The 115,343-nt window shown below is 57.3% G+C and carries 96 protein-coding genes, 1 tRNA gene and 5 pseudogenes (2 of these 102 cut by a window edge); 46 read left to right on the top strand and 56 right to left on the bottom strand.

The annotated features are described in order from the left end of the window. Positions 1-613, top strand: the 3' portion of a protein-coding gene (locus tag MME58_RS24135) for an RHS repeat-associated core domain-containing protein (RefSeq protein ID WP_233590919.1). Its footprint begins 470 nt before the window's first position; 613 of the gene's 1,083 nt are visible here — the last part of the coding sequence; its start codon lies off the left edge, out of view; its stop codon occupies positions 611-613. A 57-nt stretch (positions 614-670) separates the two neighbouring features. Here MME58_RS24135 and fdhA read toward each other — a convergent pair whose 3' ends face one another. From fdhA to MME58_RS24085, 10 genes are all read right to left on the bottom strand, one after another. After that, entirely contained in the window at positions 671-1,870 is a 1,200-nt protein-coding gene (gene fdhA, locus MME58_RS24130; protein WP_054985717.1) for a formaldehyde dehydrogenase, glutathione-independent, read from the bottom strand. A 66-nt stretch (positions 1,871-1,936) separates the two neighbouring features. Beyond that, a complete protein-coding gene (purU, locus tag MME58_RS24125; protein ID WP_054985718.1) occupies positions 1,937-2,794 on the bottom strand; it encodes a formyltetrahydrofolate deformylase in 858 nt (285 codons plus the stop codon). A gap of 162 nt (positions 2,795-2,956) precedes the next feature. Next, positions 2,957-3,589: a sarcosine oxidase subunit gamma gene (locus tag MME58_RS24120; protein ID WP_055006005.1), complete on the bottom strand. Its 633-nt coding sequence runs from the start codon at positions 3,587-3,589 to the stop codon at positions 2,957-2,959. 48 nt (positions 3,590-3,637) lie between these two features. Next, positions 3,638-6,658: a sarcosine oxidase subunit alpha gene (locus MME58_RS24115; RefSeq protein ID WP_055006004.1), complete on the bottom strand. Its 3,021-nt coding sequence runs from the start codon at positions 6,656-6,658 to the stop codon at positions 3,638-3,640. After that, on the bottom strand, positions 6,655-6,951 hold the full coding sequence (locus MME58_RS24110) for a sarcosine oxidase subunit delta (protein WP_054985721.1): 297 nt from the start codon (positions 6,949-6,951) through the stop codon (positions 6,655-6,657). The genes MME58_RS24115 and MME58_RS24110 overlap by 4 nt, the downstream gene beginning before the upstream one ends. 15 nt (positions 6,952-6,966) lie before the next feature. Next, on the bottom strand, positions 6,967-8,217 hold the full coding sequence (locus MME58_RS24105; protein ID WP_002555602.1) for a sarcosine oxidase subunit beta family protein: 1,251 nt from the start codon (positions 8,215-8,217) through the stop codon (positions 6,967-6,969). 17 nt (positions 8,218-8,234) lie between these two features. Next, positions 8,235-9,488: a serine hydroxymethyltransferase gene (glyA, locus tag MME58_RS24100; RefSeq protein ID WP_055006003.1), complete on the bottom strand. Its 1,254-nt coding sequence runs from the start codon at positions 9,486-9,488 to the stop codon at positions 8,235-8,237. A gap of 269 nt (positions 9,489-9,757) precedes the next feature. Continuing rightward, positions 9,758-10,936 carry a choline ABC transporter ATP-binding protein gene (gene choV / locus MME58_RS24095; protein WP_055006002.1) on the bottom strand — a complete coding sequence of 393 codons (1,179 nt, stop codon included), beginning with the start codon at positions 10,934-10,936 and terminating at the stop codon, positions 9,758-9,760. Further along, on the bottom strand, positions 10,933-11,781 hold the full coding sequence (gene choW / locus MME58_RS24090) for a choline ABC transporter permease subunit (RefSeq protein WP_174518942.1): 849 nt from the start codon (positions 11,779-11,781) through the stop codon (positions 10,933-10,935). Before choW ends, choV begins: the two co-directional genes overlap by 4 nt. A 64-nt stretch (positions 11,782-11,845) precedes the next feature. Beyond that, on the bottom strand, positions 11,846-12,793 hold the full coding sequence (locus MME58_RS24085) for a choline ABC transporter substrate-binding protein (RefSeq protein ID WP_055006000.1): 948 nt from the start codon (positions 12,791-12,793) through the stop codon (positions 11,846-11,848). Positions 12,794-13,574: 781 nt separating this feature from the next. Between MME58_RS24085 and gbdR the strand changes: the two genes are divergently transcribed. After that, positions 13,575-14,678 carry a choline metabolism transcriptional regulator GbdR gene (gene gbdR / locus MME58_RS24080; RefSeq protein WP_055005999.1) on the top strand — a complete coding sequence of 368 codons (1,104 nt, stop codon included), beginning with the start codon at positions 13,575-13,577 and terminating at the stop codon, positions 14,676-14,678. A gap of 162 nt (positions 14,679-14,840) precedes the next feature. On the opposite strand, the gene MME58_RS24075 is transcribed toward gbdR, so the two are convergent. Both MME58_RS24075 and MME58_RS27905 read right to left on the bottom strand, forming a co-directional pair. Further along, complete coding sequence (locus tag MME58_RS24075; RefSeq protein WP_407075172.1) at positions 14,841-15,971, bottom strand: methyl-accepting chemotaxis protein; 1,131 nt, start codon at positions 15,969-15,971, stop codon at positions 14,841-14,843. Beyond that, positions 15,972-16,400, bottom strand: a pseudogene (locus tag MME58_RS27905) (MCP four helix bundle domain-containing protein); the annotation flags it as partial. 487 nt (positions 16,401-16,887) lie between these two features. Here MME58_RS27905 and MME58_RS24070 point away from each other — a divergent pair. Next, positions 16,888-17,121, top strand: a complete 234-nt coding sequence (locus MME58_RS24070; protein ID WP_005763699.1) for a hypothetical protein — start codon at positions 16,888-16,890, stop codon at positions 17,119-17,121. Beyond that, entirely contained in the window at positions 17,118-17,420 is a 303-nt protein-coding gene (locus MME58_RS24065) for a cell division protein ZapA (protein WP_054985686.1), read from the top strand. The genes MME58_RS24070 and MME58_RS24065 overlap by 4 nt, the downstream gene beginning before the upstream one ends. A gap of 900 nt (positions 17,421-18,320) precedes the next feature. Here MME58_RS24065 and MME58_RS24060 read toward each other — a convergent pair. Then, the gene (locus MME58_RS24060; RefSeq protein ID WP_054985685.1) at positions 18,321-19,034 is read right to left on the bottom strand and encodes a 3'-5' exonuclease; all 714 of its coding nucleotides are present in this window, start codon (positions 19,032-19,034) and stop codon (positions 18,321-18,323) included. After that, the gene (locus MME58_RS24055; protein WP_055007173.1) at positions 19,031-20,965 is read right to left on the bottom strand and encodes a putative nucleotidyltransferase substrate binding domain-containing protein; all 1,935 of its coding nucleotides are present in this window, start codon (positions 20,963-20,965) and stop codon (positions 19,031-19,033) included. Before MME58_RS24055 ends, MME58_RS24060 begins: the two co-directional genes overlap by 4 nt. 232 nt (positions 20,966-21,197) lie before the next feature. Here MME58_RS24055 and MME58_RS24050 point away from each other — a divergent pair, with 232 nt between their 5' ends. Next, positions 21,198-21,644, top strand: a complete 447-nt coding sequence (locus MME58_RS24050) for a response regulator (protein WP_054985684.1) — start codon at positions 21,198-21,200, stop codon at positions 21,642-21,644. 74 nt (positions 21,645-21,718) lie between these two features. On the opposite strand, the pseudogene MME58_RS24045 reads toward MME58_RS24050, so the two are convergent. From MME58_RS24045 to MME58_RS24015, 7 genes and pseudogenes are all read right to left on the bottom strand, one after another. Beyond that, positions 21,719-25,443, bottom strand: a pseudogene (locus MME58_RS24045) (type III effector). Between the two features lie 696 nt (positions 25,444-26,139). After that, positions 26,140-26,577, bottom strand: coding sequence for a hypothetical protein (locus MME58_RS24040; RefSeq protein ID WP_082427637.1), 438 nt, complete (start codon positions 26,575-26,577; stop codon positions 26,140-26,142). Next, the gene (locus MME58_RS24035) at positions 26,574-27,020 is read right to left on the bottom strand and encodes a hypothetical protein (RefSeq protein WP_054985682.1); all 447 of its coding nucleotides are present in this window, start codon (positions 27,018-27,020) and stop codon (positions 26,574-26,576) included. The genes MME58_RS24040 and MME58_RS24035 overlap by 4 nt, the downstream gene beginning before the upstream one ends. Further along, the gene (locus tag MME58_RS24030; protein ID WP_005763718.1) at positions 27,017-27,460 is read right to left on the bottom strand and encodes a hypothetical protein; all 444 of its coding nucleotides are present in this window, start codon (positions 27,458-27,460) and stop codon (positions 27,017-27,019) included. The genes MME58_RS24035 and MME58_RS24030 overlap by 4 nt, the downstream gene beginning before the upstream one ends. Then, positions 27,457-28,383, bottom strand: coding sequence for a DUF6402 family protein (locus MME58_RS24025; protein ID WP_054985681.1), 927 nt, complete (start codon positions 28,381-28,383; stop codon positions 27,457-27,459). Before MME58_RS24025 ends, MME58_RS24030 begins: the two co-directional genes overlap by 4 nt. Before the next feature lie 6 nt (positions 28,384-28,389). Beyond that, positions 28,390-28,956, bottom strand: coding sequence for a PAAR domain-containing protein (locus MME58_RS24020; RefSeq protein WP_082427636.1), 567 nt, complete (start codon positions 28,954-28,956; stop codon positions 28,390-28,392). Positions 28,957-29,314: 358 nt separating this feature from the next. Continuing rightward, complete coding sequence (locus MME58_RS24015) at positions 29,315-31,492, bottom strand: malate synthase G (RefSeq protein ID WP_054985679.1); 2,178 nt, start codon at positions 31,490-31,492, stop codon at positions 29,315-29,317. Positions 31,493-31,814: 322 nt separating this feature from the next. On the opposite strand from MME58_RS24015, the gene MME58_RS24010 reads away from it, so the two are divergent. Continuing rightward, a complete protein-coding gene (locus MME58_RS24010; RefSeq protein ID WP_055007170.1) occupies positions 31,815-32,333 on the top strand; it encodes a glycine cleavage system transcriptional repressor in 519 nt (172 codons plus the stop codon). A gap of 231 nt (positions 32,334-32,564) precedes the next feature. On the opposite strand, the gene rarD is transcribed toward MME58_RS24010, so the two are convergent. Further along, the gene (gene rarD, locus MME58_RS24005) at positions 32,565-33,452 is read right to left on the bottom strand and encodes an EamA family transporter RarD (protein ID WP_054985677.1); all 888 of its coding nucleotides are present in this window, start codon (positions 33,450-33,452) and stop codon (positions 32,565-32,567) included. A 336-nt stretch (positions 33,453-33,788) separates the two neighbouring features. Then, positions 33,789-34,763 (bottom strand): serine/threonine protein kinase, encoded by a 975-nt coding sequence (locus tag MME58_RS24000; protein ID WP_054985676.1) that lies wholly within the window; start codon positions 34,761-34,763, stop codon positions 33,789-33,791. 194 nt (positions 34,764-34,957) lie between these two features. Here MME58_RS24000 and MME58_RS23995 point away from each other — a divergent pair, with 194 nt between their 5' ends. Genes MME58_RS23995 through MME58_RS23970 form a run of 6 tightly spaced genes read left to right on the top strand, consistent with a single transcriptional unit; the run spans position 34,958 to position 40,514 of the window. Then, positions 34,958-35,977, top strand: coding sequence for a LacI family DNA-binding transcriptional regulator (locus MME58_RS23995; protein WP_055007169.1), 1,020 nt, complete (start codon positions 34,958-34,960; stop codon positions 35,975-35,977). Continuing rightward, positions 35,961-36,962 (top strand): ABC transporter substrate-binding protein, encoded by a 1,002-nt coding sequence (locus MME58_RS23990; RefSeq protein WP_055007168.1) that lies wholly within the window; start codon positions 35,961-35,963, stop codon positions 36,960-36,962. Before MME58_RS23995 ends, MME58_RS23990 begins: the two co-directional genes overlap by 17 nt. After that, positions 36,962-37,825: an ABC transporter permease gene (locus tag MME58_RS23985; protein WP_055007167.1), complete on the top strand. Its 864-nt coding sequence runs from the start codon at positions 36,962-36,964 to the stop codon at positions 37,823-37,825. Before MME58_RS23990 ends, MME58_RS23985 begins: the two co-directional genes overlap by 1 nt. Then, positions 37,822-38,616, top strand: a complete 795-nt coding sequence (locus MME58_RS23980; RefSeq protein WP_055007166.1) for an ABC transporter permease — start codon at positions 37,822-37,824, stop codon at positions 38,614-38,616. Before MME58_RS23985 ends, MME58_RS23980 begins: the two co-directional genes overlap by 4 nt. After that, the gene (locus tag MME58_RS23975) at positions 38,613-39,656 is read left to right on the top strand and encodes an ABC transporter ATP-binding protein (RefSeq protein ID WP_055007165.1); all 1,044 of its coding nucleotides are present in this window, start codon (positions 38,613-38,615) and stop codon (positions 39,654-39,656) included. Before MME58_RS23980 ends, MME58_RS23975 begins: the two co-directional genes overlap by 4 nt. Positions 39,657-39,680: 24 nt before the next feature. Next, positions 39,681-40,514, top strand: coding sequence for a phosphodiesterase (locus MME58_RS23970; protein ID WP_054985670.1), 834 nt, complete (start codon positions 39,681-39,683; stop codon positions 40,512-40,514). Between the two features lie 199 nt (positions 40,515-40,713). Here MME58_RS23970 and MME58_RS23965 read toward each other — a convergent pair whose 3' ends face one another. From MME58_RS23965 to MME58_RS23955, 3 genes are all read right to left on the bottom strand, one after another. Continuing rightward, positions 40,714-42,630, bottom strand: coding sequence for a PhoX family protein (locus MME58_RS23965; protein ID WP_055007172.1), 1,917 nt, complete (start codon positions 42,628-42,630; stop codon positions 40,714-40,716). Positions 42,631-42,711: 81 nt separating this feature from the next. Then, positions 42,712-43,476, bottom strand: coding sequence for a TOBE domain-containing protein (locus MME58_RS23960; protein WP_055007164.1), 765 nt, complete (start codon positions 43,474-43,476; stop codon positions 42,712-42,714). Between the two features lie 243 nt (positions 43,477-43,719). Next, entirely contained in the window at positions 43,720-44,454 is a 735-nt protein-coding gene (locus MME58_RS23955; protein WP_054985668.1) for a ComF family protein, read from the bottom strand. Between the two features lie 90 nt (positions 44,455-44,544). On the opposite strand from MME58_RS23955, the gene bioB reads away from it, so the two are divergent. The 10 genes from bioB (at position 44,545) to MME58_RS23905 (ending at position 55,921) form a co-directional block, all read left to right on the top strand. Beyond that, positions 44,545-45,603, top strand: coding sequence for a biotin synthase BioB (gene bioB, locus MME58_RS23950; protein ID WP_054985667.1), 1,059 nt, complete (start codon positions 44,545-44,547; stop codon positions 45,601-45,603). A 63-nt stretch (positions 45,604-45,666) separates the two neighbouring features. Further along, complete coding sequence (gene bioF / locus MME58_RS23945) at positions 45,667-46,857, top strand: 8-amino-7-oxononanoate synthase (protein ID WP_054985666.1); 1,191 nt, start codon at positions 45,667-45,669, stop codon at positions 46,855-46,857. Then, positions 46,850-47,581, top strand: coding sequence for an alpha/beta fold hydrolase (locus tag MME58_RS23940; protein ID WP_055007163.1), 732 nt, complete (start codon positions 46,850-46,852; stop codon positions 47,579-47,581). Before bioF ends, MME58_RS23940 begins: the two co-directional genes overlap by 8 nt. Then, positions 47,574-48,386, top strand: a complete 813-nt coding sequence (gene bioC, locus MME58_RS23935; RefSeq protein ID WP_054985664.1) for a malonyl-ACP O-methyltransferase BioC — start codon at positions 47,574-47,576, stop codon at positions 48,384-48,386. The genes MME58_RS23940 and bioC overlap by 8 nt, the downstream gene beginning before the upstream one ends. Positions 48,387-48,414: 28 nt before the next feature. Further along, complete coding sequence (gene bioD, locus MME58_RS23930) at positions 48,415-49,095, top strand: dethiobiotin synthase (protein ID WP_054985663.1); 681 nt, start codon at positions 48,415-48,417, stop codon at positions 49,093-49,095. Between the two features lie 154 nt (positions 49,096-49,249). Beyond that, on the top strand, positions 49,250-49,546 hold the full coding sequence (locus MME58_RS23925; RefSeq protein ID WP_054985662.1) for a hypothetical protein: 297 nt from the start codon (positions 49,250-49,252) through the stop codon (positions 49,544-49,546). Positions 49,547-49,894: 348 nt separating this feature from the next. Further along, on the top strand, positions 49,895-51,700 hold the full coding sequence (locus MME58_RS23920; RefSeq protein ID WP_055007162.1) for a phenylacyl-CoA dehydrogenase: 1,806 nt from the start codon (positions 49,895-49,897) through the stop codon (positions 51,698-51,700). A 414-nt stretch (positions 51,701-52,114) separates the two neighbouring features. After that, complete coding sequence (locus MME58_RS23915) at positions 52,115-53,413, top strand: GGDEF domain-containing protein (protein WP_055007161.1); 1,299 nt, start codon at positions 52,115-52,117, stop codon at positions 53,411-53,413. Between the two features lie 168 nt (positions 53,414-53,581). Further along, positions 53,582-55,360 carry an acyl-CoA dehydrogenase C-terminal domain-containing protein gene (locus MME58_RS23910; protein ID WP_055007160.1) on the top strand — a complete coding sequence of 593 codons (1,779 nt, stop codon included), beginning with the start codon at positions 53,582-53,584 and terminating at the stop codon, positions 55,358-55,360. A gap of 399 nt (positions 55,361-55,759) precedes the next feature. Further along, positions 55,760-55,921 (top strand): YqaE/Pmp3 family membrane protein, encoded by a 162-nt coding sequence (locus tag MME58_RS23905; protein ID WP_002555565.1) that lies wholly within the window; start codon positions 55,760-55,762, stop codon positions 55,919-55,921. 55 nt (positions 55,922-55,976) lie between these two features. Here the strand turns inward: MME58_RS23905 and MME58_RS23900 are convergent, their stop codons facing one another. The 11 genes from MME58_RS23900 to MME58_RS23850 all read right to left on the bottom strand — a co-directional run bounded on the left by MME58_RS23900 (position 55,977) and on the right by MME58_RS23850 (position 67,768). After that, positions 55,977-57,803 (bottom strand): S9 family peptidase, encoded by a 1,827-nt coding sequence (locus tag MME58_RS23900; RefSeq protein ID WP_055007159.1) that lies wholly within the window; start codon positions 57,801-57,803, stop codon positions 55,977-55,979. Beyond that, a complete protein-coding gene (gene pqqE, locus MME58_RS23895) occupies positions 57,766-58,935 on the bottom strand; it encodes a pyrroloquinoline quinone biosynthesis protein PqqE (RefSeq protein ID WP_055007158.1) in 1,170 nt (389 codons plus the stop codon). The genes MME58_RS23900 and pqqE overlap by 38 nt, the downstream gene beginning before the upstream one ends. Then, positions 58,928-59,212 (bottom strand): pyrroloquinoline quinone biosynthesis peptide chaperone PqqD, encoded by a 285-nt coding sequence (gene pqqD, locus MME58_RS23890; RefSeq protein ID WP_055007157.1) that lies wholly within the window; start codon positions 59,210-59,212, stop codon positions 58,928-58,930. Before pqqD ends, pqqE begins: the two co-directional genes overlap by 8 nt. Beyond that, the gene (gene pqqC, locus MME58_RS23885) at positions 59,209-59,964 is read right to left on the bottom strand and encodes a pyrroloquinoline-quinone synthase PqqC (RefSeq protein WP_055007156.1); all 756 of its coding nucleotides are present in this window, start codon (positions 59,962-59,964) and stop codon (positions 59,209-59,211) included. Before pqqC ends, pqqD begins: the two co-directional genes overlap by 4 nt. Before the next feature lie 8 nt (positions 59,965-59,972). Then, the gene (pqqB, locus tag MME58_RS23880) at positions 59,973-60,884 is read right to left on the bottom strand and encodes a pyrroloquinoline quinone biosynthesis protein PqqB (protein ID WP_055007155.1); all 912 of its coding nucleotides are present in this window, start codon (positions 60,882-60,884) and stop codon (positions 59,973-59,975) included. An 88-nt stretch (positions 60,885-60,972) separates the two neighbouring features. Continuing rightward, positions 60,973-61,047 carry a pyrroloquinoline quinone precursor peptide PqqA gene (pqqA, locus tag MME58_RS23875; protein ID WP_003422658.1) on the bottom strand — a complete coding sequence of 25 codons (75 nt, stop codon included), beginning with the start codon at positions 61,045-61,047 and terminating at the stop codon, positions 60,973-60,975. 135 nt (positions 61,048-61,182) lie between these two features. After that, positions 61,183-63,495: a pyrroloquinoline quinone biosynthesis protein PqqF gene (gene pqqF / locus MME58_RS23870; protein ID WP_055007154.1), complete on the bottom strand. Its 2,313-nt coding sequence runs from the start codon at positions 63,493-63,495 to the stop codon at positions 61,183-61,185. Between the two features lie 93 nt (positions 63,496-63,588). Beyond that, positions 63,589-64,383 (bottom strand): carbon-nitrogen hydrolase family protein, encoded by a 795-nt coding sequence (locus MME58_RS23865; RefSeq protein WP_054985652.1) that lies wholly within the window; start codon positions 64,381-64,383, stop codon positions 63,589-63,591. A 15-nt stretch (positions 64,384-64,398) separates the two neighbouring features. Beyond that, on the bottom strand, positions 64,399-66,078 hold the full coding sequence (locus MME58_RS23860; RefSeq protein WP_122239048.1) for a flavin monoamine oxidase family protein: 1,680 nt from the start codon (positions 66,076-66,078) through the stop codon (positions 64,399-64,401). 151 nt (positions 66,079-66,229) lie between these two features. Further along, on the bottom strand, positions 66,230-66,691 hold the full coding sequence (locus tag MME58_RS23855) for an Lrp/AsnC family transcriptional regulator (protein ID WP_002555556.1): 462 nt from the start codon (positions 66,689-66,691) through the stop codon (positions 66,230-66,232). Between the two features lie 9 nt (positions 66,692-66,700). Further along, positions 66,701-67,768 (bottom strand): FUSC family protein, encoded by a 1,068-nt coding sequence (locus MME58_RS23850; protein WP_055004703.1) that lies wholly within the window; start codon positions 67,766-67,768, stop codon positions 66,701-66,703. 337 nt (positions 67,769-68,105) lie between these two features. Here MME58_RS23850 and MME58_RS23845 point away from each other — a divergent pair, with 337 nt between their 5' ends. From MME58_RS23845 to MME58_RS23820, 6 genes and pseudogenes are all read left to right on the top strand, one after another. Further along, positions 68,106-69,401 carry a M20 family metallopeptidase gene (locus tag MME58_RS23845; RefSeq protein ID WP_055004705.1) on the top strand — a complete coding sequence of 432 codons (1,296 nt, stop codon included), beginning with the start codon at positions 68,106-68,108 and terminating at the stop codon, positions 69,399-69,401. Positions 69,402-69,517: 116 nt separating this feature from the next. Continuing rightward, positions 69,518-70,021, top strand: a complete 504-nt coding sequence (locus tag MME58_RS23840; RefSeq protein WP_055004706.1) for a GNAT family N-acetyltransferase — start codon at positions 69,518-69,520, stop codon at positions 70,019-70,021. Between the two features lie 328 nt (positions 70,022-70,349). Next, complete coding sequence (locus MME58_RS23835; RefSeq protein ID WP_055004707.1) at positions 70,350-74,390, top strand: Pls/PosA family non-ribosomal peptide synthetase; 4,041 nt, start codon at positions 70,350-70,352, stop codon at positions 74,388-74,390. Beyond that, positions 74,387-74,979: pseudogene (locus MME58_RS23830) on the top strand (4'-phosphopantetheinyl transferase family protein). The gene MME58_RS23835 and the pseudogene MME58_RS23830 overlap by 4 nt, the downstream one beginning before the upstream one ends. Positions 74,980-75,108: 129 nt before the next feature. Then, positions 75,109-75,945 carry an AraC family transcriptional regulator gene (locus tag MME58_RS23825; RefSeq protein ID WP_055006139.1) on the top strand — a complete coding sequence of 279 codons (837 nt, stop codon included), beginning with the start codon at positions 75,109-75,111 and terminating at the stop codon, positions 75,943-75,945. A gap of 49 nt (positions 75,946-75,994) precedes the next feature. Further along, positions 75,995-76,570, top strand: coding sequence for a LysE family translocator (locus MME58_RS23820; RefSeq protein WP_054988189.1), 576 nt, complete (start codon positions 75,995-75,997; stop codon positions 76,568-76,570). A 146-nt stretch (positions 76,571-76,716) separates the two neighbouring features. Here MME58_RS23820 and MME58_RS23815 read toward each other — a convergent pair whose 3' ends face one another. Next, positions 76,717-77,559 (bottom strand): formate/nitrite transporter family protein, encoded by an 843-nt coding sequence (locus tag MME58_RS23815; protein WP_054988188.1) that lies wholly within the window; start codon positions 77,557-77,559, stop codon positions 76,717-76,719. 1,111 nt (positions 77,560-78,670) lie between these two features. Between MME58_RS23815 and MME58_RS23810 the strand changes: the two are divergent. Continuing rightward, positions 78,671-78,958 (top strand): annotated as a pseudogene (locus MME58_RS23810) (GNAT family N-acetyltransferase); the annotation flags it as partial. Between the two features lie 472 nt (positions 78,959-79,430). Here MME58_RS23810 and MME58_RS23805 read toward each other — a convergent pair. The 3 genes from MME58_RS23805 to MME58_RS23795 are packed head-to-tail and all read right to left on the bottom strand — an operon-like array spanning position 79,431 to position 82,444. Beyond that, the gene (locus tag MME58_RS23805) at positions 79,431-80,462 is read right to left on the bottom strand and encodes a nucleotidyltransferase family protein (protein ID WP_055006138.1); all 1,032 of its coding nucleotides are present in this window, start codon (positions 80,460-80,462) and stop codon (positions 79,431-79,433) included. 4 nt (positions 80,463-80,466) lie between these two features. After that, entirely contained in the window at positions 80,467-81,252 is a 786-nt protein-coding gene (locus MME58_RS23800) for a CAP domain-containing protein (protein WP_158506062.1), read from the bottom strand. Next, positions 81,242-82,444 (bottom strand): MFS transporter, encoded by a 1,203-nt coding sequence (locus MME58_RS23795; RefSeq protein WP_055006136.1) that lies wholly within the window; start codon positions 82,442-82,444, stop codon positions 81,242-81,244. The genes MME58_RS23800 and MME58_RS23795 overlap by 11 nt, the downstream gene beginning before the upstream one ends. Before the next feature lie 967 nt (positions 82,445-83,411). On the opposite strand from MME58_RS23795, the gene MME58_RS23790 reads away from it, so the two are divergent. The 14 genes and pseudogenes from MME58_RS23790 to MME58_RS23725 all read left to right on the top strand — a co-directional run. Then, positions 83,412-83,588, top strand: coding sequence for a hypothetical protein (locus MME58_RS23790; RefSeq protein WP_158506061.1), 177 nt, complete (start codon positions 83,412-83,414; stop codon positions 83,586-83,588). Between the two features lie 71 nt (positions 83,589-83,659). Then, positions 83,660-84,418: a hypothetical protein gene (locus tag MME58_RS23785; RefSeq protein ID WP_147479836.1), complete on the top strand. Its 759-nt coding sequence runs from the start codon at positions 83,660-83,662 to the stop codon at positions 84,416-84,418. Further along, complete coding sequence (locus tag MME58_RS23780) at positions 84,415-85,251, top strand: hypothetical protein (RefSeq protein WP_055006132.1); 837 nt, start codon at positions 84,415-84,417, stop codon at positions 85,249-85,251. Before MME58_RS23785 ends, MME58_RS23780 begins: the two co-directional genes overlap by 4 nt. Further along, entirely contained in the window at positions 85,244-86,026 is a 783-nt protein-coding gene (locus tag MME58_RS23775; protein ID WP_055006131.1) for a hypothetical protein, read from the top strand. The genes MME58_RS23780 and MME58_RS23775 overlap by 8 nt, the downstream gene beginning before the upstream one ends. Further along, complete coding sequence (locus MME58_RS23770; protein ID WP_055006130.1) at positions 86,023-86,883, top strand: putative PEP-binding protein; 861 nt, start codon at positions 86,023-86,025, stop codon at positions 86,881-86,883. The genes MME58_RS23775 and MME58_RS23770 overlap by 4 nt, the downstream gene beginning before the upstream one ends. Before the next feature lie 19 nt (positions 86,884-86,902). Next, on the top strand, positions 86,903-88,312 hold the full coding sequence (locus tag MME58_RS23765; RefSeq protein WP_055006129.1) for a PLP-dependent transferase: 1,410 nt from the start codon (positions 86,903-86,905) through the stop codon (positions 88,310-88,312). After that, on the top strand, positions 88,299-89,663 hold the full coding sequence (locus MME58_RS23760) for a hypothetical protein (protein ID WP_147479837.1): 1,365 nt from the start codon (positions 88,299-88,301) through the stop codon (positions 89,661-89,663). Before MME58_RS23765 ends, MME58_RS23760 begins: the two co-directional genes overlap by 14 nt. A gap of 2 nt (positions 89,664-89,665) precedes the next feature. Next, entirely contained in the window at positions 89,666-90,676 is a 1,011-nt protein-coding gene (locus MME58_RS23755; protein ID WP_055006127.1) for a PLP-dependent cysteine synthase family protein, read from the top strand. A 3-nt stretch (positions 90,677-90,679) separates the two neighbouring features. Continuing rightward, positions 90,680-91,435 (top strand): hypothetical protein, encoded by a 756-nt coding sequence (locus MME58_RS23750; protein WP_146052097.1) that lies wholly within the window; start codon positions 90,680-90,682, stop codon positions 91,433-91,435. Between the two features lie 8 nt (positions 91,436-91,443). Further along, complete coding sequence (locus MME58_RS23745; RefSeq protein WP_055006125.1) at positions 91,444-92,253, top strand: hypothetical protein; 810 nt, start codon at positions 91,444-91,446, stop codon at positions 92,251-92,253. A gap of 17 nt (positions 92,254-92,270) precedes the next feature. Then, positions 92,271-93,257 (top strand): hypothetical protein, encoded by a 987-nt coding sequence (locus MME58_RS23740; protein ID WP_055006124.1) that lies wholly within the window; start codon positions 92,271-92,273, stop codon positions 93,255-93,257. After that, positions 93,254-94,033 (top strand): GNAT family N-acetyltransferase, encoded by a 780-nt coding sequence (locus tag MME58_RS23735; RefSeq protein WP_158506060.1) that lies wholly within the window; start codon positions 93,254-93,256, stop codon positions 94,031-94,033. The genes MME58_RS23740 and MME58_RS23735 overlap by 4 nt, the downstream gene beginning before the upstream one ends. Next, complete coding sequence (locus MME58_RS23730) at positions 94,030-94,893, top strand: putative PEP-binding protein (protein WP_055006122.1); 864 nt, start codon at positions 94,030-94,032, stop codon at positions 94,891-94,893. The genes MME58_RS23735 and MME58_RS23730 overlap by 4 nt, the downstream gene beginning before the upstream one ends. 229 nt (positions 94,894-95,122) lie before the next feature. Continuing rightward, positions 95,123-95,555, top strand: a pseudogene (locus tag MME58_RS23725) (IS66 family transposase); the annotation flags it as partial. Here the strand turns inward: MME58_RS23725 and MME58_RS23720 are convergent. From MME58_RS23720 to rpsU, 6 genes are all read right to left on the bottom strand, one after another. Continuing rightward, on the bottom strand, positions 95,552-96,307 hold the full coding sequence (locus MME58_RS23720) for a site-specific integrase (RefSeq protein ID WP_325049323.1): 756 nt from the start codon (positions 96,305-96,307) through the stop codon (positions 95,552-95,554). The pseudogene MME58_RS23725 and the gene MME58_RS23720 sit on opposite strands and share 4 nt — an antisense overlap. Further along, positions 96,274-96,350 (bottom strand) — tRNA-Ile (locus MME58_RS23715). The genes MME58_RS23720 and MME58_RS23715 overlap by 34 nt, the downstream gene beginning before the upstream one ends. 15 nt (positions 96,351-96,365) lie before the next feature. Further along, on the bottom strand, positions 96,366-98,843 hold the full coding sequence (locus MME58_RS23710) for a bifunctional diguanylate cyclase/phosphodiesterase (RefSeq protein WP_054987029.1): 2,478 nt from the start codon (positions 98,841-98,843) through the stop codon (positions 96,366-96,368). A 279-nt stretch (positions 98,844-99,122) separates the two neighbouring features. Beyond that, positions 99,123-100,973 carry an RNA polymerase sigma factor RpoD gene (gene rpoD, locus MME58_RS23705; RefSeq protein WP_054987030.1) on the bottom strand — a complete coding sequence of 617 codons (1,851 nt, stop codon included), beginning with the start codon at positions 100,971-100,973 and terminating at the stop codon, positions 99,123-99,125. Between the two features lie 67 nt (positions 100,974-101,040). Next, complete coding sequence (gene dnaG, locus MME58_RS23700; RefSeq protein WP_055006120.1) at positions 101,041-102,996, bottom strand: DNA primase; 1,956 nt, start codon at positions 102,994-102,996, stop codon at positions 101,041-101,043. A gap of 492 nt (positions 102,997-103,488) precedes the next feature. Next, positions 103,489-103,704 (bottom strand): 30S ribosomal protein S21, encoded by a 216-nt coding sequence (gene rpsU / locus MME58_RS23695; RefSeq protein ID WP_002551877.1) that lies wholly within the window; start codon positions 103,702-103,704, stop codon positions 103,489-103,491. Between the two features lie 197 nt (positions 103,705-103,901). Between rpsU and tsaD the strand changes: the two genes are divergently transcribed. After that, positions 103,902-104,927: a tRNA (adenosine(37)-N6)-threonylcarbamoyltransferase complex transferase subunit TsaD gene (gene tsaD / locus MME58_RS23690; protein WP_055006119.1), complete on the top strand. Its 1,026-nt coding sequence runs from the start codon at positions 103,902-103,904 to the stop codon at positions 104,925-104,927. 35 nt (positions 104,928-104,962) lie between these two features. Here the strand turns inward: tsaD and plsY are convergent, their stop codons facing one another. Continuing rightward, the gene (plsY, locus tag MME58_RS23685) at positions 104,963-105,532 is read right to left on the bottom strand and encodes a glycerol-3-phosphate 1-O-acyltransferase PlsY (RefSeq protein ID WP_054987033.1); all 570 of its coding nucleotides are present in this window, start codon (positions 105,530-105,532) and stop codon (positions 104,963-104,965) included. 74 nt (positions 105,533-105,606) lie between these two features. Here plsY and folB point away from each other — a divergent pair, with 74 nt between their 5' ends. Both folB and folK read left to right on the top strand, forming a co-directional pair. After that, positions 105,607-105,960 carry a dihydroneopterin aldolase gene (gene folB, locus MME58_RS23680; RefSeq protein ID WP_055006118.1) on the top strand — a complete coding sequence of 118 codons (354 nt, stop codon included), beginning with the start codon at positions 105,607-105,609 and terminating at the stop codon, positions 105,958-105,960. Then, the gene (gene folK, locus MME58_RS23675) at positions 105,951-106,475 is read left to right on the top strand and encodes a 2-amino-4-hydroxy-6-hydroxymethyldihydropteridine diphosphokinase (RefSeq protein WP_054987034.1); all 525 of its coding nucleotides are present in this window, start codon (positions 105,951-105,953) and stop codon (positions 106,473-106,475) included. The genes folB and folK overlap by 10 nt, the downstream gene beginning before the upstream one ends. 129 nt (positions 106,476-106,604) lie before the next feature. Here folK and MME58_RS23670 read toward each other — a convergent pair whose 3' ends face one another. From MME58_RS23670 to rsmA, 8 genes are all read right to left on the bottom strand, one after another. Continuing rightward, the gene (locus tag MME58_RS23670; RefSeq protein ID WP_055006117.1) at positions 106,605-107,834 is read right to left on the bottom strand and encodes a multifunctional CCA addition/repair protein; all 1,230 of its coding nucleotides are present in this window, start codon (positions 107,832-107,834) and stop codon (positions 106,605-106,607) included. 97 nt (positions 107,835-107,931) lie between these two features. After that, positions 107,932-109,494 carry a SpoVR family protein gene (locus tag MME58_RS23665; RefSeq protein ID WP_055009707.1) on the bottom strand — a complete coding sequence of 521 codons (1,563 nt, stop codon included), beginning with the start codon at positions 109,492-109,494 and terminating at the stop codon, positions 107,932-107,934. Further along, complete coding sequence (locus MME58_RS23660; protein WP_054987037.1) at positions 109,491-110,762, bottom strand: YeaH/YhbH family protein; 1,272 nt, start codon at positions 110,760-110,762, stop codon at positions 109,491-109,493. Before MME58_RS23660 ends, MME58_RS23665 begins: the two co-directional genes overlap by 4 nt. Before the next feature lie 121 nt (positions 110,763-110,883). Beyond that, the gene (locus MME58_RS23655; protein WP_054987038.1) at positions 110,884-112,806 is read right to left on the bottom strand and encodes a PrkA family serine protein kinase; all 1,923 of its coding nucleotides are present in this window, start codon (positions 112,804-112,806) and stop codon (positions 110,884-110,886) included. Between the two features lie 285 nt (positions 112,807-113,091). Further along, a complete protein-coding gene (gene glpE / locus MME58_RS23650; RefSeq protein WP_055006389.1) occupies positions 113,092-113,412 on the bottom strand; it encodes a thiosulfate sulfurtransferase GlpE in 321 nt (106 codons plus the stop codon). A 23-nt stretch (positions 113,413-113,435) separates the two neighbouring features. Beyond that, a complete protein-coding gene (locus tag MME58_RS23645; RefSeq protein ID WP_055006388.1) occupies positions 113,436-114,311 on the bottom strand; it encodes a symmetrical bis(5'-nucleosyl)-tetraphosphatase in 876 nt (291 codons plus the stop codon). Then, the gene (apaG, locus tag MME58_RS23640; RefSeq protein WP_055006390.1) at positions 114,311-114,691 is read right to left on the bottom strand and encodes a Co2+/Mg2+ efflux protein ApaG; all 381 of its coding nucleotides are present in this window, start codon (positions 114,689-114,691) and stop codon (positions 114,311-114,313) included. The genes MME58_RS23645 and apaG overlap by 1 nt, the downstream gene beginning before the upstream one ends. Before the next feature lie 113 nt (positions 114,692-114,804). Continuing rightward, positions 114,805-115,343 carry the 3' portion of a 16S rRNA (adenine(1518)-N(6)/adenine(1519)-N(6))-dimethyltransferase RsmA gene (gene rsmA / locus MME58_RS23635; RefSeq protein ID WP_054987041.1) on the bottom strand. 268 nt of this gene lie beyond the right edge of the window, so 539 of the gene's 807 nt are visible here — the last part of the coding sequence; its start codon lies off the right edge, out of view; it ends in the stop codon at positions 114,805-114,807.

Here is a 115,343-nt window from a genome sequence, read left to right as displayed (position 1 = left end):
TTATTGTGGGGGGGATCCGGTTAATCGGGTTGATCCGAGTGGGCATGTGCCAGGTTTTCTGAAAAGCGCATTGCGGGCGCTGGGTTTAATGAGGAAAGCAGCATCCCATCCTCAGAAGTCTGATCAGGCTTTAAAGTTCCTGTATTTGACCAGTCCTCGATCATCAGTACGCGGCATTGATGTATACGACAGGCCGATAAGCGGCGGAAAATTAGAGTTGGTAGTTAATGGCCATGGCTATAACCCATCGAAGTATGGAGGCCCAAGAGTTTTGATGGGGCAAAGCCCCACGTCACCCACAATGCTTGATTTTACGCTTAGACGACAGGGTTTGGAATTCGAGAGATATGAATATGCCCGCCTTGTTATATGTCACTCTGCGACGGGCGGTTCTAACTCGTTTGCCGCTGAGTTTTCTAAACTATCAGGCCTGTCTGTAAAGGCTTATCGTGGGGGAGTTGCTGGTCATGGTCCTACCGAGATTCGCAGGTATGTAAGCCAGAAAAGCGAATCGGTTTTTAGACTGGGGATTTATAAAAAGAATGTATTTGAGCCTGGCAGTAATTTGAATATGGGTTTTTCGTATGATCCAGTTTGGATTACATCTTTTTAACGAATCGGCAGGTACTGATTTTTTTGGAAGGGCGGTGCTAACCGCCCAGTTTTAATTTTACACCCCACCAAACAACCCATGCGGATCAATCACAAATTTCTTCGGCACGCCCGAATCAAACTCCCCATACCCCCGCGGTGCATCATCCAGGCTGATCACCTCGACACCCACCACGTCGGCGATCTTGATGCGGTCCCACATGATGGCCTGCATCAACTGACGGTTGTATTTCATGACGGGAGTCTGGCCGGTGTGGAAACTGTGGGATTTGGCCCAGCCCAGGCCGAAGCGAATGCTCAGGCTGCCCATTTTTGCAGCAGCGTCCACCGCACCCGGATCTTCGGTGACGTACAGGCCGGGGATACCGATTTTACCTGCGACCCTTACCACCCCCATCAATGAGTTGAGGACGGTCGCGGGTGCCTCCGATTGCGCACCGGCATGGCCGTGACCGCGAGCTTCGAAGCCTACGGCGTCGATGGCGCAATCCACTTCAGGTTCGCCGAGCAGGGCGGCGATCTGTTCGTGCAGCGGCGTGTCCTGAGACAGGTCGGCAATTTCGAAGCCTTGAGCCTTCGCGTGAACCAGGCGTGTCGGGTTGACGTCGCCGACGATCACCACGGCAGCGCCCAGCAAGCGCGCTGACGCCGCCGCAGCAAGGCCGACCGGGCCAGCGCCTGCAACGTAAACGGTGCTGCCAGGACCAACCCCGGCGGTGACTGCTCCGTGGTAGCCAGTGGGCAGGATGTCGGAAAGGCAGGTCAGGTCACGGATTTTTTCCATCGCCGCGTCGCGGTCCGGCAGTTTGAGCAGGTTGAAATCAGCGTACGGCACCAGCACGTACTCAGCCTGCCCGCCAACCCAGTCACCCATGTCGACGTAACCATAGGCACCACCGGCGCGCGCCGGATTGACCGTCAGGCAGACGCCGGTGTTCTGCTCCTTGCAGCTGCGGCAACGACCGCACGCCACGTTGAACGGCACGGAGACCAGATCGCCGACTTTGAGATGCTCAACGTCGCGACCGGCTTCCAGCACCTCGCCGGTTATTTCATGACCCAGCACCAGCCCGGTCTGCGCCGTAGTACGCCCGCGCACCATATGCTGGTCGGAACCACAGATATTGGTGGAAACCACGCGCAGGATCACGCCGTGCTCGATGCGCTTGCCGCGTGGGTCTTCCATTTTGGGGAAGGGAATGGATTGCACTTCGACCTTGCCAGCGCCGAGATACACAACACCGCGATTACCAGACATACATGTCACCTCGCTTTTATTGTTTTGGAGCAGATTTCGAGCAAAAAAACAGTTGCAAGCTTGCAGCTACAGAACCACCGTCCTGTTGGCGTTGAGGAACACTCGCCGTTCAATGTGATAGCCCACTGCACGGGCCAGCGTGAGTCCTTCGATGTCTCGACCCTTGGCAATCAGGTCTTCGGGATAGTGGCTGTGATCGACCACTTCCACGCCCTGAGCAATGATCGGACCTTCGTCCAGATCGTTGTTGATGTAATGCGCGGTGGCACCGACCAGTTTCACACCTTTGTTGTAGGCCTGGTGGTAAGGCTTGGCACCTTTGAAACCCGGCAGCAACGAGTGGTGGATATTGATCGCCTTGCCATCGAGCTTGCGGCACAGATCAGGTGACAGGACCTGCATGTAACGGGCAAGAATCACCAGTTCCGCGCCGGACTCTTCAATGACGCGCCAGACCTTTGCTTCCTGTGCCGGCTTGTCGTTCGGGTCGAGAGGGAAATGGTAGTACGGAATTCCGTGCCAGCCAGCCAACGGTTCAAGATCAGGGTGATTGGACACCACCGCGACGACGTCCATGGACAGTTGATTGATACGCTGGCGATAGAGCAGGTCATTCAGGCAATGATCGGCTTTGGAGACCATGATCACCACTTTTGGCCGGTAGTTGGGCGCCGTGAGCTCGAAGATCATGCCGAACGCTTCGCCTCTTTCACTTAGCCCGGCGCGGAATGCCTGTTCGTCGAAAGCGTCCGGTTGGCGAAATTCCACGCGAATAAAAAAACGCCCCGACAGGCGATCGTCGAAGGAGTGGTGTTCTGTCACATAGCAACCCTGCTCGAACAGAAAGCGGGTCACTGCATCCACCGTGCCCAGCACGCTTGGGCAGTCGGCGGTCAAAATCCATGTGTCGGGCGCGCGGCTCATTGAATCAATGCTCCTGAATGTTCGTTATCCACAGATCCGGCTGACTCTCGTGACAATGCTGCGCGTTATACACAAAACTTGTGGGAGCGTACCGGGCGACGCTCCCACAGGAGTCTCCCACAGAGTCTTCATTGAGACTGACACTGCGGTCTCCCGGGCTTTTCACGCCTGAATGCTCAGCCCGTACTCGGCACTCGCATCCTGTAGCCAAAGCCACCAGTAATCCGAGAAGCTACGGCGGACCAGCAGTTCCCAGGTCTCTTCACCGGTCCGGCGGATCACCAGTTGCGACTTGGCAAACACGGTGCCGACTGCCTTGCCCACCGGAAAGTTATCCGGATGCACGTCGTAACTGGTCGATTTCATCAGCACCCGGCGCACGTCAGGCCCGCTCAGTTCAAGAATCGACTGGCCGCCGCTGACGTTGACAATGGAGATATGCAGCCCGCCCAGTGCCTCGCGCAGTTGCTGTTCTGCCGCAAACTCTTCACCGCCCGGCACGATCAGCAGCCACTCATCCGGGCCAAGCCATTGCAGCGAGCGCTCGCCGCTGGTGACCAGCATCAGCGCGGCGGGCAACTCCATGCCCAGCGCCTTGTGCACGCCGGCAGCGAACGCCGGATCATGCGCGTCGCCGCGAATCGTCAAGTGCCCCAGCAGCTTTTTCTCGCGCAGGAGAACACCCGGGCTGGCGCGACCCTTGCCGACCAGACTGTCGAGGTTTGCATGGAACAGTGGCGACTCGGCTTTGACATCGAGGGTCGGGCACTGCTGGTAAACGTTCGCTGTGGTCATGAGTCACCTGCCTTGAATTCTGTGTGCTGCTGATCGGCGCACCGCGCGTTACTCGACATTCTGCCGCTCGCCCTTTGGATCGAAGAACACCGAAGAAACGATCTCGGCTTCGATCACGCTGCCGTCTGCAAGCGGCGCAAACACACGCTCACCGAGACGCTTCAGGCCGCCTTTGACCACACCCATCGCGAACGAATAGCCCAGCGAGTTGTGCGCGTAGCTCGAGGTCACGTGGCCAACCATGCTCATCGGGATCGCCTGTTGGGTATCGAACACCAGTTGCGCACCTTCCGGCAGCCATTTGGCTGGGTCGACGGGCTTGAGGCCGACCAGTTGCTTGCGCTGCTCACGTACGCAGTCTTCACGATTCATGCCGCGCCAGCCGATCCAGGAAAACGGCTTGGTCCGGCCGACACACCAGCCCATGTTCAGGTCGTCAGGGGTCATCGAGCCGTCGGTGTCCTGACCGACAATGATGAAACCCTTTTCGGCACGCAGGACGTGCATGGTTTCGGTACCGTAAGGCGTCAGGTTGTACTGCTTGCCTGCTTCGGCGATCTTTTCCAGTACGCCCATGGCGTAATTGGCCTGAATGTTGACCTCGTAGGACAGCTCGCCGGTAAACGAGATACGGAACACGCGTGCTGGCACCCCTGCGACCAGGCCTTCTTTCCAGGTCATGAACGGGAACGCCTCACGGCCCAGATCGATGTCGGTAACGTCGCTCAGCAATTTTCGACTGTTGGGGCCTGATAACGTCAGAGTCGCCCAGTGATCGGTCACTGACGTGAAATACACCTTCAGGTCCGGCCATTCGGTCTGCTGGTAGATTTCCAGCCATTGCAGGACGCGTGCAGCGCCGCCTGTGGTGGTGGTCATCAGAAAGTGGTTGTCGGCCAGACAGGCTGTTACACCGTCATCGAAGACCATGCCGTCTTCCTTGCACATCAGGCCATAGCGCGCCTTGCCCACATCCAGTTTGGTCCAGGCATTGGTGTAGATACGGTTGAGGAACTCGCGGGCATCCGGGCCTTGAATGTCGATCTTGCCAAGCGTCGACGCGTCCAGCAGACCCACGCTGTCACGTACGGCCTTGCATTCACGAGCGACTGCTGCGGGCAGGTCTTCACCGTTTTTCGGAAAGTACCAGGGGCGTTTCCACTGTCCGACGTCCTCGAATTCGGCACCGTTTTTGACATGCCAGGCATGCAGTGCGGTGAAACGCACCGGTTCGAAGATGTGCTTGCAATGACGTCCGGCGATTGCGCCGAAGGTCACCGGTGTGTAGTTGGGCCGAAACATGGTGGTGCCCATTTCCGGGATCGACACGTTCAGCGAACGGGCGGCGATGGCCAGGCCGTTGACGTTGCCCAGCTTGCCTTGGTCGGTGCCGAAACCCAGTGCGGTGTAGCGCTTCACGTGCTCGACCGACTCGAAGCCTTCGCGGGTTGCGAGCTCGATGGCGGCAGCGGTCACGTCGTTCTGCAGATCGACGAATTGCTTGGGAGCCCGTGCGGTGCCTTTTTCATGCGGCACCTGGAACAGCGCCAGCGTCGGCTCCTCGGTACGCACAAGCGCTTTGGGCATTACGCCTTCGACAACCTTGAAGCCCGCTTCGCTGGCAGCGCGCACGCCACCTTCGAAACCATCGGCCAGGCTGTCAGCCAGGTTGTAGACACCGTTGACGCCGCCCACGCACACGCGTTTCTGTGGTGCTTCGCCCGGTACGAAACCCAGGATGTCTTCACGCCATACAGGCTTGCCGCCCAGGTGTGAGGCCAGATGCACAATCGGGCTGTAGCCACCGGAGCTGGCAATCAGATCGCATTCAAGCCATTCGCCAGGACTGGTGACGGCATGCGCCTTGACGTCGATGGCCGCGACACGGGCAGCACTCACGCGCTTGCTGCCACGGGCTTCGATCACTGCACTGCCGGTCAGGATGCGAATGCCTTTGGCGCGTGCCTCCTCCACCAGCGGACCGCGAGGGTTGTGCCGCGCATCGGCAATCGCGACCACTTGCAGGCTGGCGTCGAGCCAGTCCAGAGCGACGCGGTAGGCGTGGTCGTTGTTGGTGGAAAGCACCAGTTTCTTGCCGGGTGCTACGCCGTAACGGCGAACATAGGTTGAAACAGCACCGGCCAGCATGTTGCCCGGCACGTCGTTGTTGCCATAAACCAGCGGCCGCTCGTGAGTACCTGCGGCCAGTACCACACGTTTGGCGCGCACGCGGTGCATGCGCTGGCGAACCATGCCGATGGGCGCACGATCACCGAGGTGGTCGGTCAGGCGTTCGTGAATGGTCAGGAAATTATGATCGTGATAGCCGTTGACCGTGGCACGGGGCAGCAGTGTCACGTTGCGCAGGCTTTTCAGTTCGGCCACCACCGTGGTCACCCACTCGGCAGCAGGCTTGCCGTCCAGGCTTTCACGACTGTCCAGCAGGCTGCCGCCGAACTCTTCCTGTTCATCGGCAATGATCACTCTGGCACCGCTGCGGCCTGCTGCCAGTGCGGCTGCCAGACCTGCAGGGCCTGCGCCGACGATCAGCACGTCACAGTGCTGGTTCATCGCGTCGTAGCTGTCCGGATCGTTCTCTGTCGGCGAGCGCCCCAGGCCTGCGGCCTTGCGGATGTACTTTTCGTAAGTCATCCAGAACGATTGTGGGTACATGAAGGTTTTATAGTAGAAACCCGGTGGCATCAGCTTGCCGCCGACTTTGCCCAGAATACCCATGACGTCGGTGTTGACGCTTGGCCAGCCATTGGTGCTGGTCGCCACCAGTCCCGGGTAGAGTGCCTGTTGAGTCGCACGTACGTTGGGGATTTGCGTCGCTTCGGTCGCGCCTATCTGCAGCACCGCATTGGGCTCTTCCGAACCCGCCGCGAAGATGCCGCGCGGGCGAGAGTATTTGAAGCTGCGCCCGATGATGTCGACGCCGTTGGCCAGTAAGGCGGAGGCCAGCGAGTCGCCCTCAAAGCCTTGGTAGGTCTGGCCGTTGAAGGTGAAGTTGAGCACCTTGCTGCGATTGATGCGGCCGCCGTTGGGCAGGCGATGGGTCTGGCTCATACCATGTCTCCCCGGTCCGTGAACTGCGGTTTGGTACCAATCGGATAGGTTTCGAGAATCTCGTAAGTCACGGTATTGCGTGTCATGTTGAAGTACTGGCGGCAACCAGCGGCGTGTATCCACAGCTCGTGGTGCAGGCCGCGCGGGTTATCGCGGAAAAACATGTAATCGCCCCATTGCTCGTCGGTGCAGGCGGAAGGGTCCAGCGGACGCGGAATGTGCGCCTGGCCGGATGGATGGAATTCCTCTTCGGAGCGCAGTTCGCCACAGTGAGGACAGAAGATATGCAGCATGGTCGGGTTCTCCTGTTAGTGGGCTACGGCTGCAGCGCCGTGTTCGTCGATGAGCGCGCCGTTGTGGAAACGGTCGATGGAGAATGGCTTGGCAAGCGGGTGCATTTCACCCTTGGCCAGGCTGGCCGCAAACACGTTGCCCGAGCCCGGCGTAGCCTTGAAACCGCCGGTGCCCCAGCCGCAGTTGAAGAACATGTTCGGCACCGGTGTTTTGGAAATGATCGGGCAGGCGTCCGGCGTGGTGTCGACGATGCCGCCCCACTGGCGGTTCATGCGCACGCGGGAAAGCACCGGAAACATTTCTACGATGGCCTGGATGGTGTGCTCGATCACCGGGTATGAGCCGCGCTGGCCGTAACCGACCCAGCTGTCGATACCGGCACCGATCACCAGGTCACCCTTGTCCGACTGGCTGATGTAGCCGTGTACGGCATTGGACATGATGACGCTGTCGATAATCGGCTTGATCGGTTCGGAGACCAGCGCCTGCAACGGGTGCGACTCGATCGGCAGACGGAAGCCTGCGAGTTTTGCCATGTGCCCGGAGTTGCCGGCGGTTACTACGCCGACACGTTTTGCACCAATGAAACCCTTGTTGGTTTCGACGCCGATGCACACGCCGTTTTCCTTGCGAAAGCCGATGACTTCCGTCTGCTGGATCAGGTCTACGCCCAGCGCATCAGCGGCACGCGCGAAACCCCAGGCCACCGCATCGTGACGAGCGACACCACCCCGGCGCTGGACCGTTGCGCCGATGATGGGGTAACGGGTGTTCTTCGAGCAGTCGAGATACGGGATTTCCTCCGCGACCTGTTTGCCGTTGAGCAATTCGCCATCCACGCCGTTCAGACGGTTGGCGCTGACCCGGCGTTCGGAGTCACGCATGTCTTGCAAGGTATGGCACAGGTTGTAGACGCCGCGCTGGGAAAACATGACGTTGTAGTTCAAGTCCTGTGACAGGCCTTCCCACAGCTTCATTGCGTGTTCATAAAGATGGGCCGACTCGTCCCACAGGTAATTGGAGCGCACGATGGTGGTGTTGCGCGCAGTGTTGCCGCCGCCCAGCCAGCCTTTCTCGACCACGGCCACATTGGTGATGCCGTGCTCCTTGGCCAGATAGTAGGCCGTCGCCAGGCCGTGTCCGCCGCCGCCGACGATGACCACGTCATAGACCTTCTTCGGGGTCGGCGTGCGCCACATGCGCTGCCAGTTTTCGTGATGGCTGAGGGAATGCTTGAGAAGGCCGAAGCCTGAGTAATGCTGCATGTAAGGCTACTCCTGACTCAGCGATAAACCGGGAAATCGGCGCACAGGGTTGCGACCTGACTGGCGACGTTGGCCTCGACATCGGCGTCGCCGAGATTATCGAGAATGTCGCAGATCCAGCCTGCCAGTTCGACGCACTGGGTCACCTTGAAGCCGCGGGTAGTGACGGCCGGGGTGCCGATACGCAGGCCCGAGGTTACGAAGGGCGACTGCGGGTCATTGGGCACCGAGTTCTTGTTGACGGTGATGTGCGCACGGCCCAGTGCTGCGTCGGCGTCCTTGCCGGTCAGGCCCTGACGGATCAGGCTGACCAGAAACAGATGGTTGTCGGTGCCGCCGGAGACCACATCGAAGCCACGGTCGATAAATACCTGGGCCATGGCCTGAGCGTTGTCGATGACTTGCTGTTGATAGGCTTTGAAACCCGGCTCCATTGCTTCCTTGAAACATACGGCCTTGGCGGCGATGACGTGCATCAGCGGGCCGCCCTGACCGCCGGGGAACACAGCGGAATTGAATTTCTTCTCCAGCTCTTCATTGGCTTTGGCGAGGATCAGCCCGCCACGTGGGCCGCGCAGGGTCTTGTGGGTGGTGGTTGTGACCACGTCTGCATAAGGCACCGGATTCGGGTAGAGACCGGCGGCAACCAGACCGGCGACGTGCGCCATGTCGACAAACAGGTAGGCCCCCACCTTGTCGGCGATTTCACGGAAGCGCGGGAAATCCAGGGTCTTCGAGTAGGCCGAGAAGCCGGCAATGATCATTTTCGGCTGGCATTCGACGGCGATGCGTTCGACTTCATCGTAATCAATCAGCCCGGTTGCGGTGTCGATGCCGTACTGCACGGCGTTGTAGAGCTTGCCCGAGAAGCTGACCTTGGCACCGTGGGTCAGGTGACCGCCATGGGCCAGACTCATGCCCAGTACGGTGTCTCCCGCCTGGAGCAGGGCCAGATAGACCGCCGCATTGGCCTGGCTGCCGGAGTGCGGCTGGACGTTGGCATAGTCGGCACCAAACAACTGTTTTGCGCGTTCGATGGCCAGTTGTTCGACCTTGTCGACGTGCTCGCAGCCGCCGTAATAGCGCTTGCCGGGATAGCCTTCGGCATACTTGTTGGTCAGGCCGCTGCCCTGGGCCTGCATCACGCGTTTGCTGGTGTAATTCTCCGAGGCGATCAGCTCGATATGGTCTTCCTGACGCTGCTCCTCGGCGTTCATCGCCGACAACAGTGCGTCGTCATAACCCTGAATCTGGTCTTGCTTGCTGAACATCGCGGATCTCCCAGCGGCGGCGCGGCGCCTGACTTGTCGTTAGGGCCGAACAGAGCCCTCTGAGAGCGATGGTAGGGCCGGACCGAAGACGCCAAATGCCTATGGACGCCACACAAAGGTGCGTTTACGACATGGGGGACGGGGGAGCAGAAATAGCGAAAGAAGAGTGGCGCAATGACCAGGCCACAAACGAAAAAGCCCGCTCCCGTCTGGTGTCAGTCCAGAGCAGGGGAGCGGGCTTGCCGGTTTCAGGCGTTAACCTTCAGGCCTCAGCCGTGGTTTTTGCCCAGCAGGGCGTGATACAGCTCGGTGTCACCGAGAATGCCCACCACTTTATTGCCGTCCTGCAAGACCAGCTTGTTGCCGGTCTGGTAGCGGATCTGCAATGCGTCGCGCATGCCGATGTTGGAGTGCACAAGAGTGGGGCGTCTTTCCAGGGTGCCGACGTCCTGACCGGGGGCCCAGTTCTGCAGATCAAGTGGCGTGGCACCTTGCCGTGCACCCTTGATCACATTGCCCTCGGCCAGATCGAGCCACGAATCGCCGCTCGGGTCCAGGCATACCGAACCGTTGAGGTGTGTGCACTCATCGACCGTGCGCATCAGGCTGCGACCGCACAGCACATTCAGTGGATTGGTATGCGCAACGAAGGTCCGGACGTATTCGTCTGCCGGGTTGAGAACGATCTGCTCCGGCACGCTGTACTGAACAATGCGGCCGTCCTTCATGATCGCGATCCGGCTGCCGAGCTTGAGCGCTTCATCCAGATCGTGGCTGACGAAGACGATGGTCTTGCTCAGCTTGCTTTGCAGGGCGAGCAGCTCATCCTGCAGACCCTGGCGGATGAGTGGGTCGAGCGCCGAAAACGGTTCGTCCATCAGCAGAATGTCGGCGTCCATTGCCAGCGCACGGGCCAGCCCCACTCGCTGCTGCATGCCGCCAGACAGCTCGTCCGGCTTCTTGTTGCGCCACTGGGTCAGGCCCACCAGTTCGAGCTTTTCATCCACCAGCTTGCGTCGTTCCTTTTCGGGACGACCCTGCATCTCCAGGCCAAAGCTGATGTTCTCGCGTACTGTCAGCCAGGGCATCAGGGCGAATTTCTGAAAGACCATGGCAATGCGTTTGGTACGCATCATTTTCAGCTCGGCGGCGCTGCAGTTGGCAATGTTGATCTGCGAGCCTTCATGCTCGACGAACAACGAGCCGCGGCTGACGGTATTGAGGCCGTTGATACAACGCAACAGGCTGGATTTTCCGGAGCCAGACAGCCCCATCAGGACGCAGATTTCGCCTTTCTCGATGTCCAGGCTGGCATTCTCGACGCCGACGATCTGTCCGGTCTTCTTGAGGATCTGGTCACGCGTGAGGCCTTCGTCCAGCAATTTCAGGGCTTCACGCGGGTCCTTGGCGAAGATGACGTCTACCTTGTCGAATTTGATGATGCTCATGCGTCGGACCCTACCTTGGCTTCAGGTTGTTTGCAGATACGGTCGAGCATGATTGCCAGCAATACGATTGCCAGACCGGCTTCGAAACCGAGCGCGATATCGGCCGTGTTGAGTGCATTGACCACCGGTTTGCCCAGGCCGTCGGCACCGACCAGCGCGGCAATCACGACCATCGACAACGACAGCATGATGCACTGGGTAATCCCGGCGGCAATGCTGGGCATTGCGTAGGGCAGTTCGATGCGCGTCAGCAACTGGCGGCGCGACGAGCCGAAGGCCTTGCCGGCATCCAGCAGTTCGTGAGGCACATCGCGGATGCCCAGATACGTCAGGCGAATCGGTGCCGCAATGGCGAAAACCACTGTCGAGATCAGACCGGGCACCACGCCCAGGCCGAACAGCGTAAGGGTCGGAATCAGATAGACGAACGTGGGAACGGTCTGCATCAGGTCCAGCAGCGGCCGGATGATGGTGTAGAACAGCGGCTTGTGCGCGGCAATGATGCCCAGCGGCACGCCGATGACGACACATACCAGCGTGGCGAAGAGCACCTGCGCCAGGGTTTCCATGGTCTCCTGCCAGTAATGCAGGTTGAGGATCAGCAGAAACGAAAGGATGACGAAAACCGTCAGGCCCCACTTGCGCTGGATGAAATGCGCGAGGGCGGCGATAAGGCCGATCAATACCAGCGGGTTGAACCAGGTCAGCGCGAAGGTGAACCCGTGGATCATCATTTCCAGTGTCGAGGCAATCGCGTCGAAGTAGTCGGCACCGTTTGCCGTCAACCAGTCGACGAATGAGGCGATGTACTCGCCCAGAGGGATTTTTTGATCAGTCAGCATGATATCGGGTGTCCGCTTGCGGGAGGTGAAGAGGGCAGCAGGCGGGCCAGGCCCGCCTGCTGTCGGCTTACTGGGTCAGCTTGGCCCGGGCTGCCTCCAGGCCTGGCTTGCCATCAACTGTGGTCACGCCTGCGAGCCAGGTGTCGAGCACTTGCGGGTTCTTCTTGATCCACGCCTTGGCGGCGGCATCAGGCTTCATCTTGTCGTCCAGCACGTTGCCCATCAGGGTGCTTTCCATGTCCAGTGTGAAGGACAGGTTCTTGAGCAACTGGCCTACGTTGCCGCATTCCTGACTGTAGCCTTTACGAGTATTGGTGTAGATAGTCGCCTGACCATAGTTGGGGCCGAAGAAGTCATCACCGCCGGTAAGATATTTCATCTTGAAACGGGTGTTCATCGGGTGCGGTTCCCAACCCAGGAACACGACATCGTTTTTGCGTTTCACGGCGCGATCGACCTGCGACAGCATGGCCGCTTCGCTGGATTCGACGACCTTGAAGCCTGCGTCTTTCAGGCCGAAAGCGTTCTTGTCGATCATGCTCTGGATCAGGCGATTGCCATCATTGCCGGGCTCGATGCCGTAGATCTTGCCGCCCAGTTCCTTCTTGAACTTGGCGATGTCGGCGAAGTCATGCAGACCCTTGTCGTAAAGCGCTTCCGGCACTGCCAGGGTGTACTTGGCGTTCTCCAGGTTGGCACGCACGGTTTCGACAGTGCCAGCTTCGCGATACGGCTTGATGTCGTTTTCCATGGTCGGCATCCAGTTGCCGAGGAAAACGTCCATGTTCTTGCCGTCCGCCAGCGACTTGTAGGTCACCGGTACGGAAATCATGGCGGTCTTGGTCTTGTAGTCCAGTGACTCGAGTACAGCGCTGGTGACCGCAGTGGTGACGGTGATGTCAGTCCAGCCTACATCGGAGAAGTTGACCGTATGACAGGCCTCTGGCTCGGCTGCCTGAGCGAGCACCGGCATACAGAGCGTGGCGGCCAACAGCAACGATTTGGAACCTTTCATGGGTGGACTCCTGTGAAGTTTTTTCTAGTCATCAGCAGGTGAGCGCTGACGCGGCTTATGGTTGGCGAGGCTTTTCGCGAAGCTCCATCACTGCGCCGGGCGATCGAGTCGGAACCGATCATGTAACAGGGAAAATCAAACGCCTACAGGGGGCGTCGTATCCAGTGCAGGCGGCGTCGTATCCAGTGTGCGCAAGGTCGCTTACAGATTCGTTGCATCGTACGCACGCCCGGTTGCAGTGTCGGAACTACTGAAAAACGGCCAGTACGTTACACAGTCGCTGCGCAGTTCGGCAGCGGTCGGTTGGCAGGTCGGTGCCTGCGCGAACGCGGTCTTTTGGAGGGGGGTAACGCCGACAAGTTCATTATCGGGTCGGATCTGGCAGTGGTTACGCGAGGTCGGGTGCCATTTCTGGTGGCTGCGCGTTTTTCGATCACGCTTCCTTCCAGCCGCCACTTTTTAGCGCGAACGCCTGCCCTCGGCCGGGTTTCCTTGGCATGTGCCTTGAGTAGCACTCGGTGTGCGAGGACCCCCTGGTCGTTTCCGTCGAGTGCTACCGAACTGCTCATCGAACTGCCCATGCTGCGGCCTCGCCGTCGCAAACAGGTACGTGGGTCGCAGCCGGTTAGACGCTTCGCGACGTCGTTTTCAGGTGTTCTTGAATGAGCGATCAAATTCCGGCATGGGATTTGCGACTGCATCACAAAGCCCTGCAATGACGAGGGCTATAAGAAGAGCCTGTCCTGGGGCCAACCATTGCCATATGTGAGGAGATAGTGTGATGACATCGTTCAATCAAGGGACTCAACCCCAGAACCGCGCGCCACAGTCCATCGGCTTTCTGCTGCTGGATAACTTCACCCTGATCTCCCTCGCATCGGCGGTAGAACCTCTTCGCATGGCCAACCAGTTATCGGGCCGCGAGCTGTATCGCTGGACCACGCTGAGCGTGGATGGCGGTCAGGTCTGGGCCAGCGACGGTCTGCAGATCACGCCGGATGCTGCGATGCACAAAGCCCCGGCACTCGATACCGTAATTGTTTGCGGTGGCGTCGGCATTCAGCGCACCGTGACGCGAGAGCATGTGAGCTGGCTGCAGGGCCAGGCGCGTCAGTCCCGTCGTCTGGGCGCAGTGTGCACCGGCAGTTGGGCGCTGGCGTGCGCCGGTTTGCTGGATGGTTTCGATTGCAGTGTGCATTGGGAATGTCTGGCGGCGATGCAGGAAGCGTTTCCACGTGTATCCATGAGCACCCGGCTGTTCACGCTGGACCGCAATCGTTTCACCAGCTCTGGCGGCACCGCGCCACTGGACATGATGCTGCACCTTATCAGTCGCGATCATGGCCGTGAGTTGTCGGCAGCCATTTCCGAAATGTTCGTCTACGAGCGCATTCGCAACGAACAGGATCATCAGCGCGTGCCGCTCAAGCACATGCTCGGCACCAATCAGCCAAAGCTGCAGGAAATCGTGGCACTCATGGAGGCCAATCTCGAAGAGCCGATCGACCTTGATGAGCTGGCAGTTTACGTTGCCGTCTCACGCAGGCAACTGGAGCGGCTGTTCCAGAAATACCTGCACTGCTCGCCGTCGCGCTACTACCTGAAACTGCGTTTGATCCGCGCCCGTCAACTGCTCAAGCAGACACCGATGTCGATCATCGAAGTGGCGTCGGTGTGCGGCTTCGTGTCGACGCCGCACTTCTCCAAGTGCTATCGCGAGTACTTCGGCATTCCGCCGCGTGACGAGCGCGTCGGCTCCAACACTGCTCAACAGGTTGCCATGATGCCAATCCCGCAGGCGCTGGTGCTTGCCCCGTTGTCCGGGCCTATGTCGGCACTGAGTCAGGCGCGTAACGAGTCGACGTTTGCGAGTGTGAGGCTTTAGTCGCCCTACGCCACAAGAGGACGCAGAGCGTCCTGAAAGGCATGCGACGCGGAGCGCCGCACGATAGGGGGTCATACAACTCCGGCGTGGCAATGCAGGTCGCGGCGCTCTGCGTCGCAAGAGGACGCGGAGCGCCGGCACGCTAGTTGAGCTTTCGCGTGTTTAAAGCGCGAAGCGCGACACCATGCTGTTGAGGTCCACGGCCAGGCGTGAAAGTTCGGTGCTGGCCGCGCTGGTCTGATTGGCACCGGTGGTGGATTGTGCCGACAGGTCGCGAATGTTCACCAGGTTACGGTCCACTTCTCGGGCGACTTGCGCCTGTTCCTCGGCGGCACTGGCGATGACCAGGTTACGTTCGTTGATCTCTTCGACAGCGCTATTGATGGTGTTCAGTGCCAGGCCCGCGCCTTTGGCGATATTCAGGGTCGATTCCGCACGTTCGGTGCTGTTACGCATCGAGCCGACCGCCTGTTCGGTACCGCTCTGAATGCTGCTGATCATGCGCTCGATTTCGCTGGTCGATTGCTGGGTGCGGTGTGCCAGGGCGCGTACTTCATCGGCAACCACCGCAAACCCACGCCCGGCCTCACCGGCGCGTGCCGCTTCAATGGCCGCGTTGAGTGCCAGCAGATTGGTCTGATCGGCCAGGCCACGAATCACGTCGAGCACCTTGCCGATATCACGCGACTCATTGGCCAGGCTGATGATCAGTTCGGCAGTGCCTTTCACATCGCCGCTCATACGCTCGATAGCGCTGACAGTTTCCTGAACCAGATCGCGGCCGTCGCCAGCAGACGTCGCTGCATTGCGAGACGCTTGCGATGTGCTCACCGCGTTGCGGGCAACTTCTTCCACGGCGCTGGTCATTTCGTTGACCGCGGTGGCAGCCTGTTCGATTTCGTTATTCTGCTGCACCAGCCCGCGTGCGCTTTCGTCGGTAACGGCATTCAGCTCTTCAGCAGCAGAAGCCAGTTGTGTCGCAGATCCGGAAATACCCTGCAGGGTATCGCGCAGCTTGTTCTGCATGGTTTTCATGGCCAGTAGCAAACGACCGGCCTCATCGGTGCCGTCGACCTCAATGGGCCGGGTCAGGTTGCCTTGTGCGATGGTTTCCGCTGCATGCAGAGCTGTGGCAATCGGTGTGGTAATACTCTTGATCAGCATCCAGGCAAACACGATGGTCAGCAGGGTGGCAGCGATTAACAGTCCGATGACCAGATTGAATGCCGAGTCGTACTCGCTGGACGCGTCCTTCTTCACCTGATTCAACTGAGCCGTGTTGAACTCCACCAGTTTGCTGAGCACAACATTCATCTGGTCGGAGTTGCTGAGCATCTCGTTGTTGAGCAAGCCCTGCAATTCATCGATTTTGTTGGCGCGGGTCAGCGTCTTCAGGCGCTCTTCGAGCTGGCGATACTGTCCCAGCAGTTGCACATACTGGTTGTACAGGTTTCGCTCATCGGGATCGCTGATGAGCTTCTCGTAAATCGTCTGGGCGTCACTGATCTGCTTGTTGCGCATTGCCATCAGCTCGATGGTCTTCTGCTGGGTTTCCGGATCCCGGTTGACGAGCAGCCGGTAAGACAACACCCGCAAACGAATACTCACTTCAGCGAATCGGTCGAGGCTCTTGATGCTCGGCACATTGTTGTCGGCCAGCACTTCGGTAGCGCCACGGATCTTGCTCATTTGTGACAGCGCAAAGATACCCAGAATCAGCATGAGTGTGCCGATCATGGCAAATCCAAGAAACGCTCGAAGCGCTATGTTCATATTTCGCAGGGACATAGAAAGTTTCCAGGGTCAGGTACGCGATCCATGCGATTTAAAGACGGGGATAAAGCCGTGAATGGGGGGCCTATCGGTCATGCGACTAAAGTCTTGAGGCGGTAGGCACTTAAAACGCGTGACTTAATGATGACGGTCTTTGGGCAAGGGCCAAGCAATCTGCGCAAACCATTGAAAAGACTGGACGACGGCTTTTTTCGGGATGGCAGTTTGCCCAGCGGCTGTGCGCATTTGTCGCAGTTCCGAGCTGTCTGACGAACAGCAGGAACCGGATTCCGAATACGTAGTCACAAGCCCCCTACGCGTTTACGTTATCGACATGTCAATGTGATGACAGATTAGTATCAAAGCCTGAGCGCTGGCATGCGCAGCGACTTTTCTTTATCGTACGCGCCCGTTGAAATTTGCTCGAGAAATCAAAATGTTGGAAGCCTCCCTTAGCCAATTGGAACAACTTGTCGGTGATCTGGTACAGCAGAACCAGACCCTTCAGGACACGAATGCGCAGCTCGGTGCCGAGCTGGCAAAAGCCAAGGACGAGAACGAGAACTTGCAACTGAGTCTGATGGAGCAGGAAGAGAAGCAGGGCAGCACTGCTGCGCGCATCCAGGCACTGGTTGACCGCGCGACCAGCGCAAGTGCTGTTGGCGCATGAACGTCGATGGCAGCGGTGTAACCGTTCTCACCATTCTGGGTAATGAGTACTCGGTCAAGGCCCCGGCTGGCGAAGACCTGACTCTCATGAAGGCCGCAGCGATGCTCAATGCGTCGCTGGCTGACACAAAGCGCAAATACCCCACGTTGATCGGTGACCGTCTGCTGGTCCTGGCTGCGCTGAACCTCTGTTCACAACAGATCGAGCTTGAGCAATTGCACAAGGTCGAATTGAAGCGTTACCGCGAGCAGGTCGATGCCACGGTGGATGTGATCGCCAAGACCATTTCCCAGGGCTGAGCCCAGGTCGTTAAACACAAGCACTGAAAAGCCCCCGGAACAGGGCTTGTGTGGTGGACCGGCGACGCTTCACTTGGCCACGATCTGCCGGGATATGTAGGAGCGGACTTGTCCGCGAACTGCCGGGAACCGGTAGCAAAACCGGTGCACACGGTACATCAGTTACAACCGAGGTCACCGGGCTTGGGGCCGCTTCGCAGCCCATCGCGGACAAGTCCGCTCCCACGCCCTCCGGGCAGAAGCGCGTTATGTGGCAGCGGACTGGGCGACGCTTCGCTTGGCCACGATCTGCCGGGATATGTAGGAGCGGACTTGTCCGCGAACTGCCGGGAACCGGTAGCAAAACCGGTGCACACGGTGCATCAGTTACAACCGAGGTCACCGGGCTTGGGGCCGCTTCGCAACCCATCGCGGACAAGTCCGCTCCCACGCCCTCCGGGCAGAAGCGCGTTATGTGTGCGGACCGGGCGACGCTTCGCTTGGCCACGACCTGCCGGGATATGTAGGAGCGGACTTGTCCGCGAACTGCCGGGAACCGGTAGCAAAACCGGTGCACACGGTACATCAGTTATAACCGAGGTCACCGGGTTTGGGACCGCTTCGCAGCCCATCGCGGACAAGTCCGCTCCCACGCCCTCCGGGCAGAAGCGCGTTATGTGGCAGCGGACTGGGCGACGCTTCGCTTGGCCACGACCTGCCGGGATATGTAGGAGCGGACTTGTCCGCGAACTGCCGGGAACCGGTAGCAAAACCGGTGCACACGGTACATCAGTTATAACCGAGGTCACCGGGTTTGGGACCGCTTCGCAACCCATCGCGGACCCCGGTCTTCTCCCACGCCCTTCGCTCCTACGCCCTCCGGGCAGAAGCCTCGTTCTCGGTAGTGATCAAGACTTGTCATCAGAACGAATGCGAGTGTTTGCGCCTGCGCCATTGCCCCAGTGATTCTGCCAGTCGCAAGGGGCTGTCGACCTGCTGGCGGCGGGCATGGCTGAACAGGATCAGCGCCAGCTCTGCGGTGACCAGTGCATCGGCGCTGGCGTTGTGACGTTCTTCGGCATGCAGGCCAAAAAAACACGTCCAGTCGTCCAGTCCGGCATGACGCAGGTTGGCGTGCTCGCACAGCATCGGGGCGATTTCGGCAGCGTCGAAGAACGGATGCTGCAAGCGATAGCCCAGGCTTTCTTTGAGTGCGCGTGACAGCATGTGCTGATCGAATGGCGCGTGAAAGCCCAGAATCGGGCTATCGCCGACGAACTCCATGAAGTCCAGCAACGCTTCGGCCGGCTCGCTGCCTGCGGCAATCGCGCTGGGTGCCAGCCCATGAATCAGAACGGCCGGGCTGACCTTGTGGTCGACGCGCAACAGTGTGCGCTCGAACTGCTGGCCCAGATTGATGGCGCCGTCTTCAATCACCACCGCGCCGATAGACAACACCTGATCCCGATTCATGTTCAGGCCACTGGTTTCAAGGTCCAGCACGACCCAGCGCTGTTGACGCAACGGCTTGTCGCTGAGGCTCGCGCAGACCGGCAACCTCTTGAGCCGATCCAGTTGATGCACGTGCAAGGGTGTTTTTTTGGGGCGTGGCATGAGCCATTCGAACAGGTTCATAGCTGGTAACGCAGAGTCAGGCTGGTTTGCAGTCGCTGCGCCTGGCGAAACGATTCGCGCAGAATGCGCCGGTCCAGGTGGTTGAGTGTGTCCGGATCGATGCGGTTCGAGTAAGGAAGGTTCTGGCGACTCTGCAGCTGGTGTTGCTGCATACGGGTCTGCTGAATGAAGTGATATGCCTCCTCGTACGCTGCGCCATCCAGCGGGTCGATGACTTCACGTTCGACCAGTTGACGCAGGCGCTCCTGGGTGTTGTTGACCCCGACGCTATTGGCCAGTGCCAGCAGGCGCGCGCCGTCGACAAAGGGCGTCAGGCCTTCGGTCTTGAGGTCCAGGGTATCTTTTTCACTGCCTTTGCGGGCCAGTACGAAGTCCTTGAAACGACCCACCGGTGGACGCTGGCGCAGTGCATTTTCGGCCATCATTCGCTGAAACAGCTTGTTGTCTGCCACCTGATCAAGAATGCCGCGGCGCAGTTGATCGCCGCCGCTTTCGTCCCCCCAGACCACGCGCAGATCGAAATAAATACTCGATGCCAGCAGGTTTTCCGGGGTCGCCTCGCGGATAAAGGCTGCGAAGCGCTGTGACCATTCCAGCCGGGACAGGCACAGGTCGGGGTTGCCGGCCATGATGTTGCCTTTGCACAGGGTAAAACCGCACTGCGCCAGGCTCTGATTGATGCGTTCGGCAATCGGCAGCAATAAGGTGCGGATCTGCTCTGCCTCTGCGGCATCGCGGGCTTCAAACAGGATGCCGTTGTCCTGATCGGTATGCAGTGTCTGTTCGCGACGGCCTTCACTGCCAAAGCACAGCCAGCTGAATGCAATGCCAGGGTCGCCTTTCTCGGCAAGCGTCAGCTCGATCACCCTGCATACGGTGTGGTCGTTGAGCAGGGTGATGATCTGCGTTATCTGTGTCGAAGAGGCTCCGTGGGCGAGCATGCGGTCGACCAGTTGGACAATATCGCCCCGCAAGCCTGCGAGCGCTTCGATGCGTGGCGCATTGCGGATGGTTCGCGCCAGATGCACCAGATCGACCCGCTGCAAGGAAAACAGATCCCGTTCCGACACCACGCCGCACAATCGCCCGTCTCTGACCAGGCACACGTGGGCGATATGCCGCCCGGTCATGGCGATGGCTGCGTCGAACGCGCTGGCGTCCGGGCTCAGATGGAAGGGCGACAGGCTCATGGTGTGCCTGACCGGTGCGCTGAAATCGGCATTCACATCGGCAACCGCCTCACGCAGGTCGCGCAGGGTAAAAATCCCCAGCGGAGCCTGCCGCTCATCGACAATCACGATGCTGCCGACCTGCTGCTCATGCATCAGTTTCACCGCGTCGCGCATGGGGGTTTCAGGACTGCACATCACTGGATGACGCATGGCCAGTTCACCCAGGCGGGTGTTCAGGGAATACTGCGTGCCCAGGGTTTCTGCGGCACGTTGCTGGACCTGTTGATTGACTTGATCCAGCAGGCTGCTGACACCGCGCAGGGCAAAGTCGCGAAAGGTTGTGGAGAGCGCGAACAGCTTGATGAATGCCTGTTTGTTCAGTTGCAGGCAAAAGGTGTCTTCGCCAGCCAGATGCTCGGTGCGAGTGGCACGTTCGCCGAGCAGGGCGGCCAGCGGAAAACACTCGCCGGTGGTGATTTCAAATGTCGTTTCTGTGCCGCCTTTGGCAGAATGCGGGCGTTCACCGACGATTCGACCCTGCTTGACGATGTAAAAATGCTCCACCGGGCCGTCGCCAGGCTTGATGATGCTTTCGTCTGCTGCGTAGAACCGGAGCTGACATTGCTCGACAAGGTACGCCAGATGAGCGTTTTCCATCTGGTTGAACGGCGGGAATTTTTGCAGAAACTGCATGGTGCCGTGTATGTTCTGTAGCACGGCTGTCTTGCCTGCCTGGGTAAAAGCATCTGCCTTGCTCATGGCCTGTTCCGCGTTCTTGTTATTGGTGCTCATGGTCGGCCGCTTGCAGCCAGGTGCCCATTGGACGTAAGTCTTACGCATGAACCAGGTGACGGGGCCATGCCTGCCTGGGTGTAACTGATTTGACGAGCGCAATGGACTGCGAGCGAATACCGGCCAGGATGCCGACGAAATGCATCGCAGATTGACCCGTATCTGCGGTCGGATTAGTTCAGGGAATGATGAGACTGTAATGATTGACCACGATATTCTGAGCGACGACGAGCGCGATGCCCTCCATGAGGTCATGATCACGCCCGCCCGCGATGCACCGCAACGGGTCCTGATCGTCGATGACGACAGCGACGCGCGTGAGTTGCTGGCTGAAATTCTCAGCCTCAATGACATCAGTTGCATGACTGCACCCGGTGGCGACAGCGCACTCGCAATGATCCAGACGCGTCAGTCCATCGGACTGCTGATTACCGACCTGCGAATGGCTCCTTTCGACGGGCTGGACTTGATCCGCAAAGTCCGCGAATCAGATCGCGCTGAATTGCCGATCATTATCGTGTCCGGCGACGCCAATGTGCGCGACGCCATTGATGCCATGCACCTGAACGTGGTGGACTTCCTGCTCAAACCGCTTAATACCAAGCAGTTGGTGAAACTGGTGAAGCGAGAATTGGGGATTGGTTGAAGCGCCACCGCCCAACTTGATCGGCATGCCAATGCCTGCATTGGCATGCCGATCAGCGGTGAGCGACCCTTGTTTCAAGGCGGCGGAAACTGCGCGGCGGTGCGTTGACCGTCGACATTGGAGAGCTTCTGCCAACGGAGCAGGTTACGCCAGCCGACAACGGTGAAGTCCCGGGCCCTCTCCCGGACGATCAATACCAGTGGCCGCCAGGTCTCTTTGGTCAGCAAAATATCGTCGATAGCCTGCCGGGCCTTTTCTGCAGCCTGCAAGTCCCCGCGCTGCAAAGCCAGTGCCTGAATGCCGCGGTAGCCGTCTATCTCGGCCCCGGCCCGGCCCTTCATCGAGTAGTTGACGTTGTATTGGCAATACTTGCTTTCCTTGCCCAGACGCTTGATCGTCGCTTCGAAGGTATCAAGCAGCATGGCTGCACGCAGGCGATTGTCAGGGGTGTTTTTGTTGCCTGTCTCATCCTGCTCCAGGGTTTCGATACAACGCAGCAACCACAGATCGCGGTTAGCATTGATCTCGGCCTGCATGTCGCGCGGCGTGGAGTAATGTCGGTCCAGATCGGCGTCCTGTTTGTCGCCAATCAGGAAGGGCGATATTTCGTTTTTTTCCAGCGCCCAGGCCAGGTCCCGGGACACGCCCAGTTGCAAACCCAGCGCCTGACCCTGAACCCCATGATTGGCACCTTTTTCTGCTGGCGTGGCCGAGCTGGCAATAGGCGCGAAGTTCAGGTTGGCGGTGACCCCCGCCCGTTGCTGAGCGGTGTCACCCTTGGCGCCGACAACGCTGATGAATCCGCCGGTTTCCGCGCGTGTTTCCTTGATTCGATCCGCCTCTACGTACACCGAGGGTTCCGGCGTTAGGGTTTGAGAGGCTTGACTGGCGCCATCCTTGAAACGTACCGCCGGGACGCGCAATGCCACACGCGCCGCGACGTTGCGGGTGCTTGACGTCGCATCGATCTGGCTGACAGAGACCTCCGGGTTACGCGCCAGTATGGCTTCCAGCGGCCCGGCGTAACGCTGGCCCTTTTGCGGGTCGATGATGTCCCAACGCACCATGCTGTCCAGAGCGTTAAGCATGTTGCCGCGCATTTCATCGTCCTTGTGACGGGTGCGAAAAAAGCGCATGAGGGTCGAACTGGTTTGAGTTTCCTGAGCGGTAAAGCGGCCAGTGAGCGCCGCCTGTAGCCCCACACCGTCTGCAACCGCACTTCCTGCCGCCACACCGATGGTGGCTTCGGTTCGTGCTTTGCCGAAGGACATTTCCATGCCCAGAATCGGCATGAACAGCTGGGCAAACGCTTCGTCACTGCGAGATTTCTCTGCCGAAAAGATCGGTGACACGATGGGCGATATCAAGCTGTAGGGCAGCGACGGCAAGCCTACGCCCAGCGTGCCTCCGCCGCCCAGCCGCAGCCGGTCGCGCAGACGGCTTTCAAGAATGAACGGCTTGAAAAACGTCACGATGTCGCTTTTCGCGTTCAGGTGCCGGGATTTCAACAGCTTTATCGCCGCGCTCAAGTCCTGTTCGAGCACCTCTTCGACAGACTGAGCAGGTTGCAGTGCTGGCGGCAATATTTCGCGCAGGTGCTCATCAACACGATTGATTGCCTCGTAGACCGACAGCTTGCTGTTCGCCAGTTCGCGGTACAGCGGCGGCAGCTCTATGTGCTGAGCTTTGTGCAGTACGTTGACTGCACGCTTGCCGTTCGCGTCCGGCTTATCCCATATCTGCGACAGCCGCTGCTGTTGAACGCGGGTCTTGAGCAGGCTTTGCATCGATTTGCCATCGCGCTTTTTAAGCGTCACCTGTGACAGGTGAGTGCCTTTCTTCTCCAGAGATTTAAGGTGATCAAGCATGGCGTGGGCTGCCGAGATTTCAAGTTGCAGTCCCGGCGCGCCCTTGGCGTTTTTCAGCGTCTCTTCCAGCATGCTGATACGCGCGGAAATAACCTGATCAACCTGTTTTCTGGGCGATTGCAGGCCCATGCTTTCGCCCACCGAGTAGGCACGATCCAGTGTCGATTTGGCGAACGGTGTCTTGTTCAGCGTGGGGACCAGACGGCGCGGCAACGTGCTTTTTGCCGGGGCAGTTGCTGTTGTTTCCTGTGGGCTATTGGCCGCAACGGCGCGCATGACCCATTCCATCGTCGCTTTCTTCAAGCGCTGGTCATGTTGCGCATAGGGCGTGCCGGGAGCATTGTTGAAGTATCCGTTACGAACCGCGTTGTAGGCGGCATGATCCATATCGTCGAACGACTTCTCGTCTCCATCCAGCTTGCTGCGTGCCACCTGTTTGGCCGTTTGCAGCCAGGCTTTGACCTTGCTGTCGGACTCATTTTGCTGCGCTTCGTCGGCATTCCAGAACACCCGTAAAGGTTTGGCCCGGTCGGCGACGATTGGCTCAGTACCGTCGCTGGACAGCACCTGAAGAATCTCCATGCCGCGCGGCAAACTTGCCAGCTTTCGACAGAGGGCGAGGGTGTCCTTCTGCACGCTGTTGTTATTGGCGCTACGGGGCCTGACCGACTTCGACATCTCCTCGGCAACGCGTGGCCAATGTTCCAGCGGATGCTGGTTCAGTAAGTCGAACACGCGGTTGGCGCGTGTGGCGTCGTTACCCGTCAACTCTGCCAGCGCCGATGTCACAACCTCGATAACCGCGAATGCAGGCAACGGTGTCGGCGGGGGTGTGCCTTGCAGACGGTCGCCAATACGTTGCAGGGCCGCTTGAATCGCATCCGCGCCGGTTGCTGTGAAGGTATGCGCTTCGCTGATCTGGCTGGCAAGGTATTGCTCGCGGACGTTCTTGAGGGCGGTTTTGTCGATTCGCTCCGTGGCTTGCCCCTCTACAGATGCTGTTGCCTGTTCTGAACCGGGTAGTTTCTGTTTGAGCGTATCGAGTGCAGAGCGCTCACCGCTGACGATGGCGAGCCGTTGGTAAAGCTCGCCTATCTCGTCGTTCAGACGCGCACAATCGGCATCGACCCGCACCAGCTTTCGTGTCAGTTGCTGATGCACCTGCATGGTCTGCGAGCGCGTTGCCAGCGTCTGTTCAATGACTGCATCCAGCCTGTCGGCCTCGGCTGACCCTCGGGTATCGCCCTTCGCTGGGCACGCAGGGCAGAGAGGTCTGCGTTGGCGTGTGCCGCCGTGCGCTCGGCGACGGTCATGTCGTGGTCGAGTGAAATCAGCTCTCGGGTTTGCGCCACCTTGAGTTCCAGTTCGATTGCGATGGCGGCGTGCCGGTCAGTGAAGCGCACATCCAGCGCCTGCATGCGTGTGCGCAACTCGCCCAGCCACTGCTGAGAGAACTCGGCTTTCTGTTCAATCTGATCCTGCCCCTCACTCAGCGCGCCCAGTTGCAACACCTCTGTGCCCTGAATCAGCTCACGAAGTTGCTGACTGGCCAAGCGGGTGGTGGAGTCGGCTTGCTGAACGCGAGCCCTGGCGTGGTCCAGTCGTTCGGTCGACGTGGGTGGGCTGGCCTGTTCGAGCGATTCAAGGTGCTCGCGCGCAGCGACCAGTGCGTGGGTGGCTGTGGCGAGCACCTTGCTTTGGTGATCGAGCCGGGTGCTCAGCTCTTTTACCGCCGCTGCGATGGTTTCAGGGCTTTGCTGTGAGTTGATCCTGGTCTTGGCGTTGCTGCCATTGCTGGCGACTTCGCGCAGCGGGGCAGGCTTTAGCCACGGAAAAACCTTGGTGGTAATACGCCTTAACGTTGAAGGGGCGGGGCGCTCCCAGAGAGACGTCGGTGCCGCCTTCAGATGGGTCAGCGCCGACTCCACCATGCGCTGCAGTTCATGCGCTTCCTTGAGCAACGGATCATGACTCTCCTCGTTCGATACCTGCTCACCTTCCTCCGGAATCCCGCTGCGCAAGGGCCGGTTGAGAGTACGACCGGTGCCGGGAATCCCGAGACTGAAATTGGTCTGGCGTTCGGAAAGCTTGCCAGCGATGCGCGTCTTCAGCCCGTGTGCTTGCTGAACATCTGGCGCTGATTTAGGCGCAGCAGGATTGGCGACGGGGGGAGGCTCAGTCGGTCTTGCCGTGACCGGCGGTGGTGTGGGCTGCGATGTAGAGCCTGTTTCCACAGGTACAACCGGGGTAGCAGAACGAGTATTGATTCTTAAGGTCATGAGCGGGCTCCATCGGCTCAGATATCAAGTTCGACAGATCAATACAGGTGGTGGTAGTAATCGACACTGCACATTCGGTGGTGCGTAAAACGTGTTTGAAGGGCTGTCGCGGCTGAAGGCGACACTTCTTCAAACTGCCAGGGCGACACGGGGAGGCGTGTTTGCTCGGGGGCGGAAGGGGGCTACGTTGCTGACTCGCGGTTTGTGTCCTTTGGTGGGTCAGCCGGGGGCAGGTGCCTGAAACCGCCTCACTTGTTGTGATGGAGGTTTACGGACCTGTCTGGATGCGTGGTCGGAATGTGGGTTCGGTTCCGTTTTTATTTTGAAGCGCATAGAGATGCCGGGAATTCAATGCGTGGCAGGCTGATCACCGATGCAATCGGGTGCGTTGGGCCCGATATAGATCATTCCTTCGTATACACCGGGCCGCAGTCGGTCACCCCAGAAAGTACCGCCGCCGCCCGTACGTCCAAAATCATACACTTCGCTTTCTCCCAGAAAAGCGTTGGTACGGTGGTCATATAGTCGGTCAAAGCCTGGAGCTATCCATTGAACAAACCACTGAGGTTTCTCAACTTTATCGGGAGTTCCCCATGGATGTAACCATGTAGGAAGCAGCCATGCTGGCGTATAGCTTTCGATTCGGTAACATTTGTTGGGGCTAATGATGACTTGATTTTCCTTTGTGGCTAAGCCCTTTTCCCACCATTGCGAAGCGGTCCAAAAGCTGAGTGCGATGGTGATGTAGGCTGCAAGAAAGATGATGCGCGTTGATAGCGGCTTCATTCTTGAGGCGTAGCACGTGTGGTGGGACGGTCCCCCATACAGTCAGAGACATTCGGGCCGATGGGGATCATTCCGGCGTAGACCATCCCTGACCCACCGCCCCAAGACATTGGCCCACCTGCCGACTCCAGATCATGAATCTCGGTTTCCGAGATCAGTTCGCCAGTGCGGTGATCGTAGAGACGGAAAAATGCAGGGTAGCCCCACCAAGGGAGCCACTTCGGTGGATGATCTTTATAGGGGTTGGCTTTTCTATGAAACATCATGGGCAAAATCCAGAACGGCTTGAACGTTTCAACTCGATAGCATCCACCCGGGCTGATATCAGGTTCGTTCAGGCTTTCCGCCAAGCCCTTTTCCCAGTACTCCGAAGCAGCCCATAGGCTTCCAGCGGTCGTGATGAAGGTTGCAAGAAAGATGATGTGTGTCGATGGCGACTTCATTTTTGGTTCGTGACATGTGAAGAGCGATCACCGATGCAATCAGAGACGTTCGGCCCGATGAGGATCATTCCTGCGTAGACGAAACCCGACTCTTCTCCCCAATCTATTCCCCATCCTGCTGTTTCAAGGTCATAAATCTTGTTTTCTGAAATTAGTTCACCGTTGCGATTGTCATACAGCCGATAGAAGCCAGGGTAGCCCCACAACGGGAACCATTTTGGCGGTACGTCTTCGTCAGGATGAGGCTTGCGATGAAACATATTCGGCAGTACCCAGAATGGTTTAAATGTTTCGAGTCGGTAGCAGCCATCAGGGCTGACGATCGGGTCACCTGACCTTTCCGCCAAGCCTTTTTCCCACCATTGCGACGCGGCCCATAGGCTGAGTGCGATAAGAAAATAGGCAGAAAGGAATTGGATTTTTCTCGCGCTTATTTTCAAATGGGAATTTCCAGATCAATGAATGGGTCGGCTTTTTTCCATAACACATCCGAATAGATAAAGAAGTCTCCGCCGTTACTTGTATTATTCCTGTATTTTCGAAAGTGATTATTGGCTATGGCCGCAAATGGCCCCTCTTTCAGGCGTATGATTAAGTTTCCTTGTGGCGTCACAGCTATAACGGTTTCTGCTTTCGTCAGCACACGGTCCTCTGTCCATGTGCCCAAGTATTGAAAGCCGTTGAAGTCGTAGTGGTCGCGAATGTAAAAACCTAAGTGCTCGACTCTGAAATAATGCTGCGCTTGCTGAGTAATAGGGTGTTCTTTGGTAAAAACCTCCCCCACGACACCAACCTTGAGTGTCGCGGTGCCTAAAGCTCCGTACATGTCATCCAGTGCATCCCATGCTCCACCAAACTCAGTAAAATTTACCTGAGAGGTTACGTCTATTTGTCGGGCAGTCATAAGCGTGGAACCCAGCTTAAACGGAGCGCTTCCATGCCATCCCTGCTTTTTCAAAAGCTTTTTTAACCGCAAAAGCGCATTGGGCGTAGTCAATCTGGACTCCGCCACGGCTATTGCGGTTCGACAGCGCCCAAACTGCATTGCCCACTCCATTTTCACTCTGTCTTCATCGCATTGCTCAGGAGATAAGCTCATCGGATCAGGCTGTGTTTCCGGCTTTTTCCAATCCGCCGGCATCTCCCACCCCGGGCTATCAAACCATCGTTGCATTAACGCCGCAGCGGTATCCCAGCCCATGTTACGCATGGCGCCCGGAATGCGGGACAGGGCGAGGTTTTCGATGATGACTTGCTTGGGTGGTGTGTCCAAGGGTGCATAGGTGCGTGACACACCCTGTGGCAGGGCAAAGTAGGTATCGGGACCGACGGCATTGGTGCGCTGGAAATCATTCAGGGACATGTTCATTTACTCCATTACAGGCCAAGGGGCAGAGGCGGCAAACTGCAGGGTCGAAGGGTTTGAGCTGCCATGTTTGCGGCTGTGGCCGTGCTCATCGAGGGTGCCGCGAGCCGTGCATTGGTTATGTTCCAGCAGCACATAATCCAGATGGCCAAGGCGATTGCGTTGGTGGGTGAGCATTTGAAAACGCTCGTCACACACGATTCGGTTTTGTCTGGAGGTCGACGCAGTGTAGGACTGAGCAAGTACGACGGGGGTATATGCCCGTTTCATTGGCGGGGTAGCGGGTATGTGTTCGGAGGAGGATTTTCTTTCGACCAGGAAAAAGTTCTGTTGGCAAGAAACCAGTCGTGCACCGCAGTTTGTCAGGTCGCCTTCAAGCGCCAGTGGGTAGCCTTCGACGAGGTAGTCGTTCTGCCCGCTGATTATCCTGGTAGGGCCATGCAGCGGACAAATAACATCGCACCCGACATGCGCCGTGGGGAACCCACCAATGATATGGCTTTCGGAGCCTGTCATGACGTGTCCTCCATGATCCGTCATATCACCTACAACAATTGCCAATCGGTTCATGCAACTCTCCTTGAGCAGAACTGAAGTCATGGCCACTATGAACGCTCATCAATTTAAACGGCGTTGTTTAAGGGGTATGACTTTTGTTAATGCAGCAGGAAGAGAGATAGCACTGTGTGTCGTGCGCGGAAATACCTTGCGGTTAGGTTTTTATAATTAAAGACTCGACTTACCTATATTGATCAGGCGTCTTGCGCGGGGAATGACTTTTTCCCACAAACGGGATGAAGTTTGCTTTGCTTCTATGATGTATTGAGTTAGAAAGTATCTGGGTCGTTCAAACGAAAAAACGCGATGTTTACTCATCACCTTCCCGAAGAGGCAGCAAGCCGCCTCTTCGGTCCGGTGACTAAAAACCTTACACTCCGTTCTTGGCCTTAAACTCACGACGGCGGCGATGCAGCACCGGCTCGGTGTAGCCGTTGGGCTGTCGCGTGCCTTCGATGACCAGTTCGACGGCCGCCTGGAAGGCGATGTTGCTGTCGAAGTCTGGCGCAAGTGGGCGGTACAGCGGGTCGTTGGCGTTCTGGCGGTCCACGACGGGGGCCATGCGTTTGAGGCTTTCCAGTACCTGAGTTTCGGTGACGATGCCATGCCGCAGCCAGTTGGCCATGTGCTGGCTGGAGATGCGCAGCGTGGCGCGGTCTTCCATCAGGCCGATGTCGTTGATGTCCGGTACTTTCGAGCAACCCACGCCCTGATCGATCCAGCGCACGACGTAGCCAAGAATGCCCTGGGCATTGTTGTCCAGTTCGTTCTGGATTTCTTCCGGCGTCCAGTCGGTGTTCGGTGCGAGCGGGATGGTCAGAATGTCGTCCACCGAGGCCTGTTCGCGCTGGGCCAGTTCGGCCTGCCGGGCGAACACATCCACCTTGTGATAGTGCAGAGCATGCAGCGCAGCCGCGGTGGGTGATGGTACCCAGGCGGTGTTTGCGCCTGCCAGCGGGTGAGCGATTTTCTGCTCCAGCATGGCGGCCATCAGGTCAGGCATGGCCCACATGCCCTTGCCGATTTGCGCACGACCTTGCAGGCCGCATTTCAGGCCGATATCGACGTTGGAGTTCTCGTAGGCCGAAATCCATTTTTCAGCTTTCATCTGCGCCTTGCGCACCACCGGGCCTGCCTCCATCGACGTGTGAATCTCGTCGCCGGTGCGGTCGAGGAAGCCGGTATTGATGAACACCACGCGCTCGCTGGCTGCCTGAATGCAGGCCTTGAGGTTGACCGTGGTACGGCGCTCCTCGTCCATGATTCCGACTTTCAGTGTGTTGCGCGGCAAGCCCAGCACCTGCTCGATACGCCCGAACAGCTCGTTGGTGAACGCGGCTTCCTGCGGCCCGTGCATCTTCGGTTTGACGATGTACATCGAGCCGCTGCGGCTATTACTGCGTGTGTTATTGCCGTTGAGGTTGTGGATCGCCGCGAGGCTGGTCAGCAGACCATCGAGAATGCCTTCCGGCACTTCGTTACCATGCTTGTCGAGAATCGCGTCGATGGTCATCAGGTGGCCGACGTTGCGGATGAACAGCAACGAGCGGCCGTGCAGGGTGACTTCGCCACCTTGTGGCGTGGTGTAGACCCGGTCCGGGTTCATGGTGCGGGTGAAGGTTTCGCCGCCCTTGGACACCGATTCGGCCAGGTCGCCCTTCATCAGGCCCAGCCAGTTGCGATAGACGACGACTTTATCGTCGGCATCGACGGCTGCAATGGAGTCTTCGCAGTCCATGATGGTGGTCAGTGCGGCTTCCATGAGGATGTCTTTCACGCCTGCCGGATCGGTCTGGCCGACCGGGCTTGCAGCGTCGATCTGCAATTCGAAATGCAGGCCGTTGTGCTTGAACAGCACGGCGAACGGTGCCGAGGCATCGCCTTGAAAGCCGACCAGTTGTGCATCGTCGCGCAGGCCGCTGTTGCTGCCGCCCTTGAGGCTGACGACCAGTTTGCCGTCGATCAGTTTGTAAGCTGTCGAGTCAGCGTGTGAGCCCGCTGCCAGTGGCGCAGCCTGATCGAGAAAAGCGCGGGCGAAGGCGATTACCTTGTCGCCGCGTACCTTGTTGTAGCCTTTGCCTTTTTCCGCGCCGCCTGCTTCGCTGATTGCATCGGTGCCATAGAGCGCGTCATACAGCGAGCCCCAACGGGCGTTTGACGCATTGAGCGCAAACCGTGCGTTCATCACCGGCACGACCAGTTGCGGCCCGGCCATAGTGGCTATTTCTTCATCGACATTTTGCGTGGTGATCTGGAAGTCCGCTGCTTCCGGCAACAGATAGCCGATCTCCTGAAGGAAGGCTTTGTAAGCCGAGGCGTCGTGAGCCTGCCCGGCGCGCGACTGGTGCCAGGTATCGATCTTCGCCTGCAATTCATCACGTTGGGTGAGCAGTGCCTTGTTCTTTGGCGCAAGGTCGTGGATCAGTTGGTCCGCACCGGCCCAGAACGCGTTGGCATCGACGCCGGTTCCAGGGGTGGCTTCGTTCTGCACGAAGTCGAACAGGACTCTGGCGACTTGCAGGTCACCGACTTGAACGTACTCAGTCATTGCACTTGCCTCACTCTGCTCAGCAGGGTCGAGCACACTCGGGGAGCGCTCTGTTATTGATCTTGGTGTCATGTAGTGCGCAGTTCTGGATACTACATGAGCCGTCGTCGCGTGAAAACGTCGCTGAATATGTCACTAAACGACTGGATGCCCGCATCGGGTCACGATTCATATTCCTGGTGTTCCCGAAAGCGCTCAGGATTGTTCCATAAAGCGTGGCAAACGGTACACGATTTAGCGCTCACGAGCTGCCTCCGGTCCTGTCTATACTCGAGCGACCGACGCCGTTTTCAAATCACTTGCACAGTAAGAGGAATTGACCGTGGATCATCTCGTCGTAACGCTGGTTGCTCCGGACAAACCGGGCCAGGTCGAACGCATCGCGCGGTGCATCGCCGAACAGGGCGGTAACTGGCTGGAAAGTCGCATGTCGCGCATGGCCGGACAGTTTGCCGGGATCCTCAAGGTAGGTGTCGAGCCGGAAAAGTACGACGACCTGATCAAGGCCCTTAACGGGTTGTCCGCTCACGGCATCCGCATGCTGCTGGCCGAAAGCGTGGTCGAGACCAGCGGCACCACGCGACCGATCAACATGCAACTGGTCGGCAACGACCGCCCCGGCATCGTGCGCGACATCACCCGCCTGCTGGCCGGACAGGGCGTTAACGTCGAACACTTGATCACCGACGTCGCGCCTGCGCCCATGAGCAGCGAGGTGCTGTTCCACGCTGACGCCGTACTGGGCGTCCCGGTGGGCTTGTCGCTGGACGATCTGCAGGCCGGGCTTGAGACTCTGGCTGATGATTTGGTGGTGGAGTTGGTGTTGCGGAGTGAGGAGTGAGGAGTGAGTGCTTTTGTCAGGTTATCCAAGTTAACCGTGCACCTGCCTGTGGATAACCTGGGGGAATAGCGTTGCGCGCCATGCGCACCGTGGCTTTAAGAAGATTGATCAAAAATTCAACAGTTTCAAAGGCTTGTGCACAGATAAGGTGAGTCTGCCTGTGGATAACCGTTGGAGAACCCTACGCAGGCCACGTTCTGCGTGGCCTGCGTAGAGTTGTTTGTTTTTTGATCAGTGGCGGCCGCGGGATTTCAGCCAGATATCCACACTGTAGATCGCCAGCCCCGCCCAGATGAAGGCAAAGGTTATGATGGTGCTGGTGGTCAGGTGTTCGCCATACAACAGCACGGCCAGCAACAGGACCAAGGTGGGTGCGATGTATTGCAGAAAGCCCAGCGTGGTGAACGGCAAGTGGCGGGCGGCGGCGTTGAAGCATACCAGCGGAATCAGCGTGACCGGGCCGGCGGCAGCGAGCCAGAGGGCTTGCGTGGTGGTCCAGAATTCGGGTTGTGCGCTCACGGCCATCGGGTTGAGCGCGAGCCAGATCAGCGCCAGTGGCACCAGCATCCAGGTTTCGACGACCAGGCCGGGCAGGGCGGCGACCGGCGCCTTCTTGCGGATCAGCCCGTAGAACGCGAAGGTCAATGGCAGCGCCAGCGATACCCACGGCAGGCTGCCGACATGCCAGACCTGCTGCGCGACACCGACGGCGGCGAGGATGACCGCCAGCATTTGCAGGCGTCTGAGGCGTTCGCCCAGCAGCAACATGCCGAGCAGTACGTTGACCAGCGGGTTGATGTAGTAACCAAGACTGGCCTCAAGCATGCGCCCGTTATTCACTGCCCAGACGTAGACGATCCAGTTCGCAGCGATCAACGTGCCGCTCAATGCCAGCACGGCAAGGCGTTGCGGATTGTTGCGCAGGTCGCGCCACCAGCCGGGATGCTTCCAGAACATCAGCACAATCGAGCCGAACAGGGCCGACCAGAGCACGCGATGGATGATGATCTCGATGGCCGGAACGGCGGAGATGGCTTTGAAGTAGATGGGGAACAGTCCCCAGATGATGTAAGCACTCAGGCCCAGAATGTATCCGCGGCGTGGATTGGCAGCTTGCATGGAGCGTCCCTTAAATACAGAAATTTCCGGTTTTACTATGGGGTGATGCGATGGTTCGTTTGAATCTTGTTCACGCAGGTGCGCTGATGCTTATACACATATCCGCCTGATTCACGCCAAGTGGAGCTGCTCAAGAGCGGACGCAGAGCGTCCAGAACGGCATGCCCACGCGGAGCATGGGCACGATGGTTTCTCCCGAACACTTATCGTTCCTCACGCTCCAGCGTGGGAATGCCTTCGTGACGCTCCGCGTCACAGGTTCTCGCCGCACCATGGGCTCAAGAGCGTCCAGAACGGCATGCTCTGGGTACTCAAGGCAAGTGCGTGCAGCCAGCGTCAAAACAACTTCAGCGGTTCTTCATTCAGTGCTGCCATCTGCTCGCGCAGGGCCAGGATATGGTCGCCCCAGTAACGCTCCGTACCGAACCACGGAAAGCTGTGCGGAAACGCGGGGTCATCCCAGCGACGGGCAAGCCAGGCGCTGTAGTGCATCAGGCGCAGGGCACGCAGCGGTTCGATCAACGCCAGTTCGCGCGGGTCGAAGTCATGAAATTCGTTGTAGCCGTCCATCAGCTCCGATAACTGGCCGAGACGCTCCTGACGATCACCGGCCAGCATCATCCATATGTCCTGAACGGCAGGACCAAGGCGACAGTCGTCCAGGTCGACGATGTGAAACATTTCGTCGCGGCACATCATGTTGCCGGGGTGGCAGTCGCCGTGCATGCGGATGTTGGTGTGCGGCGTGGCGGCATAGACGTCTTCTACACGTTTGAGCAGGTCACGGGCTACCGACTCGTAAGCGGGCAGCAGACTGCGCGGGATGCAGTCGTTTTCCAGTAGAAAGTTGACCGAATCATGGCCGAAGTTTTTCACGCCCAAGGCTTCACGGTGCGCGAACGGTTTGGTCGAACCAACGGCATGCAGACGCCCCAGCAACTGGCCCAGGCGGTACAGCTGATCCAGATTGCCAGGCTCCGGCGCGCGCCCACCGCGACGCGGGAACAGCGTGAAGCGAAAACCGGCATGTTCGAACAGGGTTGCGCCGTTATGCACCATGGGCGCAACGACGGGTACTTCGACCTCGACCAGTTCAGCGGTGAAGCTGTGTTCTTCAAGAATGGCTTCGTTGGTCCAGCGCTGTGGCCGATAAAACTTGGCGATCAGCGGTTGGCCGTCTTCGATACCGACCTGATAGACGCGGTTTTCGTAACTGTTGAGCGCCAGGATGCGTGCATCGCTGAGAAAACCAATGCTTTCAACGGCATCCAGGACCAGATCGGGAGTAAGTGTTGCAAACGGGTGAGCCATGACTACTCCTGCGCGCAGCAGGTTGCCGCGTCGGACCGCTGATGGTAACGCAGACCGGTCCCGGATCGCCAAGCCCCTTCCTTTTAATGTGCGGGCAGGCTCGTTTGTCATCAAAAAGTCATGACCTGTTAGTCATATAGCCATGTTCGCTGCCTACAGTCGCCGTCAATGAGATCGATCTCAAGCGAGCGACAATGACAGATCTGAAGCAGGTTGCGCGTCTGGCCGGGGTTTCCCGGGCCACCGCTGCACGCGCCTTTGCAAGCCCCGACGTAGTGCGTTCCGAAACCCGTGAGCGGGTGTTCGCGGCCGCTCGTGCCTTGGGTTTTCGTCCAAACCGGCTGGGACGCCAGCTCCGATTGCAAACCACCAACCTGATTGGCGTGGTGGTGCCCAACCTGCTCAACCCGGTGTTTGCCGAACAGTTTCAGGCCATGGAGCGGGCGGCGCGAGCACGGGGCTATAACCTGCTGCTGGCAACCACCGACTACACCGCCGAGCGTGAAAGCGCCGTTGTTGAAGAACTGCTACGCCAGCGGGTCGACGGGCTGGTGCTGACGGTGACCGACGCCGAGCACAACCGTGTTCTGGAGGGCCTGGTCAGCGAAGACACGCCGTTCGTACTGGCTTATCACCAGACCCGCCATCCGGATTACAGCGCCGTGTCTGTGGACAATCGTGCAGGCATGGCGCTGGCGACCCGCTACCTGATCGATGCAGGCCATCGGCGCATTGCCATGGTGGCCGGCCCGGCCATGCAGTCCGACCGCGCCCGTCTGCGCTATGACGGGTATTGCGACGCCATGGTCGAGCGAGGGCTTGAGCCGCTTCCAGTGATTGAAATGCCTGCCCATACCAATGCCGATTTTGCCGCAATTGAACCGTTATTGCGCGGTCCTAATGCGCCCAGCGCGCTGGTCTGTTCCAACGACCTGCTGGCCATCAGCCTGATTGCCGAGTTGCGCCGCCATGGCTGGAGTGTCCCCGAACGCCTCTCGGTCATCGGCTTCGATGGCATCACGCTGGGCACGCAGATGCACCCGACGCTGTGCAGTGTGGTTCAGCCGATTGGCGAACTGGCACGCATGGTCATCGACCAGTTGCTGTCGCGGATTGCCGGCGCAGCACCGGTTTCTCATTGTCTGCCGTGCCACATCCGGCCCGGCGAAAGCACCCAGCCCTACCAGGAGATGCTTCATGTTACGCCTCAGTAAAACCCTCGCAGCATTGCTGTTATGCGGTGCGGCCAGCCTCGCCCAGGCCGCCGAAACCGCCATCTGCTACAACTGTCCGCCCGAATGGGCTGACTGGGGCACCCAGCTCAAGGCCATTGCCGACAGCACCGGTGTCCAGGTGCCGCTGGACAACAAAAACTCTGGCCAGGCGCTGGCGCAAATTGTCGCCGAGCAGGCCGCGCCAGTCGCAGACGTGGTCTATTACGGTGTGACCTTCGGCCTGCAAGCGCAGAAGGCCGGCGTGGTGGATACCTATAAACCCAGGCACTGGGACGATATTCCCGCAGGCCTGAAGGACCCTGAAGGACACTGGTTCGCCATTCATTCCGGCACGCTGGGCATCATGGTCAACGTCGACGCGCTCGGCGGTCTGCCGGTGCCGCAAAGCTGGGCTGATCTGCTCAAGCCTGAATATAAGGGCATGGTCGGTTATCTCGATCCTTCCAGTGCATTTGTCGGCTACGTTTCCGCCGTTGCGATCAATCAGGCCATGGGCGGCACGCTGGACAACTTCGGGCCAGCCATCGACTACTTCCAGAAACTGGCGAAAAACTCGCCCATCGTGCCCAAGCAAACCGCGTATGCACGTGTGCTGTCCGGTGAGCTGCCGATTCTGGTCGACTACGATTTCAACGCCTATCGCGCCCGTTACAAGGACAAGGCCAACGTTGCGTTTGTGATTCCGAAGGAAGGCACCATCGGTGTTCCGTATGTGATGAGCATGGTCGCCAAGGCGCCTCATCGTGCCAATGCCGAGAAGGTGCTGGATTACGTGCTGTCCGACGAGGGGCAAGCGCTGTGGGCCAAGGCCTACCTGCGTCCGGTACGTTCGAAGATGCCTGCCGACGTCGCAGCGCAGTTTCTGCCGGACAGCGACTACGCCCGTGCCGGTGTGGTGGATTACCAGCACATGGCCGCCGTGCAGGAAGCTTTCGCCGCCCGCTATCTGCGTGAGGTGAAGTGATGTCAGCCTCGCCGGGACACGCGCTGGCTCTGCGCAAGGGCGGATTATTCCGGCTGCGCCCGACCGCTGCGGTGGCGCTTGCTCCGGCGCTGGCGGTACTGCTGGCCTTCTGGTTGCTGCCGTTGACCCACCTGATCGTACTCGGTGCGCAAGGTGCTGATGGCAATGGCAGCGGTTACTGGCAGGTGCTGAGCAGCGCTCAATACCTGGGCAGCCTGGCGCAGACCTGTCTGTTGGCGCTGGTCGTCACGCTCGCAGCGTTGCTAGTCGGCGGCATCAGCGGTGTGTTTCTGGCTCGCAACGCATTTTTCGGACGCTCTGCGCTGGTGGCGTTGCTGACCTTTCCCCTGGCGTTCCCTGGGGTGGTGGTCGGCTTTCTGTTGATTCTGCTGGCGGGGCGCCAAGGCATCTTTGCTGCACTCGGGCTGCAACTGGCCGGTGAGCGATGGATATTTGCCTACTCGCTGACCGGGCTGTTCATCGGCTACCTGTATTTCTCGATTCCGCGAGTGATCCTGACCGTCATGGCGGCTTGCGAAAGCCTGGACCGCAGCCTTGAAGAGGCCGCTCATTCATTGGGTGCCGGTCATTGGCGGGTGGTGTGCGATGTGATCGTGCCAGGGCTGGCACCTGCGCTGGTGTCTTGCGGTGCGATCTGCTTCGCTACGTCGATGGGCGCATTCGGCACCGCCTTTACCCTTGGCACCCGCCTGAACGTTACGCCGGTAGCGATCTACAACGTGTTCACCAACTACGCCAATTTCACCGTGGCCGCAGCACTGTCGGTGATCCTCGGGCTGGTGACATGGGCGGTGCTGTTGCTGGCCCGTCGCATGGTCGGCAAATCGGGAGTCGTCCTGTGAAACGTTCTCCACTGTTTGCTGCGCAGCTGGCGTTCACGCTGTTGGTCTGTGCCTTCATGCTGGTCCCGGTGGTGCTGTCACTGCTTGCCGGGCTGACCCGCAATTATTTTCTGGGCTTGTCGAGCGGTTTGACGTTCGACTGGCTGGTGCAGGTCTGGCAGGCCTACTCACCGACCGTCTGGCTGTCCCTGCAACTGGCCGTGGCGTGCGCAATGTGCGTGTGCGTGGTCGGGGTTCCGGCGGCTTACGCGTTGGTGCGCATGAACAATCGCTTCAGCCGGGCCTTCGAGGAACTGATGGTCTTGCCCGTCGCCATGCCCGGTCTGGCCAGCGCCCTCGCTTTATTGCTGACCTATGGCCAGTTCGGCAGTTTTCGCAGCAGCTGGCTGTTCATTCTGGTCGGCCATGTGTTGTTTACCCTGCCATTTCTGGTTCGGCCGGTCATGGCGGTGATGCAGCGCCAGCAACTGCCGGTGCTTGAAGAAGCTGCCGCCAGCCTTGGGGCCGGACCGATCAAACGCTTTTTCAGCGTGGTGGTGCCCAACTGCCGGGCCGGGATTCTCGCGGGCGTGTTGATGGTCGTGACCCTGTCGCTGGGCGAGTTCAACCTGACCTGGATGCTCCACACGCCGATGACCAAAACCCTGCCGGTCGGTCTGGCCGACAGCTACGCCTCGGCCCGGCTTGAAGTCGCCAGCGCCTACACCCTACTTTTTCTGTTGCTGATTGTGCCGCTGCTGATTGCGTTGCAGGCCATCAGTGCGCGTCTTGCCCGTGGAGAGAGCCGATGAGCGGAACCACTATTCGCCTGAAAGGCTGCCGCAAGGCATTTGCCGACGGCACCGTTGCGGTAAAGGATCTGCACCTGACCATCGAACCCGGCGAAACGCTGGCGATTCTCGGTCCGTCCGGTTGCGGCAAGACCACCACCTTGCGGCTGATTGCCGGTCTCGAACGACCGGATGTCGGTCAGGTGCTGTTCGATGATCAGGACGTCACGCGTCTGCCCATCGAGCGGCGTGACGTTGGGATGGTGTTTCAGAGTTACGCGCTGTTCCCCAACCTCGATGTGGCCGGCAACATCGTGTACGGCCTGAAGATTCGCGGCGTGTCGCACGCCGAACGCAACAAGCGTTGTGATGAGTTGCTGGAACTGGTCGGCCTGACCGGGCATGGCAATCGCCGCGTCAATGAACTGTCCGGCGGTCAACGCCAACGGGTGGCATTGGCCCGGGCGCTGGCACCGCGGCCCAGAGTGCTGTTGCTCGACGAGCCTCTGGCAGCGCTGGATGCACAGTTGCGTGAGCGCCTGCGCAGCGAACTCGACCAATTGTTGCGCGGGCTGGGCATCACGTCTGTATTCGTCACCCACGATCAAGGCGAAGCCATGGCCTTGGGCGACCGGATTCTGGTCATGGAAAAAGGCTGCGTATCGCAGTTGGCGACGCCCAGAGAAATCTATCAACAGCCTGCCAATGCCTTCGTCGCCGGGTTCGTCGGCAATCTCAATGCGTTCAGTGTGGTCGAACGCACACCTGCCGGTCTCAAGGTGAGTGGCGGCGAGTTGCCGTGGAGCGGTGCGGATCTGCCGGGCACGGTGTATTGCCGTCCGGAACATCTGCGTTTGATGCCGGAGCACGACCTTCTTCATAGCCATCTTCAGGGACGCCTGGTCGGACAGTTTTTTCAGGGCGCACAAAGTCGCTTGCTGGTCGATGTCGGTGGCCCTCAGCCGCTGTTGGTCGACAGTACCGACAACGTAATTCATGCCGCCAACGCGGTCATCGCCCTGAATGTCGAGCCTCAGGCGTTGTTCTCCCTGCATTCCTGACATTGCTCGCCTAGAGAGATTATTTTGAATCGTCCGTTTCTTATTGCCCAGATCAGTGACCTGCACCTCAAAGCCGATGGGCGTCTGACCTACGGTGTGGTCGATACCCTGGGCGCATTGCGCCGTGCCGTGGCACATATCAACGCCAGCAAACAGCAGCCTGACATTGTGGTGATCAGTGGCGATCTGGTGGACTTTGGTCGTGAGGACGAATACGCCGTGCTCAAGCCTGAACTGGAACGTCTGCACATTCCGTTTTATCTGGTGCCCGGCAATCATGATGACCGGCAGAACCTGTTGGCGGCGTTTGCCGATCAAGTGTATCTGCCGTTGTCGGCCGGCGAACCTCTGGACTGGGTGGTGGAAAAGTACCCGGTGCGTCTGATCGGTATGGATACGACCATCCCCGGCGAGCATGGCGGGCGACTGGATTACTGCCAGCTGGACTGGCTGAATGCGCAACTGTCGCGCCGTGCCGATGTGCCGACCGTGATCATTCTGCATCATCCGCCGTTCATTACCGGCATCGGCCATATGGACCGTGAACCCTTCGGCAACGCGTCAGCGCTGGAGCGTGTGATCGCTCAGCACCCGCAAGTGGAGCGCCTGTTATGCGGACATTTGCATCGACCGATGCAGCGGCGTTTTGGCGGCAGTGTGGCGAGCATCTGTCCTGGCACCTCACATCAGATCGTGCTGGACCTCGACAAAGCCGCGCCTGCACATTTCAATCTGGAACCGGCAGGGTACGTACTGCACCACTGGGACCCGGAGCAGGGACTGGTGAGTCATAACGCAGTGTTTGGCGATCACGAAGGGCCATACCCGTTCTACGATGTGAACGGGTTGATTGAGTGAGTGAGTGAGTGTTCTGTGGCTGATTACTCCCACGCCCTGCGCTCAGCGTTCTACACAGCGTCCGCTTTTGATTCTGGCCGGAGGTCGTGGGAGTGGACTTGTCCACGAAGAAGCCGGTGCATTCTCCGAAAATGTATTGTTTGAACTACCGTCTTCGCGGACAAGTCCGCTCCCACAAAAATACACATTTTAAAGCCGATCAGGCGCCGATAACGCCGCCGTCTTCGCGGGTAATTACCATCACCGATGAGCGCGGTTTGCCGTTGGGCAAGTGCTCCGGGAAAGTAGAGCCGCCGTTTTCACCGGGATGCTGGATGCCGATGAACATCGTTTTATAGTCCGGCGCAAAGCTGATACCGGTGATTTCGCACCCGACCGGGCCCACCAGAAAACGGCGGATTTCGCCGCTGGCAGGGTCGGCGCAGAGCATCTGGTTGTTGCCCATGCCGGCGAAGTCGCCCTTGTTGCTGGAATCTCCGTCGGTCTGAATCCACAGGCGACCGGCTTCATCGAAGCTCAGACCGTCGGGGCTGTTGAACATGTTTTGCGCGTTGATGTTGCTCGACCCGGCCTGCGGTGTACCTGAATACACAGCCGGGTTGCCCGCGACCACGAACAGGTCCCACTCGAAGGTCATCGCCGAAGCGTTGTCGTCGTTTTCGTGCCAGCGCAGGATCTGTCCGTACTGGTTCTTGGCTCGAGGGTTGGGACCGCCGACAGGCTGGCCTTCCTCGCCGCGTTTGATGTTGTTGGTCAGCGTGCAATACACCTGGCCGTCCTTGGGGCTGACCACGATCCATTCCGGGCGGTCCATGCGCGTGGCCTTGACCACGCTGGCAGCCAGGCGTGCATGGATCAGCACTTCAGCCTGATTATTGAAGCCGGCCGCCGCATCGAGACCATTCTTGCCGTGGGTCAGTTCGATCCACTGGCCCTTGCCCTTCGGACGATCCGGGTTGCTGTCGCCGCTGTCGAACTGCGCCACATAGAGCGTGCCGTGGTCCAGCAGGTTGCGGTTGGCTTTCGGATTCTGGTGATCGATCTTGTCGCGACTGATGAACTTGTAGATGAACTCGCCACGCTCGTCATCGCCCATATAAACCACGGCGCGGCCACCCTTGGTTTGGGTAAACGCCGCGTTCTCATGCTTGAAGCGCCCGAGTGCAGTGCGTTTGACCGGTGTGGATTTGGGGTCGAACGGATCAATCTCGACTACCCAGCCGTGGCGGTTGACCTCATTGGGGTTTTTCGCAACGTCGAAGCGCGGATCGTGCGGGTGCCAGTTGATTTCCTTGCTGGCGGCAACCACGCCATAGCGCTTCATGCCTGCGTCGAACTTCTGCTCCGGATTGCTGCTGCCGAAGCAGTCGGTGAAGTTCTCTTCGCAGGTCAGGTAAGTGCCCCACGGTGTCTGGCCGCTGGAGCAGTTCTGAAATGTGCCGAGCGCCTGCGTCCCAGTCTTGTCGGTATCCGTTTTGAGCCAGTCGTGCCCGGCTGCCGGGCCACTCAGGCTGATCGGCGTGTTGCCATGAATACGACGGTTATAGCGCGAGTCCTGAGCGAACTGCCATTTGCCATTGTGCTGCTGAACCTCGATGACCGACACGCCTTCTGCAGCCAGGGCCTTTTGCACTTCTTCAGCCGACTGCGGCTCCTTGCCATGATCGAAAAGGTAGCGATAGTTGGTGTATTCATTGTTGATCGCCATCAGCGCGCGATCCTTGTGGCCTGGCATCGGGAACAGACACATACCGTCGTTGTTGTCGCCGAACTGCACTTCCTGGGCCTGGGCGGTGCCCTTGCCGCTCGGGTCGAAAGCCGGGCCGCCTGCCTGCAAGGGCTGGCCCCAACTGATCAGCACAGATGAGTTGTAGCCTTGCGGCAGGCTGATGCTGTCGGCGGTTGCGGCAGGGATACTCTGGAAACCCAGCAATGTGCCGGACGCTGCGCTGACGCTGTTCGCCAGAACCGTGCGACTCAACAGGTTGCCACCCAGAAACATCGCTGCGCCGCACAGGGCACCTGCGCTGATGAAGCCCCGGCGGGTGAGGCCGATCCGGTCTGTGCCGATCATGTGTTGCAGATCGGTGGTCTGATTTTCTTCTAATAGTTTCATCATCACGGCTCCCTCGAATATGGCAGCCACCTTAGTGCGCACATATGACGGAATTGTGTCGCGGTAATGACTTGCCAGCGCTTACATCGGTATCCCGAGCAACACGAACGAAGCGGCGAATCTTGCCTGCACGGCAACGCCTGGTTTCAATTGCTGCGCATGCAGGTGCGCCGGTGTCGCCAGGGCGCACAATGTCTGGCCGCTCGGGAGTGTGATGCGTACTTCGCTCGGGCCGTCCTCCGCTTCGATCACACTGTCGATTTGCCCGGCAAGGCAATTGTTTCCGTTTGTTTCTTCAGGGCCATCCGCGTGCAGTTCCAGCCAACCGGCCTTGATCAGCGCCACCACTTCGGTGCCGATCGCCAACTCAAGACGCAGGGTGCTGTCATGCGTGACTTGCGCGTCGATAAAGACCTCATCAGCCAGCTGCAGGCGAACCTGATCGTTGTGCCCCTGACGGGTGATGTTGACGATCCGTCCCAGCAACTGATTGCGTGCGCTGGTACGCAAGGTCAGGCGATTGAGCAGGTCAAGGTCGCTGCTGTCTTCGGCCGCTTCAAGCACCTGCGCCTGCAATGCCTGCACTCGCTGATAAAGGCGCAGCACTCGCTCGCCTTCCTCCGACAACTTCGCGCCGCCACCGCCACGACCACCGATACTGCGTTCCACCAGCGGCTTTTGCGCCAGATTATTCAGCTCATCAATGGCGTCCCAGGCGGCCTTGTAGCTCAACCCCGCGCTTTTCGCGGCACGGGTGATCGAGCCTTGTTCGGCAATGTGCTGCAACAGCGCGATGCGTTGCGGGCGGCGGACCATGTGTTGCGTGAGTAATGGAGGCAGGGACATGGTGATCCGGGGATGGCTGGTCAGAAGAGGGCAGTATGATCGCTCTTGTGCATGGCGTCGAAAAGCGTACGCGTGATGACTGTCGTACCAATGCTCCGCGTTGGCATGCCTTTCGTGATGCTCTGCGTCACCATTCTGCGCCTCACGGCATGCTCAAGTTCGGACGCCGAGCGTCCAGGGCTGCGCTATCACGCGGAGCGTGGGGGCGATGAGAGTCTTGAGGTTCCGGAGCATAGCGCCCAATCAATCGCCCGGCCTGGGCGTACGCGCCAGGCAATACACGTCCACTCTTCGCGCGCCGGCATTGTTCAGCAGGCGAGCAATCACCTCTGCCGTCGAACCGGTGGTCAGGACGTCGTCAACCAGCGCCAGGTGTCTGCCTTGCACCCAGTCGGGATCAATGAGAGTGAAGGCATCGCGCAGGTTGCGCTTGCGTGCCTTGGCGTTCAGGCCTTGTTGTGCCGTTGTTTCCCGGTTGCGCAGCACATGGTGTTCGTCGACAGGGAGTTGCAGCTGTTTACCCAGCCATCTGGCCAGCATCGCTGCCTGGTTGTAACCGCGCTGGCGCAAGCGTTTGCTGGCCAGTGGCACAGGTATCAAGTAATCGGGACGTGGCAGATCCTCCTCGAAACGATGTTGCAGAAACTGTCCACACAGTTCGGCCAGCAGGCGTCCCATCGGCCATTTGCCGTTGTGTTTGAAACGGGTGATCAGGCTGTCGACCGGAAAGTCGTACAGCCACGGGGTGATCACCTGAGCAAATCCGGGGAGCCGCTTGCAGCATTGCGCGCAGCTCAGCCCCGCCGCAGTCAACGGCAGCGCACAGTGCTTGCACTGCCTGCCGAGCCACGGCAGTTCGGCTTCGCACGGCACGCAGATGGGTACGGGCACCTCGCTGCGCTCATCGCATAACAAACAGGATTGTTTGTTTTTTAACCAGATGTAAACCTCATGCTGGTCGTTGGGTTGACAGCGCATGGCTCTTCCTTAAATATGCCCGACATCCGTGTAGCGCCTGTGGTCTTTACCGCCCTCGCGCATTGCCCAGAAACACCAAGGAGCCGCCCGATGAGCGCCAGCACCACCGCCACTTTGCGTCACGACTGGACTTTAGCCGAGGTCAAGGCGCTGTTCGTACAGCCATTCAATGACCTGCTGTTTCAGGCGCAAACGGTGCACCGCGCTCACTTCGACGCTAACCGCGTACAAGTCTCCACGCTGCTCTCGATCAAGACCGGCGCCTGCCCGGAAGACTGCAAGTACTGTCCGCAGTCCGGCCACTACAACACCGGCCTCGAGAAAGAAAAGCTGCTGGAAGTGCAGAAGGTTCTTGAAGAAGCGGCACGCGCCAAGGCCATTGGTTCGACCCGATTCTGCATGGGCGCGGCGTGGAAGCATCCTTCCGCCAAGGACATGCCGTACGTGCTGGAGATGGTCAAAGGCGTGAAGGCCATGGGCATGGAAACCTGCATGACCCTGGGCCGTCTCGACCAGGAGCAGACAGAAGCGCTGGCGACCGCGGGCCTGGATTACTACAACCATAACCTCGACACCTCGCCGGAGTTCTACGGCAGTATCATCACCACCCGTACCTACAGCGAGCGCCTGCAAACCCTGGCTTACGTGCGCGATGCCGGCATGAAAATCTGCTCTGGCGGTATTCTGGGCATGGGCGAATCCCTGGACGACCGCGCCGGGCTGCTGATCCAACTGGCCAACCTGCCGGAGCACCCGGAGTCGGTGCCGATCAACATGCTGGTCAAGGTCGCTGGCACACCGCTGGAAAACGCCGAAGACGTCGACCCGTTCGATTTCATCCGCATGCTCGCGGTGGCCCGTATTCTCATGCCGCAATCCCATGTGCGTCTGTCCGCCGGACGCGAGGCGATGAACGAGCAAATGCAGGCCCTGGCATTCTTCGCCGGTGCCAACTCGATTTTCTATGGCGACAAGCTGCTGACCACCGCAAACCCGCAAGCCGACAAGGACATGCTGTTGTTCTCGCGCCTGGGCATCAAGCCCGAAGCGGGCGAGGGGCATGCCGACGAAGTGCATCAGGCCGCCATCGAACAGGCGCTGGTCGAGCAGCAAAGCAGCTCGATGTTCTACGACGCTGCCTCTGCCTGACCCATGAACGGGCCGCTTTGTTGCGGCCCGTTTTGAACTGTCATCTTCCGGACCGGGGCCTGCATGTCTTTCGATCTCCGCTCGCGCCTCGACACCCGTCGCGCCGAACACCTTTATCGTCAGCGCCCGTTGCTGCAGAGCCCGCAAGGCCCGCAAGTGGTTGTCGACGGTCAGCCATTGCTCGCGTTCTGCAACAACGACTACATGGGGCTGGCCAATCATCCCGATGTGATCGCTGCCTGGCAGGCGGGTGCCGAGCGCTGGGGCGTGGGTGGCGGGGCTTCGCATCTGGTGATCGGCCACAGTGCGCCCCACCATGAACTGGAAGAAGCGCTTGCCGAGCTGACCGGTCGCCCGCGCGCCTTGCTCTTCTCCAACGGTTACATGGCCAACCTCGGTGCTGTGACCGCCTTGGTCGGGCAGGGCGATACGGTGCTGGAAGACCGTCTCAATCATGCCTCGCTGCTGGATGCCGGTCTGCTCAGCGGTGCCCGTTTCTCGCGCTATCTGCACAACGACGTGACCAGCCTGACGGGCCGCCTGGAAAAATCCGTGGGCGATACGCTGGTGGTCACCGACGGGGTGTTCAGCATGGACGGTGATATCGCTGATCTGCCGGCGCTGGCCCAGGCTGCGAGGGCCAAAGGTGCCTGGCTGATGGTGGACGACGCCCACGGTTTCGGGCCATTGGGGGCCAACGGTGCGGGCATTGTCGAGCATTTCGGTCTGACTATGGATGACGTGCCCGTGCTGGTCGGCACCCTCGGCAAGTCGTTCGGCACTTCCGGGGCGTTTGTGGCTGGCAGTGAAGAGTTGATCGAAACCCTGATCCAGTTCGCCCGTCCGTACATCTACACCACCAGCCAGCCGCCTGCATTGGCCTGCGCCACGTTGAAAAGCCTGCAGTTGCTGCGTACCGAGCATTGGCGCCGCGAGCATCTGGCGCGGCTGATCCAACAGTTCCGCCACGGTGCCGAGCAGATCGGCCTGCAACTGATGGACAGCTTTACGCCGATCCAGCCGATCATGATCGGTGATGCCGGGCAGGCGTTGCGGCTGTCTACGCTGCTTCGTGAGCGTGGCTTGCTGGTCACGGCGATTCGTCCACCTACGGTGCCTGCGGGCAGTGCCCGGCTGCGCGTGACCTTGTCTGCCGCCCACAGTGAGGCCGACGTGCAGCTATTATTGAACGCACTGGAGCAGTGCTATCCGCTGCTGGATGCAAGTCAGCCCTCGGAGCCCGTCCATGCGTGATCGTCTGATTCTGTTGCCAGGCTGGGGCCTGGGCATTTCTCCGCTGGAGCCGCTTGCCGCTGCGTTGCATGGGCTTGACGAACATTTGCGGGTTGAAATCGAGCCGTTGCCGGATATCGACAGTTGCGACCTGCCTGACTGGCTCGACGAGCTGGACGCCAACCTGCCGCACAATGCCTGGCTGGGCGGCTGGTCGTTGGGCGGTATGCTCGCGGCCGAGCTGGCGGCGCGGCGCGGCGAAGGCTGCTGCGGGTTGCTGACGCTGGCCAGCAACGCCTGTTTTGTAACACGGGGAGCGTGGCCGAATGCGATGCCCGCGCAGGATTTCGACGCGTTTTTGGCAGGCTGCGCCGTTGACCCGGACGCAACCCTCAAGCGTTTCAGCCTGTTGTGTACTCAAGGCGCAGAAGACCCTCGCGGACTTGCCCGATTGCTCAGGGCGGGTGCGCCGCAGAGCTCCAGGACGGCGTTGGTCGACGGGCTGAAAATACTCCAGCAACTTGATACCCGCAGCGCGCTGCAAACCTATCGCGGCCCCCAGTTGCATCTGTTCGCCGGGCTTGACGCGTTCGTGCCCGCTGAGGCCGCAAGCGATCTGCTCACCCTGTTGCCGGATGTCGAAGTGGGTCTGATCGAACAGGCCAGTCATGCATTCATTCTGGAAAACCCTCACGGAGTAGCCGCTGCGATCCACGCCTTTCTGCACGAGCTGGACGATGACTGATCTTTCTATGCCCAAACCGCCCTCTGTTCTGCCTGACAAGCGTCAGGTCGCCGCGTCCTTTTCCAAAGCGGCAGGCAGTTACGACAGCGTTGCCGAATTGCAGCGCAGCGTCGGCAACGAGCTGCTGTCGCGTCTGCCTGCGGAGCTCGTTCCGGCTCGCTGGCTGGATCTGGGGAGCGGCACTGGCTATTTCAGTCGGGCGCTGCATCAGCGGTTCGGTGGCAGCGAAGGCATCGCCCTGGACATCGCCGAAGGCATGTTGCGCCATGCACAGCCATCGGGTGGTGCGCAGCACTTTGTGGCAGGTGATGCCGAGCACCTGCCACTGCGTGATGAGAGTTGCGGACTGATTTTTTCCAGCCTCGCCGTGCAGTGGTGCGCTGATTTCTCCGCAGTGCTCCGGGAGGCTCACCGCGTACTGCAACCAGGCGGTGTGTTTGCCTTCGCCAGCCTGTGTGCCGGGACGCTGTACGAGTTGCGCGACAGTTGGCAGGCCGTGGACGGCCGGGTGCATGTGAACCGCTTTCGCCACGAAGCGGACTACCGTCAGCTGTGCGCTGCCAGTGGTCTGCGGGTTCGCAGCCTCGAGGTACGCCCGCAGGTTTTGCATTACCCCGATGTGCGCAGCCTGACGCATGAATTGAAGGCGCTCGGGGCGCACAACCTGAATCCGGGACGGCCCAATGGCCTGACCGGGCGCGAAAGGATCATGGGCATGGTCCAGGCCTATGAGGGCTTCCGCCAGAAAGGCGGGCTGCCCGCGACCTATCAGGTGATTTACGCGGTACTTGAAAAAGCCTTATGACTTCACGATGCAAGGACAGATTGTCGAGATGAGCACTGCCTATTTCATCACCGGCACCGACACCGATGCTGGCAAGACCACGGTGGCTGCCGGTTTACTGCATGCCGCGCGGCTGAAGGGCCTGAGCACCGCGGCGGGCAAGCCTGTGGCGTCCGGCTGCGTGGTGACTGCAGAAGGGCTGCGCAATTCCGACGCGCTGGCGTTGCATGCCCAGTGCTCTATCGAGCTGAATTACGATGAGGTCAATCCACTGGCGTTCGAGCCTGCGATCGCGCCGCACCTTGCGGCGGTTGAGGCGGGCGTGGTGCTGACTGTCGATTCGCTGCTGCAACCCATGCGGCACATTCTGGATAAACAGGCAGATTTCACCTTGATCGAAGGTGCGGGCGGCTGGCGTGTGCCATTGGCCGGGCAGAGTAACCTGTCCGATCTGGCCATTGCGCTGGATCTGCCAGTGATTCTGGTAGTGGGCGTGCGTCTGGGCTGTATCAATCATGCGCTGCTGACCGTCGAGGCCATCGCCCGCGACGGCCTGCACCTGGCAGGCTGGGTGGCCAATGTCATCGACGCAGACACCTCACGGCTTGAGGAAAACCTCGCCACACTGGTCGAGCGTTTGCCTGCACCTTGTCTGGGGCGGGTGCCACGACTGGGCGAGGCAAGTGCCGAAAATGTGGCGCAATACCTTGAGCCGGGCCTGCTGCGCTGACAGCCTCGCTATCTTGCTGACAGACAAGGCAGTTTTGGTTTTCTCAAGACTCAGGCTATCATGCGGCCTAGTGCCATTAGTCTATTTGTCGAGTATTTCTGCGCAAATGCTGGTTCAATGGCACGTGTTCGTTTTTTGAACTGAGGATCGGCTTATGCAAATCACCATGAACAACACCCTCTACCCAGGCCTTAGCGCTATGCAGGTCGGGCAAGGTCGTGTGGATCAGGCGGCCACCCAGATTGCCAGCTCCAACATCGAAGTGTCGGGCAGAAGCCAGTCTTCCGACTTTCAGCTTGAAAACCTGCGCTCGGTCGACCGTAGCCAGCGTTCCGACCTGTCAGCCAACATTGTCGAGCTCAACGCTGGCAAGACTCAGGTCGAAGCCGGGGTTGCGGTCCAGAAGGCCAGCGATGAAGCGCTTGGCACTCTGATCGACACCTACGCTTAACGCCCTTCGTTTCAACGCCTCGTGTAAAGCCAGCGCCGTGCCACCTGTGCACGGCGTCATTTTCTGAATTGCCCTCCATCACCTTTCTGTATCGTCCCGCAACGCTGTCCGCCCTCGACTAAGCTTGCCCTTACGGTTTTCACTGTGCCTGATGCCCTTGCCTGATCGGCCTGCGGAGCAGCGTGGACGAATGGCGCGCGCTTCGCTATTGACAAGGTTTGGGCGTAAACGTATGTTTCAAACACCTGTTTGACCGCAAGGTATACGAGATTGTCTGGTGCTTGAGGCTATGCTTTCAGCGACCGCCCGGTCATTCGTTCCAGGATTCATCAGCAGAGGTTTATCGCTATGCCTGACTACAAGGCCCCCTTGCGTGATATTCGTTTCGTCCGTGATGAGCTGCTCGGTTATGAAGCGCACTATCAAAGTCTGCCAGCCTGTCATGACGCCACTCCGGACATGGTCGACGCCATTCTTGAAGAGGGTGCCAAGTTCTGCGAGCAGGTTCTGGCACCGCTGAACCGGGTAGGCGATACCGAAGGCTGCACCTGGAGCGAGTCGGGCGTGAAGACGCCGTCCGGCTTCAAACAGGCTTACAAACAATTTGTCGAAGGCGGCTGGCCGAGTCTGGCACACGACGTCGCTCATGGCGGTCAGGGGCTGCCCGAGTCGCTGGGGCTGGCGGTAAGCGAGATGGTTGGCGAAGCGAACTGGTCGTGGGGCATGTACCCAGGTCTGTCGCATGGCGCAATGAACACCATTTCCGAGCATGGCACGCCCGAACAGCAGGACGCGTACCTGACCAAGCTGGTCTCCGGCGAGTGGACCGGCACCATGTGCCTGACCGAATCTCACTGCGGTACTGACCTGGGCATGCTGCGCACGCGCGCCGAACCTCAGGCTGACGGGACCTACAAGGTGACCGGCACCAAGATTTTCATTTCCGCTGGCGAACATGACATGGCCGATAACATCGTCCACATCGTGCTGGCCCGCCTGCCGGATGCACCGGCTGGGACCAAAGGCATTTCGCTGTTCATCGTGCCCAAGTTCCTCTCCGCTGCCGATGGCAGTGTGGGTGAACGCAACGCGGTCAACTGTGGTTCCATCGAACACAAGATGGGTATCCACGGCAACGCCACCTGCGTAATGAACTTCGACGGCGCTACCGGCTACCTGATCGGCCCGCCGAACAAAGGCCTGAACTGCATGTTCACGTTCATGAACACCGCGCGTCTGGGAACTGCGCTGCAAGGTCTGGCGCATGCCGAGGTTGCCTTCCAGGGCGGTCTGCAATATGCCCGTGATCGCCTGCAGATGCGCTCGTTGACAGGCCCGAAAGCACCGGACAAGGCCGCAGACCCGATCATCGTCCACCCGGACGTGCGGCGCATGCTGCTGACCATGAAGGCCTTCGCTGAAGGCACGCGTGCCATGGTGTACTTCACCGCCAAGCAGGTCGATATCGTCAAGTACAGCGAAGACCCCGAGCAGAAGAAAGCCGCCGACGCACTGCTGGCGTTCATGACGCCGATTGCCAAGGCGTTCATGACCGAAGTGGGTTTTGAAGCGGCCAACCATGGCGTGCAGATCTATGGCGGCCACGGTTTCATCGCCGAATGGGGCATGGAGCAGAACGTTCGCGACAGCCGGATCTCGATGCTGTACGAAGGCACCACCGGTATCCAGGCCCTAGACCTGCTGGGCCGCAAGGTGCTGATGACCCAAGGCGAAGCGCTGAAAGGCTTTACCAGGATCGTCCACAAGTTCTGCCAGGGCAACGAGGGTAACGAAGCCGTGCAGGAATTCGTGACGCCATTGGCTGTGCTGAACAAGGAGTGGGGCGACCTGACCCTGAAAGTCGGCATGGCGGCCATGAAGGACCGCGAAGAAGTCGGTGCCGCGTCGGTGGATTACATCATGTTCTCCGGTTATGCCTGCCTGGCTTATTTCTGGGCCGACATGGCGCGTGTTGCGGCCGAAAAACTGGCTGCCGGCACCTCGGACGAGGCGTTCTACCGTGCCAAGATCCAGACGGCGCGTTTCTACTTCCAGCGTATTCTGCCGCGCACTCGCACGCATGTTGCCGCCATCCTGTCGGGCGCTGCCAACCTGATGGACATGAAAGAAGAAGACTTCGGCCTGGCTTACTAAGCTTCGCTGCCGTCACGAAAACCGCCTGATCATTGATCAGGCGGTTTTTTATGGGTGCGTTTTAGCGCATTGCTGTATTCAAATTCCGGCGAGACCTGAGAAGGCGCTCAGGCCCCGCGCATGGTCACGAGAAGTGTCTTCCTGGACACCCCTCGTTCCTCACGCTCCGCGTGGGAGTGCATTTCGTGACGCTCTGCGTCGTCAGTGCCATCGCGATAAAAAAGCGCCTTTATGTGCGTCCCGAGCGGCATGCCAACGCATGGGCACGAGAAATCCCGCAATAAACATTTCCCGCTTCCTGCCGTTACAGAAATTAAGTTGTTTGTTGATCCTGCCGATGCATTGTTCGCTGGCGGAGGGCACAATGCCATCAAGTCAGTCACCCATTCAGATGCCGGGTAGGAGATAACCCTTTTGTTGCGTCCATCCGCTGCGCGATTGAGTCATTTTTTGCCTTCACTGGGCTTGCTGGTGGCGGGGCTCGCGGCTGCGTACGTCAAGGACCTGAACGTCTTCTTCACTTCGCTTTTCAATGTGCTGCCAACGCTGGTTCTGCTGTTGGGCGGTGCGTATTGCTGCGTTTACCGGCGTCAGCGCGAGCTGTTTCTGATGCTCACGGTGTACATCGCCTATTACCTGCTCGATACCCAGACTGACTTCTATCGGGACAACGGCAAGGTCCGTGATGATGCGGCGGTGATCTTCCATCTGGTCTGTCTGCTGTTGCCGGTGCTGTTCGGGTTGTATGCGGCGTGGGAGGAGCGAACGCACCTGTTTCAGGACATGGTCGCGCGGCTCGCGGTCCTGGTGGCGGTCAGCAGCGTGGCATTGGGTCTTGAACAAAGTTATCCGGTCGAGTTGCAGGTCTGGCTGGCAGACATCCGCTGGCCTGCGCTGCATGGTGCATGGATGAGCCTTATTCAGCTGTCCTACGCGATGTTTCTGGTGTCGTTCGGGGTGCTGATCTGGCAATACCTGGAGAAGCCGCGACCGCTGCACGCTGCACAGATTGTCGGTCTGCTGGGGTTGTTCTGGGCGTTGCCGAAAACGTTCATCCTGCCGTTCACGCTGAATATCCTGTGCAGTCAGGTCATGCTGATGATTGCCGCAGCCGTCGCCCACGAGGCTTATCAGATGGCGTTCCGCGATGAGCTCACGGGCCTGCCTGGTCGCCGGGCGCTCAATGAGCGCATGCAGCGTCTTGGGCGCAACTATGTGCTGGCGATGAGCGACGTGGATCACTTCAAGAAATTCAACGACACCCACGGGCACGACGTGGGGGATCAGGTACTGCGTCTGGTTGCCAGCAAACTGTCGAAAATCACCAATGGTGGCGGCAAGGCATATCGCTATGGCGGCGAAGAATTCGCTATCGTATTCGCCGCCAAGACCATCGACGAATGCATGCCGCACCTGGAAGCCATTCGTGAAACCATCGCCAATTACGAGATTCAGCTGCGCAACAAGGACAGTCGCCCGCAGGACGATCAGCAAGGCCGACAACGCCGCAGCGGGGCTCACTCAGGCAGCGTGTCGGTGACGGTCAGCATTGGCGTTGCCGAACGCCAGCCAGAGCATCGCACGCCCGAAGAAGTGCTGAAAAGCGCCGACCAGGCGCTGTACGCGGCCAAGGGGGCAGGACGTAACTGCGTGGTCGCTTATGGGCAGCTGAACCGGCGCGGTGCTGTGCGCACCACCGAAGCGGCTACCTGAGCAAATTCTGGTATTTCCCGTGACCTGTCCTGACTGTTGAGTCATGACACGACCCTATGTCTCTGAAATGTTGTTCGGGTAGACTCGTGAAACTCGACTGCTGATCTGCGTCGCCGCACGCACCTATCAGCCTCCAACAGAATTTCGCTCCGTTTCACGAGGTTTGCCATGGCTGACTACAAAGCGCCACTGCGCGATATGCGCTTCGTCCTCAATGAAGTCTTCGAGGTTTCCAGGCTCTGGGCGCAACTGCCGGAGCTGGCTGAAACAGTCGACGCTGAAACGGTCGACGCCATTCTTGAAGAAGCCGGCAAAGTCACCAGCAAAACCATCGCCCCGCTAAGTCGTAACGGTGACGAAGAGGGCTGTCACTGGAAAGACACGGTCGTTACCACGCCTGCGGGGTTCCCCGAAGCTTACCGGATCTACGCGGAAGGCGGCTGGGTCGGCGTGGGCGGCAACCCCGAGTTTGGCGGCATGGGCATGCCCAAGGTGGTGTCGGCCCAGGTCGAGGAGATGCTCAATTCTGCCAGCCTCGCGTTCGGCTTGTACGCGATGCTCACCTCCGGTGCCTGTGTGTCCATAAACACCCACGCCACCGAAGAGCTGAAGGCCAGATTTCTGCCCAACATGTATTCGGGCGTCTGGGCCGGATCGATGTGCCTGACCGAGGCTCACGCCGGAACTGATCTGGGCATCATTCGCACCCGAGCCGAGCCGCAGCCTGACGGTGCCTACAAGATCACCGGCAGCAAGATTTTCATTACCGGCGGTGAACACGACCTGACTGAAAACATCATCCATCTGGTGCTGGCCAAGCTGCCGGACGCACCGCCAGGGCCGAAGGGCATTTCGCTGTTTCTGGTGCCCAAATTCATGGTCGGTGACGACGGCAGCATTGGCGAGCGCAATACCGTCAGCTGTGGTTCGATCGAGCACAAGATGGGCATCCAGGCCTCGGCGACCTGCGTGATGAACTTTGATGACGCCACGGGTTATCTGATCGGTGAGCCGAACAAAGGACTGGCGGCGATGTTCACGATGATGAACTACGAACGTCTGGGTGTCGGCATTCAGGGGCTGGCCTCAGGCGTGCGCTCTTACCAGAGCGCCGTCGAATATGCGCTGGATCGCCTGCAGAGCCGCGCCCCGACCGGGGCGCAGAACAAGGAAAAGGCCGCTGACCCGATCATCGTTCACCCCGACGTGCGTCGCATGCTCCTGACCATGAAGGCCTTCAACGAAGGCGGCAGGGCGTTTTCCAGCTATGTCGCCCTGCAACTGGATATTGCCAAGTTCAGCCAGGACGATGCTGCACGCAAACGCGCCGATGATCTGGTGGCGCTGCTGACGCCGGTGGCCAAGGCGTTCCTGAGTGATATCGGCCTGGAGACCACCGTTCACGGCCAGCAGGTGTTCGGCGGTCACGGTTACATCCGCGAGTGGGGCCAGGAACAACTGGTGCGCGATGTGCGTATCACGCAGATCTACGAAGGCACCAACGGCATTCAGGCGCTGGACCTGGTGGGGCGCAAGATCGTCGGTTCGAACGGCGCGTTTTATCAGCTGTTTTCGGATGAAGTGCGCCAGTTCATCAACGACTCGGATGACGCTCTCAACGAATTTACCCAGCCGCTGGCAAAAGCCTTGAACATGCTGGATGAGCTGACTGGCTGGGTGCTGGACCGTTCGCGCAGCAACCCTAATGAAATCGGCGCTGCGTCTGTCGAGTACCTGCATCTGTTTGGTTACACCGCCTACGCTTACCTGTGGGCGATGATGGCCAAGGCAGCGCTCGGCAAAGAAGAACAGGAAGAGTTTTATGCGAGCAAGTTGGGTACCGCTCGCTTCTATTTCGCACGTTTGCTGCCGCGTATCCACTCGCTGGACGCTTCGGTGCGCGCTGGCAGCGAATCACTGTTCCTGCTGAAGGCGTCACAATTCTGACTTGAAAAAGTCGTGTAAGCATTTGCTTACGCGACGTGACGCAAATCGGCCTCTTCCCAAAAAAGGGATCCAAAGTTAATCTTTGTTCATGGACGTAGCGCAGGACGCGCAACAAGACATAACAGGGACACGTAGGGATGCCTGCCAGGATGGCGGGGTGAAAGGGAAATCAGGGAAACAGTCTGGAAAACCCCGCTTAGGCGGGGTTTTCTTTGTCTGCGTTTTAACGATTGGACTTCCCAGGCCGCAAAACTCCTGTCCCGCACGCATCACCGAGCGTGTAGCGCTCATCTCCCGAGAAAGAATAATGGCGTCTTGCCAGAGCCGGTTGAACCCTCACCGACGGCGAGGGTCGATTAGCTGTATGGCCAATCAGAGCCAATCAATCAGGAGCTTTTCATGGACATCATTCGTATCATTTTCGCCATTCTGCTGCCTCCGGTAGGCGTGTTCATGCAAGTAGGCTTTGCTGGCGCTTTTTGGCTGAATATTCTGCTGACCCTGCTGGGTTACATCCCTGGCATCATCCACGCGATCTACATCATCGTCTCGCGTAAGTAACACGTCGTCGTACGCGTTGATCGTTCCCCCATGCGGGAACGATCAAACGGCGTGATCAGGCATCCAGTACTTCGCGATAAAAACGCCATTCCTTCTCCAGCGCATCTGCCAGGTTACTCGCCTTGCGGAATCCATGATGTTCGTCTGCGTAGAAGTGTGCCTGCGTCTTGATACCGCTGTCTTGCAGCGCCTTGAACATGGTGCGGGTCTGCTCTGGCACCACCACGGCATCCAGCTCACCCTGAAAGAAAATCACCGGCACGTTGATGCGCTCTGCATGCAACAGGGGGGTGCGGGCCCGATAGCGCTCGATGTCCTTGTCAGGATCGCCGATCAGCCAGTCCAGGTAATCGCCCTCGAATTTATGCGTGGCCCTGGCCAGCGCCACCGGATCGCTGACGCCATATAGACTCGCCCCGGCGCGAAACACGTTGTGGAAGGCCAATGCGCAGAGCGTAGTGTAGCCACCGGCACTGCCGCCGCGAATAAAAGCCTGTCGTTCGTCAATCAAGCCGCGTTCGGCCAGGTGCGCGACAACCGCACACGCATCCTCTACGTCCGCCACCCCCCAAGTGAGGTGCAGGCCTTGCCGGTACACGCGACCGTAGCCACTGCTGCCGCGATAGTTGAGGTCTGCCACAGCAAAGCCCCGGTGTGTCCAGTACTGAATGCGCGGGTCCAGCACCGGGTAGCAGGCAGAGGTCGGGCCGCCGTGGATGAACACCACCAGCGGCGGTTTTTCCACGCCGGTCATAGCGGGATAGAAGTAGCCATGAGCCTCGGCTCCACCGCTAGGGTAACGCAACGTTTGAGGGCGACTGATCTGTTCGGGCGGCAACGGCGAACCGCCCCCTGCCAGCACCTGAACGCTGGCATCGTGGCGAGAGATGGCCACCACCGCCGAGGTGCTGATGGCTGATGCTGCGATGCAATACACGAACGCTTCGTCGATGGCGAGACTGCGGAAGCGGCTGTAACCAACGCTGAAATCTTCAACACCGCCATCGGCCTGACAAAGCCCCAGTACGCTTGCGCCGTCCTCAAACCAACTTGCCAGATAGCCATCGTTGATCGGCAACCAGGTGCAACTGCCCAGTTGCCAAGGCGCAGAAGCATGATCCGCCGGACGGGCGAGGAGTGGCGTGAACCCGGAAGGCGATTCGCCCCAGGGCTGCCAGAAGCCTGCACGATCGGTCAGGCAATACAGGCGACCGTGGGCATCGAAACGCGGCTGTTGCAGAGACTCTTGCGCACCGTTACCTGCCACGCACTGCGCAGAGGCCCAATGGCCATCGTCCTGTTTCGCGGCACACATCAACCGGGTGCTGGTCCACGGCTGATGCGGCCGTTGCCATTCGATCCAGGCCAGGCGCTGGCCGTCGGCACTGATGATCGGCGACGCGTAGAAGTCGGCACCCTCGGCGAGCAACTGGCGCTGCCCGTCAGTCAGGTCGATAGCGACCAGCCGATGCGTGTTGTGGTCCTCTTCAACGGCGAGAATCCGGCCACCGCTGAAGAACAGGCCGCCGTAGCGTTTGCTGCCCTCCGTCAACTGTACCGGCACGCTGGCGTCCAGCGCCTGACGGTACAGTTGCTGGTCACTCTCATTGACGAATACCACTGCGTCGTCAGCCAGACAGAACGAGCCGCCACCGTATTCATACACCCGGCTGCGAACGCTGAAGCCTGGAGGTGTCAGGCAGCGTTTGCTGTTTGCGGACCAGTGCCAGATTCGACAGGCCCCGTCTTCGGGTCGGTATTCGTTCCAGAACAGGCCTGCCGAGCTGGCGTCCAGTTCGGCAAAGTCGACGCCTGCGGCGACCGCTTGTGCGGCGCTCAGTCGTTCAGGAGGATTTTGCGATGAGTCGTGAGTTTCGGTCATTGCGAAAGGCCAGCTCTTCAATGGTTTGAGTAGCGGTTTCGGACTCGTCACGAGCCTGAGTGATGATTCCGTGATGGTAGGACTTGCTGCACACCGGGTCGGCATTGGCGGCGTCACCGGTCAGCATGAAAGCCTGACAGCGACAGCCGCCGAAATCTTTTTCCTTCTCGTCACACGAGCGGCACGGCTCAGGCATCCAGTCGTAACCGCGAAAGCGATTGAAGCCAAACGAGTCGTACCAGATGTGCTGCATGCTGTGATCACGCACATTGGGAAACTGGATCGGCATCTGTCGCGCGCCGTGGCAGGGCAGCGCGGTGCCGTCCGGCGTCACGGTCAGGAAGATGTTGCCCCAGCCGTTCATGCACGCCTTGGGGCGCTCTTCGTAATAATCAGGGGTGACGAAGATCAGCTTGCACGGATGGTTTTCCGCTGTCAGCCGGTCGCGGTATTCATTGGTGACAGCTTCGGCACGTACCAGTTGATCTTTGGTCGGTAGTAGACCAACGCGGTTCAGGTGCGCCCAGCCGTAGAACTGACAGGTTGCCAGTTCGACGAAGTCCGCCTCAAGCGCCAGACACAGCTCGATGATCTTGTCGATCTTGTCGATGTTGTGCCGGTGGGTGACGAAGTTCAGCACCATCGGATAACCGTGCTTCTTTACCGCCCTGGCCATCTCGAGCTTCTGCGCGAAGGCTTTTTTCGAGCCGGCGAGCATGTTGTTGACCTGCTCGTCGCTGGCCTGAAAGCTGATCTGGATGTGGTCCAGCCCTGCTTCCTTGAAGGCGACGATCTTCTCTTCGGTCAGGCCGATGCCCGAGGTGATCAGGTTGGTGTAGAACCCCAGCCGCCGCGCCTCGGCGATCAGCTCGGCGAGGTCCTGGCGCACCAGCGGCTCGCCGCCGGAAAAACCGATCTGCGCCGCACCCATTTCCCGCGCTTGCTGCATGACCTTGAACCACTGCTCGGTGGTCAACTCCTGGCCCTGTCTGGCGAAATCCAGCGGGTTGGAGCAATAAGGGCATTGCAGCGGGCAGCGATAGGTCAGCTCGGCGAGCAGCCACAGTGGCAGGCCGACCTCGGGCGTGGGCGGAATACGGGGGCCGTTGGGCACAGGGGTCATGTCAGACAAGATCGATCCAGTTTTTCTTTTTGGCACCTTCCATGAACTCGTCGACGTCCATGCCCAGTTCGGGAACGTTGGGGAACTGCTGATGAAGCTCATGGATAATTGCGGCGATCGTGCGTTGCCCATCGATCAGCCCGCCAATCAGGGCCGCGCTCTCATTGAGTTTGATCATGCCTTCAGGGTAAAGCACCACATGGGCTTTTTGCGCAGGCTCGTATTGAAAGCGATAGCCTTGATGCCATTTGGGTGTCAAAGCCCGGAACTCCGGATCGTGCTTCATAGCGTAATCCCCTTATGCCAGACCTTCTGGTCTGTAACGCTGTGGTACGGCGGTCGGTTCAACTCGTAGGCCATGGACATCGCATCCAGCATGCTCCACAGGATGTCGAGTTTGAACTGCAGGATTTCCAGCATGCGTTGCTGGCCCTGGTACGTAGTGTAGTGCTGTAACGTGATCGCGAGGCCGTGTTCCACGTCGCGCCGGGCCTGACCCAGGCGGGTGCGGAAATACTCGTAGCCTGCCGGGTCGATCCACGGATAGTGCTGCGGCCAACTGTCCAGGCGCGACTGGTGGATCTGCGGGGCGAACAGTTCGGTCAGCGAGCTGCTGGCCGCTTCCTGCCAGTTGGCGCGGCGGGCGAAGTTCACATAAGCGTCAACGGCAAACCGCACGCCCGGCAGAACCAGCTCCTGAGAGCGCAGTTGGTCCGGGTCCAGCCCCACGGCCTCGCCGAGGCGCAGCCAGGCTTCGATGCCGCCGTCTTCACCGGGCGCGCCGTCATGATCGAGCAGACGCTGTATCCACTCGCGACGAATCTCGCGATCCGGGCAGTTGGCCAGAATCGCCGCATCCTTGAGCGGAATGTTCACCTGATAGTAGAAACGGTTGGCGACCCAGCCCTGAATCTGCTCGCGGGTCGCGCGTCCTTCGTACATCGCTACATGGAACGGGTGATAGATATGGTAATAAGCACCCTTGGCGCGCAAGGCCTGTTCGAATTCAGCGGGGGACAGTGCAGTCGCGTCGCTCATGTCAGCTCCTAAAGCTCGATACTCATGCCATCGAAGGCAACTTCGACGTCGCGGCGAAGCAGCTCCGCGCGCTCCGGAGAGTCTTCGTCGAGAATCGGGTTGGTGTTGTTGATGTGGATAAGCACCTTGCGTTGCTCGGGGAAGCCTTCAAGCACTTCGAGCATGCCACCAGGACCGTTCTGTGCCAGATGGCCCATTTCCCGGCCGGTGCGAGTGCCGACGCCGCGGCGCTGCATTTCGTCGTCGTCCCACATCGTGCCATCGACCAGCAGGCAGTCGGCGTCGCGCATCTTTTCCGCCAGCGCTGCATCGACCTTGCCCAGGCCCGGCGCATAGAACAGCTTGCCGCCAGTGCGAGTGTCTTCGACCAGCAGGCCGATGTTATCGCCCGGATGCGGGTCGAAGCGGTGCGGCGAGTAGGGCGGCGCGGCGCTGCGCAGCGGGAAAGGCGTGAAGCGCAGGTTCGGGCAGGCAGGGATCACGAAGCTGCCTTGCAATTCGATACGGTTCCAGTTCAGACCACCGTTCCAGTGCTTGAGCATCTCGAACAGCGGGAAGCCGGTACTCAGGTCCTCATGAACCATGTCGGTGCACCAGACCTGATGCGGGCAGCCTTCGCGCAGGCTGAGCAGGCCGGTGGTGTGGTCGATCTGGCTGTCCATCAGCACGATCGCGCTGATGCCGGTATCGCGCAATGCCCGTCCAGGCTGCATGGGCGCAAAGCCTTGCAACTGCGCGCGAATATCCGGTGAGGCGTTGCACAGCACCCAGTTGATCCCGTCGTCGGACAGCGCAATGGACGACTGGGTCCGTGCGTGGGCACGCAGGCTGCCGTCGCGAAAGCCTGCGCAGTTGACGCAGTTGCAGTTCCACTGGGGGAATCCACCGCCCGCAGCAGAACCTAAAATCTGGATGTACATGACAGCTCCCGGCACACGTTCTGAAATAAAAAACAGCCATAACCATAAAAAAAGCCCCGGCGAACCGAGGCTTCACAGCGCACTGAAATCAACGGCTTGCGAAGTACATGGTGACTTCAAAACCGATACGCAGATCAGTGTAAGCAGGTTTAGTCCACGACATAAAAATCTCCTCGGATAAGTGCTGCGGTTGGTGACTACATCTTAGTGCATCGCTGAAGGCATACGTTCAGATAGTTAGGGAGCTATGTTACTCAATTTAGCCATTCTTCAGGATCGGAATCTGCAGAAAAGACCGTTACCGTTCAGGTAAGGATATCGGGATGGCCGCGCTGGCAGGGCGATTGGCCACGATCAGCCAGCCGCCAGTGGCGTTGATCAGTTGAGCCGACGCGGTGAGTAACGAGTGTGTATCCAGATTTGACAGAGCGCGTTGCAACGTCTCCGGGTGGCTGGCGTGATGCCCGGCCAGGTGCGCTTGCCACTGCATGTCTGCCAACTGCTGGTCGGGCAGGTTAAACAACTCGAACTGAGCTGAAAGGGCTTTTATCTGCTCAGGCAGATCGGCGTCGCGAATTAGCTCGGGCAAGCTGCCGATGAACGCTTCGATGTGTTCGAAAAGCTGCCCGGCGTTACACGTGGGCGACTGGACGCCGAACAGCAACCCGGTACTGCCGTTGATCTGTCGGATGCCGCTGAACACGGCATAACCCAATTGCAGTTCGACTCGCAGCCGCCGGTAAAAGGGTGCCTGTGACACGTGTGCGAGCAATCGCCAGGCGGCCTCATCTGCAAGGGAGGCCGTGGGGGCCGGGCAAAACACCAGCACTGCGTCTTCCGATGAAGACGATGCTTCAGTCGCCCAGCGTTTGCCAGAGCGAGTGACGGGCAGCCTGGGTGAGGCTGTTTGCCGAGTACCCGGTGCTGCATTCAACGCAGCGTCGATCAGGGACTGGCTGTCAGGGCAGAAACCCTTGGTGAAGCTGATCCAGCGCGACGTTGCCCATACGGCAGGCAGATCAGTGATCGCCAGCTGCGTAGCATTGCTCAGGTAATGATCGGCAAGCTGCTTGAGCAATTGGCGGATCGGAATCAGCGCGGGCTCTTCGTGTGCTTGTGATGAGGGATCTGGGTGTTGCAGGCGATGCAGGCCATGTTCGATAACCGCAACCATTGGGGCTCGCAGGCCGTTCAATTGCAGCTGCCAGTAAGGGCCGTAAGCACTGAACGCCAGGACGACTCCGGCCTGATGGGCGTCTTCGATCAATGGCTTGAGCCCTGCATGGAGCATCCGCCACAGGGCAGGCTGTGCGGAGGGCAGCTCCCAACGCAGGTAAAGCGCGGCCTCATCGCTGTTCCCCGATGCCGCGCCAAGAAACGGGTTTGGTGCTGGCAGACGCCATTCGACTGGCTCTATGTCGAGGTCGCCGACCACCGTAGAACTGACCCGTGCGTCGGGTGTGAGCCATGCAAGCAGCGCACGTAACGCTTCTTTGCCTTGGTCGCTCAACTGCGCAGGCGTCTCGCGACAGTAATGATTTGCCAGGGCCAGCGCTCCGCTCATTTGCAGACGGCGTTGTTCCAGGCGCTGGTATTGCTCGATCAGCGCAGGCCAATGCATCTTGAAAAAATCGAGCCAGCTGAAAAACAGGTTGCGGATGGCGTGAGCGTCCGCGCTGGCGCCTTGGCACTCGATATCAAGCAACAGCTGCCCGCCAAACTGATAAAGCGGTGCGGCTTTCAGCGAGTTGACGAGGCCCCGTTCGACCAGCTCCGCAATCAGGCCGCCCGGCTGTGCTGCATTGAGCCAGTGACAGAAGAACGCCACCGCCTCGTCAGCCCTGTCCGGCAGATTCTCGCAGGCAAACAGCAGGTGGCTTTGATCGCCAATTTGCTGCAGACGGCGCGCAATCAGTGGTGGAGGCGTGCGCTGTTGGACCTTCATCCCATTGGCGAATAACGCGCCATGACTCGTTGCCAACGCTTCCAGCTCAGCCACCGATTGCGGCCCGCTCAGGCACAGGGTCATCTGGCCGGCCTGATAGAAGCATCGATAAAAGTCCTTCAGTGCTTGCTGGAATGCAGGATTGGGCACTGACAGGCTGTAACGATTGCCAGCGTGAAAACCGCGCAGTGGATGCTGTGGGTTGATCGGTGTCAGCAGGCGCGCCTGATCGCGTGATGCGCTGTCGCCGACCCAGGCGATGAATTCGGCATGCAGCACTTCACGTTCGCGTAGCTGGTCTGCGATGGCCATGCGCGGCCGGGCGAGCATGTCGCACAGCCGCTCCAGTGCCTGGGCGAAGACTGCCTGCGGCAGTTCGAAGAAGAAGTCGGTGGTACGTTCACGGGTACTGGCATTGACCTGGCCGCCGTGGCGTTGCACGAATGCCATCAGGTTTTCCCCGGCAGGGAACCGCTCGGTGCCAAGGAAAAACAGGTGTTCCAGAAAATGCGCCAGCCCCGGCCACGCCTGCGGCGCATCGTGGCTGCCTGCTGCCACGCGCAATGAGGCCGCACAGCGCTTGAGCCGCGGCTCGTGACACAGCACCACATTCAGGCCGTTGGCCAGCGTGAGGCGTCTGAGTTCAGCGGAGTGTGCGGCAGGCATCAGGGGCATCCGGAAAGCGTTGCGAAGCAAAGCATCATGCTAGCGGATTAGCTGACCCGTTCGCGAGCCTCCTGCTCAAACCCGCGAAACAGATCAAGTTAGCGGCGCATAAAGTGCCGGCCGACGATCCACGAAGTAGTCGTTCGCAGTTCTGGCCTGGGCCAGCAGCGCCTTGTCCAGCGTGCCGACCAGCAGTGCTTCGTCCTGACCAGCCAGCACCGGGCGGCTGCCGTCCGGTGCGCAGAGGCTGCTGAGCCCGCAATAACGAATCTCGCCCTCGCTGCCGCAGTAGTTGGCGTACACCACATAGCAGTGGTTCTCGAATGCCCGTGCGCGCACGGTCACGTCACAGACAAAGTCGTAAGGCACCATGTTGGCAGTCGGAACCAGAATCAACTGTGCGCCCTGCAACGCCAGCCGACGGGTGTTCTCCGGGAACTCCACGTCGTAGCAAATCAGCAGGCCCAGGTGCCAGCCGTTCAATTCGACCACCGGGAAATGATCCCCGCCTGCCGCGAACATCGACTTGTCCAGCTCACTGAACAAATGCGTCTTGCGGTAGTTGGCCAGGCTGGTGCCGTGGCTGTCGAGCAGCTGCACCGCGTTGTAAACCTGTTGATCAGCACCGCGCTCCGGATAACCGTAAAGAATCGCAATGCCGCTGGCTTTTGCGATGGCGGCAATGCGCCTGGTTGCCGGGCCGTCCTGTGCCTGCGCCAGTTCACTGACTGCCCGAGCGCCGATGTTGTAGCCGGTCAGGAACATTTCCGGACAGATCAGCACCTGCACGCCTTGCTCTGCGGCAGCCTGGGCCTGTTGTTCCAGGCGGTTGAGGTTGCCTGCGACATCCAGCGGCAACGGCGGGCATTGGTACAGCGCAACGCGCATGGTGTTTTCCTTCTGTCAGTCGGCCAGTGAAATCGGGCCGATTTCATGGAATACGTCACCCGGTCCCGGGTTCTCGGCGTGAGTCTTGCCGCCGAAGTGGTTCATGATGCCCCACACGGCATTCAGTGACGTCTGCACAGCGCCTTCAACCCAGGCCGGGGTCCAGGACACATCGTCGCCTGCGATGAACATGCCGCGTTGTTCACTGGGCATATCCTGCTGCATGAAGTGTGCATACATGCGCTGGTTATAACGGTAATGGCCCGGCAGCGCACCCTTGAAGGCGCCCAGGAAGTGCGGATCGGCTTCCCATGAAACGGTGATCGGGTCGCCGATGATTCGTGCTGCGATGTCGACTTTCGGATAGATCTTCTTCAATGCGTCGAGCGCCAGCTTCACACGCTTCTCGACAGGCTGCGGCAACATCTTCAGCGCGTCGCTCATCCACGAGTAAGACAGGCAGATCACGCCTGGCTTGTCGTCGCCATTATCGAACAGGTACGTACCACGGGTCAGACGGTCGGTGAGGGTCATGCTCATCAGGTCGCGACCGGTTTCAGGATCCTTGTCTTTCCAGAATGGGCGGTCGACCATCACGAAGGTTTTTGAAGACTGCATGTAGCGGGTGCGATCCAGGGCCATCCACATCTTTTGCGAGAACAGCGACTCTTCGCACTCGATCTGGGTCGTCAGCAGCCAGCTCTGACAGGTGGTCAGCACGGCGGCGTATTGCCGGGTATCGCCCCAGTTGTCAGTAACGGTAAAACTGCCATCCTCGGCACGTGCAATGCGCTTCACACCAGGACGCGGCGCTCCACGGTGCAAGGACGACAGGCTGGTGCCCTTGGGCCAGTGGGCGCAACGCTCGGGCACATGGCTCCACAAACCCACCGGCACTTGCTGCACGCCGCCGACGATCAGGTGCTGGTGCTCGTCGCAGTTGGTCATCACTACACGAAAGATTTCCAGCATCGAGTTGGGAAAGTCGGAATCCCAGCCGCCGGTGCCGAAGCCCACCTGGCCAAACACCTCACGGTGATAGAAGGACAGTTTGGCAAAGGCCTTGGACGTCGCGACGAAGTCATAGAAGGTGCGGTCGTCCCACAGCGGCACCAGCCTGTTCCAGAGTTCTTTGAGGCGTGGCACATCGCGGTCGCGGATGGCCTGCTGGATGTCGCTGAACTGTGAGCCACTTTCCAGTGCGTCGGCCCAGGCGTCGGCAACTTCCTGAAACAATGCCGGCAGATCGGAAAGCATCTGCGCGTAATAAGTGGTGCCTTCCAGATCGATGACCGTGCTGCCGGACGCTGCGGTGAGCGGATTGGGAAAGGGTCTGGACTCAAGGCCCAGTTTGTCGACGTAATGAAAAAACGCACTCGATGACACCGGAAAGCGCATGCCGCCCAGCTCGGCGACGATGCCTTTGGCACCTTCAAACTCTTGCGAGCGCAACCGGCCGCCCATCTTCGAGGCTTCGTACACCACCGGCCTAAGGCCCATCTTCATCAGTTCGTAGGCTGCCACGAGCCCGGCGATACCGGCACCGACAATCGCCACTTCCGCGCCGTGATGCTCGGCAGGAATGCTGCCCAGACCTTTCGGGTGTTCGATCCAGTCATCGAAAGCAAAGGGGAAGTCGGGGCCAAACAGGGTGATCGGCTTTTTGCCATTGGCGGGGTGACGGTTGTTCTTCATGACTGACCTTGAGGGGCAACGGCGAAAAACAACAGTCTAGAGAAGCGCAGGCACGTTAATAAGACGCAAAGTGTCGTCGATATGCTGTTTGTTAATGCTAAGTGACGAGTCTTCTGGTCGATGTGTGTTGCGTCGGCCAGATGTCGCTCGTTTATACCGGCTGCCCGCGGTCGATCTTGCTGCTGAGGATGATTGACGTGGTGGTCTTCTCTACACCATCCACGCTGCCAATCAGGTCCAGCAACTGATCCAGTTGTTCGGGGGAATCGGTGCGTAGCCACGCGACATAATCAAACTCGCCACTGACCGCGCACAACTGCTGCACCTGCGCCATGGCACTGAGCCGGCGCAGCACTTCCTTGCCTGAGCGTGGCTGGACAGTAATGCCGACATACGCTTGCAGCCCGCCACTGACCACGCGCTGGCCGAGACGCACGCCATAGCCGGTAATCACCTTGCTGCTTTCAAGACGTGCCAGACGCGAGGTGACGGTGGTGCGGGCGATGCCCAGCTGGCGGGCCAGCATGGCAACGCTTTCGCGTGCGTTGATTTGCAGCGCGGCAATCAGCTGGCGATCAATTTCGTCCAGGACGGGAGGGCGGGTATCGGGCACGGCAGTTCCTTAAAACTTCCAGCGTTTGGCGGTCTTGGCCAGGCGGGCCTGCAGCCCGTCCAGGTTCTGTGCCAGCTGCTGAGTCATCAAGTGATAGCCCATCAGTTCGGCTGGAATGACCGGCTGGGCGGGCGCGCTGTCCGATGTGCGGATCAGGCGCTCGGTTGCGCCGGTTTGCAGCGCACGAGCCATGCCGATCAACTGGCGACGGATCTGCCGGTAATCGCCATCCAGCGAAGCCTTCAACGACTCGCCCGCCACCTTGTCCAGGTCGGCAGGGCGGATATTGGCAAGAATTTCCAGGGTGCTCAGGCACATGCGGAAATGGCCCTGGATGGCGTCCAGCTCGACCATGGACATCTTCACTTCCTTGGAAACCGACGGCAGCAGCGAGCGCAATTGCAGCATCGTGGCGTTGAGCCGCGCAGTCAGCTTGAGGTGCTCATCAGCCGTTACCGGCTGGCCTTGCACAATGCGTCCGTACACTTTGGCGCAGTCACGCAGGCCACTGGCCAGGTTGTAACGCCAGGAGAACACGGCATACAGCGGCAGTGCGAAGGAGAAGGCCAGCGCCAGCGCGATGCCGATCAGAATATCGACAGTGCGCCACAGCCCGTCACTGATCGGGTTGTAGCCATGACCGGCCACGATGAACAGAGTGATCGCCGACAGCAGCGCGGTGTAACCCCCTTTGCCGATAGCGTGATAAGCAAAAAAACCGCACATCACCGACATCATTGCGTAGGTCAGCAGCGGCATTTCCAGATAGCCCTGCTGGACTACCACAATCAGGCCAAGACCGGCCCCGATCAATGTTCCATAAGCGCGCTCGACCGACTTCTTGCCGATATTGCCGTGATGCTGCAAGCCGCCGATGACGATCAGCATTGTCACCGACGCCCATTCGCCATGCGGCAGATTGAGGCCCGTGGTCAACAGAATGGTCACCAGCAAACCCACCGCAATCCGCGCCGCGTGGATCAGCCGCGCATGCCGATAACGGCGATACGGGTCCAGCAAGGGACGCAGAACAGGGCGAAGCCAGTAGGGTATGAAAGCAGAGCGCGAATTCGTCATGCGTTAAGAGACCGCGAGGGTAGGGAAGAGATTCCCTGATTGGATGATGGCCGGTCTCAGTAAGCCACATTTCCGCATCAGATGGGTGGGGTATGTTGCCGGCCCCCTTCGGATGTCCATTGCCTGCTCGATCCTGTCAGGCTGCGAAAGTTGGCCGCCTGCCGCGCTCAATGACCGCTCGTCTGCCTTCACAGTGGTTCACTTGCCGGTGCAATGGAACCGTAACAGCCTTGCCGACACTTATGACGGCACAGCATGGCTCCTTGTGGGCAATCTGATGAGGATTCCAGGCGCAATGGCCCGGTAATCATTAATGGCCAAGCGGAGTTTATCTGTCATGAAAAAAAGTATTTCCCTGCTCTCGACGCTGTTTTTCTGCCATGGCGCATTGGCGGGCACGATGCTTGATGAACAGAGCATTACTTCGTACGTCGACACTCACAGCGCCGAGCAGGTCGCGCTGCTCGAGAAGCTGGTGAACATCAACAGTGGCACGGATAACGTCGAAGGTGTCGTCAAGGTCGGCGATCTATTGAAGCCTGAGTTCGAGGCATTGGGCTTCGACACCCGCTGGCACGAGCTGCCGGCAGGAATGAATCACGCCGGCAGCCTTGTCGCCGTGCACGACGGCAACAAGTCTGCGAAACGGATTCTGTTGATCGGCCATCTGGACACAGTGTTTCCAGTCACCAGCAAGTTTCAGGAATTTACCTTGATCGATGGCGGCAAAAAAGCCAAAGGTCCCGGAGTGATTGACGACAAGGGCGGTCTGGTGACCCTGCTGTACGCCTTGCAGGCGCTCAAGCACAGCGGCTCATTGCAGGACATGAATATCTCTGTGGTGCTGGTTGGCGACGAGGAGCTTGCGGCCAAGCCGACCGAGATATCCAGGGAATGGCTGATTGCCGAAGCGAAAAGAAGTGATGTAGCGCTGGGGTTCGAATTCGCCTTGTCACCCAATCAATTGATCACTGAGCGCAGGGGATTGAGCGAATGGTTTTTGACCAGTACCGGCATAGACAAACACTCAGCGACTATTTTTCAGCCAGAGAGCGGTTTCGGGGCGGTGTACGAGTCGGCGCGAGTGCTTGACGAGATTCGCTCGAAACTCTCCGGCGAGCAGGGCCTGACGATCAACCCCGGGCTGATTCTGGGAGGCGCCACCGCTCAGGAAGATGTGGCCAGCGGCCAGGGCACTGCTTCCGGAAGAAAAACCACAATTGCCAGAATAGCGTCCGTGCACGGCGATTTGCGCTTCAGCAGTGAAGAACAGCGCAGTTCCGCCGAAGCACGCCTGCAGGAAATAGCCAGCCACTCGTTGCCACAGACCCACAGCGATTTGAAGATCAAGGCAATCATGCCGGTCATGGCTGATCGCGAAAGCAATCGTGAACTTCTCCAGGCCTACAGCAAGATCAGCCAGGACCTTGATGGACCTGCGCTGGAGTCGGCTCCGTCTGCAGAACGAGGCGGTGCTGACATTTCCTATGTGAACAAATATGTTACGGCGAGCCTGGACGGTCTTGGTGCCTGGGGGCAGGGGGCTCACAGCGAGAATGAGACCATCGATCTGGCTTCCTTGCCCGTGGTGACCAAGCGGGCGGCTCTCTTCATCGGCCGCTATGGCAAATAGCTGTTCTTCGGCCGGGCGCTGAGGCCCTGCTGATCTGAACAGCACAGGGACGGCTGCACCACTTGATGTCTGCTGCCGTCCTTACCTGCATGTCGAGCAGCAAGGGAGAAAAACAGATGGAATTTTACCTTCGGCTGTCGCAAGACAACGATCTGGATCAGTTGCAGCGTCTTTCTGTGCGGGCTCGTCACCGGTACACCTCCATTGCCTCTCTTGCCCATGTCGCCGAAAGCCCTCCGCTGGGCGCGGACAGATTCGAAGCCTGTCGGGTTATGGTTGCCGTCGACAGGCACAGCAAAGAGGTCATCGGTTTCGCCGCCATGCGTCCGCTGGATGATGACGTGTACCTGGACAATATCTCGGTCGAGCCGGGTGTTTCAGGCCAGGGTGTTGGAAAAATCCTGCTGTCTTCTGTCGAGGCGTATGCGCATTCCCTTCAGCGGAAAGCGATAAGCCTGACGACGTTTCGCGAACCACGGTGGAATGGCCCATGGTTTCGGCAACAGGGCTTTTACCCGATGCCGACGGATCGTATCGGCGATGGGTTGATAAGTGTCATCCAGCGCCAGTCGCAGTCTTTCAACCCTGAGACGCGTGAGACCTTGTGGCGTCTGCTGTAGCCCCGCGCCCGTATCTGTCTGCAGTGCAGTAATCCATTTCAGCAAGCTGTGCCTTCCTCAGTGAGCCGCAGGGTCGACACATCAGACCCTGTGGGCCATCCGCCACCTTCGTTTTGTTGTTCAAGATTCGTACAGCCGGCGTTTGCCATATTCGCCTTGCCAGCCTGTTCTTTCGCCCTGATGAGAGCTGCAGTGTTCCGGCCGAAATGTATCAAAGCAGACACATTTCCGACACCTGACGTCCACAACGTGCAGGCCATTCGCTGACGGACCGGCTATTCACCAAAAAACTCAGGCACCTCCTTCAGACGAGCTAATACCTGCTGCCATGAATAACCTGAACCTGCTGCAGACCTGCCAGAACGATCAATTGGCGGACGTGATTTACGGACCTGTTCAACCTGAACTTTTGCGTGAGGAAGTGCTGGCCGATCTGCTGGAAGCCAGCGCCCAGCGAGATCCGCAGCAAGTGGCGTTGATCTTCGGCGAGCGCCGGATCAGTTATGGGGAACTGAATGGGCAGGCCGATCAGGTGGCGTCTGCGTTGATCAAGGCAGGCGTGCGGCCGGGGCACATTGTCGGTCTGTGGTTGCCGCGCGGTATTGAGCTTCTGGTGATGCAGGCCGGTATCGCCAAGGCGGGGGCCGCCTGGTTGCCTCTGGATCAGGATACGCCGGTGGAACGCCTGCAGGTCTGTCTGGAAGATGCCAGCGCAATAGGGCTGGTGTCCTGCAATGCGCTGAGCCCGGTATTGGCCGATACCGGGCTGACGGTGTGGACTGCCGAACAATTGCTGGCGCAGACCGATGTAACGTTGGTGCGGCGCAGAGGGGTACTGCCCGATCATCCTGCCTATGTGATCTATACCTCGGGTTCAACCGGCAAGCCCAAGGGCATTCTGATTTCCCAGCGCAGCATCTGTCATTTTCTGCGCAGCGAAAACGCGATACTGGGTGTCCGGTCCAGCGACCGGGTTTACCAGGGCTTTTCCGTGGCGTTCGATATGTCGTTCGAGGAAATCTGGATTGCCTATCTGGTGGGCGCGACGCTGTGGATAGGCCCGAAGGAAACCAGTGGCGATCCCGAAACCCTGCCGCGCCTGCTGAACGAGCAGCGCATCAGCGTGTTGCATGCGGTGCCCACCTTGCTGGCGCTGTTCAGCGAAGACGTGCCAAGCCTGCGCCTGATCAATCTGGGCGGCGAAATGTGTCCTGAATCGCTGGTCGAACGCTGGGCAACGCCGAACCGGCAAATGTTCAACACATACGGGCCTACCGAAGCCACCGTGTCGGCGAGTCTGGCGCGGTTGTCGCGTGGTCGTGCGGTCTCGATCGGTACGCCGTTACCCAATTACGGGCTGTTGGTCATCGCCAGCGACCCGGCGGTCGGCAGCACCTTGGCACCCAGCCTGCTGCCCCATGGCGAAGTCGGCGAACTGTGCATCATCGGCCCCGGTCTGGCTGAAGGCTATCTGGGGCGGCCAGACCTGACTGAAGAGAAATTTCTGCCCAATCCCTGGTCGACCGGCTACCACGACGCGCGCCTGTACCGCACCGGCGACCTTGCCCGGATCGACGATGAAGGGCAGGTGCAATGCCTCGGACGAGCCGACGATCAGGTAAAAATTCGTGGCTTTCGTGTCGAACTGGGCGAGATCGAAGCGCTGTTGGCGCAACAGCCCGGCGTAGGCACCGCCGCCGTCCTGTTGCGCAATGAGCATGGTGTTGATCAGTTGATTGCGTACCTGGTGTGCGACACGTCGATGCCTTCCACATTCACGAGCCAGTTGCGCAAGGTATTGCAGGCGCAGTTGCCGCCGTACATGGTGCCGGGACACTTCGAGCTGCTCGATAGCATGCCGCGTCTCACGTCCGGCAAGATCGACCGCAAAGCGCTCAAGGCCCGCGCGTTGACGGTCAATGCCAAGGCAGCCGACGCAGAGTCCGCTGTGCCTGAAACTGAAGGTGAGGTTGCATTGTTTGCGGCGTTGACCACGCTCTTTCCTGGTATCCCGGTCCGCCGTGATGCGGACTTTTTCACCGATCTGGGTGGGCATTCCTTCTTTGCGGCACGTTTGGCCACGGCCCTGCGTGCCAACCCTCGCTTTGCTCAAATCACAGTGAGCGACATTTACCAGCAGCGGCGTATCGGCGCGATTGCCGATGTGCTCGATCAGGCACCGCAGGAAATGGCTGCCCCGGTGGACTGGACGCCTCCGTCAGCGTGGCGTCGCTGGCGCTGCGGTGTGGTTCAGGCGCTGGCATTGCCGGTCATGGTCAGCCTGCGAATGACTCAGTGGCTTGCACCGTTCTTTACGTATCACCTGCTGACCGGCTCGCCTGACGACTCTGTAGCATTGGCGACGCTTGCGTCGATCTCGGTGTTTCTGATTGCCACCGTTCTACAGTTTTTTATCGCACTGGCGGGCAAATGGCTGATCGCGGGACGTCTGAAGCCTGGAATATATCCATTGTGGGGCGTCACCTACTTTCGCTGGTGGGCTGCCGACCGCATGGTCGAGTCGGCACCCACCTACCTGCTGAGCGGTTCTTCGCTCTATCCCGTGTGGTTGCGAGCGCTGGGCGCAAAGATCGGGCAGGAGGTGATTATCGGCGGGGCCTCAGTGCGTGCCCACGACCTGCTGGAGATCGGTGACGGGGTCAGCGTCGGCAACGGCGTCATCTTCGAGAACGCACGTGTCGAGCGTGGCCAGTTGCATCTGGGACGTATCGCCTTGCAGGACAATGCCTGTGTGGGTTCTTACGTGATCATGGAAGGCAATACCGCAATAGGCCCGTGGGGGCATCTGGAAGCACAATCGGCCCTGGCCGATGGTCGGGAGGTTCCCGCAGGGCGTATCTGGCAGGGCTCGCCAGCGCATGATACCGGCGCGTTTGACACACTTGCCCAGCCTGCGAGGCCCCTGACAAGCCCTGCGCGCCCGCGTGCAGAAAAACTGTTCTTCGCCTTCGGTATTCTGCTGGTCGCGACGCTGTTCTTCATTCCGGTCTTCCCGACCTTTTTCCTGATCGACTGGTTCGACACCCGGCAGGTGTTGCCATGGTTCCAGGGCAGTGGCGCGGTAGGGCAGCTTGCTCGCTATTTCATACTCGCGTTCCCGGCCAGCGCGGTGCTGATTGTCGCGACTGTTCTGGCGTCTGCGGCGTTGCGCTGGATTGTCTTCCCACGCCTCGAACCCGGCCGCTATGCGGTACACAGCACTACCTACTGCGCCAAGTGGCTGATCAGTCAGATCCAGGAGGCCAGCCTCAATGTGCTGTCCGGCATCTACGCTACGGTCTACTCGCCCTTCTGGTATCGACTGCTGGGCGCAAAAGTAGGGCGTGATGCCGAGATTTCCAGCGCCCAGGGTGTCATCCCCGACATGCTGACCCTGGGCGATGAAACCTTTATCGCCGATGCAGTGATGCTGGGTGATGAGCACATCGATGGCGGCTGGATGACCATGCGCCCCACCGTTGTCTCCCATCGCAGCTTTGTCGGTAATGGCGGTTACATTTCAGACGGTGCGGTACTGCCTGAAAACGTCCTGATCGGTGTGCGCTCCTGCGCGCCGCCCAACACCAGGATGGCCGATGGTGATACCTGGCTGGGCTCGCCGCCGATACACCTGCCTGCCCGCGAGCAGGTGAGCGGTGCTCCCGAATCCCTGACATTCAAGCCATCACCTCTGCGTCGCCTGGCCCGAGGTCTGGTAGAAGGTGTGCGCATCGTCACCCCGCACGCCGTGGTGATCGCCGTCGGTTACACCGTGATGCTTGACCTGATGCCACTCGCCGACCAAGAGCGCTGGGGTGCCGTGCTGGTCTACCTTGCCATGATCGGTCTGGCGTACAGCGTGGGTAACTTTCTGCTGATCGCGGCCTTGAAGTGGCTGGTGATGGGCCGTTATCGCAAACGTGCAGACCCGATGTGGACACCTTTCGTGTGGCTCTCGGAAGGCATCACCAGCCTCTATGAAGGCATGGCCGCGCCAAACTTCATGCGCTACCTGCGCGGTACTCCGTGGTTACCGCTGGCCTTCAACCTGCTCGGCTGCAAGATCGGTCGAGGGGTTTACATGGACACAACCGACATCACTGAATTCGATTGCGTCAGCATCGGCGCGGACAGCGAACTGAACGCCGGTGCCTGTCCGCAAACACACCTGTTCGAAGACCGAGTGATGAAAATCGACCACGTGACCATCGGCGAACGCGTGTACATGGGGCCGCGCAGCGCCGTGCTCTACAGCGCCGTAGTCGGCAATGACGCACACCTCGGCGCACTGACGCTGGTGATGAAGGGCGAACACATTCCCGCCTATAGTCGCTGGGCCGGTTGTCCGGCGGCACCTGACAAGGGATGAGCGCAGGGGCTAGCTGGGCATTCGACGAAGATGGCCAGCTTGCTCCCCCAAAGCCTTTACCGCATGACGGCGTACTGTTGATCAGTTGCACGATTACCGCTGGCACTGGCAGAACCGAGGCCAGAGATCGCATCAGAGCGTGCGTGTGCAAAGCCCTGAGCCAATGGCTCGGGTTGCTGCCGGGCGCAATCACGTTCATCAGCACGCCAGGCACTGCACCGCGGTTAATGATCGACGGGCTCCCGGAACCCGGGTTTTCCATCAGTCACGAAGCCGGATTGTCTCTGGCTGCCGTCAACCTTCGCGGAGCAGTGGGGGTTGATGTGATGCGGGTTCAGGATATGCCGGACTGGCATGCTGTTGCGCAGGATTATCTGGGGGCGGATGTTGCTGCTGGATTAGCGCGCGTGCCGGGGTCGATGCGTCCGGTTGCTTTTGCAAGGGCATGGTGTGAGCGCGAAGCGTGTCTGAAATTGCACGGGGTAGGGCTTGGGGAATGGGGGCAGATGAAGTGTCTGGAGGGGTGAAGGTCGAGGTCGGATTGGGGGAGGGATTGGTTGGCGTGATGGCTTTGCATGCACGGGGCTAGTCAGGGTCGGGACCTTGAGTCTTTATGGATCTACCGAGCGGTGTGAGTGTTTGGCGACATGCACGAATGTTCTAGACTCGCCCCCTGACGTCAGCGATAACCAATCGCTTTCATCGATTCAGGTGTTTTATGCCGTCCAGCCACTGGATAGACCTCGCTCGCGACCTTGATACAGGCATCGAGACCTTGCACGCGCACTTTCAGGGGCATGCCTATGATCCCCATTGGCATGACAGTTATCTGGTGGGCGTTACCCGGCAAGGTGTGCAGCAGTTCAATTGCCGCCGTCAGCGCCATGCCAGTACGCCCGGGCAGGTGCTCACGCTGGAGCCAGGGGAAATCCATGATGGCGATGCCCCGTGCGCCGATAGGTTCACCTATCAGATGCTGTACCTGGACCCGCATTGGCTAAGCCGTGAACTCAGTGGGTTGTCCGAACAGGCTCCCGACAAGCATCTGCCTTCGTTCGCCAACACCCTGCAAACCGAATCACGGCTGGCTGACGCGGTCACGTTCGCTTTCACGGCGCTGCACCAAAAAGAGCTACGCATCGTTCGTCAAAGCGCGTTGGATGAATTACTGGCGCAGCTCATTGATCGGGTGCAATGGCGACGTATGAACGATCACGATCCGCGCTTGCCGCAGGTAGCCTTGCGGGCGCGGGATTATCTGCACGCGCATCTGCATCAGGACGTGGGCTTGAGCGAATTGGCAGTTGTCTGTGGCGTCGACCGCTTTCGCCTGACGCGGGCGTTCAAGGCCGCCTTCGGCCTACCGCCTCATGCCTATCTGGTACAGCTGCGCCTGGCCAAGGCCCGACGAATGCTGGCAGCCGGGAGCTGGCCAGCTCAGGTAGCCAGCGATCTGGGCTTCGCTGACCAAAGCCATTTGGGCCGCTGGTTCATGCGCGCCTATGGGCTGAGCCCGGCGGCCTATCGCTTGCGCTGCTCAAACCTTCCAGACTGATCCCTGTGCGTGTCGCAGTATGGGCTTTTTCAGCCCTGGATTGCCGATCATGCTGCCTTTCATTCTGTTCGCCTTCGTCGCCTCGATCACTCCTGGCCCCACTAATATCCTGGTATTAAGCAACAGTGCCCGCTTTGGCTGGCGCGCCGTCGTGTCGTTGATTCTGGGAGCCTGCACCGGCGCTGCACTGTTGGTGTTGCTCGTCGGCATGGGTGTCGGCCACTCATTACTCGAGATCCCCAATGCCCAGCGCGTCATGGCGTGGATCGGCGTGCTGTGGTTGACCTGGCTGGCCTGGAAGATAGGTGTCAGCCCGACCGACTCAATAGAGCGGCAAAAGAGCCTGCCCATGGGCTTTATCGGCGGCGCAGCACTGCAAGTAGTAAATCCCAAAACCTGGGTCATGGCGCTGGCGGTAGTCAGTGTGTTCAGCCAGCGCAACCCGGTGCCGTACCTGGCGCTGGTGTTCTTTCTGATTTCGTTGCCCTGCATCGGCGTCTGGGCGCTGATGGGCTCGGCCTCTACACGCTGGCTCACATCGCCTTGGCGAGTGCAACGGATGAATCGGGTCCTGGCGATTTTATTGCTACTGGCCGCATGGATCGGTTTTATGGACAGTGTGTGAAGCGGGGGGCTTCAGTAAGCGCAGGCTGGCATGCGACGAGCCCGTTTCATTTCAAAAGGTAGTCTTGTCGAGCCACTCAACTATTTTCTTGTGACGTGAGTTCTGCTCTTCAACTTGCTGGTTTGCTCTGCGGTCATCATTGCTTTTCACCGCAGAGCCTGTGTGACGTCAGATTCTTCCGTTGTTTGCGCGCCGCGGGTCCTGGACGGCTCAGCAGCTCGGGTTGCCGTATTGGAAAAGGCCAAATGATAGGCCAGACCGACGAACACCGCGCCGCCCACCGCGTTACCCAAGAATACCGGAACGAAATTGTCGCCGAACTGCGCCCAGCTCAACGCGCCGGCAAAGATCGCCGCAGGTATGACGAACATGTTGGCGACGATGTGCTGAAAGCCGATCGCAACGAAGGCCATCACCGGAAACCACATGCCGACCACTTTACCGATCACGTCCTTGCTCGCGTAGCTGAGCCACACCGCCAGGCATACCAGCCAATTACAACCAATGCCTGAGATGAAGGCCTGTTCGAAGCTGGCCCCCACCTTGGCATTGGCGATGGCCACGGTCTTGGCCATGAAGGGGCCTTCAGTCAGGCCCACCAGATGGCCGAAACAATAGGCGACAAACAGCGCGCCGATCAGGTTGGCCAGCGTCACCAGCAGCCAGTTGCGCACCAACTGACCCAAGCCGATACGCCCGGCGAACAGCGCCATGGGCAGGCTCATCATGTTGCCAGTCAGCAACTCGCCGCCAGCCAGCACCACCAGAATCAGCCCGACCGGAAACACCACAGCGCCAAGCAGATTGCCCAGCGAAGCCCACTCGTGGGGGATCATGGTGCTGACATGAATATCGAGAAGAAACCCGAGGGCAATGAAAGCCCCTGCCAGAAAGCCCAGAATCATCAACGATGACAGGCTCAAGTGGGCCTTCTTGACGCCGCTTTCGACGGCAATTTCAGTGATTTGCTGCGGGGTGTTCAAAGACATGGTGGGCTCGTGCGGGGTCGTGGGCTGAGCATGGGGACTAAAAGCTCAAGCGGTGCGCGCATCTGTCGCACCGGGCCGTGACGTTACGGAATGTTTCGAAAGATGGCCAATCGGATGTTTTGATCGGGTGATTGAAAGGGTCGATGACGAGGGATGATGCTGTGGGGGTTGGGCTTATGGTGGGGTTGGTAGGTTTCGTCTTGTGTTCGGCGATGGACTGCCTTTGGGAGTGTGTTTGCGAGGTTCTTTTGTAGATGCCGGATAAGCAGCAAATTGAATCGATTAGAAACGCGAAAGCACCCGCAGTGGAGGGCTTTCAACGGTGGTGGGGTTACACGGGCTTGAACTGTGGAATAAAGGATTATGAGTTGCCGGGCGGCCAGGTATGCCTAGAGAAATCGTTCGTAGCTGAACGTAGGTTGGCATAGCTGGAGGCCCTGTCGTACGTGGTGTCTAGCATAGTTTAGCTAAATATGCAGTAGCTGGTCAGCGTACCGTAGATGTACCGAGTGTGTCGCGTCGAACAGCTATAGTTTTGATGATTCATTCAAGTCATTGGGGCTGTTCAGTTAGCGAGTGGTCAGGAAGCAATCACCATCGATGGCCACAGCCACAGTGGCCTATAAGAGCAACCTGACATCAAAGCGTGTTCTACGATCGATTCCTTAGTCCTAAGACCCCTTTGGACCTCAAAGGCCTATCATCACGCATGAAATCGTCCTACGCTTAGTCCACGTAGGCTACTACGAACTGCCGACAACCTCTCGTGGCCGTTGCTGGCAAACAGAAAATCTCGAGATGAGTAGGAAATCATGGAAAAAATTCTCTTTCTTATCTGGCTCATTAGCGATTGAGAACCGGCCATTCCACTTTCAGGTCGCAGATGTAATAAAAAAGGCCCTCGTGAATCATACCGGATATTTGGGGTATGAACTCACCACGCTTGGTCCGGCTAGTGATGCTGATGTGCCCTCATTTATCGTTGTGTCTCAGCAATCAGGTATTATTCTAATTGACGTGGTTGAAGGGCAGGTCTTGGATGTAATCGAGACCGATAGCGAAGAGTATTGGAAGTTAGAGTCAGGAAATATCGTGACTTCTAAATCTCCAGAGCGGGGAGCTGGAGGCAGTCTTCGTGTTACCAAAGTTCATGGGGCAAGGCATAGGTAAAAAGATGGTCACTCATCTTGAGCATCTAGCACGAAAGGCGGGTGTTGCTAAGATCCACCTTGAAGCCACGCTGAATGCTGAAAATTGTTATCAGCGCTGTGGCTTCACCGCAAGCGCCCAAGCTATTTACAACTCTCCCTACGAGCACCAATTGGCATGCGTGCCTATGCGCAAGCAGTTGGTAGATCATACCGACCTCAAGGATCTTGAATGTCGTGCGCTTCGCTAGCTGCATATGCGAAAAATCTACCCTCGGCGATTGGTAGTCCAGTCGCCTTCGGTCGACAGATGACGCCTTTATTTAGCTATGCACTCATGTCCGCTACGCAGGCGTTGGGAAGGTATTTTGCTGGACGCTTACGTCCCAAGCGACAGAGCCTAAGCAACTGCAAAGGGAAAATGGTGTGCTGCCATGACGCCTCGCAATCTTATTCAAACGGTGCTGGATTAGGTGATACACGATGAAGCATCCCGTATGCTAACCCAAAGGTGTGTTGTGCAGACACTTACCATGAAATCTAATGGTCCGTACGCTTATCTAAAGGATGTGCTGACTCGGTTGCCGATGTATTGCATAACGACCCTGCAACTCCGGTCAAAAAACCAGCGCACATTGAAAAAGCCGCGGCCTTTTATAAGTTGAACGAGCGACTCGCGAGCCGGACCTGATTTTCCGAAAGGAACCGCAGAATAATTCAAGGTCACGTCCTAGTCGTAAACTGCGGCTCGGATTCAGGAACGTAAAACAACTTATGGATTTGATAGCCATAATCGAAACGGCGAGAAGCTTGGTCGCCGAGTGAGCGTATTATGAACTGTGGAAAAACTTGAGTGCTACATATCAGATTAATGCTGGCCATCGTGTAGAAGAATGGTTTGTAGATATCGAGTTCCCTAATCATTGCCTGAAAAGCATCCCAGTCGATATTCGACTCTTTGGCTAGTTTCGCGATATCAAATAGGGGGGTGAGCTTGGTAGAAAGTTTCAACGATATGTCCAGATAGTATAGTAATATGCTATGCCAAAGTGCATCGGCAGGTCTTAAACAATGGAGATTGCTGTGCGGCACCTTCGACTCACTGAAAAAACGTTGGGCGGGTAGACCGGCGACTAAAGAGTGGTGAAAGTTTATGGCCACGATTATATTAGAGTAAGTCGGACTTACAAACGTCGGGTGAATATATGCGTTGGTATGCTGATTCCTGTAATTCAGAAGTGCTTGGTCCGGCGTGAACGAAAACGCTTTCGCTACTTTCGCAATTTGGACAGTGTCTCGGGCGTACGCCATCGCGCGTTCTGCGTCGGTCAGAGCGATTAACTGGCCAGTGTGCGTATCCATTTTACTTTCTTCATAACCGAACTCAGCCAAAGCTGACTGCCAAACCGGCCAGTGCTCTCGATCGATGTAAACGTCAATGTCTCCACGTCGGCCCATAACATGATTTTGATGTACGCCAAGGGTGTAATAGGCGCCCTTGGTCAAGATGAGTGGCAGCCCCTTTTCTTCGGAGATGCGGGACAATAACTCCGTCGCCTGTTTCTGCCTAGCCCAAATACTGTCCGCCAGTTCGGAGGCACTTGTGGTGTTGCCTGTCAGAAGTGCGTGTACCCCTTCCACACGTGTGCGGTGAAAGTAAGTCTCATCCGGCTCGGCAAGTGAACCACTGAAGGGCTCCATCTCAATGTATGCCCGCAACATAGTCATCCCTGTCACATCGGTCTGCTGATGCATTGACTCATTCTCCTATTGAACATGTGATGTAAGTAACGAATACATGGGCAGTGACTTTCGGTGACCCGCTCTCGAAAGAAACTGTCCAACGCCAAACCTGAGCCAGACCACAAGCATTGGTCTCGGCCACACGGATATTGTTGTAATGATTAAGGCTACCCAGCCAACGCTCCAATATCTCGCAAGGCGCACCCAGTCCTCTGGCGATACATTCTCGGACATGTTTCGCCTCGGGCAAGACCTGCAAAACTCGATCGACCGGAGTCAGACCATGCTCTCCACAATGAGTCATTTCCAGCTGGCGAGCCATATAGTGTGTATGACGTAGAGCTAACTGATCGAGTGAGGGCAGCCTTTGTTGAGTCATTAATCCGCACGATGACCTATACTCATTAATCAAATCGAAAAGGATGCAAGATCTAGAAATATCGGTAAGAGGCTCGATGGGCAGGCCGAGCCCGATGATGCTGACATGAAAAGCCTTTTTAGAAATCAGCGATATGCGTCCAAGCTGACTCGCGTTCAGCAAATGAACGTCATCGATCACGAAAATTGTATGTCGTTTTTTGAGGCGCTCAGCAGTGCGCCGTATTTGGCTGTGTATCAGGGCAAATGATTTATGGTGTGCCGACAGGCTAACCACGTCGATTTGTGGATTTGAAGTAGCCCAGTTACGCGCTGCATCTACGGCTTCGGTTTTTCCTGTCAATGGCGACGATCTGATCAGAAGGTCCGCCTTAGGGGTGCACTCAAGGTGACGAACGAGCATCGAGCTAAGATTACCGTCCATAATCATCCTCCGACTTCCGTACATACATTAATCTGAACGAACAGATCAATGTCAACATCGTGATCAGAGAGGAGACCAAGGGAATCAGACTTTTATCGGGCACAAGCCCGCTGACAAAAAACGGGCCTAGCGCTTGGGCAAGCATGCTTAGGCTTAGATAGGTTGAGAACACAGGCCCACGCCCACTGCTGGGAATTGAGGTCAGAAACGACGAGTAAAGGTTGTTGGTTACGAAAGCAAAGAGAAGGGAGTTTAGAGTAATCGATATAGTAATTACAACGACGCTTGAGCCTTGCATCATGAAAAACGTTAGTAGAAGTAACACGATTGCGGCGATGTTTAGTTGGTTGAGGTACTGCTTGTAGCGTGCGTTAATCGCTGGCGAAATCCAGAAGAGAAACCCTATACTCAATAGCGCGCGTGCTGCGCCAAAGGCGCCGAAATACTCATCCTTCCACCCAGGTATATCCTTCAGCCATAACGGAAAAGTCCGATAAAAACCTTCATTAACAATAATTATAAGCATTAACACAAGAATCAGGTAAAAGGAACTATTACTGAAGAAAATTCGTTCGTAAAGCCGCCATTTACGAACATCTTCATGACTATTTTCCCCAGCATCTAGGGCAATCTGATAACTGTTCGCGGAAATGAAGGAGATCAAAAAAAATAGCGAAACAAGACAGAATAGAGTAGAACATGCAAAAATAACACGGTAGCCAAGAGGTTCTATGGGAAGCGCCAAAGTGATTGCAGAACCCAATACTGGTGCAAGGCAAGCACCAAAAGACCGTGCTGCATTATACTTGGACATCTCTACTGCCAAGTCGAGATTACGGCTGATGCTGGTAATCAATAAATCTACAGTCCGGCCTAATGAGCTACCGGCGCCAGTCAACAGGCGACTTGTAGTCGTCAGAAAAAGCGAGGGTGTCGACACCAGAACCAAATAACTCAACGCATGGAAAAACATTCCGGAACTACATGTGTGTGCTGCGCCTAATCGTTTTGTCAGCGCGCCGAGCAGATTGCCCACCATTAACTGAACCAAGATGGGCAGGGCCAGCAGCAGTGAAATGACCAGGCTACTCTGCGTGACATGGGAGAGATAAAGTACGAAATACGCGCCAATGATTTGTCCACTGGCACGAGAAAAAAAAGCATAAACGTAGAGGTGGTTCTTTTTGTTCATAAGTGTATAACCCCTGCTGGGAAATCATATATCTTATCTTTCCGGATACTAAATACCTGGTAAGCCCGGGTATGCATACACACTCATCGCAGCGAATTGCTCTTTACCTAGTAGGCCTGTTCTCAGAGCGCACATTTCAAGCTCACTTAATAAATATTTACACCGGGGGGATAAGAAATCTGGTTAAAGCACATGACATCCACAATAATTTATATCCATCCCCAGCCAACTGGCTGATCGTTCGAGTGAGATTGATGATCGTGATGATGGAGAGTGCTCTGAGTGGTAAGACCTTGAAAAAAGCATCTGATGGGGTCGGAGTTCAGCTGCAAGCCGACGAGTTTGAAATTCTCGAATGATAGGATGCATTGGAAGTGTATCCGTGTCATCAAAGGCAGTCGCAAAGCTCATTAGAGGCTGCAGAAGAGCGTCATGCCGCCATTGATGGAAGGTGCGTGGGCAGTCACATCTAGACCTCATGTTCGTTGCTCCAAGTAGTGCTTGATACCTGAGATACCTACGAAGCGCGCCACAACAATTGATCTGACCGATCTGAAAGGTGCATCGCAGGCCGTTATAAAAACTAACCCAATTGGCCCACTCTTCCTTCGCTGAAAAAGGTAGACGAGGAAAAGATCGTGGTCAAATTTTTTATGTATTCAGTCCTAAATTACATGTACTAGCAATGTACTAGCAATCTGAAATCATACGTACTGGCACTCTGAAGTCAGTAGTAATAGCACTCTGGAATTTCATGTGCTGGCACTCTGGCGCTATATATACCGTCACCTTGAAAAAAAGAGCAAAAATCAAGAACTTGTAAACCCAGGCGAGTGAGCAAGATCAGCAGTTGTGTTCCACAAGTAAATTTTTATTTGACATCTCTTTTAACTTGGCTAGATTTCAGATCGGCAGCAAGCAATATGCCTGTCGGAAACCAAATCAAGTAACAATCAGGAGTAAAATCATGACTGAGAATACAGCTGGAAACCGTGTTGAAAATGCGAAAGCTGAAGCCCATGAACTCGTCAAAACCCCATTTGGCGAGAGTGTTGTAACTAACCTCGTCGTACCATCGGATGTAGCGGACAAGCGCTATGTTTCCGTAGGTGGCGGCGGCGGCATTGCCGACAAAGTTAAATAAAATCGGGGTGTCTCCCTTTCTTCGGAAGGGGAGACACATTGCCTGTATCTTAACGCCTGCGGGGAGATGAAATGCCACAATTTGATCTTTGTAGGATTTATCCCGATGCCCCAGATCCTCTTAAGGCTGGATTCGCCGAGCATGCCCTTAGTGCAAGAGCGCTGCGGTACTGCCGTCCCGTAAAAATGGCATCCAAAATAGGATGGTTGTTTTATCCCCCTATGGATTTTGCGGTCCTTCTTAAGGACGATAGAATTCTTTGGAGCTATGGTGCTTTAGCTGAGTGGTATATCCTGGAAAGTGCGCAACTTCCCGGCATGGCTGATCTTGTTGATTCCAGAGTGCCTGAACATCAAGGCGCTTCGCCTCCATTTTTAACAGCGTTACCAGAAGAACGCTGCATTCAGATCTGGCTGGGTTATTCAGTGAGGAGCCCAAAGAATATTGCGTTGCAAATAAGAGGTCCGATAAACCACCTCCAAAAAAACACGTATGAGGTTATAGAGGGAGTCATCGAAAGTGAAAAGTGGCATGGCCCGCTTATTACCGTCATAAAGCTGCGTAAAGAGAATGAGCCTATAATTTTTCGCACTCATACTCCGCTAATTCAATGCGTGCCGGTGGATGCCCGCCTATATGAAGCCTCCGCTTGCCAATCGAACGCCATTGATGCCTTCGGTTCGTTTTCCGAGAGCGATTGGGCCGGTTTTTTTGGAACGCTACATCGGGCGGGAAAGGGGAAAGACGTGTCCGAGAAAAATCGCCAACAACTGAGCCTGATGAAATCGGCCACAGGCTTGAATAAGCCCAGAGAAGGAAGTTCAGCATGATCCATGAACTTTTTCAAAATCCAAAAATAAAACATGCTATCGAGCAATTGAGCCAAGTGCTCGAATTGGCGCCGGATGATATTGGTTATGCCAGCGGATCTCTATTCGACGGGCTCGGTGACCAGGATTCCGACTTTGATATCTATATATTAACAACTGCAGATTCACTGAGGCGACGAGCTGCGGATTTTGATAGTGAAAGGAAAAATGACCAGTATAATTATAATTTTGGCATTCAATACATCAGCGTCGAGGGTGTGTCATTTGATGTTGAATTCCATGATAAGGATAATTTACTAAAGCTGTTTGACTCTCTGGATTGCCTCAAGCCAATCAACCGTCAATCTCTTCATGAGAATTATCGCTCATTAGGCCATGTGCCTCGCGACAAGGCCGTTGAGATCTTACACCGATTCAGAATCGGCGAGCCCTTTTTTAATGAGTCGGGTTTCGTCTCGATAAAAGCTCGTTTTGATGAGGACGCATTCTTCTCATGGAATGCTCTCTTTCATCTCATGGAGAGCGAGGACTTTGTTAAGGGTACTAAACGAAGCCTAAAGGCTAATGACAACGAAAGTGCGTACTTAAAATTATGTTATTTCCTGAACAGTTTGGCAGATGCACAGATTTTTCTCGGCAAAGCTAGCTGTGACAGATGGAAATGGCGTTTGCCCAAGTTGAGAGCAATGGACGTTCCGGAGTTTCTAGCGTTCTACTTGTCTGTACAGATACCTGAAGACGTTTCATCTGAAAGCTTGAAAGTTTTTGTCGAAAAAAAGCTGCTCAAAGGAGTTTCCTTAGCCCAAAGTATGATAGGTGAACTCGATGGATAATTGTCTCAGGAAAAGTGTCTGTTCAAGTCTAGAGGCGAAAATTAGCGAGCGGTTTTTTCCCATATTGAAAACCTTGGGCGCTCCTGACTGTGTTCTGAACAGAGTCGAGAACGAGTTTTTTTTCCGCTTTGCGCAATCTCCGCAAGTTGCGTTGTCGCACCTTCGCGAAGAACTTCATAAAACCGGGCTACGTGATAGTTGGAACGAGGTCCTGAATAATGCTCGCTCTACGTATCTCGCCAGACTGATTGCTCCTTACGTAGAAGGGGTGACGATGGATCTGCTTTGTGGTGATGGCGCATTGGCGATCGAGTTAGAAAAGAGGACAGGGCAACCAACATATTTGGTGGAGCGCCAGAAGGACGTGCTCAACCCATGGCGGCCTTGGTTTAATAGAATTCTCCCTTTTGGCTCAGCGGACGCTAGCCTCGAAGGTCTCGATCCCGATACGATCGTGCTGTCCACTGTACTGCATCATGAGCTGTTCCCGCGAGACTTAATTCGCGCAGCCGCAGATAAGACGCAAAAAAAGTTAGTAATCATTGAGAACTGCATTGACGAGGTATACGACGCCGAGTACCAGGTCTTTGTTGATCTGTTTTTCAATACATGCCTAAATCAAACAAGCCTCGGTTCGCCGGGTGCGCATTTACGCGAAGAGGAATGGACTGTAATTTTTTACGAGTTCGGGTTCAGCCGCGTAGACGTCGTTGAGCGATCCTCTCAAGTCCCAGGCATTCCTCTTTCACACACGGTCATGGTTGCGAGTAAATGACTGAGCGCTATTTAGGATTGAACGGCGAATTAGTCGATCAGCACGTTATTTCACAGATGGCAGGCATTGGGCTTATTCGTGGAGAATACCTGTGTCGATTATTTGGTGATTATATTACTTGTCAAAGGGTGCGAGAAAAAATTCGAAGCTACATTTCTGCTCTGGGTGAGCATACAAAAGATAAAGAGATTTGGTATCGAATTATCGATATGGAAAGCAGTGAAGTGAATACTTTTGAAGGATGCGATATCGCGCTATACGAAAAGAGTCCGATGATGGGGCTTCGCGGAGCAGGGCGGGCCTTGGAGATACCGCAAACGTTCGACCTTGAAGTGACTATGCTGATCGAATGCGCAAAACAGAATCCTAATGTACATGTGATTATTTCTTATGTCACATCGGTCGCTCAGTTCGAAGCGCTTGCCGCGCGCATACGAGAGTTAGGATTTCCCAACAAAATAGGTGCAATGATCGAAACGCCCGCAATGGCACTTGATCTAGCAGAATTTACTTCTGCCCAATTATTTGTTGTAGGACTGAACGACTTGCGTAGCCTTTGTTTGGGCGTTGCCCGAGATAGATTGTCAGCTGATGAAGTTCCGGGTTCGGTCATGACTTTGTTGAGGCATTGCATCAAGATTGCCGCCAGCAAAAATATTCCACTCCATGTGGCGGGGTATATTAGCGCTGATATATTCAAGAAATTAGAAGTAGAAAATGTCGAGGCAGTAGTGGTGCACTATAGCCATTTGAATAAAGTATTTCCTTATGATTTCGATCCACTGGTCGGTGAGATGGACTACAAAAAAATTAAGAACGAGATTCGTGCCAAATTGGGCGACCCTTCCATTCGTTAACTAATCGCCGGATGTATGCATGAGCAAGGATATTAGCATAACTTATTTGTCGGAACTTTATCGTCTGATGATTGCAGAGCTACGAGAACCCCGTGTATGCCGCGCGCAGAACTCATCATTAATGCTCGCATTGAATGAGCACATGCGCAGCATTTACGATAAATATTGGGGTGAACAAAGGCAAGCCACTGTCGTCGATCTTTCTGACGAGGAAATGCTTTGGGCAGAGTACGAAAAAGCTGCAGCTGCCTATGCCAATGCCCTAAATGCGCAGGCAACCATTGCGACTTGTTATTCCTCCATGGCGGAATACTGGCAAGACGTCCGGGACCAAGAGTGCGGTAAAAGCGAAAATACTATCTGGGACATATACGAGCATGGTTCGCGACGGCGCCTCGAATCAACTTTCGCAGATGAATTAAATGTGCAATCTGCCCTCCTACTCAATAGCGGGATGTCGGCTATATCAGTGGCCATGAGCGCTATTGGATTGAAGTCTTCAGATCACGTGCTAGTAGGTAAAAGCTCCTACTTTGAAACCAATGAGGTGCTGGAGCACTTTTCAGGTGTGACCGGCTGTCAGGTTCATAGCATTGACTTCTTGAATATATCGGCCTTTGAAGATGCGTTAAAAGACTTATCGCCAAAGTTATTAATGGTGGAAGTTGCGACAAACTGCCCGACACCAGCGTTACTTCCTGATTTCTCTCAAGTGGACTTCGGCGCGAACGTGCCGATTATGATTTGCGATCAAACTATTGTTGGTTTTCCTAGTGAGGCTATTTCACTAAAATACCCTGGCGACGTGATTTACTTGGCAAGTCTTTCAAAGTTTGTGACTAATAGCATTAGCGCTGGGTTGATTTTTGGTCAGGCCTCAAACATCAATGTCTGTCGCAAGATCGCTAGGTTTTCAGGTCAAAATCTACAGGAGCGAGCGTTCAATTTTATCCGTCATTCAGATATAGCTTGCGTAGGTTACCGAATGGAGATTCACAGGAGAAACGTGCGATTGTTTGCAAATGAGTTAGCTCAGGTGAAGTCGTCGCTCTCACTATTTCGAGTTTTAGGCCGTGATTATCTTGATGACTCCTCCCATGAGTCAGACATTAATGGTTGTCTGATTTTCTTAGCGCTCAGGTCGAGTGCCGACCGAGATAATTTCGCGCCCGAGTTAGTTGAGCGCCATCGTGCGGTGGTCAATAGCTGGAGGGATTTCAGCCTACGCCGAGGAGGGAGTGTTGATATTCGCTCTGGCTTCGGCTGGAGGAGAACTTCAATTCGTTGTTACGAGGGGAGTCAACTGAACCAGCCCGATGCACCCTTATACATTAGGATCTCGGTCGGACTGGAATCACGGAATGCTGCAATGTGTCTCGCCGGACGACTCGTAGAATCAATAAGAGAGGTGTCTTGTGAAATCATATAATGTGCGTCACGAAGTTAACGCAATAACTATAAATGAGATGCTCGCGGAGTTATCTTCTGAATCTTTTCAGATTGCCTTCGAGAAATCCGGACGTTGTATGCATGCTGAATACAGCGTCGCTCAAGCTACGGAAAATCTCCTTAATATTTTAACGCTACTCAGGCGAGCTAGTCATATTATTGCCGGCTCGCTAGTGGCAATTCGTTCCTACGAGTTGGAAATTGAAACGGCTCATCATCTTTATAGTTGCTCCTTGGCGGTTGATAAAATTCGTACAAGATTAACCGAGCTTAGGGTCGAGAAGTCCAAGATTGAAGACTGGCAGGATATCTCTGGTTTTGCTTCGTGCACTGCTACCCTTGAAGCAGATTCAGATCTGGTGTTTGTCAGTGTAATCTATCTCGGCTATTTTCAGCTAATTCAGTGCAAGATCAGCGAATACCTTAGCTTTAGCGATCCTATTCTTGACATGCCATCCCGCCGCTTGTTGACAGAAACGAACAGCTTTCTCGACGACGCGCGCACATGGTTTCAAGGTTCATGTCGTTATGCAGACAACGGTGCATCTTTCGCTTGGATTAAAAAGTTTTCCTCGCAAATTAGAGACTTGATAATTTGCGAGTTGCGCGATGGCCCCCAATCGAAGGATGCGGAGACTGAAGGCGTGTCAACGGTACGCCAACGTAAGGCGCAGCGCGACCCTAGGCTTAAAGTGTTTGCAAACAGCCGACACTATTCAACAGAAGATCTTCCTAGCTTGGAATCCGCGAAGAGCCAGAGAAAGATGAAATTCATGGATACATTTCGCACGCAACGGGACGAGCTTGACGCCATCGAAACATTTGCCAATGTGCTATTCGATTTACGAGGTAGCAACTTTGAGTTCGAACTTTTTCTGGCTCGGTTGGTTTCCGACGAGGCACGTCACTCTGAAATGGGCCATCAGTGGTTGAGCGGCGTTGGTTATGATCCTTTCTGCGTTCCTTGCAGCACGATTGGTATCGATGTGCGAACAACCATGCAACCCTATACAGCATTTGCCCAGATAAACATTTTCGGAGAGCTTCAGCAAGTCGCTAGCCTGCGTCGTTTTGCGCTCGAGGCAAAGGCGTCGGGAGACGAGCTCTCCGCTAATGCTCTCGATTTTACCAATGCCGATGAGCTGATGCATGTCAAAGTAGGTCGAGAATGGCTAAAACGAATAGCGCTTTGGCAATGTACCTCATTCGACAAGGTGCAGGAGGTAGCACGGGTTGAAGCGATTGATCGACTTCATGACTTAGGCATTATAAATGAAGATTACAAGTCGACAATTACGATAAAAGAAATGGCAGCAATCATCGGAGAGTAAACATGGATATCTTTTCGGATCTGAAGAGTATGGTGGGGCGCACGCCAATTCTTAAGCTTAAAAAATTTAGCGGTTCGAAGGATTCCAACTTGTACGCCAAATGTGAGTTCCTCAACCCTGGCGGATCAATCAAGGACCGCATCGGGTTTCACATGGTTGAGTGTGCACGTGCTAGCGGTGCCTTGCCGAAAGGAGGTGTCATTGTCGAGGCGACTGCTGGTAATACCGCAATGGGCCTCGCAATGGCGGCCTCACACTACAACCATCCGTTGATTGCCGTCATGAGCAGCAAGATGAGTGCCGAGAAGATCAATTTGTTACGCACTTACGGCGCGAAGGTTGTGATCTGTCCGTATGCGGTAGCCCCTTCCTCTCCCCACCACTTTATGAATGTCGCCAAACAAATTGCTCAAAGTCTATCTAACGGATGGTTTTGCGATCAGTTCAGCAATCAGGCGAATGTCGAAGCACACTATCGTTCGACGGGGCCCGAAATCTGGGATGCTTTCGGCGACCAACTCGACGTGCTGATTTGTGGATTGGGAACCGGAGGTACATTGACCGGGGTTGCTACGTACCTAAAAGAGCGCAATAGGGGACTGCGGGTGGTGCTTGCCGACCCGCTAGGCAGCACGCATGTCAATCACTTCCAGCAAGAGCAGGTGGACGCAGCACCCTACTGGATCGAGGGAGTCGGTGGGGATTTCCGACCCGATATAGCGGACTTATCCCTGATCGATGAAACAATACTGGTTTCAGATGCTGAGTCCGTAGAGTCAGCCGTCGATTTCTTTCAGAAAGAAGGGCTATTTGTAGGCGGCTCGTCCGGGACGATTCTGGCCGCTGCCAGAAAATACCTCGCCAATAATAAAGGGACTAAAAGCCGTATTCTCGTATTGCTCCCAGATGGTGGTCGCTCTTATTTAAGTACTATTTATAATCCACAATGGCGTGCAGACAAGGGCTTGGCTATCGGCTCTGAATTTGGCAGCCTTGAGCTCGTTCAGGAGTAGACTATGTACATAACCGGACATTGCTTTATTTCAGATGCCTGCGGGCTCTGGGAAAGTCGAAAAATATACGGCGATGCTGTTGGCTATATTACGTTTCCGGATTACGCGCGTGGCCATGACGTCGGTTATCAACAATGTTTTATTCCACGTCGAAGATCTGAAAGCCAAGAACTTGTAGTCTCGCATCTATTAGCCGATTGGTGGGTTCATTATGGCCCAAGACAAGAGCGGACCCGAAAAGGCTGGGCTTACAGAAAAATGGGCATCTTTGCCAAGATGTATGACGATTTCTTCTCGAGTGCCGAAAGTAATGGGTTGCGGAATCCGGCTCTCGAGAGGGACTCCTATCGGGGCTTTTCCCATACGATGGTCGAGTATTCGATTGATACTTGGATTTCCCGGACGCAATCGGTGGAACATTATTTTCACTTGACTAAGGAAGGGGTCAATGCGATAGATACAGAACAACTGTCTCAACATCTAGGGTTTATTGCTGACGAATTTGATATGACCAGCGATATATTTTGCAGTGACCTAAAAAGCTTTAAGGAGCGAGTTGACCGCGCTGACTGTACCGCTGATTGGGTATTATTCGCAGGCCTGAAGAAGTTTGGACTGACTCATTGCCCTCATTCATTAATGCTTCTTGGAGATTGTATCGATCGTGGATTGGAGCAGATATCTGATCAAGATATGACATCTATGCTGGGTGAGTGCATCGAGTTTGTCCACTCTCGTACATTGGCCAATCGTATATAGGAACGCCCATGGATACGCTAGGACATTGTTATGTTGCAGAACTCAGTGGAGAGTTTTCATCGACGGATATTTATACTCAAAAATTTTTGACGATGCTCATTCCGAACATTTTTCACTGCCATGACTGGGCCTATCAACTTATTTTAAATCCAAGCTCTGAGGGTATGAGTGCACTGAAAGCGGATCCGCTGTTTCGGCAAATAAAAACCCATTTGATTGCTGACTGGATTATTCATTACGGGTATGATTGGTCTAGCCTGGAAAAAAGAAAATGTGGTTGGGCCTATAGCAAGATGGGGCTTTCGGCACGAAATTATTTAGGGTTTTATGCTGAACTTAAATCCTCTAATCTACTTTTAGATAGTGCGGCTCTCCCTGAGGGCTGGAATAAGAAGAAGCTGCTTGATTTCCACCATAGTGCTGTTGAATACGCATTGGATATTATCATTGCAGACCATTTTTCAAGTATTTCTCACTTTAAGGCCTTGCAGGACTTTTTCTCAGTAGAGGTCCCTCTGGATGACGAGAAGCAGTTCCATACCTTGCTAGCTACTCTGACCGATATGGGATTCAACTCAGATAGAGATTTTAAAATATGGCGAAAATCTTTTCAGGAAACCCTAGACGCGGTGCGTCTAGCAGACCGTGCTGCGGATATTCCGATATATGGCTTTGCAAAAAAATATGGCTTGAACATGACCCACGATGCGTTGACTCAGGCGCGTAGGTTTTTATACTCGATCGTCGATGACATCGATCCGCAAGAGGCGTTTGAGTTGTGCCGATCTATTTCCCAGCACATCCGCCGAAATTTATAGTAAGAGGGATTTTTACTATGCCTAATACTGAACTAGGCTTAATCACGGTAACACCTGATGCCATGGCACAAGGGTTGCTCAAGCCTCTACTTGACGCCTTGAACAATGCGGATATCTATATCGTCGCCGCTATCCCTCATCGGTTTTCGATGCCGGAGGTGCTTTTGCTCTATCAGGACAGAATTACGCACGATCGGAAAGAAAGCCGTACATTATCAAACTGGCTCTCTCCACGGTCATTTACAGCTGGTGGTTCGGTCGTGTTGGCAGTTCGATCCCGAAAAGCCCACCCACAGGGGCTTCAGCCCTTCGTTGCGGCCCTTAAAGGCAGCAGCCGCATGGCTGAGCCGAAAGTCGGAAAGCTTAGGGCAATTACTGCATGGTGTGAGCGCAGTTTGTCGTTGGTGCATAGTCCTGACGACGAAGAGGGCGTCGACCATGAGCTGACACTTTTGTTTGGCCCGGAGCTTCTAATACGGATCAACCAACTGGAAGGCTTAGCTTTGGAGCGCGATGTGCTACGTTTGTTAGCGCTGCACGCCAGAGAGGATGTTGCTTCATCGATCTTCAGCGGGATGCCGAATATTCTGGCCAGAGGATGCGCGTGTCTATACGGAAGCCCCATTTTTACAAAAAAGGACCAACTGCTTAATCTGATTGATCGCTTGCGGCGATTATCAAAGAATGTCTCTCGGCAAGCGGCCCATGAGCAAGTTTCTTTCTTTTGGTCAGCTCTGGAGTCATTCAAAAAAGACTTCGTTGCACTACATGAATGCTGCAAGCAGGGTTTGATGGATAATGTATCAATCAAGCAATCGCTTTACCGGTATCGATTGGTATGCATGACTAATACGATGATTGCGGCGTGTGATCCGGTCATGTTCAAGGTCGATGTATCAGAGGAATTATGCAATACCTTTAGCTCGGCGGGCATCGTCCTCGACCACTGGGAGGAACAGTCGCTGCATATTGTCGCGGCCTATCACACGGATACAGCCCGGTGATTATTCGTAACACCGGTCCGGTCCTTCATCTAGGCAGGTGCCACTACGCAGGATGGACAGAATGGCTGTATCGCATCCGTCACCAGACACGTTCCCAACGCGGCCTCTGTTCCCAAGGGCGTACGTTGTATTTCGATTCACTGGCAGTACTCAAGCGAAAGCGTGAGCTGTGGCACCGGGATGGTGCCAGATTGTTGGTTAAGGTGCCTTTAAGGATTGCTAACTCCACTTCGGATTTTCTGCTCAGCGGCGGTTTTAAAAAAGTGGTTTCGATCTCGGGGGCGTCTTTGTCTGTTGAGTCTTCACTAGCCTTGAATCCTGCAGCAGAGTGGGCTAACGGTTGCTACTGTGAAGTGGCGAACAGCTCTAGTACATTGGCATCACTGAAAATTTACCAGTGCCTACAGCAACAATGCGATCTTACGCCAGTCCCCTTGTGGGTGTTGAGAGATTGTCACGAGGGAAAGACATTAATATTACGCGATTCGGAAGGAAAAATTGCGGGTGGGGCGACGGTGGTTTTTTTCCGAAACGTTGTGGGGACCTGGGATTTTCTGTTGTTTGGTATGTTTGTGGTTGCTGCTCATCGTGGTCGAGGATTTGGCAAGCGGTTGCTCAGTCAACTGCTTGGTTTACCGGAAGTCTCGAAAAGCCGCACTGGTTTCATAATGCTGGAGAAAGAATTCATCATTGAATTCTATGCGCGGTTCGGATTTATGGCCGCTGATCATTTCTGCTTTTTGTACTGCGACGGATATTCGACGAGGGTTAAATGAATTTCAGATTGTCATTAAGTGGTGAGCTGCCAAAACCATCGGTGGCAGCCCTTTTTACGGGAGTAGGGCTTCTTCGCAGCGAGTTCGTTCTTCGTAGACACGGTGCCAGCCTTCAACAACTTTACGTGCAGGAGGCGCTCACGCAGTACGTCGCTGCGGTATGCGAAAGGTTTGCAGGTAAGCCCGTCTGGTATCGCTTCGCGGACCTGTGGGCCGATGAGGCTGCTACGCTAACCAACGATAAGATCTATAGCGTGGAGCAGAATCCGATGCTCGGCATTAGGGGGCTACGGCGTGCCAGAGTGGATCAGGAAGCATTCCGGCTTGAACTGGAGATACTCGGGGCGCTAGGCGAACGGTTTGATAACCTGCATATCATTTTCCCGTTCATCCAGGATCATGCAGAGTTCGACTATTTCGCGTCGCTGCTCAGAAAAATGCAGTGGCCTAATAGATATGGGGCGATGCTGGAAGTGCCTTCCGCCTTACTTGAGGTCGAACAGCTCATCAGCAGCGGCGCCAGCAATCTGGTGTTCGGCCTAAATGATCTTTCGTGTTTGACTCTCGGCCAGGATCGTGGGACAGATGCCATAAAATTGCATCCGGCCTTGTGGCGCCTGATCAACCTAGCCATCGCCGACATTTCAGGCCGTTGTGAGTATGGCGTGGCAGGAAAGCTCTCCTCGAAAATTCTAGAGAAGGTCGAGCAGGAAACCGTGGATTATATTTCGTTGCATTATGGTCAGTTGCCGGAGCTGATGAATAATCCTGCATTTCTGGAAATGGAGGATGTGAATCTAGTAACTCAGATCAAACGGCAGACCAATCTGGCTAAACTCAGTTTGAAGCGTGAAACATAGACCGCTTAGACGATCTAATATAATGGGCCGATTTAGGTGTGTCTCGCTCAAAATCATAGGCAGATCTGAAGGATCGCTTCTGGCCGATTTCGTATCAACAATCAGCTGGGCGAGCATTGCGTCGCCCTCTAAGGCTTTGTCACTACGAGAAATTAGAACGCCTTCGCCCCCGGTGATGAGCTGTATTATCCAAAAGGAGAAGGTGGCCGAGCGTGAACCCAACGGTGTCTGCGATGAGCAGCGCTACATCGGCCTTCAGGAAAAAAGCTTGCCTGAGCTGGCGAAGCTGAAAGCATGGATGGATAAAACGCAGCCGGAGGTCACGGCACAAAGTGCCTTGGGTAAAGCGGTGAATTATCTGGCCAACAATTGGACCCGGCTAGAGCGTTATATCGAAGCTGGTTTTTACCCATCGACAATAACGCTGCCGAACGAGCAATCAGAACGTTTGCCATAGGAAGAAAAGCGTGGCTGTTCAGCGACACGCCAAAGGCGGCATAGCCAGCGCCCAGATCTACAGCCTGGTCGAGACCGCCAAACTCAACGGCCAACAGCCTTATACGTGGCTGCGCCACGTACTCGAGCGTTTGCCACATGCTGCATCGGTAGAAGATTACGAAGCCCTGCTGCCGTGGAGCTGCTCGCCAGAGATACCTCTCTAACTAAACCAGATCTCATTTTTTGCTAGGTGGGGTTTGACCGACCTTAGGTGGGTATATCTTTTGAGCATCTGCATAGATTTATGACCGCTAATTGCGGACACTTCTTGATCTGACAAACCTCCTTCTACCAGCCGACTGACGGCTTCATGGCGCAAGTCATGAAATCGGAAATCGGGAATGTTGAGGCTTTTTTTCAGCTGCCCCCAAATTTTGGTGAACGTGTACGGCCGGCGTTTTCCGTCCTTACCTGGTTCACCGAAGAAAACGAGGTTGCAGTCAATGGGACGCACCGGATTGTCCATCGCTGCCCGAAAGGCCTCTGTAGCTCGTCTGCTGAGCGGCACGGTACGCGACGAGTCGTTCTTGGTGTCTGAGAGTCGGACCACGCGTTTCGCCAGATCCACTTGAGGCCGACGTAGCGACGTAATCTCAGACGAGCGCATGCCGGTTTCCAGAGCAATGCAGACAATCCACGCGAGCATCGGATTACTGTGGCGATTAACTGCTGCAAGCAAATCACGTTCTTCGTCTAGCGACAGTCTTCGGTTGCGCCCATCACCAGGACTAGGTTTGCGAATGAAATGTTGCCATCTGAAAGGACTCCAAAGGTGTACTGGCGCACCAGTACTGTACCGATTTTGTACCTTTGGACCATAGGACTGTATTGGTGGAGAACCACCCAGAAACGCGAAAGCCGCGCAATGCGCGGCTTTGAGTATGGTGGGCCCACACGGACTCGAACCGTGGACCAAAGGATTATGAGTCCTCTGCTCTAACCAACTGAGCTATGGGCCCTCAGTAGGTCGCGGATTATAACGGCGGTTTCGCGGCTGTGCTATCCGAAACGTCCGAAAGATTCATAAGAAGAAATCTTTCGCTGAATTCTTCGGGTTGAAGGGGCAGGCTGATGATGTAGCCCTGTATCTGTTCGCAGCCCTCGCTGGTCAGGAATTGTTGCTGTTCGCTGTTCTCGACGCCTTCGGCGATCACGGTCAGTTGCATGCTGCGTCCCAGCGCGATGATGGCGCGGACGATGGCGGCGTCGTGGGTGTCTTCGGGTAAGCCGCGAATGAAGGACTGATCGATCTTGAGGATGTCCAGCGGCAGGCGTTTGAGGTAGCTCAGTGACGAATAGCCGGTGCCGAAGTCGTCGATGGCCAGTTGTACGCCCAGTGTCTTGAGTTTGTGCAGCACGGCCAGCGCTTCCTGGGTCTGGCTCATGATGAAGTGTTCAGTGATTTCCAGTTGCAGGCAGCTTGGCTCCAGGCCGTTGTCAGCCAGCAGTTGCTCGATGCGTTCGACCAGATTCGTCTGGCGCAACTGGGCGCCTGCCAGGTTCACTGACAGTGGGCCGAACGGCTGGCGGGTTTTGCGCCACTCGCCCATCTGGCGGCAGGCTTGCTCCAGTACCCAGTCGCCGATCTGCAGGATCATGCCGTTTTCTTCCGCCAGCGGGATGAAGTGTTCGGGCGGCACTTCGCCAAAGGTCGGGTGGCTCCAGCGGATCAGCGCTTCTGCGCCCACCAGTGTGTGGGTCAGGAGGCTGATTTTGGGCTGGTACGCCAAGGCAAGCTGATTGTGGTCAAGCGCTCTTCTCAATTCCTGTTCGAGGGCAATGCGTTCGCTGGCCTGGGTGGTCAAATCGTGGGTATAGCTTTCTACCCGGTTACGGCCCTTGGCCTTGGAGCGGTACATCGCGGCATCGGCATTTTTTACCAGCGTGGCCACGTCGTTCCCGTCGGTAGGGAACACGCAGCTACCGATGCTCGGGCTGATGTACAGCTCATGTTCGCCAGCCTCGAAAGGGGTGTTGAAGCAGGCCAGCAGTTTGTTGGCGATGCTCTGCGCGTCGCTGGGTTGCAGCAGGCCGGGCAGCAGAACGATGAACTCGTCGCCGCCAAGGCGTGCGACGGTGTCGACATCACGCAGGGTCTCCTTGAGCCGGTGTGCAATGCCCTTGAGCAGCAGATCGCCGACCGGATGGCCCAGGCTGTCGTTGATGTGCTTGAAGCGATCCAGATCGAGAAACAGCACCGCGCCGAGGCTGCCGGATTCTTCACTGTGCAGTAATGCCGATTGAAGGCGACTCTCGAACAGGGTTCGGTTGGGCAGGCCGGTGAGCGGGTCGTGGTGGGCTTGATAGTCGAGGCGCGCCTGAGCGTGTTTAAGGCTGGAAATGTCGGCGAAGACGGCGACGAAGTGGGTGGTGCGGTTGGCTTTGTTACGCACTGCATTGATCGTCAGCCAGCTTGGGTAAAGTTCGCCGTCCTTGCGCCGATTGCTGATCTCGCCCTGCCAGTGACCTTCTGCTGCAAGCTGATGCCACATCGAGGCATAGAACGCGCTGTCGTGCTGGCCCGAGGCAAGCAGGCGGGGCGTCTGGCCAATGGCCTCGGCCTCGCTGTAGCCGGTGATCTCAGTGAAGGCTCGGTTGACGGCATTGATGCGCTGGTTAGTGTCGGTGATGAGCACGCCCTCGGCGGTGCTCTCGAAAACCGTTGCGGCCAAGTGCAGTTTTTCCTGCATTTGCCTGCTTTCGGTTATATCCCGTGCAATCGTCAGCAGGCAGTCGTCGCCAGTGATGACGAGCGGATGGGACGACAGTTCGCACAGCCTGATACTGCCGTCGGCGTTACGAAGCCTGGCCTTGAAGTCGCGGACGGAGCCGTGCCGCTTCAGTTGCTCAATAAGCCTGGAGCGCTCGCTTAGATCTACCCAGATGCCCAGGTCGAATGTCGAGTGCTCCAGGCAGTGCTGTTCGCTATAGCCCGTGATGCGGCAGAACCCTTCATTGACCTCCAGAAGCATGCCGTCCTGTTGACGGGTGATCGCCAGGCCGTCAGGCGAGGCATGAAACGCTTTGGCGAATTTCTCTTCGGAAAGCTGCAGTTGCTTCTGGGCCTGTTTGAGCTGGGTGATGTCACGCACGATCACCAGAACGGCTGGCGTAGGGCTTTGCTCGAAAGGCTGGGCGGACATAAGTCCGGAAAAGGTTTCTCCGTTCTTGCGCCGAAAAGGAATTTCCAGATTGTGGATATTGCCGGTCTGCAATTGCTGCAGGACTTTCGGGCCTATGCCCGGCACCGCCCACAGGTTCAGCTCGGTGGGCGTCTTCCCGATAACGTCATCAAGTGCGAGCCCGGTCCGCTCAACGAACGCCTCGTTGGCATCCATAATGTGCCCGTCGGCAAGGCTGGCGATAATCATGGCATCCGGGCACTGGGCAAAGACCGAGGCGAATTTGCCCTCGGACAGGCATGACGCTTCCCGATCATTGGTGTCGATCATTGCTCCACGCATATGCGGCGTACGTCCGTGTCTGGCTATCGCTGATGATATTGTGGCGCGGCCTCGTAACGATCATTGATCCAAGGCTTGACCCGAAAAGCGCTTGTGTCCGATGTGGTACTTAGTTGTAGGTCAATTCGTCCGAGCCTGCAATTAGACCGACGTCTGACAACTGTTTGATTGGGCCAATTGACGACTGAGCCTGCAAATCTGAATTTCTCTTGGTCAGAAACGCAAAAACCCCGGCAGGCCGGGGTTTTTGTTGACTCGCTGATGCGATTACTCGTCGAGGAACGAGCGCAGGTGCTCGCTTCTTGTCGGGTGACGCAGTTTGCGCAGTGCCTTGGCTTCTATTTGACGAATCCGCTCGCGGGTTACATCAAACTGTTTACCGACCTCTTCAAGCGTGTGATCGGTATTCATGTCGATGCCGAAACGCATGCGCAGAACCTTGGCTTCACGGGCGGTAAGGCCCGACAGCACTTCGCGTGTCGCTTCTTTCAGGCTTTCAACAGTGGCGACATCGATTGGTGACTGCATGGTCGAGTCTTCGATGAAGTCACCCAGATGCGAATCTTCGTCGTCGCCGATCGGGGTTTCCATGGAGATCGGCTCTTTTGCGATCTTCAATACCTTGCGGATTTTATCCTCCGGCATTTCCATGCGTTCGCCCAGCTCTTCCGGGGTCGGTTCGCGACCCATTTCCTGCAGCATTTGCCGGGAAATACGGTTGAGCTTGTTGATCGTCTCGATCATGTGCACCGGAATACGGATGGTGCGGGCCTGGTCGGCAATCGAGCGAGTGATCGCCTGACGGATCCACCAGGTGGCATAGGTCGAGAACTTGTAGCCACGACGGTATTCGAACTTGTCCACAGCCTTCATCAAGCCGATGTTGCCTTCCTGGATCAGATCGAGGAATTGCAGACCGCGGTTGGTGTACTTCTTGGCGATGGAGATCACCAGACGCAGGTTGGCTTCAACCATCTCTTTCTTCGCGCGGCGGGCCTTGGCCTCACCGATCGACATGCGACGGTTGATGTCCTTGATCTCGGCTATTTTCAGGCCGGTCTCTTCTTCCAGTGCAGACAGCTTTTGCTGGCAACGCTGGATGTCAGGCTGCAGACGACCGATGGCTTCAGCATATTTGCTCTTGCCCTTGGCCAGTGCGTCAGTCCAGCTTTCGTCGACTTCGTTGCCTGGGAACTGGCGAAGGAAGTCGGCGCGCGGCATACGTGCATCACGTACACACAGCTGCATGATGGCGCGTTCCTGAGCACGCAGACGCTCCAGCGCACCGCGGACACGCTCTACCAGACCTTCAAACTGCTTTGGAACCAGTTTGATCGGCATGAAGAGTTCAGCAAGTGCAACCATTTCGGCAATGGCGTGCTTGTCGTCGCGACCGAATTTCTTCAGCGCCTTGCGGGTGATTTCCATTTGATCGGAAACCGCACCGAAGCGCTGCTGGGCGATGACCGGATCGGGACCGCTTTCGACTTCGTCTTCGTCGTCGCTTCCGTCTGCCGATTCTTCTTCGTCGTCATCGGCACCTTCGGCCTTGACGGCTTTGGGGTCTACAGGCGGAGGCACTTCGGCAGGCGGCGCGATGCCGTCGTCCGGGTCGATATAGCCGCTCAGAACATCGGACAGGCGACCGCCTTCACTGGTGACACGTGTGTATTCGGAAAGAATATGGTCAACCGTGCCTGGGAAGTGCGCAATTGCGCCCATCACTTCACGGATGCCTTCTTCGATACGTTTGGCGATTTCGATTTCGCCTTCACGGGTCAGAAGTTCAACGGTGCCCATTTCACGCATGTACATACGAACGGGATCGGTGGTACGCCCGATATCGGTCTCGACCGCTGCCAACGCTGCAGCCGCTTCTTCTGCGGCTGCCTCGTCGGTATCGGCGTCGGCCAGCATCAAGGCGTCCGCATCCGGAGCACTCTCGTGTACCGGGATCCCCATGTCGTTGATCATGCGGATGATGTCTTCCACCTGCTCGGGATCTGAAATATCCTCGGGCAAGTGGTCGTTGACCTCTGCGTAAGTCAGATACTTCTGCTCACGACCCAGGGTGATCAACTCTTTGATACGAGATTGCTGTTGCGCTTTTCCGGACATAACACCCTATCCACTGAAGGTCTTGGCGGGCAAAAAACAAGCCGAGGATTATACCCGAGCTATGACCTCACGCGCCAGTTGAGGTCGGGGTTTGTGCGGGAACATTGCGATTTAGCAGTTCCCTAAGCTGAATTTTCTCTTCTGCGCTCAACTCGGTTTGACGAGCCTTGCTGATCAGATGTTCCAGACTGCGCTCGCGTTGGCGAGCGGATAAGCTAGTTATAGTGTCGAAAAACTGTTGTTCAAGGTTGTCGGCCTCAATCAGCCATTCCTTTTCTGCCAGTGCGCGCAGCAAACGACCCTGTTCAGTGCCATGCCACCGCGCTATCAACTGTAACGACCGCAAGCCGGGATTCTTTTGCCTGGCTTCGATAAGCGCGACCAGCAATTGTGCGTTGGATTGGTCTTCTGCAGCGAAATGGCTGGCATTTTCGACCTTTTCGGCCAGTTCGGGGTGATGCAGCAGGGTTCTCAAAGCGGCCTGCATGGGCGGCTCGACAGCGGTCGGCACGCGCGGCGTTCGGGGTTCGAAGTCCTGACGCTTGCCTTTTTTGCCCCAGGATTTGTTGTCCCATTTTTTTTGATTCTGACCGCCGGTTTTCTTTGCCGTCCATTCCTGCTGGGGCTCATAACCGCCCTGTGGCTGGTAATCGGCAAAGTCAGGCATGGCGTCATAATCGACGTAGGGGTCGTAGCTCGGCGGCGCATCTGCCGGTGCGCTCTGCACCAGCTGGCTGACGGCTTCGCCGGTGAGCCCGGTGATTTCAGCCAGGCGCTGACGCATCAGAATGCGAAGGTTCGCGCCAGGCACTTTGTCGATCAGGGGCGCCGCAAGTGTGGCCATGTGCGCCTTGCCTTCCAGCGAGCGCGGATCGGACTCTTTGGTCAATTGCTCGAAAAAGTAATCGGCCAGTGGCTGAGCATGCTGATTGATGCGTGCCTTGAACGCGTCGGTGCCTTCGGAGCGCACCAGTGTATCCGGGTCTTCGCCCTCGGGAAGAAACAGAAAGCGCGCCCTTCGCCCGTCCTGCAGGTTCGACAGGGTGGCTTCCAGTGCGCGCCAGGCAGCGTTGCGCCCGGCCTGATCGCCATCAAAGCAGAACAGCACGTTGGGCACGACCCTGAACAGGCGTTTCAAATGCTCTTCGCTAGTCGCTGTGCCCAGCGTGGCCACAGCGTTGCGCAAACCTTGCTGGGCCAGGGCGATGACGTCCATGTAGCCTTCAACCACGATGATTTCATCGAGATTGCGATTGAATTTGCGCGCCTCGAACAGCCCGTACAGCTCCTGACCCTTGTGGAAAACCGGTGTTTCCGGAGAGTTCAGGTACTTGGGCTTGTCATCGCCCAGTACCCGGCCACCAAAGGCAATGACGCGCCCTCGCGAGTCGCGGATCGGAAACATCACTCGATCACGGAAGCGGTCGTAGCGTTTGCCGGTTTCAGCGTTCTCGATCAGCAGGCCGGCATCGATCATGACCTTTTGTTGCAGCGAGTCGCTGCTCAGGTGCTTGTACAGGTTGTCCCAGCCTGGCGGAGCAAAGCCCAGGCCGAAGTCCCTTGCGATTTCGCCAGAGAGCCCGCGACCCTTGAGGTAGTCCACGGCAGCCTTGCGCGACGGATGGCTTTTCAGGGCCTGGCGATAGAACTCGGCGGCTGCAGTCAGTAGCGGGTAGAGCGGGGAATCGGTTGGCTGACGGGGCTTCTGGCCTTTTACGCTTTGTTCGCGAGGCACTTCCATGCCTGCCGCCTTGGCGAGGTCCTCGACAGCCTGGGGAAAGTCCAGATTGTCGTGGTCCATGATGAAGCCGAGCGCGTTACCGCCTGCGCCGCAACCGAAGCAGTAATAGAACTGTTTGTCCGGGCTGACGCTGAAAGAGGGTGTTTTCTCTTTGTGGAAAGGGCAGCACGCGGTGTAGTTCTTCCCGGCTTTCTTGAGCTGCACGCGCGAACTGACTACATCGACAATGTCGGTGCGGTTCAGAAGGTCGTCGATAAAGCTCTGGGGAATCAGCCCGGCCATGGCGTTCTCATCATTCAAGCGTGGTGCGAAGTATCGGGTGACTCTACGAGCGTTGCGCCGGCCTGTCAGCCGTCTTTTTCAACGCATCGGCAACAAACGAGCACGTCTTTGCATCCGATGGGGGGTGGTGGCCTGGAAGGAAATGAAATCGAGCCTGCTGGCAGGTTGGAAGAGCTTCATGCGCCAGTGCCCACCTGAGTGTGACAAAACCGGAGTACATAAGCCTGGGGACACGGAAGACGCTGCCTTGGCTGAGCTTCTTGCGAAGTCATCAAGGCATACTCGTCTTGTCATCGGCCGATCTGCTGCCCGGATGGGCATGGCCAATGTAGCCTGTGAACAGGCTGGACGTGCTTGAATGAGTGTCGAAGTCGCATCTGCGGCCTGAACAGGGTCAATCAATCTAGCTGACGCAAAACAGCGAAGCTTTAACTGCCGACAGCCCGGCTGGTTGGCCGGGCAAGGCAGAAGCTTGCGACGAAGGTCTGTAAATTAATACAGACGAACGGCGCGGCGCTGTTCGCGCTGGACTTTCTTGGCGTGGCGTTTGACAGCAGCTGCTGCCTTGCGCTTACGCTCCGAAGTCGGCTTCTCGTAAAATTCGCGGCTACGAACTTCAGCCAGAACACCGGCTTTTTCGCAGGAGCGCTTGAAACGACGCAGAGCTACGTCGAAGGGTTCGTTCTCTTTAACTTTGACGGCTGGCATCCAGAGCTACCTTCATTCATTACCGGGGTCAACGCTTAGTGCAAACACTGCACAAAAGTACGTCGGTTTTTAAGGGTTGCGGATGTTAACCCCTCATTGAGAGGAATGCAAAGCCTCTGATCGAAAACCGCTGGTCGGCACCTCGGTCGACGACTATTATGCGCGCCTTCAAATCTGCCCCCTACAAGGCGCAACCCATGCTAGTACTGGGATTAGAAACCTCCTGCGACGAGACCGGTGTCGCGTTGTACGACAGCGAACGCGGTTTGCTCGCGGACGCATTATTCAGCCAGATCGATCTGCACCGGGCCTATGGCGGCGTGGTGCCGGAGCTGGCTTCGCGTGATCACGTCAAGCGCATGCTGCCGCTGATTCGCCAGACACTGGCGCAGGCGGACTGTGTGGCCACTGACATCGACGCTATTGCCTACACTGCCGGGCCTGGCCTGGTGGGCGCATTGCTGGTCGGTGCTTCGTGCGCCCGGGCGCTGGCGTTCGCCTGGGATATCCCGGCGCTGGGCGTGCATCACATGGAAGGCCACCTGCTGGCACCGATGCTGGAAGACAATCCGCCACAGTTTCCGTTTGTCGCCTTGTTGGTGTCCGGTGGTCATACGCAGCTGGTACGCGTCGATGGTATCGGCCAGTACGAGCTGCTGGGCGAGACCCTGGACGATGCGGCAGGCGAGGCGTTCGACAAGACAGCGAAGATGATGGGCATGCAGTATCCGGGCGGGCCGGAGATTTCACGGGCGGCCATGCAGGGCGTGCCGGGGCGTTTTGCCTTTCCCCGACCGATGACCGATCGGCCCGGGCTGGAATTCAGTTTCAGCGGCCTGAAAACCTCTGCGCTTAATACCTGGCAGCACTGTCAGAGCGCTGGAGACGACAGCGAGCAAACCCGCTGCGACATCGCTCTGGCCTTCCAGCAGGCGGTAGTGGAGACTTTGACGATCAAGTGCAAGCGTGCGCTCAAGCAGACCGGGCTCAAGAGCCTGGTCATCGCTGGCGGCGTCAGCGCCAACAAGGCCCTGCGGGCTTCGCTGGAAAGCATGCTCGGCGATCTGCGCGGGCATGTTTACTACGCCCGACCCGAGTTCTGTACCGATAACGGCGCAATGATCGCCTTTGCCGGTTGTCAGCGTTTGCAGGCAGGGCAGAAGGAAGACTTGAGCATCAGCGTGCAGGCGCGCTGGCCTATGGAGCAGTTACCTGGGCTGTAACGACAGGCGAGGGTGAGAAGGTTTCATCCCGCCCCTCAGAAATGTCGTTCGCGCCCGGCGAGCAGGTCGCGTAGATTGCCGCGATGGCGCCAGACGATAAGCAGCGTCAACACGCTCATCGGTAGCAGCGCATGGGGTTCCTGCCACGCCAGCAATGGCAGGGTCAGGGGTGTGGCGATCAGCGCAGCGAGCGAGCTGGTGCGCGTCAGGTAGAGCGTCAGCAGCCAGGCCGCTATCGCCAGTGCGGCTGCGGGCGGGTAAAGGCCCAGCAGTACACCGGCGGCTGTCGCCACGCCTTTGCCGCCACGGAACCGGAAGTACAGCGGAAATAGATGGCCCAGCACAGCGCAGACACCGATCCAGCCTTGTTGCGATGGATCGAGGCCCCAGCTGCCGGCGAGCAGAACCGGAATCAGGCCTTTGCAAAGGTCGCCGAGCAGGGTCAGGACGGCCATTTTTTTACCGGCCAGACGCAGCATGTTGGTAGCGCCGGCATTGCCGGAGCCACTGGCGCGCGGGTCCGGTCTGCCGCTCAGGCGGCTGAGCAGGATGGCGAAGGACAGCGAGCCGAGCAGGTAGGCGAAGGTGGCCAGTAACCAAAACATGCTAACCATTCCGGGCGAGGATGCCCTGATTCTAACGGCGCATCGCGCCCTTGTCGTGCAGTGGAGAGTAGTGCTTGGACAGAGTTTTCATCGAGGGCCTTGAGGTTGATACGGTCATCGGCGCCTATGACTGGGAGCGTGGCATTCGCCAGTGCCTGCGTCTGGACCTTAGTTTCGCCTGGGACAATCGCCCTGCGGCTGCGGGCGACGATCTGAGCAAGGCGCTCGACTACGCCAGTGTTTCGACGCGTATTCAGGCTTTCGCCGAGCAAGCACAGTTTCAGTTGGTCGAGACTTTTGCCGAACGACTGGCTGAAGTGCTCATAAGCGAATTCAATATCCCCTGGCTGCACCTGAAGCTGACCAAGCCGGGCGCTGTAGCGGCCGCTGCCGGTGTCGGCGTGGAGATCGAGCGCGGATGTCGTTGACGCGGATTTTCCTCGGCCTGGGGAGCAATATCGAGCGCGAGCGGCACCTGCATGCCGGGCTCGATGCGCTGGATGGCTTTCTGACTGACCTGAACTGCTCGCCGGTTTTTGAAAGCCATGCGGTGGGTATCAAAAGCGGGCCGTTTTTCAATCTTGTTGTTTCGGCGCTGACCGACCTGCCGTTGATGGAGCTCGATCGTCGCCTGAAATTCATCGAGGCAGACAACGGCCGCTATGCTCCTGACCGCAAAGGGCTGCCGTTGGATATCGATGTCTTGTTGTATGGCGATCAGGTCGGCAATTTCGACGGGCTGATCCTGCCAAGGGCGGAAATTCTGAAGAATGCTTTCGTGCTGCGCCCATTGGCGTTGATTGCCCCCGAACGTCTGCATCCGGGCGTGGGCGTGCCATTCAGCCAGCTCTGGGCGGACGCGCAGATTGATCAGCAGCTTTGGCCGGTGGCGTTTGAATGGCGCGGGCAGGCGCTGACGCCTGAGGATTTGCTGCGTAGCTGAGGTTGTTTGGGGTAGCTTCAGTGCAGACGCCTGTTGTGCACGTCAAAGGCTGAAAATCGGACGCAGGCGTCCAAGGCTGCGCTACCACGCTGGAGCGTGGTAGCGATAGTAACCGCGCACGAGAGCCTGTCAGGCGACGTGCTCGGTCTTGTAGGTTTTCAGCGCCCTCAAGCGCTCGTTCTTCAGCGCATCACCCAGCTCTTTGCCTTGCAGGCCCTTTTCCAGCAGCGGCTGTACTGAAACGGATCGTGCGGCCTCGGCCGCGCCGCGCAGGTAATCAGCCTGTGGATAACTGCGCTGCTCGAAGCCATGACGTCCTCGGGCGTCCATCTCGCACGCCACAATGAACTCTTCAAAGCGCTGCGGGCGGCGGTAGACGTCGAAGCTTTGCAGCAACTCCAGCAAGGTCGAGGGTTTCAGCTCCAGTGCCCGGTGGCCGTGGGTGTGGTACTGGCCGACCAACAGCGCCAGTTCCTGGCACTCCCGTGGTACACGAAAACGCTCGTTGACCGCCTTTATCAGGCGCAGGCCGGTATGCTCATGGGCAATATGCCTGGGCCATTCGGCTTCCGGCGTCAGCCCCTTGCCCAGATCGTGCAGCAGACAGGCCCAGCGCACGGTCAGCGGCTGTTTGTGAATGGCCGATTGCTCAAGCACGCTGAGGACATGCACGCCGGTGTCGATCTCCGGGTGATGTGCAGCGGGCTGCGGCACGCCAAACAATGCTTCGACCTCGGGCATCAGTTCATTGAGCGCGCCGCAGTCGTGAAGTACCTGGATGAACACCTGAGGTTGTTCTTCCATGAGGGCACGCGAGATTTCCTTCCAGCTGCGCTCGGCGGTCAGGGCCTTGAGCTCGCCGGATTCACTGAGCTGTCGCATCAGTTTCATCGTTTCGGGGGCGATGGTGAAACCGTATGCCGCATAACGCGCTGCGAAGCGTGCCACACGCAAAACCCTGAGTGGATCTTCGGCGAATGCGGGGGAAACGTGGCGCAATACTCGCGCTTCAAGGTCCTTCTGGCCGTCATAGGGGTCGGTCAGATTACCGTGCTTGTCTTCAGCCATTGCATTGATCGTCAGGTCACGCCGAATCAAGTCCTGCTCAAGCGTCACCTCGGGGCTTGCGTGGAACACGAAGCCCCCGTAACCCACGCCGCTTTTGCGCTCGGTGCGCGCCAGCGCGTATTCCTCATTGGTCAGCGGATGCAGGAAGACCGGGAAGTCTGTGCCGACCGGGCGATAGCCTTTGACCAGCATCTCCTCGGTGCTTGCGCCGACCACGACCCAATCGATATCAGTGACAGGTTGCCCCAGCAGACGGTCGCGTACAGCGCCGCCAACTTTATAAATCTGCATAAAAAACCTCCGTAAGCGCGACAGGATAAACCTTGTGCCGTACTTGCGGAGGCTAAAGCTGCATGGACAAGCGTTTGGACAGCCTTTTCCCTAGCGCTTACAAATGGACGACCGCCATATCAAGCCGGGGATATTCACTGTCGGCATGCTCGCCTTTTGGAGGTACATGATGCGTCTTGACTACCTGATCGCCCTGAAGGGTTTCCAGGTGGATGTCGAAACCCCACAGCCTGTGCAGGTGTTTGAGCACCTCGTCTGTCGAGTCGCCCAGCGGTTTGCGATTGTGCTGCTGGTGGCGCAGGGTCAGCGAGCGATCACCACGGCGGTCGATGCTGTAGATCTGCACGTTGGGTTCCCGGTTGCCCAGGTTGTACTGCGCAGCGAGGATTTCGCGGATGGTCCGATAACCGTTTTCATCGTGGATAGCCGGCACCATCAAGTCTTCTTGCTGGTCGTCGTCCATGATGCTGAACAGCTTGAGGTCGCGAATCACCTTGGGCGACAGGTACTGGAGGATGAAGCTCTCGTCCTTGAAGCTGGTCATCGCGAACTTGATCGCCGTCAGCCAGTCGCTGCCGGCAATTTCCGGAAACCATTGCCGGTCCTCATCGGTAGGGTTTTCGCACATCCGCCGGATGTCCTGATACATGGCAAAACCCAGCGCGTAGGGATTGATGCCGCTGTAGTAGGGACTGTCGAAACCGGGCTGGAAAATCACGCTGGTGTGCGACTGCAGGAACTCCATCATGAAGCCGTCGGTGACCAGGCCTTCGTCATACAGATCATTCATCAGCGTGTAATGCCAGAACGTCGCCCAGCCTTCGTTCATTACCTGGGTCTGGCGTTGTGGGTAAAAATACTGCGCAATCTTGCGTACGATGCGCACCACTTCTCGCTGCCAGGGCTCCAGCAGCGGTGCATGTTTCTCGATGAAGTAGAGAATGTTTTCCTGCGGCTCGGCAGGGAAGCGCGCGTTGTCCTCCTTGTTGCCTTTTTCGGCGTTTTTCGGAATGGTGCGCCAAAGATCGTTGATCTGCCGCTGAAGATGCTCTTCCCGATCCTTCTGACGGCGCCGTTCCTCTTCGGCGGAAATCGGGTAAGGGCGCTTGTAGCGGTCTACACCGTAATTCATCAACGCATGGCAGGAGTCGAGCAAGTCCTCCACGGCATCGATGCCGTGGCGTTCCTCGCACTGCATGATGTATTGCTTGGCAAAGACCAGATAATCAATGATCGAGCTGGCATCGGTCCAGGTGCGGAACAGGTAGTTGCCCTTGAAGAAGCTGTTGTGGCCATAGCATGCGTGAGCGACGACCAGTGCCTGCATGCAGATGGTGTTTTCTTCCATCAGATAGGCAATGCACGGGTCCGAGTTGATCACAATCTCGTAGGCCAGCCCCATCTGGCCGCGTGAGTAGGATTTTTCGGTGCTCAGGAAGTGTTTGCCGTAGGACCAATGATGATAGCCCAGAGGCATGCCCACTGACGCGTAGGCATCCATCATCTGCTCCGCAGTGATGACTTCGATCTGGTTGGGATAAGTGTCCAGCGCGTACCGTTCGGCAATTCTGCCGATTTCACGGTCGTAGGCCCGGATCAGTTCGAATGTCCACTCTGACCCTGTGGAAAGGGGTTGGCGCTTCTGCTCTCTGGCAGTCATGACACTAACCTTCGCTGGAAGAGTTCGCGGAATACCGGATAGATATCACCGGCAGAGACCAGCTGCTGCTGGGCGAACGTGTCGGCATAATCCTCACCGATACGTTCGTATTCGTACCACAAGGCCTGATGCTCACGCGGCGTGATTTCCACGTAAGTGTAGTACTGCACGAAAGGCATGATCTGTTTGGTCAGGATTTCCCGGCAGATGGGCGAATCGTCGTTCCAGTTATCCCCGTCCGAGGCCTGTGCCGCGTAAATGTTCCAGTCGCTGCTTGGATAGCGCTCGGCCATGATTTCCTGCATCAGTTTCAATGCGCTGGAAACGATAGTGCCGCCGGTCTCCCGCGAATAGAAAAACTCTTCCTCGTCCACTTCGCGAGCGCTGGTGTGATGGCGGATGAAGACAACATCGATCTTGTCGTAATTACGCTTGAGAAACAGGTACAGCAGGATGAAAAAGCGTTTGGCGATGTCCTTGGTTGCCTGGGTCATGGAGCCGGAGACGTCCATCAGGCAGAACATCACCGCCTTGGAGCTGGGGTTGGGTTGCTTGACCAGCAGGTTGTACTTGAGGTCGAACGTGTCGAGATATGGCACGCGGCGAATACGTGCTTTCAATCGATCAATTTCTACTTCCAGTTCCTGAATGTCGCCGAAGTTGTCAGGTTCTTCGCGCTTCATGCGCTCAAGCTCGGCAGTGGCCTCTTTCAGTTTTGCGCGGCTGCTGCCGGACAGCGCTATGCGGCGAGCGTGCGCCGAGCGCAGGGTGCGGATAATGTTGATGCGCGAAGGGTTGCCTTCGTTGCTGATGCCCGCGCGCACGGTCTTGAAGGTGTCGGTGCCGGTCAGGTTGCGTTTGACCAGGTTCGGCAGCTCCAGGTCTTCGAACATGAATTCGAGAAACTCTTCCTGAGTGATCTGAAACGAAAACTCATCCATGCCTTCGCCGGAGTTGCCTGCCTTGCCAGGCCCTTTACCGCCGCCACCTCCTTGAGGGCGGGCGATATGCTCGCCGGTGGTGAACTCCTTGTTGCCAGGATGAACAACGGTCTGCTTGCCGCCGCGACCGTGGTGCAGGACCGGCTCGTCGATATCGCGTCCGGGAATGCTGATCTGTTCGCCGTGTTCCATGTCAGTGATGGAGCGCCGGCTGACGGCTTCCTCCACTGCCTTCTTGATGTGGTCACGGTAACGCCGCAGAAACCGCTGCCGGTTTACCGTGCTCTTGTTCTTGCCGTTGAGACGTCGGTCGATCACATAGCTCATAGGCTCCTCCGGGGAGCTTCAAGTTGTAAGCTTCAAGCTGCAAGCGAACAGGCCATCGATCCCGGGTCAGGGTATCGCTCACCTTTCGCCTGCAGCTGATAGCTTGAAGCTTGCAGCTGCTTTACTGCGATTTCCGCACGCGCAGATACCATTCGGAAAGCAGACGAACCTGCTTGTCCGTGTAGCCCCTCTCGACCATTCGTGTGACGAAGTCGTTGTGCTTCTGCTGATCCTCCTTGCTGGCCTTGGCATTGAAGCTGATGACGGGCAGGAGGTCCTCGGTGTTGGAGAACATTTTCTTCTCGATCACCACCCGCAGCTTCTCGTAGCTGAGCCAGGTCGGGTTCTTGCCGTTGTTGTTGGCGCGGGCACGCAGCACGAAGTTGACGATTTCGTTGCGGAAATCTTTCGGGTTGCTGATGCCGGCCGGTTTCTCGATCTTTTCCAGTTCCTCGTTCAAGGCCACCCGGTTGAGAATCTCGCCGGTTTCCGGATCGCGATATTCCTGGTCCTGAATCCAGAAGTCCGCATACAGCACATAGCGGTCGAAGATGTTCTGACCGTACTCGCTATAGGATTCCAGGTACGCCGTCTGGATTTCCTTGCCGATGAACTCGATGTAGCGGGGCGCCAGGTATTCCTTGATGAAACGTAGATAGCGTTCGCGCGTTTCAGCCGGGAATTGCTCCTGTTCGATCTGCTGTTCCAGCACGTACAGCAGATGCACCGGGTTGGCAGCAATCTCGTGCGGATCGAAGTTGAAGACCTTGGACAGAATCTTGAACGCGAAGCGGGTGGAGAGGCCGTTCATGCCTTCGTCGACGCCCGCGCTGTCGCGGTATTCCTGAATCGACTTGGCCTTTGGGTCGGTGTCTTTCAGGTTCTCGCCGTCGTACACGCGCATCTTGGAGTAGATGTTGGAGTTGTCCGGCTCTTTGAGGCGTGACAGCGTGGTGAACTGCGCGAGCATTTTCAGCGTGTCGGGCGCGCAGTGCGCTTTCGACAGGGAGCTGTTGAACAGCAGCTTGTCGTAGATCTTGATCTCGTCGCTGATACGCAGGCAGTAAGGCACTTTCACGATGTAGATACGGTCGATGAAGGCTTCGTTGTTCTTGTTGTTGCGGAAGCTGTGCCATTCCGATTCGTTGGAGTGTGCCAGCAAGATGCCGGTGAACGGGATCGCTCCCAGCCCCTCGGTACTGTTGTAGTTGCCTTCCTGCGTGGCGGTCAGCAACGGATGGAGGACCTTGATCGGTGCCTTGAACATCTCGACGAATTCCATCAGGCCCTGGTTGGCCCGGCACAGTGCGCCCGAGTAGCTGTAGGCGTCTGCGTCGTTCTGCGGGAATTCTTCAAGTTTGCGGATATCGACCTTGCCGACCAGCGCGGAAATATCCTGGTTGTTTTCGTCGCCGGGCTCGGTTTTCGCTACCGCGATCTGGTTGAGAATCGAAGGGTAGAGCTTCACAACCTTGAACTGGCTGATGTCGCCGCCAAACTCGGCCAGGCGTTTGGTCGCCCAGGGCGACATGATGGTGCTCAGGTAGCGTCTCGGAATCCCGAAGTCTTCTTCGAGAATCGCGCCGTCCTCGGTGGCATTGAACAGGCCCAGAGGCGATTCGAAGACTGGCGAGCCCTTGATGGCGTAGAACGGGACTCTTTCGATCAGTTGTTTGAGTTTTTCGGCCAGGGACGACTTACCGCCGCCTACCGGGCCGAGCAGGTAAAGAATTTGCTTTTTCTCCTCCAGACCTTGGGCGGCATGGCGGAAATACGAAACGATCTGGTCGATGCATTCTTCCATCCCGTGGAAGTCGGCAAAGGCTGGATAGCGACGTATCACCTTGTTGGAGAATATTCGCGACAGCCTGGAGTTGGTGGAGGTATCCACCAGTTCGGGCTCGCCAATGGCCAGCAGAAGACGTTCTGCCGCGGAGGCGTAGGCGCTGCGATCCTGTTTGCAGAGCTCCAGATACTCCTGTAGCGAGAGCTCTTCTTGCCGTGTGCTTTCGAAGCGTTGTTGGAAGTGGCTGAATATACTCATGACGTCACCTCGCTCGATACGTGGAGCCGGCGGCGGATCGTCAGTCGATGCTGGCAGCGACCGGTTTATGGCTGCTGTTTCCCCCCAGAACACCCTAAAAGTAACTACCGATGACCCACGCGCCGGTGTACCGGCTCTCCCCTGAATACGGATGGCCTGGGGCTAAGGATAGTTCGGATTCGGAAAGATAAAGAAGGGATGCGCGAGAAGACGGGCTGACCGTTCGTCAGATGACTCGCGAGCCCGCGTAGAACGCGGGATCAGCTGTCATAAAAATATTTTGTATCAGCCTTGCGCGGTTTCTTCAGGATAGGTGTTGCGCCACAGCTCGAAACCACCGTCCACGCTGTATACATCGGAGAAACCCTGGCCGACCAGATAGGCGGCGGCGCTCTGGCTGGAATTGCCGTGGTAGCAGACGACAACCAGCGGTTTATCCAGATCGGCATTGGCGATGAAGTCGGCAATCGAGTGATTGTCCAGATGTACGGAGTCAGGAATATGATTGCTTTGGAAAGACTGCGGATCGCGCACATCGACCAGCACTGCGCCCTGTCCGCGCAGTGCATGAGCCTGTTCAGGTGGAATACGTTTGAATTCAGTCATTGCCTGGGCTCCTGAGCCTGAGATTAGGGGGTGGTGGCAGTGCCGGGCTGGATGCGTGTGACAAGCCCGTTGGCGGCATGGCCGACAGCATCGCAATTGCACTGATGACGTTCAAGGGTATCGACATTCAGCAGGGTCATCGAGCCACCCCAGACACAGCCGCTGTCCAGCGCAAAGACGCCTGGCTCGTTGCAACGGCCTTCCAGCGCCGCCCAGTGGCCGAAAATGATTTTCAGCGCACGGGTCTTGCGTTTGGGATGGCTGAACCAGGGTGCATAGCCCGGTATCGCGGTTTCTACGCCTTCCTTGCTCTTGAGGTCGAGTTTGCCGTCGCTGGTGCAGAAGCGCATCCGGGTGAAGTAGTTGGTAATGACCCGCAAGCGTGGCACGCCTTGCAGGTCATTGTCCCACTTGGCAGGTTCATTGCCGTACATGCCGTCGAGAAAGTCACCATACAGCTGGTCGTCGTGCAGTGCGTGCTCGACTTCAGCGGCGTGCTTCAGGGCCTTTTTCAGCGACCACTGCGGCGCTATACCGGCATGCACCATAGCGACGTTGCGCTCCGCATCGTAGTGCATGAGCTTTTGCCGACGCACCCAGTCGAGCAGGTCGTCACGGTCAGGCGCGTCGAGAATTTCGCGCAGGGTGTCGCCTTTTTTGAGCAGTTCGTTTTTGCGGGCGACGGCAAGCAGGTGCAGGTCATGGTTGCCGAGCACGCAGATCAGCGATTCACGGATTGAGTACAGGTAGCGAAGTGTTTCCAGCGATTGCGGACCACGGTTGACCAGATCGCCCACCAGCCAGAGCCGATCATGCTCCGGGTTGAAGTGGACGTGCTCAAGCAGGCATTGCAGAGGTTCAAGGCAGCCTTGCAGGTCACCGACGGCGTACACCGCCATCAGTGCAGTGAACCCGGAACGGCCAGGCGGAAGGGCTCGATGATCGCATCGAAGCGTTTGCCGTCTTCCGCCAGCATCTGATAAGTGCCCTGCATCGTGCCGACTTTGGTGGTCATGACCGTACCGCTGCTGTAGGTATGGCTCTGGCCGACCTTGATCAGCGGCTGCTGACCAACCACGCCTTCGCCGCGCACTTCTTCGACCTGGCCGTCACCGTCGGTAATGACCCAGTGCCGCGACAGCAGCCTGGCAGGCAGTTCACCGTTGTTGTGCACAGTGATGGTGTAGGCGAACGCGAAGCGGTTCTGCTCGGGTTGCGACTGTTCCGAGAGAAAACGTGTGACGACGCTGACGTCGACCTTGTAACGAGAATCGGGCATGCAGTAGGCCTTGAAATCCATAACGAAAAAAGGGCGTGTGCGGCAGGTAGATCAGTCTAGGACAAGTAGGCGGGAAATGACGAACGCCAGTGCCGTTCGCCTGACCCGAGGGTTCACTCTGTCACAACTTTTTCGCTCAGAGTGTCTGCCAGACGGACGAATGCGGCCAGATCGAGTTGCTCGGGACGCAGACTGCCGTCTACTCCGGAAGCGGTGATCTCGTCGCTGCTCAATAACAGTTTGAGTGTGTTGCGCAGGGTTTTGCGACGCTGATTGAATGCTTCGCGTACGACCCGCTCCAGCACCCGGTGATCCTTGGCGGGGTGGGGCAGCGTTTCGTAAGGGACGAGGCGCACAATGGCCGAGTCCACCTTGGGTGGCGGGTTGAACGCCCCCGGTCCGACGTTGAACAGATGTTCCACGCGGCAATGGTACTGAACCATGATCGACAAGCGACCCCAGTCACCGCCGCCGGGTCCGGCCGCCATGCGCTCGACCACTTCCTTCTGCAGCATGAAGTGCATGTCGCGGATCAGGCTGGCGTTCTGCAGCAGATGAAAAATCAACGGCGTCGAGATGTTGTAGGGCAGGTTGCCGACGACACGCAGGCTGCGTGGTTCTGCACCCAGGCTGTTGAAGTCGAACTTCAGTG

The sequence above is a fragment of the Pseudomonas syringae pv. tagetis genome, from assembly GCF_022557255.1.
Classification (GTDB): Bacteria; Pseudomonadota; Gammaproteobacteria; order Pseudomonadales; family Pseudomonadaceae; genus Aquipseudomonas; species Aquipseudomonas caricapapayae.
This window is presented reverse-complemented; position numbering and strand designations above follow the sequence as displayed.

Coding starts and splice junctions, on each gene's coding strand:
- fdhA (WP_054985717.1), bottom strand. CDS start 1,870: ATGTCTGGTAATCGCGGTGTTGTGTATCTCGGCGCTGGCAAGGTCGAA.
- purU (WP_054985718.1), bottom strand. CDS start 2,794: ATGAGCCGCGCGCCCGACACATGGATTTTGACCGCCGACTGCCCAAGC.
- MME58_RS24120 (WP_055006005.1), bottom strand. CDS start 3,589: ATGACCACAGCGAACGTTTACCAGCAGTGCCCGACCCTCGATGTCAAA.
- MME58_RS24115 (WP_055006004.1), bottom strand. CDS start 6,658: ATGAGCCAGACCCATCGCCTGCCCAACGGCGGCCGCATCAATCGCAGC.
- MME58_RS24110 (WP_054985721.1), bottom strand. CDS start 6,951: ATGCTGCATATCTTCTGTCCTCACTGTGGCGAACTGCGCTCCGAAGAG.
- MME58_RS24105 (WP_002555602.1), bottom strand. CDS start 8,217: ATGCAGCATTACTCAGGCTTCGGCCTTCTCAAGCATTCCCTCAGCCAT.
- glyA (WP_055006003.1), bottom strand. CDS start 9,488: ATGTTCAGCAAGCAAGACCAGATTCAGGGTTATGACGACGCACTGTTG.
- choV (WP_055006002.1), bottom strand. CDS start 10,936: ATGAGCATCATCAAATTCGACAAGGTAGACGTCATCTTCGCCAAGGAC.
- MME58_RS24085 (WP_055006000.1), bottom strand. CDS start 12,793: ATGAAAGGTTCCAAATCGTTGCTGTTGGCCGCCACGCTCTGTATGCCG.
- gbdR (WP_055005999.1), top strand. CDS start 13,575: ATGACATCGTTCAATCAAGGGACTCAACCCCAGAACCGCGCGCCACAG.
- MME58_RS24070 (WP_005763699.1), top strand. CDS start 16,888: ATGTTGGAAGCCTCCCTTAGCCAATTGGAACAACTTGTCGGTGATCTG.
- MME58_RS24065 (WP_054985686.1), top strand. CDS start 17,118: ATGAACGTCGATGGCAGCGGTGTAACCGTTCTCACCATTCTGGGTAAT.
- MME58_RS24060 (WP_054985685.1), bottom strand. CDS start 19,034: ATGAACCTGTTCGAATGGCTCATGCCACGCCCCAAAAAAACACCCTTG.
- MME58_RS24055 (WP_055007173.1), bottom strand. CDS start 20,965: ATGAGCAAGGCAGATGCTTTTACCCAGGCAGGCAAGACAGCCGTGCTA.
- MME58_RS24050 (WP_054985684.1), top strand. CDS start 21,198: ATGATTGACCACGATATTCTGAGCGACGACGAGCGCGATGCCCTCCAT.
- MME58_RS24040 (WP_082427637.1), bottom strand. CDS start 26,577: ATGAAGCCGCTATCAACGCGCATCATCTTTCTTGCAGCCTACATCACC.
- MME58_RS24035 (WP_054985682.1), bottom strand. CDS start 27,020: ATGAAGTCGCCATCGACACACATCATCTTTCTTGCAACCTTCATCACG.
- MME58_RS24025 (WP_054985681.1), bottom strand. CDS start 28,383: ATGTCCCTGAATGATTTCCAGCGCACCAATGCCGTCGGTCCCGATACC.
- MME58_RS24020 (WP_082427636.1), bottom strand. CDS start 28,956: ATGAACCGATTGGCAATTGTTGTAGGTGATATGACGGATCATGGAGGA.
- MME58_RS24015 (WP_054985679.1), bottom strand. CDS start 31,492: ATGACTGAGTACGTTCAAGTCGGTGACCTGCAAGTCGCCAGAGTCCTG.
- rarD (WP_054985677.1), bottom strand. CDS start 33,452: ATGCAAGCTGCCAATCCACGCCGCGGATACATTCTGGGCCTGAGTGCT.
- MME58_RS24000 (WP_054985676.1), bottom strand. CDS start 34,763: ATGGCTCACCCGTTTGCAACACTTACTCCCGATCTGGTCCTGGATGCC.
- MME58_RS23995 (WP_055007169.1), top strand. CDS start 34,958: ATGACAGATCTGAAGCAGGTTGCGCGTCTGGCCGGGGTTTCCCGGGCC.
- MME58_RS23990 (WP_055007168.1), top strand. CDS start 35,961: ATGTTACGCCTCAGTAAAACCCTCGCAGCATTGCTGTTATGCGGTGCG.
- MME58_RS23985 (WP_055007167.1), top strand. CDS start 36,962: ATGTCAGCCTCGCCGGGACACGCGCTGGCTCTGCGCAAGGGCGGATTA.
- MME58_RS23975 (WP_055007165.1), top strand. CDS start 38,613: ATGAGCGGAACCACTATTCGCCTGAAAGGCTGCCGCAAGGCATTTGCC.
- MME58_RS23965 (WP_055007172.1), bottom strand. CDS start 42,630: ATGAAACTATTAGAAGAAAATCAGACCACCGATCTGCAACACATGATC.
- MME58_RS23960 (WP_055007164.1), bottom strand. CDS start 43,476: ATGTCCCTGCCTCCATTACTCACGCAACACATGGTCCGCCGCCCGCAA.
- MME58_RS23955 (WP_054985668.1), bottom strand. CDS start 44,454: ATGCGCTGTCAACCCAACGACCAGCATGAGGTTTACATCTGGTTAAAA.
- bioB (WP_054985667.1), top strand. CDS start 44,545: ATGAGCGCCAGCACCACCGCCACTTTGCGTCACGACTGGACTTTAGCC.
- bioF (WP_054985666.1), top strand. CDS start 45,667: ATGTCTTTCGATCTCCGCTCGCGCCTCGACACCCGTCGCGCCGAACAC.
- MME58_RS23940 (WP_055007163.1), top strand. CDS start 46,850: ATGCGTGATCGTCTGATTCTGTTGCCAGGCTGGGGCCTGGGCATTTCT.
- bioC (WP_054985664.1), top strand. CDS start 47,574: ATGACTGATCTTTCTATGCCCAAACCGCCCTCTGTTCTGCCTGACAAG.
- bioD (WP_054985663.1), top strand. CDS start 48,415: ATGAGCACTGCCTATTTCATCACCGGCACCGACACCGATGCTGGCAAG.
- MME58_RS23925 (WP_054985662.1), top strand. CDS start 49,250: ATGCAAATCACCATGAACAACACCCTCTACCCAGGCCTTAGCGCTATG.
- MME58_RS23920 (WP_055007162.1), top strand. CDS start 49,895: ATGCCTGACTACAAGGCCCCCTTGCGTGATATTCGTTTCGTCCGTGAT.
- MME58_RS23910 (WP_055007160.1), top strand. CDS start 53,582: ATGGCTGACTACAAAGCGCCACTGCGCGATATGCGCTTCGTCCTCAAT.
- MME58_RS23905 (WP_002555565.1), top strand. CDS start 55,760: ATGGACATCATTCGTATCATTTTCGCCATTCTGCTGCCTCCGGTAGGC.
- MME58_RS23900 (WP_055007159.1), bottom strand. CDS start 57,803: ATGACCGAAACTCACGACTCATCGCAAAATCCTCCTGAACGACTGAGC.
- pqqD (WP_055007157.1), bottom strand. CDS start 59,212: ATGAAGCACGATCCGGAGTTCCGGGCTTTGACACCCAAATGGCATCAA.
- pqqC (WP_055007156.1), bottom strand. CDS start 59,964: ATGAGCGACGCGACTGCACTGTCCCCCGCTGAATTCGAACAGGCCTTG.
- pqqB (WP_055007155.1), bottom strand. CDS start 60,884: ATGTACATCCAGATTTTAGGTTCTGCTGCGGGCGGTGGATTCCCCCAG.
- pqqF (WP_055007154.1), bottom strand. CDS start 63,495: ATGCCTGCCGCACACTCCGCTGAACTCAGACGCCTCACGCTGGCCAAC.
- MME58_RS23865 (WP_054985652.1), bottom strand. CDS start 64,383: ATGCGCGTTGCGCTGTACCAATGCCCGCCGTTGCCGCTGGATGTCGCA.
- MME58_RS23860 (WP_122239048.1), bottom strand. CDS start 66,078: ATGAAGAACAACCGTCACCCCGCCAATGGCAAAAAGCCGATCACCCTG.
- MME58_RS23850 (WP_055004703.1), bottom strand. CDS start 67,768: ATGACGAATTCGCGCTCTGCTTTCATACCCTACTGGCTTCGCCCTGTT.
- MME58_RS23845 (WP_055004705.1), top strand. CDS start 68,106: ATGAAAAAAAGTATTTCCCTGCTCTCGACGCTGTTTTTCTGCCATGGC.
- MME58_RS23840 (WP_055004706.1), top strand. CDS start 69,518: ATGGAATTTTACCTTCGGCTGTCGCAAGACAACGATCTGGATCAGTTG.
- MME58_RS23835 (WP_055004707.1), top strand. CDS start 70,350: ATGAATAACCTGAACCTGCTGCAGACCTGCCAGAACGATCAATTGGCG.
- MME58_RS23825 (WP_055006139.1), top strand. CDS start 75,109: ATGCCGTCCAGCCACTGGATAGACCTCGCTCGCGACCTTGATACAGGC.
- MME58_RS23820 (WP_054988189.1), top strand. CDS start 75,995: ATGCTGCCTTTCATTCTGTTCGCCTTCGTCGCCTCGATCACTCCTGGC.
- MME58_RS23815 (WP_054988188.1), bottom strand. CDS start 77,559: ATGTCTTTGAACACCCCGCAGCAAATCACTGAAATTGCCGTCGAAAGC.
- MME58_RS23805 (WP_055006138.1), bottom strand. CDS start 80,462: ATGCATCAGCAGACCGATGTGACAGGGATGACTATGTTGCGGGCATAC.
- MME58_RS23800 (WP_158506062.1), bottom strand. CDS start 81,252: ATGGACGGTAATCTTAGCTCGATGCTCGTTCGTCACCTTGAGTGCACC.
- MME58_RS23795 (WP_055006136.1), bottom strand. CDS start 82,444: ATGAACAAAAAGAACCACCTCTACGTTTATGCTTTTTTTTCTCGTGCC.
- MME58_RS23790 (WP_158506061.1), top strand. CDS start 83,412: ATGACTGAGAATACAGCTGGAAACCGTGTTGAAAATGCGAAAGCTGAA.
- MME58_RS23785 (WP_147479836.1), top strand. CDS start 83,660: ATGCCACAATTTGATCTTTGTAGGATTTATCCCGATGCCCCAGATCCT.
- MME58_RS23780 (WP_055006132.1), top strand. CDS start 84,415: ATGATCCATGAACTTTTTCAAAATCCAAAAATAAAACATGCTATCGAG.
- MME58_RS23775 (WP_055006131.1), top strand. CDS start 85,244: ATGGATAATTGTCTCAGGAAAAGTGTCTGTTCAAGTCTAGAGGCGAAA.
- MME58_RS23770 (WP_055006130.1), top strand. CDS start 86,023: ATGACTGAGCGCTATTTAGGATTGAACGGCGAATTAGTCGATCAGCAC.
- MME58_RS23765 (WP_055006129.1), top strand. CDS start 86,903: ATGAGCAAGGATATTAGCATAACTTATTTGTCGGAACTTTATCGTCTG.
- MME58_RS23755 (WP_055006127.1), top strand. CDS start 89,666: ATGGATATCTTTTCGGATCTGAAGAGTATGGTGGGGCGCACGCCAATT.
- MME58_RS23750 (WP_146052097.1), top strand. CDS start 90,680: ATGTACATAACCGGACATTGCTTTATTTCAGATGCCTGCGGGCTCTGG.
- MME58_RS23745 (WP_055006125.1), top strand. CDS start 91,444: ATGGATACGCTAGGACATTGTTATGTTGCAGAACTCAGTGGAGAGTTT.
- MME58_RS23740 (WP_055006124.1), top strand. CDS start 92,271: ATGCCTAATACTGAACTAGGCTTAATCACGGTAACACCTGATGCCATG.
- MME58_RS23730 (WP_055006122.1), top strand. CDS start 94,030: ATGAATTTCAGATTGTCATTAAGTGGTGAGCTGCCAAAACCATCGGTG.
- MME58_RS23710 (WP_054987029.1), bottom strand. CDS start 98,843: ATGATCGACACCAATGATCGGGAAGCGTCATGCCTGTCCGAGGGCAAA.
- rpoD (WP_054987030.1), bottom strand. CDS start 100,973: ATGTCCGGAAAAGCGCAACAGCAATCTCGTATCAAAGAGTTGATCACC.
- dnaG (WP_055006120.1), bottom strand. CDS start 102,996: ATGGCCGGGCTGATTCCCCAGAGCTTTATCGACGACCTTCTGAACCGC.
- rpsU (WP_002551877.1), bottom strand. CDS start 103,704: ATGCCAGCCGTCAAAGTTAAAGAGAACGAACCCTTCGACGTAGCTCTG.
- tsaD (WP_055006119.1), top strand. CDS start 103,902: ATGCTAGTACTGGGATTAGAAACCTCCTGCGACGAGACCGGTGTCGCG.
- plsY (WP_054987033.1), bottom strand. CDS start 105,532: ATGTTTTGGTTACTGGCCACCTTCGCCTACCTGCTCGGCTCGCTGTCC.
- folK (WP_054987034.1), top strand. CDS start 105,951: ATGTCGTTGACGCGGATTTTCCTCGGCCTGGGGAGCAATATCGAGCGC.
- MME58_RS23670 (WP_055006117.1), bottom strand. CDS start 107,834: ATGCAGATTTATAAAGTTGGCGGCGCTGTACGCGACCGTCTGCTGGGG.
- MME58_RS23665 (WP_055009707.1), bottom strand. CDS start 109,494: ATGACTGCCAGAGAGCAGAAGCGCCAACCCCTTTCCACAGGGTCAGAG.
- MME58_RS23660 (WP_054987037.1), bottom strand. CDS start 110,762: ATGAGCTATGTGATCGACCGACGTCTCAACGGCAAGAACAAGAGCACG.
- MME58_RS23655 (WP_054987038.1), bottom strand. CDS start 112,806: ATGAGTATATTCAGCCACTTCCAACAACGCTTCGAAAGCACACGGCAA.
- glpE (WP_055006389.1), bottom strand. CDS start 113,412: ATGACTGAATTCAAACGTATTCCACCTGAACAGGCTCATGCACTGCGC.
- MME58_RS23645 (WP_055006388.1), bottom strand. CDS start 114,311: ATGGCGGTGTACGCCGTCGGTGACCTGCAAGGCTGCCTTGAACCTCTG.
- apaG (WP_055006390.1), bottom strand. CDS start 114,691: ATGCCCGATTCTCGTTACAAGGTCGACGTCAGCGTCGTCACACGTTTT.